The sequence below is a fragment of the Kribbella soli genome (assembly GCF_004331345.1).
Taxonomy (GTDB): domain Bacteria; phylum Actinomycetota; class Actinomycetes; order Propionibacteriales; family Kribbellaceae; genus Kribbella; species Kribbella soli.
Genome location: NZ_SJJZ01000001.1, coordinates 953,213 through 1,065,469 on the forward strand (window position 1 = coordinate 953,213; position 112,257 = coordinate 1,065,469).

Here is a 112,257-nt window from a genome sequence, read left to right on the forward strand (position 1 = left end):
AGTCCGAGGAAGTCACCTGCAACAAACCGGCCGTCACCGTGGCCGCCGCCCGCCCGATCTTCTCCGACGGCACCCGCCTCTTCGCACTCAACTGAGCCCCGGGAATTTCCGTTGCTGTAGGCAGCGTTGACATCTACCGTGATCAGCATGTTCCGCGTGGTTTTCGAGTTCGACCTGTCAGGCAAGAGCCTGACGGGCGCTCCCACGTGGAAACTGTCAGTCGATTCAGCCACTCGAAGCTGACCCTCCTCCTGCTGAGCAGGACCCGCGGAGGAGGGTGGCTCGCACCGGCCCCCTCCACGCGGTGACAGCGCTGTGAGGGCTTGCCGGAGGGTCCTGGCTTCCAACCGAATCTTCTGACATACAAAAGGATTTCTCATGGCCAAGAGCCAGTTCGTGCGGACCAAGCCGCACCTCAACATCGGGACGATGGGTCACGTCGACCACGGCAAGACGACGCTGACCGCCGCGATCACCAAGGTGCTCGCGGAGCGCAACCCGAGTGTCAACCGCTTCGTCGCCTTCGACGGCATCGACCGTGCGCCGGAGGAGATGCAGCGCGGGATCACGATCAACATCTCGCACGTCGAGTACGAGACCGCGACCCGGCACTACGCGCACGTGGACATGCCCGGGCACGCCGACTACGTGAAGAACATGATCACCGGCGCCGCCCAGGTGGACGCCGCGATCCTGGTCGTCTCCGCACAGGACGGCGCCATGCCGCAGACGCGGGAGCACGTGCTGCTCGCGCGCCGGGTGGGCGTGCCGTACCTGGTGGTCGCCCTGAACAAGGCGGACACCGTCGACGACCCGGAGCTGCTCGACCTGGTCGAGCTGGAGGTCCGTGAACTCCTCACGGAGTACGGCTTCCCCGGCGACGAGGTACCGGTCGTTCGCGTGTCCGGACTGAAGGCGCTGGAAGGCGACCCGAAGTGGACCGCCGCGGTCGGCGAACTGCTGGACGCGGTCGACAACTACGTGCCGGTGCCGGACCGTGAGCTGGGCGAGCCGTTCCTGATGCCGATCGAGAACGTGCTCACCATCAGCGGCCGCGGCACCGTGGTCACCGGTGCGGTCGAGCGCGGTTCGCTGAAGCTCGGCGACGCGGTCGAGGTCGTGGGTCTAGGCCCGACGGTCACCAGCACGGCGATCGGTATGGAGACGTTCGGCAAGTCGCTGGAGTCCGCGGACGCGGGCGACAACGCGGCGGTGCTGCTGCGTGGCGTGAAGCGCGACGAGGTCCGTCGCGGCCAGGTGGTGGCGTTGCCGGGCAGTGTGCAGCCGCACCGGAGGTTCCGGGCGAACCTGCACGCGCTGTCCACGGCCGAGGGCGGCCGGCACACGCCGTTCGCCGCGGACTACCGGCCGCAGTTCTACTTCCGGACCACGGACGTGTCCGGCGGGATCGACCTGGGTGAGATCGCCCTGGTGATGCCCGGCGACACGATCGAGCTCGGGGTGGAGCTGGAGAAGCCGATCGCGATGAACGTCGGCCTCGGCTTCGCGGTCCGCGAAGGCGGCCACACGGTCGCCGCCGGCACCGTGACCGAACTGCTCGACTGAACAACGGCCCCCGATCTACTCGGTCGGGGGCCGCTTTCTGTGCCGTAGACCCGCGGTGATCAGCCGCTGCACGAGCTCGCGGCTGGTGACAGGTACGGCGCCGGCGGCGATGAGGTCGTCGTAGCGGTCACTGGGTACGTCGTAGTGGTCGCGGTCGAAGCCGCGGGCCGGAATGCCGGCTGCCTTCGCGAAGGCGTGGAGCTCCTCGTAGGACTCGTCACTGACCAGGTGCGACCAGACACGGTTCCAGGCCGGCCAGGCGGGCGGATCGATGAGGATCATTCGCGAGCGTCCTGGGCGTCGAGCAGGTTGCGCCAGGAGCGGACGAACCGGGAGTTCACGTACGCCTTCGTCCACGAGCCATCCTGGCGCACCGACGTACCGACGTGGAAACGCCGTACGCCGCTCTGGTACAGCCAAGGCACGTGTTCCGGCTGCAGACCGCCACCTGCCATCATCACGCCGGCAACCGCGGGGTCTTCCTTGGCCAGCTTGCACAGGTCGTCCAGACCATGGCTGACACCGATCGACGAGCCGGCCGTCAGCACGCAGTCCAGCCCGGGCAGGGTGCGCAGTGCACGCCAGGCAGCTTGCTGGTCGAGTACTGCGTCAACAGCGCGGTGGAACGTCCACGGCGTACCGGCGAACGTGCTGACCAGTGCGGACACCGACTCGACGTCCACCTGGTTGTCCGGGGTCAGGAACCCGAGCACGAAGCCGTCAGCACCTGCGGACAGGAACGACTGTGCTGTCGCGGTCAGCCGGTTCAGGTCGGCGCCGTTCGCGGTGAACGAGTTCTCCAGCCGCAGCATCACCCGCAACGGCAGGTCGGTGACCCGCCGGATCGCGCTGACGGTCGACACCGACGGGCACAACCCGTCCGCCTCCATCGAGGCGCACAGCTCCAGCCGGTCCGCCCCACCCTCCTGTGCCGCCTCCGCATCCGCCGGATGCAGCGCGATGATCTCCAGCAACGAACCCATGCGGACATCCTCTCGCACTCCTCCCAAATTGGTGTTGCACTGTCCGCCGAGCTTCTGTATCGTTTTTCTAGAACGATTTAGAAGAACGATACAGATGAGGTGATCGAGATGCCGGGCGTGACGCTGAAGACCGTGGCGAAGGCCGTGGGTGTGTCGCCGTCGACCGTCTCGAACGCCTACAACAAGCCCGACCAGCTCTCCGGTGCACTGCGCGAGCGGATCCTGGCCACCGCCCAGGAGCTCGGGTACGCCGGACCGGACGCCTCGGCGCGCGCCCTGCGCAGCGGGAAGGCCGGCGCGGTCGGCGTGCTGTTCACGGACAAACTGGCCTACGCCTTCTCGGACCCGTACGCGGTCGGCTTCCTGGCCGGGCTCGCGGAGGTCGCCGAGGAGTTCGCGACCAGCCTGCTGCTGATGCCGCTCAGTTCCACGGACATCGCCGGCGGCAGCACCGCCGTACAGCAGGCCGCGATCGACGCGGCGGCGATCTTCTGCGTGCCGGGCGGTCATCCGGCGCTCGAGATCCTCGCCAACCGCGGGATCCCCGCGGTGTCGACCGATCGGGGCGATCACCCGGACCTGTCCTGGGTCGCGATCGACGAGACCGAAGCGGCCGCACAACTGGGCGAGCACCTGGCCCGGCTCGGTCACCGCGACGTCGTCGTACTGGTCGACAACGCACAGGCAGCCGGCGGCCGGCCGGTGGAGCTGACGCTCGACGAGGTCGGGTACACCGACTGCGAGCTGCGGATCCAGGGCCTGCAGAAGGCGATGCCGGACGCGCGGCTGCGGATCGTCTCCGGCGGCCACAACGCGATCGCTTCCGGACTGCGGGGCGCGGAGTTCGCGCTCGACTCGCAGCACCGCCCGACGGCGATCGTCGGACTGAGCGACATCCTGGCGCTCGGTGCACTGGAGGCGATGAAGGTCCGGGGACTGACCCCGGGTCGCGATCTGAGCCTGGCCGGATTCGACGACATTCCTGCCGCGTCGGCGGCCGGGCTGACGACGGTCCGGCAGCCGATCAAGGACAAGGGGCGCGCGGTCGGTCGCATCCTGCTGGACCCGGCCACGACCGAGCGCCGGCTACTGATGCCGACGCAGCTGATCGTCCGCTCCAGCAGCGGACCCGCGCCCAAGCACTGACAACTCCACACACCTCCCTGGGACCACTCGGTTCCCGGGTCGAACAATCACGCTCTCAGGAGGGAGCAGAACCATGACGTACTTCATTGCCGGCAACACCGCCGTCGAGAACGCCCTCAGCCTCGCCCAGTCGGCCCTCCCGAACGCTCCCCAGCAGCCGTACGACGAGCCCGCCCCGCGGCGCACGTTCGCGGTCCGCACCCGCATCAGCGCCGTACTGCGGGCCGCCGCCGAACGCGAGGTCCGCCTCGCCAACCGCATCGACCCCACCTGCTCGGTCAGCTGACCCACTTTGAGCACCCACCAACCAAATCCGCGACGGAAATCCGGTTGGTGGGTGCTCAAAGAGCCGGCCGCGTGGATTTGTCGGAGCTGTCTGGCACTCTGAAGGGCGATGAATGAGCCAGGGGTGTTGCTGACCGCGCGGGCGATGGTGCTCCACGACCTCGCCGCGCGCGGCTTCGACGACGCGGTGATGGTGTCTTTGCTCGAGGATGCCGTCGCCGGACGTCAGTGGTGGCTGGACCAGTGGCCGGACGGTGCCGAACACATCGCCGGACTGGTCGCGCAGGACGTCCAGGACCGCCTGGTCGACTCCGGGGTGCGCTGGCCGCGCTGCACCGCCTGCGACGACCTGCACGACCACGAGCTCCGCATCGAGCCGGAGCTCGGGCCGGACCCGCAGTGGGTCTGCGAACGCGCCGGCATCTCCGTCTCACCCCTGGGGCGCCTCACCTGACCCCTCCGGGTAATACCTGATTGCTCTACATGTAGCCAGACTACTATTGTCTGTCTACATGAAGGTCCTGAACGTGCTCCGGGCGACCGCCGGGGTCCATGCGCTGGCGATCTGCCTGCAGCCCGTGGTCGCGGGGGTCTACCTGAACGGCTCCCCCGCCGGCCTGCGGATGCACGAACCGATCGGGCTGGCCCTGGCCTTCCTCGGACTCGGGCAGTTGCTACTGGCAACGGCCTGGTGGCGGACGACCGGCGGGCGCTGGACCGCGCCCGCGGCGAGTCTGCTGATCCTCGCGGGCGAGGTCGTCCAGATCGCCATGGGTTACAGCCGCCAGATGGCGATCCACGTCCCGCTGGGCATCGCGCTGGTCGCGGCAACGGTCGTCTTCGCATTCTGGGTCAACAAGCGACAGGTGGTCGTCGCATGATCACCCTCGAACCGCAGCCGGTGGCCAAGGTACGTCGGCCGCGCGTCAGCCTGCACGTCCTACGGATCACGCTGGTTCTGCACGCCGCGTTCGTGATCGCACAGCCGATCGCGGCCGGCTACTTCCTGGCCGGCAACGTCGACGCGATGACCAATGTGCACAGCACGGTCGGCGGCACCATCTGGATGTTCGCGTTCCTCCAGACCGTCGCGGCCGCCTGCTACACGCTCGTCGGCCGCGGCCGGATCTGGCCGGCGCTGATCTCCCCGCTCCTGGTCGTCGCCGAGTTCGTCCAACTCACCTTCGGCTACCTGCAGAACTTCGCCGTACACGTCCCGCTCGGGACCGCGATCGTCGGCACCGTCTGCTGGATGACGGTCTGGTCGTTCCGCCCCACCGCACACCTGAGCCGCCGGGAGGCCAAGCAATGAAGATGTCCCGCCGCGGGTTCATAGCCGTCACCGGCGCCGCCCTGACCTTGAGCGGCTGCGGCCAGGAGGCCAAGCCCGCACAGTCCGGAGAACTCCTGCGCAGCAAGGCGAAACTGCCCACACCCTTCCAGGTCCCGCTGCCGGTCCCACCGGTCAAGAAACCGACCCGCTCCGATGCGAAGGCCGACTACTACCAGGTCGTCCAGCGCAAGGCGAGCCTGGAGATCCTCCCCGGCCTCAAGACCGAGGTGATGGGGTACGACGGCCTACTGCCCGGCCCCACGTTCGACGTACGGAGCGGACGCACCACCGTGGTCGAGCAGGTCAACGAGCTCGACGTGTCGACCGTGGTCCACCTGCACGGCGGCCACACCCCCGCACCGAGTGACGGCTGGCCGCTCGACCTCATCATGCCTGCGAACGGACAGCACGCCGGCCACCACATGTCCGGCGGCGACATGGCGATGGGCAAGCGCACGTACACGTACCCGAACCAGCAGCGCGCGGCGACCCTCTGGTACCACGACCACACGATGGACTACACCGCACCACAGGTCTACCGCGGACTGTTCGGCCTGCACATCATCCGGGACGACGAGGAGGAGAACCTCCCGCTGCCGAAGGGCGATCGGGAGATCCCGCTGGTGATCGCGGACCGTGCGTTCGACGCGGACGGGTCGTTCTTGTACCCGGCCGCGAAGGACGGCCCCGGCGTCGAGTCGGCGTACATGGAAGGTGTCGTCGCCGACGTCACGCTGGTGAACGGCGCGCCGTGGCCAGTACACGAGGTGGACGCGGTCCGGTACCGCTTCCGCATTCTCAACGCCAGCAACGCCCGCCGGTACGAGCTCGCCTTCGACAAGGGCCCCGCGAAGTTCGTGCAGATCGGCAGCGACGGTGGGCTGCTCGACAAGCCGGTCGAGCACAAGACGCTGGTGATCGCGCCCGCCGAGCGGTTCGACGTCATCGTGGACTTCTCGCAGTACCAGCCCGGCGACGAGGTCACGGTCGTCAACAAGCTCGACAGCAACTCCGGCGTACTGCGCTTCAAGATCGCCCGCAAGGCCCCCGACGACACGCGCATCCCGGCGACGCTCTCGTCGTACGCCGTGACGCCCCGGCCGGCTGGTGTCGTACGACGGGAGTGGCGGTTCCGGCGCGGTGACGCCGGGGACCACCGGGGCTGGACGATCAACGGGAAGGCGTTCGATCCCGTGGTGATGCAGGCGCAGGTGAAGCTGGACCAGTACGAGATCTGGTCGTTCGTCACCGACGTACACCACCCGGTGCACGTCCATCTCGCGCCGTTCCAGGTCCTCACCCGCGGCGGGAGCAGCAAGCTGTCGGCGTACGACCACGGCTGGAAGGACACCGTCGACATCCGCCCGGCCGAGGTCGTCGAGGTGCTCGTCAAGTTCAGCGCCCACAAGGGCAAGTACCTGATCCACTGCCACAACCTCGAACACGAGGACATGGCCATGATGGCGGCCTTCGAAACGATCTAGCCGGCCTTCCTCGAGACGAACCCGGTGGCGACCAGCCGCCGGGGTCGTTCTGTTGTGCCCGGCGAAGGGGTTGACGACCGTCGGCGGCTCTGCCTATAGTCAACATATCGGTTGATCAAGGGAATGGTTGATAAAGATGATGGTTGACGATGATCAGCTCGACCGGTCGTTCGCGGCACTGGCCGACCCGGTCCGGCGAGCGATGATCGCGCGGCTGTCCCGCGGCCCGGCCACCGTGAACGAGCTGGCCGAACCGTTCCCGATCACCAAGCAGGCGGTGTCGCGGCACATCCAGGTGCTCGAGACCGCCGGGCTGATCACCCGGACCCGGGACGGCCAGCGCCGCCCGTGCCACCTGGTGCCGGCCGCCCTCGAAGCACTGACGAGCTGGATCGACGAGTACCGGCTCGAAACCGAACGCCGCTTCCGCCGGATGGAAGCACTGCTGAACAGCGCAGAAGCAAAGACAGAAGACAAGTAGTGAGAGACAAGGAGCAAGGATCATGAGCGGTACCACCATCAACACCCCTGCCGGCACCCCGTTCGTCGAGGTGACGCGCGAGTTCGCCGCCACGCCGGCGCAGCTCTTCAGGGTCATGACCGACCGCGAGCTGGTGACCGAGTGGCTCGGCCCGCGCGACCTCGACGCCACGGTCGAGGAGTACGACGTACGGACCGGCGGGAAGTACCGGTACATCCACCGCGACGACTCCGGCGAGTACGCGTTCCGCGGGGTCTTCCACGCCGTGGAGCAGGACAAGCTGATCATCCAGACCTTCGAGTGGGAAGGCGCTCCGGCCGAGGTCTGCATCGAGAAGATGACGCTCGAGCCGACCGAGAACGGCGTCCGCCTGCACCAGCAGTCGGTGTTCCCGTCCGTCGAGGCCCGCGACCAGTCGATCGAGTACGGCATGGAGAGCGGCATCAACGACTCGATGGACCGCCTGGCCGAACTGCTCGCGAAGGAGAGCTGATCATGAGCCAGGTCGTTGTCGACATCTCGGTGTCGCTGGACGGCTACGTCACCGGGCCCAACGCCGGCATCGGCAACGGGCTCGGTGACGGCGGTGAGGCCGTGCACGACTGGGTCTTCCACGGCACCGACGCGGACCGCGCCGTCCTGGACGCCGCCTTCGAATCGAGCGGTGCGGTCGTCCAGGGCCGGAACCTGTTCGACGTGATCGACGCCCCGGGCGGGTGGAGCGACGAGATGGGGTACGGCGCGAAGCCGACCGGCGAGCTCAACCCACCGGTCTTCGTCGTCACCCACACGCCGCCTGCCGAGACTCGTCTGGGCGACCGGTTCCGGTTCGTGAGCAGCCCCGCAGAGGCGATCGCACAGGCCGCGGAAGTTGCCGGCGGCAAGGATGTCTACGTGATGGGTGGCGGGCAGATCTGCCACGCGGTGCTCTCCGAAGGGCTGGCCGACGTACTGCGGCTGCACCTGGCTCCCGTCGTACTCGGGGGCGGAACCCGACTGTTCCCCGCCGAGGCTGCGCCGGCGTACGCGCTCGAGCTGATCGAGGCCGTGTCGACACCGGCCGCCCAGCACCTCACCTATCGAGTAGTGAAAGGGCAGTAGTCATGGGAAACGTCATTGCGTCGGCCGTCGTTTCGCTGGACGGGTTCGTCGCTACCACCGAGGACGAGGTCGGGCCGCTGTTCGACTGGTACAACAACGGCCCGGTCGAGATCTACGGGACCGATCCGGGACGACCGTTCCAGGTCAGCCAGGCGAGCGCGGACTACATCAGCACGGCCTGGGGCAATGTCGGTGTGGTGTTGTGCGGCCGGCATCTGTTCAACATCACCAACGGCTGGGAGGGTATCCCGCCGTTCGGCGAGCACGTCGTGGTCGCCACGCACCAGCCGCCGACCGACTGGCCGTTCCCCGATGCGCCGTTCTCCTTCGTCAGCGGGATCGAGCAGGCCGTCGCGAAGGCTCAGGAGCTCGCCGGCGACCGCGACATCTCGCTGGCCGCGGGAAACCTGACCGGCCAGGCCTTGCGGGCCGGTCTGATCGACGAACTCTCGTACAACCTGGTCCCGGTGATCTTCGGAACCGGCAAGCGCTTCTTCGGCGACTACGCGGGCGACCAACTCCTGCTGGACGACCCGAACGTCATCGAGGGCGACCGCGTCACCCACCTGCACTACCGCGTCAGCAAAGGATGATCCGCGATCACGGTGCGGGAGCCCGGGGCGACCTCGGTGAAGCCGGCGTCCTGGACTACGGGGAGGTTGGTGGTCAGGAGGTGGGTCCATTGAGGTGGGGTTGCGGTGCGGACCGCCAGGGCGAAGTCGGTTGCTTCCCATTCCTTGCGGGCTTGTGGTGAGAGGGCCCACCAGGCTAGTTGGGCGGCGTGGCCGCACTGGGCCATCGCCTTGCCGCTCGACATCTCCAGGGCGGGGTTGACCCAGAGCACGGGTACGCCGGGTTCGAGGGGCGGAAGGTCGGCGGTGTCCTCGAAGTCGGTACCTGTGACCTGGAGCTTGAACAACTCTGCTGGTACGTCGTCCACCCCCGTCGGCGGAAACACCCGAACCTCCGCCGTGTCTCCGTGCATCGTGATGCCCGGTAGCGCCTCGGCGCGGCGCCACTCCGCTCCGCGGGCTCGCTTCGTGATCTTCCGGATCCGGTTGTCCTGCCAGGCCGCCATCGCCGGCGCCCACTCGCCCTCGCCGTACGACCGCTCGTCGGCCAGGATCGCAAGCACCGCCCGAGCCGCCGTCTCCAGCGCATCGGTCTGAGTCGGCCGCGCATTCTTCTCGACGCGCACCACGAGCGTCAGCACCTGTTCCACGGCGTGAGTCTGCCAGGACCCCCGATGCACTACGGTGACCGACCTCAGTGAAACGAACGTTCGACAGTGAGGCCACGGCAAGACGATGACGCGGAAGATCACGAGAGTTCCCCAGCTGTCCCCGGAGTGCAGCGTCAACCTGGCGATCCTGGCCATGGCGGCCGATCTGCCCGGCGACCGCAACTCGGCGGAGATGATGGCGGAGTGCGCCGAGGACCTGGCCACCCACGGCCACACCGCTGACGCACTGGAATGGTTCTCGCGCATCGTCGAGGGTGGCGAGCCGGAGCTCGGGCCGCACGCGGCACTCCGGATCGCCGGGCTGCTCGTCGACGACGACCTGGAGGCTGCTCAGGCCGCACTGCGGTACGCCGCCGACAACGGGACCGGCGACGTCGCCGAGATCGCCGCCGACAACCTGAGCATCCTGGCCGAGCACGAGGTGCCGACACGCACGGAGCCGGCCACCCTCGAGGAGGTCGTCGGTCGCACCGCCATCGCCCGGGTCCTACTGCTGAGCGCCGAAGGTGACGCCGGCGCCGTGGCCGAGGTTCTGCAGCAGGCCGCCGAATGCCCGGTCCCCGACATCGCCGCGGCCGCAGCGTTCGAGCTGGGCAATCTGCTCGAGGACAACGGAGACCTGGCCGGAGCACAGACCGCCTACCGGCAAGCGGCCGAGCTTCGCCGGCCGCGTGTGAGCGGTCAGGCCGCCATCAACCTGGGCCTGGTCCTGTCCAAGCAGATGGATGTCCGCGGCGCCCACGCGGCGTACAGCCTGGCAGTCGAGGTGGGCGATCCCGATGACGTTGCCAAGGGCAATGGTCTGCTGGAGCAGCTCGCCGCACTGGGTGATCTGGACGAGGTCCACGCACGTGCCCAGCAGCTGGATCTGACCGACCCCGACCTGGTCGGGGGGAGCGCGGTCGCCGCCGGCGAACAGTACCTCGGCGACGGGGACCTGCAGTCCGCACTCCGTGCCTTCGAGAAGGCCATGGACACCGGTCACCCGGTCCACGCGCCCGAGGGCGCCGCCTGGGTCGCCGCGGCGTTCTACCAGGTGGAAGGAATGCACGGCGCCGAGGCCGCGATCGGGCGGCTCGCCGAGATCGGCCGGGCGGACCTGACGCCGCGGGCCTGGTTCATGTTCGGCTGCCGGCTGGTGAACGGCGGCAACTTCAAGGACGGCGAGAAGGCGTGGAAGCGGCCGGTCGGAGATGCTCGCGCGGCCGCGGAGTGCGGGCGACAGGTCGTCCGCGGGAAGACTGCCAAGGCCGAGGCTGCGTTCGAGGAGGTGCTCACGGTGACCCCGGACCTGGCCGGGCACCTCGGCGGGATGACGCTGCAGGTCGGTGACCTGCACACGGGGAGCCGCGCCAAGGCGACGTACGAGCTCGCTCTCCGGTTCGGCGAGCGCTCCGAGCTGCCTTGGCTGATCGAGGAGGCGCGCGCGAGTCTGACTCGGTGACACGTCCGGCCGAGTTGTAGGTTGGCTTCATGCAGCAGTACCTGGATCTTCTTCGGCATGTGCTGGACAACGGGGCGGAGAAGGGCGACCGGACCGGGACGGGCACGTTGAGCGTGTTCGGGTACCAGTCGCGGTACGACCTGCGGGCCGGGTTCCCGGCGGTGACGACGAAGAAGCTGCACCTGCGGTCGGTGATCGGGGAGCTGATCTGGTTCCTCAGCGGCTCGACGAACGTCAAGTGGCTGCACGAGAACAACATCTCGATCTGGGACGAGTGGGCCGACGCCGATGGTGAGCTCGGTCCGGTGTACGGCTACCAGTGGCGGTCCTGGCCGACGCCCGACGGACGGCACGTCGACCAGATCGCCAACCTGATCGCGTCGATCAAGCAGAACCCGGACTCCCGCCGGCACATCGTGAACGCGTGGAACGTGGCCGACGTGGACGACATGGCGTTGCCGCCGTGTCACACCATGTTCCAGTTCTACGTCGCGGACGGCCGGCTGTCCTGCCAGCTGTACCAGCGGTCGGCCGACATCTTCCTGGGCGTGCCGTTCAACATCGCGTCGTACGCGCTGCTCACCCACATGGTCGCGCAGCAGACCGGGCTAGAGGTCGGCGACTTCGTGCACACGCTCGGCGACGCGCACCTCTACCTGAACCACCTGGACCAGGCCCGCCTGCAGCTCACCCGCGAGCCGCGACCGCTGCCGACCCTCCAACTCGCGAAGCGCGACTCGATCGACGGCTACGAGATCGCCGACGTCGAGCTGATCGGGTACGACCCGCACCCGGGTATCAAGGCGCCCATCGCGGTATGACGGTCATTCTGATCGCCGCGGTCGGACGGAACGGTGTGATCGGGCGGGACAACGACCTGCCCTGGCGGATCCGCGAGGACCTGCAGCGGTTCAAGCAGCTCACCCTCGGCCACACCCTCGTCATGGGCCGCAAGACCTACGACTCGATCGGTCGCCCGCTCCCGGGCCGCCGTACGGTCGTCGTCACCCGGCGACCCGACTGGTCCGCGGACGGCGTCGACGTCACGCACTCCCTCGAAGAGGCCTTGAAGTACGACGGCACGCTGTACGTCGCCGGCGGCGGCGAGATCTACCGCCAGGCCCTCCCGTACGCCGACGCCCTCGAACTCACCGAGGTCGACCAGTCCCCCGACGGCGATGTCACCTTCCCGGAACTCGACCCGACGACCTGGATCGAGACCGCCCGCGACCCCCACGACGGCTTCTCCTTCGTTAGCTACCGCAGAAGCTAACAACGAGTAGGCAACGAGGTGACCAGGAAGACCTGGAACCGCGTAGATTGTGTGCGCGTCACGGAGGTATCCAGGCGCGCCTCTCGGAGGGGAACACGATGACTGAAGCCGACAACACCGCTGCTCAGCCCGCTGCCGCGCAGCCCGCTGCGGCACCGCTGCAGCCGCCGACGGCCACCGCGCCGGGACTGATACTGACCGCACCACCGCCGTCACAGCCGGTGGCCGAAACCGCCGCGCCGAGTATGGCGCCGGCTGTCGACCCGGCCGCGCTGCCAGGGCTCGACACGAAGGTGGACACCTTCCTGACCGCGCTGATGGCAGCCGAGCCGCGGTCGCCGGAATTCGCGTCGAAGGCCGGTGACGTGCGCAGCATGGGCGACGTCGACATCCGCGCCGCGGCCGAGAGCTCGAACCGGCTGCTCCAGTCGCCGGTGCGGGCCCTGCAGGAAGGCGGCCTGTCGGAGGGTTCGACCGTCGGCAAGACGCTGCTCGAGCTGCGCCGTACGGTCGAGGACCTGGACCCGAAGGAAGCCACCGGGGTCAAGAAGCTCCTCGGGATGATCCCGTTCGGGGACAAGATCGAGGACTACTTCCGCAAGTACCAGACCGCGCAGAGCCACCTCGAGGGCATCCTGCACAGCCTGCGCAACGGCCAGGACGAGCTCGGCAAGGACAACGCCGCGCTGAACCTGGAGAAGCAGAACCTGTGGGACGCGATGACGCGCCTCAACCAGTACGTGTACGTCGCCGAGCGCCTCGACGCGCGACTGTCCGCGGCGATCGCGGAGCTGCAGACGACCGACCCGGAGAAGGCGAAGGCCTTCCGCGAGGACGTGCTGTTCTACGTCCGGCAGAAGCACCAGGACCTGCTCACCCAGCTCGCCGTGTCGATCCAGAACTACCTGGCCATCGACATCGTGATCAAGAACAACATCGAGCTGATCAAGGGCGTCGACCGCGCGTCCACCACCACGGTCTCGGCGCTGCGTACGGCGGTCATCGTCGCGCAGGCGCTCGGCAACCAGAAGCTCGTGCTGGACCAGATCACCGCACTGAACACGACCACCAGCGGGATGATCGAGCGCACCTCGGAGATGCTGCGCGACAACTCGGTGGCGATCCAGCAGCAGGCCGCGTCGGCGACGATCGGGCTGCCGCAACTGCAGGCCGCGTTCGCGAACATCTACGCGACCATGGACGCGATCGACACGTTCAAGGGTGAGGCGCTCGACAACATGGCCGCGACGATCGGCACGCTGGAGAACGAGGTGACCAAGTCGCGGTCCTACCTGGAACGGGTCTCCCAGCAGAACCAGCAGGTCGTCCACGGCAGCCTCGACCTCAACCTCGATCGCTGATCCACACCACCACCTGGAGACGGGGGACTGCATGGCGCTCGGCGACTTCTTTGCGCGGCTGACCGGTCGCAAGGAGGAGCCCGAGCCTGCCCCGGTGCCCCGGCCGCCGACGAACGACGACCTGCTGGCGGCGCTGGTCCGCGTCGAGCAGCTGGTCGCGGGCGGCGCCGTACCGGCCCCCGTCGCATCACGGGTCGGCCGGGTGGTCCGCGTCGTACGGGAGACCATCCCGCGGCTCGGGAACCTGGGCGGCAGCGTGCAGGCGTACTCCGTGATGGCGACGGCGACCGACTACCTGCCGGAGGCGATCGGCGGGTACCTGAGGCTGCCGCGGCAGTGGGCCGACACGCGTCCGGTGGACCGCGGCAAGACGTCGCTGATGATCCTGATCGATCAGTTGGACCTCTTGGCCGCGACGATGGACAAGGTCTTCGACGCGGTGAACCGCGCCGACGCGGCGGCGCTGATCGCCCACGGCAGGTTCCTGCAGGAGAAGTTCGGCACCGGCTCCACCGGCGGAGGCTTGGCACTCGGCCCGACCGGGTCGACCCCGCCGCCCGACATGGGACCGGCGGGACCACTGGCACCACCACCTGGACGAGGAGGGTCATGAGCGGCGCGGGGGGAAAGTCTCTGCAGCAGGCGTTGTCCGAGCTGCTCGTGGTCGCCGGCCGCGCCGGTGTCGCCGACGATCGCGCCCGGTCGGAGGCGCTGGCGCTGGCCGCCGCACTGGCCGAGTCGGCACCAGGTGCACCCGCCGACTGGGGCAAGGTGTTCGAGGGCGCGACGACGCAGGACTTCTTCGACGCCGCCGTCCGTGGCCGGCGTTGGCGCGGCGCCCCGACTGCTGTCCTGACCGAACTGATCGCGAGTGGTTCGGCGGAGAAGGCGGCGTACGCCGAGGCGCTGGCGGAGGTGGCGTCCGCAGCCTGCACGTTGGGTGAGCCCACGATGCGGGTCGTCGGCAACGCGTCGGTGGCAGCTGCAGCCCAGCTACAAGCTGCTGGCGCCCGTCCACTCCAGGTTGCATCGACCCCGCCACCGAAGGCCCAGGAAGCACCGCAAGAAGAAGTAGTAGCGGAACAGCCGGCTAAGACGGTTGAAGAGCTGCTGGCCGAGCTGGATGAACTGACCGGGCTGGCTCGGGTCAAGCGCGAGGTGCACCGGCAGGTCGCCGTACTGCGGGTTGAGAAGTTGCGGACCGAGGCGGGTCTGAAGAGCCCGACGATCACGCGGCACCTGGTGTTCGTGGGGAATCCGGGCACCGGAAAGACGACTGTCGCGCGGCTGGTGAGCGGGATCTACAAGGCGCTCGGCCTGCTGTCGAAGGGGCAACTGGTCGAGGTCGACCGGTCCGAGCTCGTCGCCGGGTATCTCGGGCAGACCGCCACGAAGACCGCCGAGGTGGTCGCCTCCGCCGTGGGCGGCGTGCTGTTCATCGACGAGGCGTACAGCCTGACCGCGGGTGACCTGGGCGCCGACCAGTACGGGCGGGAGGCCGTCGACACGCTGGTCAAGGAGATGGAGGACCGGCGCGACGACCTGGTCGTCATCGTTGCCGGGTACCCCGAGCCGATGGAAGCGTTCATCTCCGCGAACCCCGGGCTGGCCAGCCGGTTCCGGACCACGATCGAGTTCGAGAACTACAGCGACGACGAGCTCACCGACATTCTCACCGGGCTCGCCGAGGCCGCGGACTACGAGCTGGTCCCGGAGGCGGTGGACAAGTTCCACGAGGTGCTTGCGGGGACCGCGCGGAACAGTTCGTTCGGCAACGGCCGGTTCGCGCGCAACGTGCTCGAGGCCGCGATCGGCCGGCACGCCTGGCGGCTCCGCGACGTACCGGCACCCACGACGACCCAGCTGCGTCAGATCCTCGCCGAGGACCTCACCGAGCAGCCCGCCGACGCCGTCGAGCCCGAAGAGGTGGCGACCGTCAGTACTTCGGACGTCACGGAGATCGAACAAGGAGAACAGGCGTGACCCAGACGCAGAGTGCGCCGCCCGCGACCGTGTCGGCGGCCCCGCCGGGCACGACGCTGCAGGCGCCGAACGCCAGGACCGCCGGTCCACGCGGCGCCGTCGCGCAGTGGTTCGCGGGTACGCCGGGCCGGATGCGCGCGTTCCTGATCCTGGCCGCCGCGATGAGCGTCGTGTTCGGCCTCGCCGCCGCGCAGGGCTTCAGCCAGTCCGACGGCGCCCTCGACCGGGCGCAGGCGAACACCGCGCAACTGGTCCGCATCCAGGCGATCCACACCAACCTGGTGAGCGCGAACGCCGACGCCACCAACGCGTTCCTGGTCGGCGGTCTCGAACCGCCGGAGCAGCGTGCGCACTTCGTCAACTCGCTGGCCGCGGCCGCCGGGCTGATCGCCGAGGCCGCGTCCGCGCAGCCCGCGGACCGCGACGTGCTCGGCGCGCTGAACAAGACGCTGATCACGTACGGCGGCCTGATCGAGCAGGCCCGGGCCAACAACCGCCAGGGTCTCCCGATTGGTTCGCAGTACCTGAAGGACGCGAACTCGGTGCTGCAGGACGACTCGCTGCCCCTGCTGAAGGCGCTGGTCGAGGCGAACGAGAAGCGCGTCGACACCGAGTTCGACGGGATCAGCAAGGGCACCATCTGGGTCCTCGTCGGCGGCCTGCTGAGCCTGGTGGTCTTCGCGATCACGCTGCGCTGGCTGGCCCGCCGTACGCACCGTTATCTCAACGTCCCGATCGCCGCCGGCGCCGCTCTCGTCCTGCTGACCACCGTCGTCGGCGGAGTCGCACTCGCCGCCGCGTCGAGCTCCGCGAAGGACACCCGAAGCTCCGAGTACGAGCGGACCCTGGCGCTGTCCCGCGCCCGGATCGCGGCGTACGACGCCCGCTCGAACGAGAGCCTGACCTTGATCGCACGCGGCTCCGGCGACGCCTTCGACAAGGCGTACACAGCGGCGGCCGGCCAGGTGGACGAGCAACTCGACAAGGTCGGCGGCAACGGCGGCAACCTGAAGCAGCTGTGGGGTGCCTACAAGACGGTCCACGCCAAGGTGCGGACGACCGACGGCACGGAGGGCAACTGGGATGCCGCCGTCGCGATGGCCGTCGGCAAGGACAAGGCCAACAACTCGGTCGAGACGTTCGGCGCCTTCGACTCCTCGTCCAACCAGCAGCTGACCCGGACGAGTACGGCGGTGCAGAGCGAACTGAAGGATGCGCGCGACGGGCTCCCGCCGATCGGCTGGCTCGGCGTACCGATCGGCATCCTGGCCGCACTGCTGGTCGCCTGGGGCATGTCGCAGCGTCTGGAGGAGTACCGATGAAGAAACTGATCCCACTCGCCGTCGCCACCGCCCTACTCCTCACCGCCTGCGGCGACGGCAACTACGCCGCCACCCAGATCCCCGCAGCACCTCAGTCGCCGGCGACGTCCGCCGCGCCCGCGGCGGTGCCGTGCACGGCAGCTGAGAAGGCCGCCGAGCTGGAGTCCTACGCGCCCGATGGCACGCTGCCGGCGCCGGGGCAGATGCCGGACGGTTCGACGATGGACAAGATCCAGGCTCGCGGCCGGCTGATCGCCGGTGTCTCCGCCGACAGCCTGCACCTCGGTTCGCGGAACCCGCTCAGCGGCAAGATCGAGGGCTTCGACATCGACATGGTCCAGGCCGTCGCCGACGCGATCTTCGGCAAGCGAGGCCCCGGCCAGCCGGCCAACCTCGAACTGCGCGTGATCTCCAGCCCGCAGCGCATCCCCTTGCTGGAGAACAAGAGTGTCGACATCGTCGCCCGGAACATGACGATCAACTGCGAACGCTGGAAGCGGATCGCGTTCTCGGCGGAGTACTACCGGTCCGGCCAGAAGACGCTCGTCCAGCGCGACTCGACGGCCACCAAACTAGGTGACCTGTCCGGCAAGACGATCTGCGCACCGGCCGGGTCGACCAGCCTCGACAACCTGAAGAAGGCGAACCCGGCGATCAAGCCCGTCACGGCCGACACCGACACCGGCTGCCTGGTGCTGTTCCAGCAGGGCAAGGCGGACGGGATCAGCGGTGACGACACGGTGCTGGCCGGTGACGCCGCGCAGGATCCGTACGCGAAGGTGCTGAAGGAGCGCATCAGCGACGAGCCGTACGGCCTGGGCATCAACAAGGAGAACGTCGACTTCGTACGGTTCGTGAACGGCGTCCTCGCGCAGATGAAGACGCCTCCGGCCCCGGGCGGTGTGAGCCCGTGGATGGAGTCCTACAACAAGTGGCTCGGCGCGGACCTGGGCAAGTTGACGGCCCCGCCGACGCCCGCTTACGGCCGATGACCGTTCGTACGCCGATTGTCTCGGCGCCTCCGCCGCCGGGGCGGATGGGGAGCAGTGTTCCTGCTACGGAGCTGCTCTCTTACCTCGGTGCGCTCGGGGAGTGGCGGGACCGGCGGAAGGCGGAGCTGGACGAGCTGGACCAGGCCGCCCTGCACTCGCCCGACGGGGACGCCCTCAGTGCCGACATCGTGCTCAGCATGACGGTCTGGAAGGCGGTCTCGGACCGGTACGAGTTGATCCTCGTCACCTGGGACTCGGGCCGGGTCGGGCAGCAGGAGACCGAACGGATCTCCACGCTGATCTGGGGCGGCCTGGACGCCGGCGGCGCCGGTGGTTCGCTCGCCGTTTCGTTGCCCGAGGCCTGCAAGTTGTCGGACGCGCTGGCGTCCAGTCTGCGGGCGAAACTCATGCTCCAGCCCGGCGACGCCGACCTGGCCGCCCGGCTGCGGCAGCTGCGTGCGCAGGTGGAGCGGATCAGCGACCTGGTCAAGCAGGAGCCGGCGAACGTCCGCAACGACGCGCTCGCCAAGCACCACGACCTCGACCGCCGGCTCGTCGACCTGACCGACCGCAACAAGCGTGGCGCCGATATCGGCGGGCTGATCGGCCCGCTGGACATGGACGCGGCGCGCACAGAGCGAGATCTGATCGTCGGCGCCGCCACCCGTAAGGAACGTGCCGCCGACGTTGCCCGGGCCCGCACCGTACGCAGCGAGCTCGAAGCTCAAGGCACGGCTGTGCGCGCGTTGGCGGACAAGGCGGTCGCGACGGTCAGTCCGGCCCCGCGTCTCGCCGTACCGGATGTGACCGCGCTCGGGTCGGTGCCGAACACCCCGGCCGAGCTGGAGAAGTACCTGACCCGGCTGGACGCCGTACGGCGGGCGCTCGGTCAGGCGCAGGCGGCGTACGGCGCTGCGCTGCAACGACGTGACGAGCTGACCCAACTGCTGGACGCCTATCAGGTGAAGGCGGCAAGTGTTGCCCCGGGCAACGAAGATCTCGCCGAGCTGTACCGGCGCGGCCGAGCGGTGAGCGAGACCGAGCCGGTGGAACTGGCTCGCCTCGGCGCACTGGTAGCGGCCTACCAGGCCTACCTGGAAGGGACGAAATGACGACCAACACCGCCTGCACCCAGCCGGGCTGTACCGGCTCCATCGTGGACGGCTACTGCGACGTCTGCGGCTCCCCCGCGGCGGCGAGCGCAGCCGCCCCGAGTGCGGCTGCCCCGAGTGCGGCCGCCTCGGCGACCGGTGCCTGCACGCAGCCTGGCTGCACGGGGACCTATGTCGACGGGTACTGCGACGTGTGCGGCTCGCCCGCGCCGGGCGGCGGTACGGCGGCCAGCGGCGAACCGGACGCGCTGAGCACGGTGTCGACCGTCTCCCGCGCCTCCAACCGGCTGGCGTCCACGCCACTCGGCTCGGCGCGCGCGGCACAGGCCGGCTCGAAGCTGACCCGCAAGCTCGGTACGTCGTCCACCCGGCTGCGCGGCGCCCGGCTCGGCGCCGGACTGACCCACGTGCCGACGATCCCGGCGATCGACGCGAGCAAGGCGATCCTGGCCAACCCGATGGTCCCGGAGGACCGCCGGAACTGCCCCAGCTGCGGCAATCCGGTCGGCCGCTCCCGCAGCGGGCAGCCCGGCCGGACCGAGGGCTTCTGCCCGAAGTGCCGCAACCGCTTCTCGTTCTCGCCGAAGCTGCAGCCGGGCGACCTGGTCAACGACCAGTACGAGGTGGCCGGCTGCCTGGCACACGGTGGCTTCGGCTGGATCTACATGGCCAAGGACAAGAACGTGTCCGACCGCTGGGTCGTCCTCAAGGGCCTGCTGAACTCGGAGGATCCGGACGCCGTCGCGTCGGCGATCGCGGAGCAGACCTTCCTGGCCCGCGTCGAGCACCCGTTGATCGTCGAGATCTACAACTTCGTCACCCACGACGGCGCCGGCTACATCGTGATGGAGTACGTCGGCGGCACCTCGCTGAAGACCCTGCTCAAGCAGCGGATGGCCGCCAACAACGGCCAGTACGACGCGCTGCCGATCGACCAGGCGATCGCGTACCTGCTGGAGATCCTGCCGGCCTTCTCGTACCTGCACGACCTCGGCCTGGTGTACTGCGACTTCAAGCCGGACAACATCATCCAGGTCGGTGACGCGGTCAAGCTGATCGACCTCGGTGGTGTCCGGCGGATCGACGACCTGGACTCGGCGATCTACGGCACGGTCGGCTTCCAGGCGCCCGAGGTGGCCGAGGTCGGCCCGTCGGTCGCCTCCGACATCTACACGCTCGGCCGGACGCTGTGCGTGCTGGCGATGGAGTTCCGCGGCTACCAGAGCCGGTACATCGACTCGCTGCCGCCGGTGGCCGAGGTGCCGCTGTTCCAGAAGTACGACTCGGTGTACCGCCTGCTGGCCAAGGCGTGCGCGAAGGACCCCGCGGACCGGTTCCAGTCCGCCGACGAGTTCCGCGTGCAACTGCTCGGCGTACTGCGTGAGGTCGTGGCGGACAAGCAGGGCGTCCAGGCGGCCCAGCACTCGGCGTCGTCGCTCCTGTTCGGTACACCCGGCGACAAGTCCGCCGGACTGGGTGAGGCGGCCCAGCCGTGGCAGCAGCTGCCGTCACTGGCACCGGACGACAGCGACAAGATGGCCAGCTGGCTGAAGACGGTCAGCGTGCCGGACCCGGCCAAGAAGCTGGAACTGCTGGTCGATGCGCCGGAGCAGTCGGCGCAGACACTGCTGGAGGTCGCCGAGGCCGCCCTGGAGGTCGGACCGGAGCGTTACGACATGGTCGACACCGCGGTGAACGACCTGCTCAGCGAGGACCCGTGGGAGTGGCGTGCGGTCTGGATGGCCGGACTGGTCGCTCTGGCCCGTGGCGACTCGAAGGCCGCACAGTCCGCGTTCAATGCGGTCTACGGCCAGGTGCCGGGTGAGCTGGGCCCGAAACTCGCGCTCGCGATCGCGTGTGAGCACAGCGGCGAGTTCGACGTTGCCGAGGGCCTCTACCTGACCTGTGCGCGCACCGACGCCAACTACATCGCACCCTCGGCGTTCGGTCTGGCCAACATCCGGACCTCCCGCAACGACGTGGACGGTGCGCTCAACGCACTGGACCTGGTCCCCCGGACCAGCGGTGCGTATGTGCGCGCCCGTCGCCAGCGAGCCGGTCTACTGGCAGGATCAGGGCGTGGCCTTCCCGCGCTCGCCCAGGCGATGGACAGCATCGCGACGCTGACCATCGACCCGGTCGACCGGGCCAACCTGGCCGCGGACGTGTTCCGGACCGCGCTGGCCGAGGTCCAGCAGTCCGGTCCGCAGGAAGCTCTGCGGATCGACGGACGGGCAGCCACCGAGACCTCCCTGCGGGACGGGCTCGAGGCCACCTACCGGCAGCTGGCCGACCAGGCGCAGACCCGGCCGGAGCGGATCGCCCTGGTCGACCAGGCCAACGAGGTTCGAGGATGGACGTTGCGATGACGAGTACGACCGACACGGTCTGCCCCAGCTGTGGCGGGGCGGTGTCCGAGGCGGACCTGTTCTGCGAGGCCTGCGGCGCCGAGCTGAAGCCGGGGACCGCCCCGACCTCACCGGCGCTGGACACCGACACCGAGCCGACCGTGGAGATCGGCGCGGTACCCGGCCAGGAGGCTGCGGGCGCCGGCCCGTGCCGGTCGTGCGGCGGCACCGTCGGCGCGGACGGGTACTGCGAGACCTGTGGCACCAAGGCAGCCAAGCCGCGCGACCACTTCGAGGAGCAGCCCGCTCCGTGGGTGGCCGGGGTGTGCGACCGCGGCATCCGGCACAGCCGGAACGAGGACGCGATGGCCATCGCCGCGGACGCCGAGCCGGGCAGCCGCGCGCTACTGGTGGTGTGCGACGGCGTCAGCTCGTCACTCGACTCAGACGTCGCGTCACTCGCGGCCGCCCGGGCAGCGCGTGAGGTGCTCGAGGCCGGTCACGCGCAAGGCCTCGGCACGGACTCGTCGCGGGCGAGCGCGATCGCGGCCCGGCTCAAGGCGGCGGCCGACGCGGCGAGTGACGCCGTACTCGACAGCACCAGTCCGGACAGCCCGAACCCGGCGTCCTGCACCTTCGTCGCTGCAGTCCTGGAGAACGGGATGCTGGTGGCGGGCAGTGTCGGCGACAGCCGCGCGTACTGGTTCCCGGACGCGGCCGAGCCGGTCGGGCTGACCGTCGACGACTCGTGGGCGGCCGAGCTGATCGCCACCGGGGTCTCGCGTGAGGAGGCCGAGTCCGGTCCGCACGCGCACGCGATCACGCGCTGGCTCGGCAAGGACGCGCCGGACCACACGCCACGGACCACGACCCTGCAGGTGAGCGGTCCGGGCTGGCTGCTGGTCTGCTCGGACGGCCTGTGGAACTACTGCTCGGAGGCGGCACCGCTGGCCGAGCTCGTACGTCAGACAGCTGCGGACAAGGGCGGCGAGCCGTTGGCCACCGCGTCCGCCCTGGTTGACTGGGCCAACGCCCAGGGCGGTCAGGACAACATCACCGTCGCGCTCGCACGTATTTGACGGCGCGGATCTAAGGAGAGAGACCGAGATGGCCGACTTCACCGCCTCCGTTTACCAGAACGAGTTCCTGCCGGACGGCGGGACCGACGTGCACGCCATCGTCACGGTGAACTGCACCGGCGCCGGCGCCGCAGGGCAGTCCGGCAGCGGCGACGCGGGCGAGATCATCATCGTCGACACCTCGGGCTCGATGGGTCGCGACGGTGTCCAGGCGGCCGCGTACGCCGCGCAGACCGCGCTCGACCAGATCCTCGACGGTGTCTGGTTCGCGGTGATCTCCGGCAACGACCGCGCACAGCTGGCGTTCCCGCCGTCGGCGGAGCCGGTGATGGTCAAGATGGACCCGTACACCCGGCAGGCCGCGAAGGACGCCGTGTCCCGGTTCTACGCCGACGGCGGGACCGCGATGGGCACGTGGCTGCGGCTCGCGTCGCGGGTGTTCTCCACGGTGCCGTCGCTGACGCAGAAGCACGCCATCCTGCTGACCGACGGCGAGAACCAGCACGAGACGCCGGAGGCGCTGACCCAGACGATCGAGGCGGTGACCGGCCAGTTCCAGTGCGACACCCGCGGCGTCGGCGTGGCCTGGCAGGTCGACGAGGTACGCCGGATCGCGCAGGCCCTGCTCGGTACCGTCGACATCATCCCGGCGCCGGACCAGCTGGCCGCCGAGTTCTCCAAGCTGATCCAGAACGCGATGGGCCGTGGTGTCGCGCAGGCCGATCTGCGGGTCTGGGCGCCGCAGGGTGCCGAGGTGCTGTTCGTCCGGCAGGTCGCGCCGACAGTCGAGGACCTGACATCCCGGCGTACGTCGATCAACCCGTTGACCGGGTCGTACCCGACCGGTTCGTGGGGTGACGAGTCCCGCGACTACCACGTGGCGATCCGGCTGGCCGCGAAGGCGGTCGGGCAGGAGCAGCTCGCTGCACGCGTACAACTGGTGCTCGGCAACGACACGGTCGCGCAGGGCCTGGTGAAGGCGCTGTGGTCCGCGGACGAGGCCCTCACCACCCGGATCAACCCGGAGGTCGCGCACTACACCGGACAGACCGAGCTGGCGCAGGCGATCCAGGACGGTCTGGCCGCTAAGGCGGTCGGCGACACGGCGACGGCGACCACGAAGCTCGGTCGCGCGGTGCAGCTCGCCGCTCAGACCGGCAACGAAGAGGCCACGACACGGCTGCGGAAGGTTGTCGAGATCGACGACCAGGATACGGGTACGGTGCGGCTGAAGCGGACGGTCGAGAAAGCCGATGAGATGGCTCTCGACACGGCCTCCACCAAGACCACCCGGGTGCGGAAATGACCGTGAACTGTCCCAGCGGACACCCCTCCACCTCCACCGACTACTGCGACGTCTGCGGTCTCCCGATGGGTGCCGCGGCGGCCAGCGCACCGGAGGCTGCGCCTGCCCCTGATCCGGCGGCCGCCCCTCCGGCGGCCCCGGCTGCGCAGGCGTGTCCCAACTGTTCGGAGGCCGCCGCCACCGACGCGTTGTTCTGCGAGAACTGCGGCTACGACTTCACCACCGGCACCATGCCGCGACCGGCCTCGTCGCTCGACCTGTCCGCCGATCCGGCTCCGGCGACCCCACCGGCGACCCCGTCGGCACCGGCCGCGCTGGCCGAGTGGGTCGTCGAGCGCTGGGTCGACCCGGACTGGTACGCCGTACAGCAGAGTGACGACCCGTGTCCGTCACCGGGGCTGCCGACTGTGATCCCGCTGACCGAGAAGAGCCTGCTGATCGGCCGGCCGTCCCGCAGCCGCGGCATCTCGCCGGAGATCGACTGCGGCGACGACACCGGCGTCAGCCGCCGGCAGGCCCAGCTGACCACCGACGGCCAGCGCTGGTGGGTGGAGGACCTGCAGTCCTCCAACGGCACGTACGTCGCATCCGCCGCCGGACCGCTCCCCGAGACCCCGATCGTCCCGGGCCAGCGCCAGGAGCTGAACCCGGACGACCGTGTCTACGTCGGCGCCTGGACCCGGCTCGTGGTCCGCAAGGCAACCCCCGAAGAGCAGGCCGGGCAGGCCTAGGGTGTCGTGCCGGGCTGGGCCTGTCGGGTCCAGCTCGGCGACGGGTTGAAGCACAGCCACTCGATCACGGCCGAACCGACCACGATCGGGATCGCCCAGGCCCACCACTGGCGCGGCAAGGAGACGACCGCGATCGCGGTCCACAGTGCCACCCAGCTGCCGCCGTACCCGCGCAGGACGCCGCGGTACCAGAGTCCCCCGGGTGCCTCGGCTGCGCGCTGGCCGACGTACACGAACAGGTACGACGCGATCGTGATCGGCCAGAAGTACCAGAGCCGGTCCCAGTCGTACGGGACCATCACCAGCGCGGTCAGGCAGACCAGCGCGATCGCCCAGTGGTACACCTCGCCGGCCCAGTTCAGCCCGCGGCGGCGCAGCGTGAGCACAACCGCCAACGGGCCGAACAGGACCGCGAGGACACCTGCCAGGACGTGCAGGATCAGTGCGATGTCACGCATCGCCCCGCTCCCCTAGGACTCTCTGACATGTCAGGGAGCATAGGGATTCGGGGCGTGCGCGTCTGTACTTCGGCGCTCAGTTCTCCGGGAACGCCAAAACGCGGCGGACCGCGAACTTCCGGTACCCCTGACGCTCGAAACTCTTCGCCATCGGGACGTTGCCGAAGTCGGTGTCGGCCCGGATGTGTTCGGCGCCGGTCTCCGCCAGTTGGTGCGTGATCTCGGCCAGCAGGTCGTCGCTCAGCCCGTGCCCGCGGTGCTCCGGCAGGACCCCGAGGTACCCGACGACCGGCCCGCCCGCGTTCGCCGACGGGACCTCGAACCCGACCAGCTCGCCATCACCGTTGTACGCGAGCCGCCACCAGTCCCGGTCGCCCGGCATCGACTTGTACATCGCCAACTCTTCGCGGGCCGCGCCCTCGGCGCCGAGGCGTGCGATCTCCCGCGCGGTCGCGGTGTCCAGGCTGCCCTCACTGACCCGCATGAACACGTCGACGAACGCCTCGTCGTCGGCCGGCTCGAACTTCAGCCGGGTGGACCGCTCCGGCAGGCCGAACTCCGGCTTCCACTCGTAGCGCAGCCGATCGGTGATCCCGGTCATCCCGACCGCAGCGGCCGCCTGGCTCCGTACCTCCAGCGCCGTGACGACGTCGGGCTTGTCCTGCCAGTCGCTGTCCAGGAAGAAGTGGTACTCCGGCGGCTCGGCATCGGCCGGCCGCGACGCGACGGCGTACTTCAGCAGCTCGGTCCACACCGGGACCGGGTCACCGTCACCGGCGTAATAGAGCCCGTCGATGCTGTACGGGTGGCTCTCGCCCGGGACGCCCCACCAGATCGCGAGGGCCTGGATCGCGCCGTTCTCCTCGACGACCCAGTTCCAGTCGTGCTTGTAGTAGCCGCTGGCAACGTACTCGCGGTACCGCTCGACGGTGACGGTGTTGACGGACTTCTGCTCGATCAGAGCAAGGATGGTGTCGAGGTCGTCCTCGACGGTGTTGCGGATGGTCACAGATCCTCCAGCAGGAGGCGCGCTGCTCCGCTCAGTGCGAGCTGTGCGAGCGGATCGGGCGCGCCGGGAAACAAGTCAGTGTGTTCATCGGTCGCTCCTTCCGCTCCGGGATCTCTCTCGCCGGGCCAGACTTTAGGGGTACGGCGGGGTCATAGTCCAGCTGTTATTCACAGCTGGGATGTACCAGCGACACTTCGGGCGGGAAGCCTCCGGGCATGAGAACCCTCATCGCCGCCGTGACTCTGGCTGCCACCGCAGCCCTGGGCTCCACGGCCTACGCCGCCCCGACCCCTTCTCACACCTCGTACGTCGCCTCGTCGTACGTCGCCGCGCCGCAGGTCACTGCGATCGACACCTGCGCGCTCAGCTCGCTGCCGTCCCAGGCGGCCGACACCCTCGACCTCATCCACTCCGGCGGACCGTTCCCGTACGACCAGGACGGCACCGTCTTCTCGAACCGGGAGGGCATCCTCCCGGACGAATCCAGCGGGTACTACCACGAGTACACCGTGATTACGCCCGGCTCACCCGACCGCGGCGCCCGCCGGCTGGTCGGCGGCGGCGCGCTGACCACACCCGAACACGTCTACTACACCGGCGACCACTACGCCTCGTTCTGCGAGGTCGACGAGGACAGCTGAGCTGGCTGCGAGTAATGTCGTCGGCACGTTGAGTGATCAGGAGGATCCTTCACGATGCCGACCACGCGTCCGTTAGTTGCCTTCCTTGTGCTGACCGCCGCGCTGCTCGTCTTCGGCCGGCCCGAGTCCGGGCTGGCCGAAGCGACCGGCGATCCGTTGAAGCTCACCACCGGGTTCTACGTCGATCCGGCCTCGCCCGCGGCTGCCTACGTACGACGGCACCCGGAGGACGCCGAACTCGCGTCGAAGATCGCCGCGCAGGCGTCGGCGCGGTGGCTCGGCGCCTGGAGCGGGGACGTGCAGGCGGGAGTCACGGCGTACACGACGGCAGCGGACAAGGCGGGCAAGCTGCCGGTGCTGGTGACGGACAACCTCCCGGGACGCCAGTGCGGGATCGGCGGCGGGGCCGCGTCGGACGCGGCGTACCGGACGTGGATCGCGGCGGTGTCGGCCGGGATCGGGACGCGGCCGGCGGTGGTGGTACTCGAGCCGGACGCGCTGGCGCGGCTCGACTGCTACCCGACGCCGGAGTGGGACGGGCGGATCGCGCTGCTGAAGTACGCCGTGGGCGTGCTCGCGGCGAAGAACCCGAACACGTGGACGTACCTCGACGCCGGGAACGTGACGTCCGGTGACGCGAAGGAGATGGCGCGCCGGCTGCGGCTCGCGGACATCGGCAAGGTCCGCGGGTTCGTCCTGAACACCGCGAACTACTTCACCACCGAGCAGTCGGTGGCCCGCGGCACCGAGATCCTGCAGGCCCTCGGCGGCGGCACCCACTACGTCATCGACACCAGCCGCAACGGCAACGGCTCCGACGGCAGCTCCTGCAACCCGCCCGCCCGCAAACTCGGCACTCCCCCGGCGCGCACCCCCGCCCCGGTGGACCTGCATCTCTGGCTCCGTACGCCGGGAGAGTCCGACGGGCCGTGCGGGCTGACGCCGGATCTCCCCACGCGCACGTTCTCCCCTGTGCTGGCCCATCGCCTGATCACCGGCATCTGACTGCCGAGAGTTGGGCCGACCCCGGCGCGCCGGTGCCGGTGAACAGGTAATAACCGATGCACCGGCACCAGTTCCTGTTCAACGGCTACGCAAAAGGTCCCGGGCCGGGGCCCGGGACCTTTTGGTGTACTGCGTGTGCTGTTGGACTACTGGATCAGAAGTCCATGCCGCCCATGTCGGGCGCGCCGCCCGGAGCGGCTGCTGCCTTCTCCGGCTTGTCGGCGATGACGGCCTCGGTGGTGAGGAACAGGGCCGCGATGGACGCCGCGTTCTGCAGCGCCGAGCGCGTCACCTTGGCCGGGTCGATGATGCCGGTCTTGATCAGGTCCACGTACTCACCGGACGCGGCGTTGAGGCCCCAGCCCGGCTCGAGGTTGCGAACCTTCTCCACCACGACGCCGCCCTCGAGGCCGGCGTTCACGGCGATCTGCTTCAGCGGCGCCTCGACGGCCTTGCGGACGATCTCCGCACCGGTCGCCTCGTCACCCTCGAGGTCCAGCTTCTCGAACGCGATCACCGACGCCTGCAGCAGCGCCACGCCACCACCGGCGACGATGCCCTCCTCGACGGCCGCCTTCGCGTTGCGAACGGCGTCCTCGATGCGGTGCTTGCGCTCCTTCAGCTCGACCTCGGTGGCCGCGCCGACCTTGATGACCGCAACACCGCCGGCCAGCTTGGCCAGACGCTCCTGCAGCTTCTCGCGGTCGTAGTCGGAGTCCGACTTCTCGATCTCGGCGCGGATCTGGTTGACCCGGCCGGTGATCTGGTCGGCGTCGCCCGAGCCCTCGACGATGGTCGTCTCGTCCTTGGTGACGACGATCTTGCGGGCCTGGCCGAGCAGCTCCAGCTCGACGGTGTCGAGCTTGAGGCCGACCTCCTCGGAGATCACCTCGCCGCCGGTGAGGACGGCGATGTCGACCAGCATGGCCTTGCGGCGGTCACCGAAGCCCGGCGCCTTGACGGCGACGGCCTTGAAGGTGCCCTTGATCTTGTTGACGACCAGGGTGGCCAGGGCCTCGCCCTCGACGTCCTCGGCGATGATCGCCAGCGGCTTGCCGGTCTGCATGACCTTCTCCAGCACCGGGACCAGGTCCTTGATGCTGCCGATCTTGCTGTTCACGACCAGGATGTAGGGGTCGTCGAGGACGGCCTCCATCCGGTCCGTGTCGGTCACGAAGTACGGCGAGATGTAGCCCTTGTCGAAGCGCATACCCTCGGTGAGCTCGAGCTCGAGGCCGAAGGTGTTGCTCTCCTCGACGGTGATGACACCTTCCTTGCCGACCTTGTCCATCGCCTCGGCGATGATCGAGCCGACCTGGTTGTCCGCGGCCGAGATGGACGCGGTCGCCGCGATCTGCTCACGGGTCTCGACCGGCTTGGCCAGCGCCAGCAGCTGCTCGCTGACGGCCTCGGTCGCCTTCTCGATGCCCTTCTTCAGGCCCATCGGGTTGGCGCCGGCGGCGACGTTGCGCAGCCCCTCGCGGACGAGGGCCTGGGCCAGCACGGTGGCGGTGGTCGTACCGTCACCCGCGACGTCGTCGGTCTTCTTGGCAACTTCCTTGACGAGCTCGGCCCCGATCTTCTCGTACGGGTCCTCGAGCTCGATCTCCTTGGCGATGGAGACGCCGTCGTTGGTGATCGTGGGGGCGCCCCACTTCTTCTCCAGCACGACGTTGCGGCCCTTCGGGCCGAGCGTCACCTTGACGGCGTCGGCGAGGGTGTTCATTCCCCGCTCGAGGCCGCGGCGCGCCTCTTCATCGAAAGCAATCAGCTTGGGCATTCTCCGCGAGTCCTCCCGCGTCGAGTCTTTGTGGTTCAGCCGGCCCGGATGCCCGCGACGGACGGCACCGATCCGCGACGCTCATGTCCCGCCGCGCAACGGCACCTCATCGAGGCCGTCTTCTTGCACACTCCGCCGGGCGCGAGTCTTATCACTCTCACCCATGGAGTGCTAACCAAGTATTAGCACTCGACCCAAACGAGTGCAAGCCAGCCCCCGGCCAGCGGTCAGCTGTCCAGCTGGGCGATCAGGTACTTCGGGGCGGTGAGGCGCCAGGCTTCGGTGACCAGTTCGCGGAGCTCGTCCTCGTCGGCCAGGTCCACCTGGATGAGGATCCAGGCGAAGCGGCCGCCCGCCCAGGACGGCGTGTAGACCTCCGGGTTCTCGGCGACGAGGGCCTCCTGCTCCTCGCGGAGCGCCTTGAGGTGCAGGCGGGTCTGGTCCTCGGACAGGTACGCGAAGCTCTTGTTGCGGACCTTGAAGACCGGCTGCCCCGCCCACCCCTCCTGCTCCTCGGCGCCCGGCAACCCCGCCATCACCTTCACCACCGCCCGCACATCCATACCCAGCACGCTAGGTGGCCCCACCGACAGTTCGGATCAGCGCGCGACCGTCACGGTCACGGTCGAGCCGACGGGCAGCATCGTGCCCGCGGCGGGTGATACGCCGAGGATGGTGCCGGACGGGTAGCTGGGGGATTTCACCCGCTTGTACTGCATCTTGAGTCCGGCGGCCGCCAGCAGCGGCGCGTAGGCCTCCCTGACGGGGTTGATGGGCGCACCCGCCAGCGACGAGTAGCTAGGGACGCCGGACCGGTCCGGCACGATCTGAATCCAGCCGAGCATCCTGTCGACCTGCTCGGCGCTCGTCGACGACTCCGCCTGGAACCACACCTTGAGCGACGGAATGCTCACCGTGCTGCCACAGGTCGTTGTGTTGGCCTTGGGGTAGTTGGACGTCGAGCAGGTCGTCCGCTGCCGCTCGGCGCGCACACCGTCGATCTCGAACGCCTCGTCGGCGTGGAAGTCGGCTCTAGGCCTCCCGTAGTACAACCCCACGCTCTCGACGCCCACCGGGCGATGCATCATGCAGTACTGCGCTGCGCTCGGGTCGTCGAGCAGGACGGTGTCCTGTTTTGGTGTGCCGCACATGCTCTTGTTGGTCGGCCAGTCTGCGGGGACAGCGATGGCGGCGTGGCCGAAGCCGACCAGGCGGGTCGCAGGTGGGAGGGGCGCCGGGGTTGGGGTTGGGGACGTCACGGGGGTGGTTGGGTCGTGGGAGGTCAGCAGGGTCGTCCCGCCGATCACCGCAGCGACAGCAACCACGGCAGTGGCTGTGAGTGCCGTCGTACGGCGGCGGCGTCGGCGGGTCGCGCCTGCTCGGAGGGCGTCCAGCGGGGGTGGGCCTACGGGGGTCTGGTCGGCGGTGCGGGCCAGGAGGTCGGTCAGGTCGGTCATCGGGGTTCTCGCAGTTCTGCCAGGTGTGGGTCCTGTGCCAGGGCCTTCACCGCTCGGGACAGTCGGCTCTTGACCGTGCCGGCGGCGACGCCCAGTACGGACGCCATCTGCTGCTCGGTCAGGTGCGCGTAGTACCGCAGTACGACGGCTGTGCGCTGGTCGCCCGGCAGGCGATCGAGTGCGCGCATCACGGCGTCTGTGTCGTCAACACCTGCCGTCTGGTCACTGCCCGGGGACTCCGGGAGCGACGCGGACGGCAGTTCCCCGTGCCAGCGACGCCTGCGGGAGGAGCGGAAGCAGTTGACCAGTACGCGGTGCACGTACGCGTCACGGTCTTCCGCTGCCCGTACCCGGTTCCACTTGAGCAGGCAGCGCTCCAGCGCGGACTGGACGAGGTCCTCGGCTTCGGACGGCGTACAGCCGAGCAGAACCGCGGAGCGGACCAGCGTGGGCCAGCGTGCCGTGACGTACTCGGTGAACTCGTCCATACCCCTCCTCACCCTTAGAGACAGGCTGGGGGATGCGGTGGGTTCCACGAAAGTCGTCAGGGGCGGGTCAGGGGTCGGTCGGTACCGATCCTGATGTGCTGGAGGGGCCCAGAACGGGACAGTAGAGCCATGACGAACTCCAACGCACCGTTCCAGAACCTCTCCGGCAAGGTCCTCCGTCGCTCCGGCAACCAGCGGATGCTCTCCGGCGTGTCCGGCGGCATCGCCGAGTACCTGAACGTCGACGTGACCCTGGTCCGCCTCGGCTGGGTCGGCCTCACCCTCATCACCGGCGGCGCCGCCCTGATCGGCTATGCGGTCGCGTGGATCGTGATCCCCGAGTCCGACGGCAAGGCGGTTTGGCAGAACGTCCAGCAGTCGGTCAACCAGAACCAGAACCAGGACACGACCGAGGACGACATCGCTTCCCGGCTCTACGACGACACCAACAACAAGCCCCCGGCGGCGTGATCCCCGCGGCGCCGGTCGCCCGCCCGACCCCACATTTGCCTGGTTGACCAGCGAACTCGGGGGTTCTTGACCCGTATTCACGGTGTAGAACCCCGAAGCTGCTGGGTCAGCCAGGCAAATTGCTGGGTCAGCCAGGAAATTGGCAGGGGTCACACGTTGAGGGCGGGTTTGCGGAGTGCGGCGACCGCCTGGTCCGGGTGGTCGGAGAAGACACCCTGCAGGCCCAGAGCGGCGAAGCGGGTGAGTTCGGTGGTGAAATCGGTCCCGGCCGGCAGGAAGCGGCGCTCGGCGCGGAACGTCCAGACCTGGACGCCCAGACCGGCACGGTGGGCGTGGTCGACCAGGTGGGTGGGTTCCCCGAGACAACCGTCCGCGTTGCGCGGCACCACCAGGTCCTTGTACGGCGCCAGCACCTGAGCGTACGTCGCGATCTCCCGCAGCCCCCGCGGCTCGATCAGGTCGGCGTACGTGCGCCCGTCACCGGTCCGCAGGAAATCGTCCGGCGCGCTCTCGGAGTCGATCAGCTGCACCAGCGGCACCCGTGTCATCACCGACAGCCGCCGCAGGCTCGTCGGCTCGAACGACTGAATCATGATCTCGTCCGGACGCAGCCCGAGCGCCAGGATCCGCTCGGTGAGCAGCTCCTCCAGCGGCAGGCCGAGTCGCCGGAAGTACGTCGGGTGCTTGATCTCCGGCAGTACCCCGATCGGCCGTCCCAATCGCGCCGACTCCCGGCGCGCCAGTGCGACCACCTCGTCGAAGGTGGGGATCTCCTCCAGCCCGTCGTACGCCGTGTTGCCCGCCCGGAGCGCGGGCATCCGCTCCCGGGCCCGGAGCGTCCGTAGCTCGGCGAACGTGAAGTCCTCGACGAACCAGCCGGTGACCGCGGTCCCGTCGACGATCTTGGTGATCCTCCGGTCGGCGAACACCGGGTGCTCCGCGACGTCCGTCGTACCGGAGATCTCGTTCTCGTGCCGGCAGACCAGGACGCCGTCGAGGGTGGCGACCAGGTCAGGTTCCAGGTAGTCGGCTCCCTGAGCCGCGGCCAGCCGGTAGGCCGCCGGCGTGTGTTCCGGGCGGTAGCCACTCGCTCCCCGATGCGCGATCACCAACATGGAACCAGGACAGGGGCCGGACATGACCCGGTGGGAACCCGTTGCCCAACGCAAGGTGAAGGTCTACCGACCGTCACCGTCACCGCGTGTGTCCGGCCGCGCCGCAGGTGCGATTAATTCGCATGCGACTGTCGGGGGCGACACCTAGCCTGAGAAGGCTATGAGACAACTGCCGCTCGCCGATCCCGGCGTCCCGAATCATCGCTCGCCGGCCCGCTACCTGTGGTGGGTCGCGGGCGGTCAGGCACGCACGCTGGCCGGTGGGATGGCGTTCGGCATCCTGTGGATGGCGGCGCAGGCGTTCATCCCGGCGATCCTCGGGCGGGCGATCGACGAGGGCATCGCGGCCCGCGACGGCGAGCGGCTGCTGCGCTGGACCGCGCTGCTGTTCGCGGTCGGCGTGGTGCAGGCGACCGCGGGCATCATGCGGCACCGGTTCGCGGTCACCAACTGGCTGACCGCGGCGTACCGGACGGTCCAGGTGGTGACGCGGAAGTCGGCCGACCTCGGCGCGACGCTGCCCAAGCAGCTGGCCACCGGAGAGGTGGTCAGCATCGGCGCGGGCGACCTGTCCTACATCGGGAACCTGATGGAGATCTCGGCCCGGTTCGCCGGCGCGATCGTCGCGTTCGTGGTGGTCGCGGCGATCCTGCTGTCGTCGTCGACCGTGCTCGGTCTGGTGGTGCTGATCGGCGTACCGATCATGCTGTTCTGCCTCGGGCCGATGCTGCGGCCGCTGCACAAGCGACAGTCCGCACAGCGCGAGGCGGTCGGCGAGCTGAACTCGCTGGGTTCGGACATCGTGGCCGGTCTGCGCGTGCTGCGCGGGATCGGCGGCGAGGAGTCGTTCTCCCAGCGCTACCGGAGCGAGTCGCAGCAGGTGCGGAAGGCCGGCGTACGGGTAGCCGGCATCCAGTCCGTGCTGGACGCGGCACAGGTGCTGTTGCCAGGCATCTTCGTCGTGCTGGTGGTCGGCCTGGGCGCGCACTTCGCTCTGCGCGGTGACCTCAGTGCCGGCTCACTGGTCGCGTTCTACGGGTACGCGACGTTCCTGGTGCTGCCACTGCGTACAGCGACCGAGTTCGCCAACCAACTGATGCGCGGACTGGTCGCAGCGGGCCGGGTGATCCGGGTCCTGAAGCTGGAGACCGACATCACCGACCCGGAGACACCGGTGCGGCTACCGGACCACGGCGACCTGGTCGATCCGGTGTCGGGCGTCCGCGCCCGCGACGGACTGCTCACCGCAGTCGTCTCCGCAGAACCGGACAGCAACGACAAGCTCGCGGACCGCCTAGGTCGGTACGACGAGACCAGCGAAGTCAGGTACGGCGGTGTGACGCTGGCCAGCGCTACGCGGGCAGATGTCCGGGAGCGGATCCTGGTGAGTGACACAGGCTCCCAGCTGTTCACCGGTGTGTTGCGCACGGAGCTGGACCCAGCAGGTCGTCGCACTGACGACGAGCTGATGGCCGCGCTGCGTACGGCGTCCGCCGAGGACGTACTCGTTGCGCTGCCGGACGGACTCGACTCCGAGGTGGAGGAGAAGGGCCGCTCGTTCTCCGGTGGACAACGCCAACGGCTGGTCCTCGTCCGCGCGCTGCTCGCCGACCCGTCCGTGCTGGTCCTGGTCGAGCCGACCTCGGCCGTGGACGCGCACACCGAGGCGCGGATCGCGGAGCGGCTGCGCGACCACCGGTCCGGCCGCAGCACCGTCGTCCTGACCGCGAGCCCACTGCTGCTGGACCGCGTCGACGAGGTGATCTTCGTCGCCGCCGGCCGAGTCGTTGCCACCGGCAAGCACCGCGAGCTGCTCGAGAGCACACCGCAGTACCGCCGGACCGTCACCCGCCAGACCGAAGAAGAGGAGGCCCTCCGATGAGGCAGATCCTGCCCGTGGCCGGGTCGGCCGAGATTCGGCGGCATGCCCGGCGACTGGCCCGGCGGCACCCGCGCAACCTGACGATCGCGCTGGTGCTGCACGGGCTCGCGGCGGTCAGCGGGCTCGCGGCGCCGCGGCTGATCGGCGACTTGGTGGAGGGCGTGCAGAACGGCACGACCGCCGCCAAGATCAACGTGGTGATCATCGTGATCGCCGGCTTCATCGTCGCGCAGTCGCTGCTGACCCGCTGGGCGCGGTACCGGTCGTTCGCGCTGGGCGAGCAGGTGCTGGCCGAGCTGCGGGAGGAGTTCGTCGACAACGCGCTCGCGCTCCCGATCGGCACGGTCGAGCGGGCGGGCACCGGTGACCTGCTGTCGCGGACGTCGCGCGACGTCGACACGTTGTCCCGGACCGTGCGGTTCGCCGTACCGGAGACGATCATCGCGTTCGTGACCGTGATCTTCACCGTGGTCGCCACGCTGCTGGTCGGCGTCTGGGTGCTGGTGCCGATGGTCGCGATGGTCCCGCTGCTCTGGCTGAGCACGAAGTGGTACCTGCGCCGCGCCAAGGACGGGTACCTCCGCGAGAACGCGGCGTACGCGCAGATGACCAGCTCGCTCGCGGAGACGGTCGAAGGCGCGCGGACGGTCGAGTCCCTGCGCCGGTACGACGACCGTGTGCGGCGCGGTGACGTGGACATCCGGGGAAGCTACTTGGCTGAGCGGTACACCCTGTTCCTGCGCACCGTGTACTTCCCGGCCGCCGAGCTCGGATATCTCGTGCCGGTCGTCGGCACGCTCCTGTTCGGCGGCTGGATGCACCTCAACGGGCACGCCTCGCTCGGCGCCGTGACGGCCGCCGTGCTGTACGTGAACCAGCTGATCGACCCGGTCGACCGGCTGCTGTCCTGGCTGGACGAGCTCCAGTCCGGCGGTGCCGCGTTCGCGCGGCTGCTCGGCATCAGCGACGTACCGGACGACCGGACGCCGTCGGGGCGGGCGCCGGACAGCGAACTGGTCGAGGCGCGTGACGTGCGGTTCTCGTACGTCGAGGGCCGCGACGTACTGCACGGTGTCGACCTGACGATCCAGCCGGGCGAGCGGATCGCGATGGTCGGTCCGTCCGGTGCGGGCAAGTCGACACTGGGTCGACTGGTCGCGGGTATCCATCCGCCGCGGACCGGTTCGGTGACGGTCGGCGGTGTGGGGATGACGGAGCTGCCGCTGGACGAGCTGCGCAAGCAGGTCGCTCTGGTCACGCAGGAGCACCACGTCTTCGTCGGAACGCTGCGGGACAACCTCTCGATGGCGCGTCCGTCGGCAACGGACGCGGAGCTGCTCGACGCACTCGGCGCAGTGGACGCGCGAGAGTGGGCCGTGGCCCTGCCGGACGGGCTCGACACCCGGGTCGGTTCAGGTCAGCTGGCGTTGACGCCGGCGCAGGCGCAGCAGTTGGCGCTGGCACGGCTGGTGCTGGCCGACCCGCACACGCTGGTTCTCGACGAGGCGACGTCGCTGATCGACCCGCGGGCCGCGCGGCACATGGAGCGCTCGCTGGCCGCCGTACTGGAAGGCCGGACGGTCATCGCGATCGCTCACCGTCTCTACACCGCCCACGACGCCGACCGCGTCGCAGTGGTGGAAGACGGCCGCATCTCGGAGCTGGGCAGTCACGACGAACTGGTCGCCCGCCAAGGTTCGTACGCCGCCTTGTGGAACTCCTGGCATGGCTGACAGCAGAAACCCCCGCAAGGTCACCTCTGACCTTGCGGGGGTTGCGCTCCTTCTAGCGCTTGCGCAGTACCAGGACTGCTGAATCGACATGCGGCGGTGGGGTGAAAGCCTTGCGGGGAAGGCGAAGTCCGATCGACGGGTCGTAGTGGCGGAACCACCGGTTCGCCCCGGGTGCGTCACCGCGAACCCACCGATTCGCCACCTGCCGCTGCAGCACCAGATCCGCCGACACCAGGCGTGAACCCGGCGTCAGCAAACGCTTCAGCAACAGAGTGGAGATGTTGTACGGCGGACTCGACACCACCCGGAACGGCCGCGACGGCAGTCGCAGCTCACCGGCATCGGCCCGGACCACCGTCACCGGCGCGTCCGCGAACCGCCGGCGCAACCGATCGGCACGGCCGGGATGGAGTTCGACGGCGACCACCCGGGCGCCGGCCCGGACCAGCGGCGCGGTCAGCGCGCCGAGTCCGGCCCCGACATCGAGGACGAGCTCGCCGGGAGTGATCCCGGCCGCGTCCACAACCCGTTCGGCCCAACGACTATCGAGCGGATGCCATCCCCAGGCACCCCTCGCCTGCCCGGAGGCGGGCACGACGGACCATCACGAAGTACGTAATCATGCGCCCGACCCTAGACCGCAGCGACGCCTTGACTCAAAGCATTTTCGGCGTCGCGCCCAGTGCCGTCACAGTCTCCGTCGTACGACGCTGTGCCAGCTCGAGCCGGCTCTGCTTCGCCACCGAGTCGCCCTTCGCGAGCTCCCGGCGTACGTCGAGAACGCGGACCGGGAGCACGTCCGTCATGAGCAGCGGCGCGTACTCGGCCGCCGTCGTCCAGCGATCGCCGGTGCGGGTGAACGTGAAGCGGGCCAGCAGACCTTCGGCCTTGGTGCTGTTCGGTTCGCGATGCGCGGCGACCAGGTTTCCGAGTCCGTACGCGACCCACTTGCCGTCGATCTCCTCCATCGGCTGCACGACGTGCGCATGGTGACCGATCACCAGGTCGATGTTGCTATCGGCAAGCAGTTCCGGAGCGACCTCGCGCTGCTGGTCGTTGAGCTTGTTCGAGTACTCCGTACCCCAGTGACAGCTGACGAGCACAAGGTCGGCACCGCGGTCGCGGGCCTCCTGGGCCTTCAACTTGATCGTCTTCGCGCTGATCTTGCCGGCCCGCCAGGTCTCGCCGTTCGGGTACGGCAAACCGTTGAAACCAAAGGTGAAGCTGAGCGACGCGACCTTCACTCCCCCGACGTCGACGATCGTGATCTGCTCGGCCTCGGCCCGCGACCGCGCCGTACCGGCATGTTTCAGCCCGACCTTGTCCAGGGTGTCGAGCGTCCGGTCGATGCCGGCCGCGCCGCCGTCGAAGCTGTGGTTGCTCGCGGTCGTGCAGAGGTCGTAGCCGGTCTGCTTGAGCGCGGTGGCGATCTGCGGCGGCCCCTGGAAGAGCGGGTAGCCGTGGTACGGCCCGCCTTCGCGAGCCAGCGGCGTCTCCAGGTGCGCGATCGCGAGATCCGCCTTCTGGACAAGGGGTTTCACGCTGCCCATCAGCGGCGCGAAGTCCCAGCGGCCGTTGTCGCCGTCGCGTTTCGCGGTGGTCCACAGACGTTCGTGGAGCAGTACGTCGCCGGTCGCGACGACCGTGATCCGGTCAGCCTGCTTGCTCTGCTTCGGCTCCGCCGTGTTCGTCGGCCGATCACCTGTCGTGTTCGCGAAGGTGTCCGCCATGCATCCGCTGGTCGCCACCGCCGCGGCTCCAGCGAGCATTCCCCCGAGCACCGCGCGTCGTCGTACCGCCATCCCCGTCCCCCAAACCCTAGTTGTCGTTGAAGACGCCGCCCAGGTCCTGTTAGTTCGGGGTGTGGTAGTAGTACCGGTATAACTATCCCGGAGGAATCATGGTCGAGTTGAAGACGCCGGCGCAGATCGAGCAGATGCGCGCGGCCGGGCAGGTCGTCGGCACCGCGCTCGCAACGGTGAAGAAGGAAGCCGCGGTCGGCGTCTCCCTGCGCGAACTCGACGAGGTGGCCCGTGAGGTACTGCGTTCCGCCGGAGCGGTGTCGTTGTTCGACGGGTATCAGCCCGGGTTCGCGACCTCACCGTTCAGCGGCGTGATCTGTACGTCGGTGAACGACGCCGTACTGCACGGGCTGCCGTCCGACCAGCGGCTCGCCGACGGCGACCTGCTCAACGTGGACTGCGGCGCCTCCATCGACGGGTGGTGCGCGGACTCGGCGATCAGCTTCTGCGTCGGCACGCCGCGGGCCGAGGACCTGGAGCTGATCGCGACGACCGAAGAGGCTCTCGCCGCGGGGATCGCGGCCGCTGTCGAGGGCCACCGGATCGGCGACATCGGCGCCGCCATCGGCGAGGTCGGGAACCGCGCCGGCGTCGGCACCAACCTGGACTTCGGCGGCCACGGCGTCGGCCGCCGCATGCACGAGGAGCCGCACATCCCCAACGGCGGCCGCCCCGGCCGGGGCCTCAAACTCCGCGCCGGCCACGTCTTCGCGATCGAGCCCTGGTTCTGGTCCGGTCCTGGATCCACCTACAGCATCGACGAAGACGGCTGGACCCTCCGCTCCGCCGACCGAACCCGCGGCGCCCACGCCGAACACACCGTAGCCATCACCCCCGAAGGCCCCCAGATCCTCACCCTGCCGTAGTCGAACTCGGGGATCGGGAACACTGGCCGAGCGGACTCTCCCGCACCGCAGCACATAGGGATCCGGGGAGTCCTACCCACCTGAAACGGCCAGCAGAAGTCCCCAAACCAACGGCCGGCCGGCGCTACGATCACCGCGGCCATCGGCCCTCCCCAGATCTGGCGCCGGACACTATGGTTCGCTCATGGAAGAGGAACCTCTGAGCATGACCTCACGCCGGAAACCTCCGCGACGAGACTTCATGAGCCGAGCGCGGATTCGCGCCATGACGGCGTGGGTCAGAAGAGGGCTTCTTGGGTGGGCTCAGGGCGGTGCATGCCGTTGATGGGGGCTGGGCGGTGGGTGGAGCCTCGGGCGAAGCCGTGTTTGGCCAGTAGTGGGCGGAGTTTTTGGTCGAAGGCCTTGCGGTAGCTCGGGGACGCGTTGGAGCCGTGGGCATACAGGGAGTTGTAGCGGCTGACGAGGTCCGGGTGGTCGTGGGCGAGCCATTGCATGAACCACTCCTTGACGCCGGGGCGTAGGTGGAGGAGCAGCGGGGTTACACCGGTGGCGCCGGCCGCGGACAGTTGGGCCAGGAGATCGTCCAACTCATCCGTCGAGTCGGTGAGCCAGGGAAGGACGGGGGCGACCATGACGCCGCACGGGAGGTCGGCGTTGCGGACGGCTCGGATCAGGTCGAGGCGGCCGCGGATCGAGGGGACGCCGGGCTCGAGGCGACGTCGGAGTGCTTCGTCGCCCAGGGCGAGGGAGAGGCCGATGCCGACGGAGACCTCGGTGGAGGCCTCGGAGAGCAGGGACAGGTCGCGGCGGAGCAGGGTGCCCTTGGTGAGGATGGACAGTGGCGTGCCCGAGCCGGCCAGGGCCTCGATGATGCCGGGCATCAGGCGATAGCGACCCTCGGCGCGCTGGTACGGGTCCGTGTTGGTGCCCAGGGCAACTTGTTCGTGGCGCCAGGACGGGCGGGCCAGCTCGCGACGCAGGACGTCGGCCACGTTGGTCTTCACGACGATCTGCTGGTCGAAGTCCCGGCCGGCGTCGAGTTCGAGGTACTGGTGGGTGGGTCGGGCGAAGCAGTACCGGCAGGCGTGCGAACACCCGCGGTACGGGTTGACGGTCCAGTTGAACGGCAGCGCCGTACCGGGCACGGAGTTCAGCGCCGACCGCGCCAGCACCTCGTGGAACGTGATGCCCTGGAACTCCGGCGTCGTCACCGACCGGACCAGCCCCGCGATCGACCCGAGCCCCGGCAACGTCCCCGGAGTCTCGGCGTCAACCCGCTGACCGGCCCACCTCATGCATCATAGTCGAACACATGTTCCCGTGACCGTCAAACGGCGGCGGCCCGCGCAGCCTCCTCGACACGCGCGCGGTACGCCGCCCACCACTCCGCGTCCTGCTCGGGGAGGTTCGAGTTGGTCGGCCTCATGCCGGCGGCGCCGTCCAGTTGTTCGCGGAGGATGTCGGCGTGGCCGGCGTGGCGGTTGGTTTCGGCGAGGACGTGGACGAGGATGCCGTGCAGCGTCACCGACGGGTTGCGCCACCACGGCACCTGGCCCGGCGCGTCCAGGTCGAGCGCCTCGATCGTCGCATCCGCGTGCGCGCACGCCCGCAGGTAGCGGTCGACGATCTCGGCGCGCGTCTCGTCGGCGGTCGCCCACATCTCGACGTTCGGCTCGGCGTCGTCGTCCCACCACGGCAACTCTTCGGCGAACGGCCGGTCGAAGGTCTTCCCGAAGTACCAGGCCTCGACGATCGACAGGTGCTTGACCAGGCCGAGGAGGTTGGTCCCGCTCGGCGTCAGCGGCCGGCGGACGTCGTACTCGCCGAGCCCGTCGAGCTTCCAGACCATCGCCTCGCGGGCCTCGCGGAGGTAGTCGTGCAGTTTTTCCTTCACAACCGCGAATCATGCCTCAGCCGAAGACCGCCGCGTTGGCACGGGCCCACTCGCGGTACGTCGTACCCGGGCGGCCGGTGAGGTCGAACACCGCCGGCTCCGGCTTCATCGGATGTTCGGCCATCATCCGGAAACCGTCCAGCAGCCACTGCGCCGTTTCGCGACCGATCACCGGCGCCAGCCCCTCGACGTACTCGTCCGGCGTCAGCTCCTCGAACCGCACTTCTCGTCCGAGCACCTCCGAGATACAGGCGACCTGCTCCGGCGGCGTGATCCCCTCGGGTCCGCTCATGGTGATCTTCTGCCCGCCGTACTCCTCGGACAGCAGCACCACCCGCGCCACCGCCGCGATGTCGGCGAGGTCGATCGGCGTCTGCACCGCGTCGCCGTACGGCGCTCGCACGACCCCGTCGGCCTTGATCGACGGAGCCCAGTCGAGCGTGTTGTTCATGAACTGCCCCGGCCGCAGGAACGTCCAGTCGAAGCCGCCCGCCTCGATCGCCCGCTCGATCCGGTAGTAGTGCCAGGTCGACGGATCCCCTTGCGCCTCGTAGTCCGCAGGCTCCCCCGACAGTACGACGACCCGCCGCACGCCGGCGTCCCGCGCACAGCGGACGAAGTCGTCGACGTACGCCGGAAGCGGCGCAAGGTACACGGTGTCGACGCCGGCGAGCGCCGCGGGCAGCGTCTCCGGCTTGCCGAGGTACCCGCGCGCGACCTCCACACCCTCCGGCAGCGCGGCCCGGGCCGTCTTGTTCGTCAGCGCCCGCACCGGCGCACCCGCCGCCACCAACTCGTCGACCAGCAGGCGGCCGACACTCGCGGTCGCACCCGTCACCAGGATCGTCATCTCGCTCCCTTCTCTACCTGAATTCCCGTAGGGTATACGAGAATTCAAGGAAGCGCCTATCGTTGGCCCCGTGAGCGAGCGGCGGAGTGGCGAGGGGCAGCCGGACAAGACGCTGGCGTTGTTGTGGCGCAACCACCGCCAGCCGACCGCTGCCGAACCCGTCGACGGGGTGGCGAGAAAGCGCGGCGCCGGCCGTCGGCCGTCGCTGAACGTGGACGACGTCGTCCAGGCAGGCATCCAGCTCGCCGACGACAAGGGGCTGGCGGCCGCGTCGATGGGAGGACTCGCGAAGGAGCTCGGCGTCGGCACGATGACGCTGTACACGTACGTGCCGTCGAAGGAAGAGCTGCTCGACCTGATGGTCGACCAGGTGCTCGGCGAGCGGGAGCTCCCCGGCCCGGGTGAGCCGCGACCGGAGGACTGGCGGGAGCAGGTCGAGCTCTACTCCCAGCAGACCCGTGCGATGTTCCAGCGGCACCTGTGGTTGTCACAGGTCTCGACGATCCGCCCGCCGGTCGGACCGGGCATGTTGGCGGGTCGCGAGTACCTCCTGTCCGCGTTACTCGGTCTCGGACTCGGAGCGCTCGAGACGAACACCGCTGCGCTCGCAATCACGACGTACGTCGACTCGGCGGCGAGCCTCGAGGCGGAGAGCCAACTGGTCGAGCGCGCGACCGGTCAGACCAACGACGCCTGGTGGTACGAGCGGAACGAGCTGTGGGAGACGTACTTCGACGTCGACCGGCACCCCGCGATGACCACGATCTGGCACGCGGACGGCTACCAGTCGTCCACCCGCGAAGCCGCCGCCGACTCCTACCGCTACGGCCTGGACCGCCTCCTCGACGGCATCCAGCCCTAGCTCCGGGCGCCGGTGAGTACGTCGGCGCCGACCGGGTTGAGCATGTGCCGCACCGAACTGCCGATGCGATGCGTCGTCACCAGGCCGGTGTTGTGCAGGATCCGGGCGTGCTCGCTGGCCGAGGCCAGTGAGATCCCGGCCCGGGCCGCCAGTTCGCTGGTCGAGCACGCACCACTCGAGATGCTCTTCAGCACCCGCGCCCTGGTCTTCCCGAGCAGGTCGGCCACGGCGCGATCGCGGTCCGCACGGCGTACGACGGCCTCGGGCCGGCCGGCGTGCCGCACGGGGTACACCAGCACCGGTGGCAGCGCGGGATCGAGCAGCATCATCGGGTACTTCCAGCAGAAGAACGACGGCACCAGTCGCAGCCCCCGGCCGTTCAGGTGCAGATCCCGGTCGATGTGCGGCATGTCGACCGACAGCACCGGCGCCTCCCAGCGCAGCGTCCGGTGCAGCTGCGGTATCAGCGACTCGAACCCGTCGTTGGCGACCGTGTCGTTGTGCTTGGCAACGGTCGACTCGATCGCCGGCGTGATCATCGGCATCTGCGGCGCGATCTTGGTCCGGTGGAACGACCGCAGCCCGTGCACCAGCCGGGTCATCACGCCGTTCTCACCGGCCGCGAGCCGCCGGCTCCAGGCGGGCAGCCGGACGCTGTCCGACAATCTGCCCAACTCGGATCTCAGCTGACCGGGCGGTGTGGCGGCGACCGCCGCCAGTCCCGCCTTGAGTCCCTGACCCGCGGCGCGCGGTGTCAGGAAATCCGGTGAATAGCCGACCGGCGGCGCCAGCGCGAGCAGCTCCTGCTCCAGCGCGCTCAGCCGGGCCCTCGCCCGCTCCCGCCAGGTGCCGAACGTCTCCGGCTCGTCATCGGTCTGCAGGACGTGGAGCCCCAGCAGGACCTCCCACAACGGATCGGGCTCCTGCGCGATCGTCGTCCTCGCCAGATCCGCACACTCGAAATGAACGCGGAACACCACGGTCTCCTCCCCCGAGGAAAGTCACCCGCCGTGGTCAACGGGCAACATAAAGACCGTAACAGCGGTCCGGGTCACCCACCGTGACGTATTACTCCCACTCGATGGTGCCCGGGGGCTTGCTGGTGACGTCGAGGGTGACGCGGTTGATCTCGTCGACCTCGTTGGTGATCCGGGTCGAGATGCGCTCGATCACGTCGTACGGCAGGCGGGCCCAGTCGGCGGTCATCGCGTCCTCGCTGGTGACGGGGCGCAGTACGACGGGGTGGCCGTACGTGCGGCCGTCACCCTGGACACCGACCGACCGTACGTCGGCCAGCAGGACCACCGGGAACTGCCAGATGTCGCGGTCGAGACCAGCCGCGGTGAGCTCGGTGCGGGCGATCAGGTCCGCGGCGCGCAGGATGTCCAGCCGCTCGCGGGTGACCTCGCCGATGATCCGGATGCTCAGGCCGGGGCCCGGGAACGGGTGCCGGTAGACCATCGTCTCCGGCAGGCCGAGCGCCAGGCCGAGCTCGCGGACCTCGTCCTTGAACAGCGTCCGCAGCGGCTCGATCAGGCTGAACTGCAGGTCGTCGGGCAGCCCGCCGACGTTGTGGTGCGACTTGATGTTCGCGGTGCCGGCACCGCCGCCGGACTCGACGACGTCCGGGTACAGCGTGCCCTGGACCAGGAACTCGATGTGCCGCTCGGCGTCCACCTTGCGCGCGGTCGCCTCGAAGGTCCGGATGAACTCGCGGCCGACGATCTTGCGCTTCTGCTCCGGGTCGGTCACCCCGGCCAGCGCGGTCAGGAACTGCTCCTCGGCGTCGATCGCCTCGAGCCGGATCCCGATCGCGGCGACGAAGTCCTTCTCGATCTGCTCCGACTCGCCGGCCCGCTGCAGACCGTGGTCGACGTACACGCAGGTCAACTGGTCGCCGATCGCCTTGTGCACCAGGGCCGCCGCGACCGCCGAGTCGACACCGCCGGACAGCGCGCACAGCACCTGCTTATCGCCGACCTGCTCGCGGATCAGCGCGACCTGCTCCTCGACGACGTTGGTCGTGGTCCAGTCACCCTTGCAGCCGGCGATCTCGTACAGGAAGTGCTCGAGGACGGCCTGCCCGGCCTGCGAGTGCAGGACCTCCGGGTGCCACTGCACGCCGGCGAACTTCCGGTCCAGATCCTCGAACGCCGCCACCGGCGCACCCTCGGACGCCGCGAGTACGGCGAATCCGGCGGGCGGCGCGTGCACCGCGTCACCGTGGGACATCCACACGTTCAGGTCTTCGGGTACGTCGGCGAGCAGGGTCCCCGCCTCGCTCACGGTGACCGGCGTCCGGCCGAACTCGCGCAGTCCGGTACGCCGGACCTCGCCGCCGAGCGTCTGCGCCATCGCCTGGAAGCCGTAGCAGATCCCGAACGCCGGTACGCCGGCCTCGAACAGCCCGGAGTCGACCCGCGGCGCGCCCTCGGCGTACACCGACTGCGGGCCGCCGGACAGGATGATCGCCTTCGGCCCCTTCGCCAGCATCTCCTCGACCGGCATCGAGTGCGGCACGATCTCGGAGTACACCTTCGCCTCGCGCACGCGGCGCGCGATCAACTGCGCATATTGCGCCCCGAAATCGACGACCAGGACCAACTCATGCTCTGCCACGCGCAAAGCCTATCGGTGCAGGTCAGCAGGGCTGTAATCCGCGGCTCGGGCAGTCACCGGCAGCACCTCGTTGGTGACCTCCAACCCCGGAAACCGCCGCCGCATAGCAGCCTCGTACCGAGCCGCCCCCGCCTGCTCGCCGATGTAGTCAGAGATCAAATGCACACCGAACCACAGCCGCACACGACATCGAGTCGGAAAGCTCACAACCCGGACGCTAGCGACGCTAGTTGTCCACTGTGTTACCGATAGTTACAACCCGAAGACGAGCTCCGCAGGCATGCTGAGGGCCCGTCGCGGTGGGAAAGAAAACATCGCTGGATGACGAATGGTTTCCCCGCTCACTCGGTCGATCAAGGCGAGCAGCAAATCAAACCGCCTTGGGACGCGAAGCCACCACCAACTGCGCCGGGGCGCGGAACGAGAGCAGGTCGATCGTCTGCGGGTGCTCGACTAGCTGTACTCCGCGGAGCAGCTCGCGGGTGCAGTCCAGGGCGACTTGGGTTTCCATTCGGGCTAGGGCGGCGCCGAGGCAGCGGTGGATGCCTATGCCGAATGCGAGGTCGGCTGGGCCGCCGTGGCCGCTCAGGCCGAGCAGGACGGGTGCGCCGGCTGGCAGCTCCACGTCGGCCAGGGTCGTCGGCTCGGCGGTGATGCGGCGCCAGGTGGGAACCGACGACGCCTCCTGGAGAACCTGATCCACCGTCGTACCGGGATCTTCCAGGCAACGCTGGAAGGCGGTGGAGATGAGTTGGGTCGTGGTCTCCTGGCCGGCGATCAGCAGGAAGTAGCCGACCGCGCACACCTCTTCATCGGTCAGCCCCAGACCGACCAGCACACCGAACAGATCGTCACCCGGCGCCTTCCGGGCGGCCGTCGTCCGCGCGCGCAACCAGGCGTAGAACTCGGCCGCGCTGTGCGCCAGCTCCAGCTGCCGGTCCTCATCGGGCCAACCCCAGAACAGTTCCAGCGAGTCCAGGCTCCAAGCCTTCAGTGCAGGTACGTCGACATCCGTCAGGCCGAGCAGGTGCAGTACGACGAGCGCCGGCGGCTCCGCGGCGATCGCCTGCACCAGATCGACCTGTTGACCATCAGCAAGGGCTCTCAAAGCAGCCGTGACACGGACGGTGTTGAGCTCCCGGGTCAGCGGTTCGGCGGCGGCGACGCGGGCGGGGCTGAAGAAGCGAGCGACGGCGGCACGGATCGGGCGGTGCGACTCCCCCGCGTTGTTCGCGAGGGTCGGCGGCAGCGCGAAGCCGACGCCGGACAGAACACGGAGCGCCTTCACAGACAGCGGCGTGTGAGCGAGTACGGCGTTGTCCGGGCGGAACGTCTGCGGGTCGAGCAGCACCTCACGCGCCAGCGCCGGGTCGTCGACGACCCAGTACCCGAGCGTCTCGTCGTACCTGGCCGGGCAGCCGGTCACTCGAACCATCCCGGTGCGGCGGCCCGGAACTCCTCTCGGCTCCAGGTGCCCGCCCCGGCCGGGATCCGCCCGATCACCGGGACCCCGGTCGTCGCCGGCAGATCCTCCAGGTTGCAGCTCTCGGCGAGATCCGGCTCGGCCGGCCACGACCCGATCATCAGGCCCTCGACCGGCAGCTCCCGCGACCGCAGCGCCTCGACGGTCAGACCGGTGTGGTTCAGCGTGCCGAGCCCGGCGCGTGTCACCACCACGAACCTGAACGGCGACGTCAGATGCTCCGCGAGATCCGCCAGGTTGTTGCCATCAGCATCGAGTCCGACGAGCAGTCCCCCGGCGCCTTCGACCAGCACGGTGTCGTACTTGCGGGCGAGGTCGTCGATCGACGCGGCGTACTCCTCGACCGACGGCAGCGCGATCCCGGCGCGTCGGGCGGCGGTGGTGGGCGCGAGCGGCTCGGGCAGCCGGACGCCCTCGTGCAGCGCGGTCACGCCGCTGAGCCGGACGACTTCGGCGAGGTCGCCGGGATCGTCGGGGCCGACTCCGGTCTGGGCCGGCTTGACCACCGCGACCGACTCGCCGGCACGCACCGCGAGCGCGGCCGTGACGATCGTCTTGCCGATCTCGGTGTCGGTCCCGGTGACGAAGGTGATCATGAGACCGCTCCGATCGCGTCGACGACGACAGCACACGCCCGATCGAGATCGGCGGCGGACAACCCGGCGTGCGCGGTGAGCCGCAGCCGGGAGATGCCGTCCGGGACGGACGGCGGCCGGAAACTTCCCACCCGTACGCCGTTCCGCAGGCACAACTCGGCCGCACGCACGGTCTCGCGCGGACCCGGCATCGGGACGGAGACGACCGCACCACGCGACGGCGGCACCTCGCAGGCAGCCGCCAGCCGCGCCGCGGCCGCATGGATCGCCGCGGGACGGTCAGGCTCGACCTGCAGAACCTCAAGCGCAGCAAGGGCCGCCGCACAGGCCGCCGGATTCAGACCGGTGTCGTAGATGAACGGACGTGCCCGGTTGACGAGGTGCTCGCGGAGCACCGACGGCCCCAGCACGACCCCGCCTTGGGAGGCCAGGGACTTGGACAATGTCATGGTGACGACGACGTGCTCGAGCCCGGCGAGACCCGCCGCATGCACAGAACCATGACCGTTGCCGCTGACTCCCAACCCGTGTGCCTCGTCGACCAGCAGTACGGCGTTGTGCGCGCGGGCGACCGCGGCCAGTTCGAGCAGCGGCGCCTCGTCGCTGAGCACGCTGAACACTGACTCGGTCATCACCACCGCATGCGGTTCATTGCGCTCGGCAAGTACCTTCTCGACGGCGTCGACGTCGTTGTGCGGGACGATCTCGACCCGGGACCGCGCCAGGCGGCCGGCGTCCACCAGCGAGGCGTGCACATGTTCGTCGGAGACCAGCAAGGTTCCCGGTCCGCCGAGGGCGGTGACGACACCGAGGTTGGCGAGGTACCCGGACGAGAACACGAGCGCGGACTCCTGCCCCGCGTACGCCGCCAGCGCGGATTCGAGCTCCTCGTGAAGTTCCGTCGTACCGGTGACGAGGCGGGACGCGGTGGCGCCTGTGCCCCAGGTGCGTACGGCGTCGGCGGCGGCCGTCACCACCCGCGGATCGCGCGCGAGACCGAGGTAGTCGTTGCCCGCGAGGTCGATCAGGCCACCGTCCGCGGCCCGGGCAACGAGCCGTCGGGTCAGGCCCCGGGCCTCGAGCGCGGCCGCCTTTGGAGCCAGCCAGTCCTCCAGCATCAGCCGGCCTCCTCGACCGCGCCCGTGATCGCTGCGCCGATGGTGGCGATGTCCTCGTCGGTGCAGATGTACGGCGGCATCGTGTAGACGAGATCGCGGAACGGCCGGACCCAGACCCCACGGCGCAACGCGGCGTCGGTCAGGCGCGGCAGATCCACCGGCCCACCGAGCTGTACGACGCCGACCCCGCCCAGCACCCGCACGTCCTTCACCGCAGGCAACTCGGCCGCCGGAGCAAGCCCCGCCGAAAGCCCTGCGGAAATCGCAGCCACCCGAGAAGCCCAGTCCTGGGAAAGCAGCAGGTCGATCGATGCGAGGGCGACCGAACACGCGAGCGGGTTCGCCATGAACGTGGGCCCGTGCATCAGCGCACCACCCGGTCCGTTCGAGACCGTGTGCGCGACGTCCGACGTACACAGCATCGCGGCCAGCGTCAGGTAGCCGCCGGTCAGCGCCTTGCCGACGCACAGGATGTCGGGGTCGACGCCCGCGTGCTCGGAGGCGAACAGCGTGCCGGTGCGGCCGAACCCGGTGGCGATCTCGTCGAAGATCAGCAGGAAGCCGTGCCGGTCGGCGAGCTCGCGGAGAATGCGCAGGCAGGCGGGGCTGTACGGGTACATCCCACCCGCACCTTGCAGGACCGGCTCGACGATGATGCCGGCGATCTCGCCCGCATGCCGCTCGGCCACTGCGGCCAACTCGTCGGCCCAGGCCTGCAGCTCCGGATCCGTGTCAGGCCTGTCGAAGCCGGCCGGCGGTTGAGGCCCGAACACCTGCTCCTTGAGCGCGCCGGTGAACAGCGAATGCATCCCGTTCACCGGGTCGCACACGCTCATCGGCGCGAACGTGTCGCCGTGGTACCCGCCGCGGACAGTCAGCATCCGCGTGCGGCCATGGTTGCCGCGCGCAACCTGGTACTGCAGCGCGATCTTGATCGCCACCTCGACCGAGACCGACCCCGAGTCGCAGAAGAACACGTGCCGCAGCGGCTCCGGCGTGATCTCCACGAGCCGCTCGCCCAGCCGGACCGCCGGTTCGTGGGTGAGCCCACCGAACATCACGTGGCTGAACTCGTCCACCTGGCGCTTCAGCGCAGCGTCCAGCACCGGGTTCCGGTAGCCGTGGATCATGCACCACCAGGACGCCATCGCGTCGATCGCCTCGACAGTCCCGCCCGTACCGTCGTCCAGCTGCAGCCGTACGCCGGACGCACCCTTGACCACCCGCACCGGCGACGGCTCGGTCAGCGAGGAGTACGGATGCCAGAGCAGCTCCGCGTCCCGCTGTCGCCACCCATTGACCGACTGTGACACCGTCCTCCTCCGTCCTGAGGAGTCCCAACGGTAATCGGTCTTCGCACCGACCCGACCCGCAGGTGGCCGGTATGTGAGCAGTACCCCTAGAACGCCGTTCCGGCCTTTGCGATGTGCAACGTGACGGCTACCGGATCGAGTCGCGGCTTCGCCAGCGCCATCAGCTCCTTGGCGCCCTCGACCGACTCGTCCCGGATCCACTGCACCGGCGCCGACAGCCCGAACCGCTCGACCGCGCTGGTCGCGTCGAGGAAGTCCCGCGACTCGGGCACCGACCAGGTCCGTTCGCGCTCCCAGGTGATCGCGTCCGCGGCCCGTTCGGAACGCTGCCACGAGCCGTCGTACTCGTTGCCGTGGACCAGCTGCCCGTCCGGTCGCAGTACGGCGACCCGGTCCACCCAGTCGCCCTCGTCGATCATCTCGGCGGCCTGCAGTACGCCGGCGTACCCGGCGTCGTGGCGGCGTTGCGTGGCCAGCCGGCCGAAGCCGTAGGTCTCCAGCGCGCGGATGTGCCGCTGCAGTACGCCGAGGCGGCTGACGGCCTCGTGCACCGCGAGGATCGCGACCTCCACCTGGTAGCCGGCCGCCTTGAACGCGCGGGCCGACGTCGCGAAGGCCTCCGGGTCGACCAGTTCGGTCTCGATGACGACGTCGTACCGCTGCTGGACGACCAGTTCCTCGGCGCGGGCCAGCCAACGGAGGCCGTCGGTCTCGACGTACCGGTCGGAGGTCGTCGGAGCGTCAGTGATGGGTTCGTTCAGGCGCGGGTGGTACGCCTCGAGGGCGGTCGCGCTGAGGACCACGGGACTGTCCAGCATGGCCTTGACCAGTGCGGTGATCGCGGCCTTGCCGTCGCCGGCCTGGCCGCCGACGAAGACGACCGTCGGGTGCTCCTGCGGTGTGCCGGCGATCCGGTCGGGGACGATCCGCTCACGGAAGATCCGCTCGTTGTCCGCGTCGCTCAGCCGGAACCGGTCCTGCGCGTCGATCATCCTGCTCATCGGATCCGTCGTCCTCGCCGAGCTACCCATCGTCTTCGTCTTCGTCGACGCTGAGCAGCTCGTCGGCGTCCTTACGGATGCCGGCGACAGCCTTCACGTCGAGTACGTCGAGATCCTGCCCCCGCGCCGCCCAGGCGGCCTGTTCCGCGCGCAACGCGTCGATCACGTCGGCATCGGGTACGTCGGCGGCTTCCGCCGCGGCGAGCTGCTGGGCGTAGTACCCGACCGACTGCCGCACGCCCTCCAGGGCGATCTCGTACGCGAACAGCTGCGCCGCCGTCCAGCTCGCCTTCCCCAGCTCCGGGAGGACCTTGGAAACGGCGACATTAACCACGCCTGGACGATATCCGAAATCCCGGGTCAGCCCAAAGCGATTGGCAGTACCACTCAGTGCCACTCAGCCCGCGGTCAGTACGCCGTGGACCGAACAGCGGGCCGACCATCCCATCGGGTGGACCTGGACGATCATCCGGCGGCGGCAGCCGGCGCAGTACCTCGGTGGTTCGAGGGCCAGTGCGCGACGGCAGTCCTCGTGGCTGCCGTCGGTGAGCTCGCGGCCGCAGTGGCCGCAGTACGTCTCGGTCACAGCGTCTTCTGGAGTTCCTTCACCGGCATCTTCAGCTCCGCGAGCAGGTCGAGGTCGGCGGTCGCCGGGCGGCCCAGGGTGGTCAGGTAGTTGCCGACGATCACCGCGTTGATCCCGCCGAGCAGGCCCTCGCGGGTACCCAGGTCGCCGAGGGTCAGCTCGCGACCGCCGGCGTACCGCAGGACCGTCCGCGGCATCGCGAGCCGGAACGCGGCGATGGTGCGTAGCGCGTCCTTGCCGTCCATGATCTCCAGATCGCCGAACGGCGTCCCCGGCCGCGGGTTGAGGAAGTTCAGCGGGACCTCGTGCGGGTCGAGCTCGGCGAGCTGCGCGGCGAGCTCGGCGCGCTGCTCGAGCGACTCGCCCATCCCGACCAGACCGCCGCAGCACAGCTCCATCCCGGAGTCGCGCACCATCAGGCAGGTCTCCCAGCGCTCCTCGAAGGAGTGCGTGGTGACGACGTCACCGAAGTACGAGCGGGCCGACTCGAGGTTGTGGTTGTAGCGGTGCACGCCCCACGACTTCAGCTCGTCGACCTGGGCCTGCGTGAGCATGCCGAGCGAGCAGGCGATGTTGATGTCCACCTCGGCGTTGATCGCGTCGATGCCGGCCTTCACCTGCGACATCAGCCGCTCGTCCGGACCGCGCACCGCGGCGACGATGCAGAACTCGGTGGCGCCGGTCTTCGCGGTCTCCTTGGCGGCCTCGACGAGTTCGGGGATGTTCAGCCAGACCGCGCGCACCGGCGAGGTGAACTGGCCGGACTGGGAGCAGAAGTGGCAGTCCTCGGGGCAGCCGCCGGTCTTCAGCGAGATGATCCCCTCGACCTCGACCTCCTCACCGCACCACTTCACCCGGACGTCGTGGGCGAGCGCGAGCAGTTCCGGCAGCCGCTCGTCGGGCACGGTGAGAACCTCGACCAATTGCTCCTGGCTCAGCCCGGTGCCCTGCTCCAGAACCTGCTCACGTGCCACGTCCAGGATGTCGTTCATCGTTCTCCTGCCTCACATCTCAACGGTCGGCCTCACAGTAGGTCAGGTCGGTACGTCGGGGCTGCGGCGGGCGTCACGTGGAACACATCGGGCCGTTGTGACTCAGCGCCACTCTCCGCACTCCCCGGGAAAAGATTTCTGGATTTTCTCCGGAACCTCGTAACCCCCCGTAGATGGGCTCGTTGATGTGTGCAGAGGCGGTTACCGCAAGGAAGACCGCCACCCGGTTACCAGGAGCTACAAATGCTGATCATTACGATCAGCACGCAGAGTGGTCACAAGGCCCGAAGCCCCCGGAAATCGGATGTAAGGTAGTAACCAAGAGCTCGGGTCGCCAGCTATGGCTGGTGACCCGATCCCAAAGCGCCGGGCGCCTCACCCCGGCTTGAGTGGGTCCCTCGGGAAACGATTTGGGCGGAAACGTTCCCGAGGGACCTGCTCCCTTTTCCGGACCTTTTGCGAAAAGCCTCAGCAACTTACTGCTGAGGCTTTTTCATTTGCTTAATTTCTCGCTGTTCTGTTACGAATCCGTCACAGCCTGCTTAGGGATGATCGGGAGCCGAAGAGCACCGGGCGCATCCGTCGGGACGACCGGGTGTTCGGGCTTCACCGGCTGGATCCGCTTGTACTCGGCACCGGCCGCCGGGCGCGGGTCGGCGGCACCCTTGTTCGGCCAGAACGAGAGCGCCCGCTCGGCCTGGGCGGTGATCGTCAGGGACGGGTTGACGCCGAGGTTCGCGGAGATGGTCGAGCCGTCGACGATGTGCAGGCCGTCGTACCCGTAGACGCGGTGGTACGGATCCACGACCCCCGACGAAGGTGAGTCGCCGATCGCGCAGCCGCCGATGAAGTGCGCGGTCATCGGCACGTTGAACGGCTCCCCGATCGTGCCGCCCGGCGTACCGTTCATCAGCTTCGCCATCCGCCGGACCACCTGGTTCGCGACCGGGATCCAGGACGGGTTCGGGGCGCCGTGCCCCTGCTTCGACGTGAGCTTCCACCGGCCCAGCCGGTCGCGCTTGCCGAACGTCGTGATCGAGTTGTCCGCGGTCTGCATCACCAGCGCGATCACGGTCCGCTCGGACCAGTGCTTCAGGTCGTACAGCTTCCGGATGTTCTTCCGCTGGACGCCGAGCTCGCGCACCCACGTCCGCCAGCGCGGCTTGTCCCCGTCGCCGTCGGTCAGCACGGTCTGCAGCAGCGACATCACGTTGCTGCCCTTCCCGTACCGCACCGGCTCGATGTGCGTGATGTCGTCGGGATGGAACGACGACGTGATCGCGACCCCGCGGCTGTAGTCGACGTCGGTGTCGCGGGAGATCGCGCCGAGCAGCGACTCCGAGTTCGTCCGGGTCAGCACGCCGAGCCGGTTCGACAGCCGCGGCAGCTTGCCCTCGTCGCGCAGGCGGTGCAGCAACTTCGCCGTACCGAGAGCCGACGCGGCGAACACCACCTGTGCCGCGGTGAACCGGCGCGTGGACTTCTTGTTCGACGTACGCCGGGTGTCGATCGCGTACCCGCCGCCTGTCTCCTCAGCGAGCGGCTCGACGGAGGTGACCGTGGTCAGCGAGTAGACCTCCGCGCCGGCCTTCTCGGCCAGGTAGAGGTAGTTCTTCGTCAGCGTGTTCTTCGCGTTGTGCCGGCAGCCCGTCATGCACTCGCCGCAGTCGATACATCCGGTACGGCGGGGGCCCGCGCCGCCGAAGTACGGGTCGTCGACCTCGACACCCGGCTCACCGAAGAAGACACCGACCGGTGTCGGGTGGAACGTCTCCCCCACGCCCATGTCCTCGGCGACCTGCTTCATCACCTTGTCGGCCGGCGTGAACCCCGGGTACGTCGTGACGCCGAGCATCCGCTTCGCCTGGTCGTAGTACGGCGCCAGCTCGGACTGCCAGTCGGTGATGTGCGCCCACGCGCGATCGGTGTAGAACGCGGGCAGCGGTTCGTACAGCGTGTTCGCGTAGACCAGGCTGCCGCCGCCGACCCCGGCGCCGGACAGGATGATCACGTCGCGCAGCGCGCTGATCCGCTGGATGCCGTACATCCCGAGCTTCGGCGCGAACAGGAACCGCTTGGTGTCCCACGAGTTCTTCGCGAACGCCGCGTCGTCGAACCGCGCACCGGCCTCCAGTACGGCGACCCGGTAGCCCTTCTCGGTCAGCCGCAAAGCACTCACGGACCCACCGAAACCGGACCCGACGATGACGACGTCGTAGTCGAAGCTCACGGGCGACCGATCTTCTTCAGGATCCGCAGTGCGCCGGTCATCAGCTCCGCGAACTTCTCGTCGGAGAGTCCGTGCGAGGCAGCGATCGGGATCAGCCGCTGGGTGGCGATCGCCTGCGGTTCGACGTACCGGCGGATGCCCTCGACACCCTGCCGGCGGCCGAGACCGGACGACCGCATGCCGCCCATCGGTGTGTCGATCGAGCCGAACGTCGCGCCGTACCCCTCGTTGACGTTGACCGTGCCGGCCATCAGCTGCGCGGCGACCGCGCGACCGCGGCGGCCGTCGCGGGTCCAGACGCTGGCGTTCAGGCCGTACTCGCCCTCGTTCGCGCGCTGGATCGCTTCGGCCTCGTCGGAGAACCGGTAGATCGAGACGACCGGCCCGAACGTCTCGTTGTCGAAGCACTCCATCGCCGGCGTGACCCCGGACAGCACGGTCGGCTCGTAGAAGAGCGGGCCGATGTCCGGACGGGCCTTGCCGCCGGCGAGCACCGTAGCGCCCTGCTCACGGGCATCCTCGACGTGCCGGGTCACCGTCTCGAGCTGCGCCTTCGAGATCAGCGAGCCCATGTCGACGTCCCAGCCGGTGCCGGCCGAGAGGCGGAGCTTCTTCACCCGGTCCACGAAGGCCGTGACGAAGGCGTCGTACACCTGGTCGGCGACGTACAGCCGTTCCATCGAGACGCACAGCTGGCCGGCGTTCGCGAAACACGCCCGTACGGCGCCTTCGGCCGCTCGGTTGATGTCGGCGTCCCGCAGTACCAGCATCGGGTTCTTGCCGCCGAGCTCGAGGCTGCAGCCGATCAGCCGCTCGCCGGCCTGCTTCGCCACCAGCCGGCCGGTCTTGGTCGAGCCGGTGAAGCAGATGTAGTCGGCGTTCTGGATGAGCGCGCCGCCGACCGTCGGGCCGTCGCCGTTCACCGCGAGCCAGGCCTCCCGCGGCAGGCCGGCCTCGTACAGCAGCTCGATGCCGCGCAGCGCGGTCAGCGGGGTCTGGCTGTCGGGTTTGTGGACGACGGTGTTGCCGGCCAGGATCGCGGGCAGGCCGTCGGAGATCGCCATCGTCAGCGGGTAGTTCCACGGCGAGATGATGCCGACGACACCCTTCGGGACGAACCGCTCCTCGGCGCGCGTGAGTACCGGGAAGATGCCGAGCTTGCGCTGCGGCTCGAGCAGCTCGAACGCCTTGCGGCCGTAGTACCGCGCCGTCAGCGCGACGTGCGCGAGCTCCTCGAACGCCTGCTTCCGTGCCTTGCCGGACTCGCGAATGATCAGGTCGACCAGCTCGTGCCGGTGATCGAGGACCAGGTCGTGGTACCGCAGCAGGATCGCCGCGCGCTCCGCGAGCGGCACCCGCCGCCAGGTCTGCTGGGTCCTCCGGGCGGCCCGGACGGCCGCGACCACGTCGTCCTCACTCGACACCGGCAGGTCCGCGATCGGCTGCCCGGTGGCCGGCGCGTACGACGTACGGGTGCCGGCCGTCGCGCGCAGCAGCCCCGACAGCCGGCGGATGACCGACTGATCGGTCGCGTACGACGCGGTCGGGTCGAGCTCCGGATCCGCAGGAATCGAAGTCTGCTCACTCATACACAAAGGCTACCTGCCGGTAATAGCGGCTGTCAGTATCAAGGGACCGTTAAGCTGAGCGGCTGAACCTGCGAAGGGGTGGAACGTACAGATGGTGGACAGCGGGGGGCTCTGGACGCCTCCTGAGGACGAGCTCGGTGAGGCGCTGCAGACAGCCCAGGTGCTGATCGAGGAGGGCCGGGCCGACGAGGCCGGGCCGTACCAGCAGCGGGTCATCGAGCTGGCCAGGGAACGGGCCGAAGGGCACCCGAACCACTACGAGGCCAAGCATCTGATGGCCGCGACCCAGTACGAGCTGGCCGGATCGCTGAACGCGTCCGGCCGGCACGAGGAGGCACTCGCCGCACTGCACGAGGCGCAACTCGGGTACACCGAGCTCCAGGACGCCGGCGTGCTCGACGCGACCTGCTTCCTGGCCGACGTCCGCGCCCGGCGCGCGATGACCCAGGCGCACCGCGGTCACGGCGCCACCGCCGTACTGGAGATGGACGGCGCGGTGATCGCGTACGGCCAGCTCGTCGGCGGCGAGGACGGTCTCAAGCACCAGCCGGACTTCGCCCGGGTGCTCGCGATGAACGCGCTGATCCTGCGGCGGTACGGCGACCCCGCGCTCGCGGTCGCGTCCGCGGACGCGGCGACGCAGCTGTTCCTGCAGCTCGCGGACCAGATCAACGAGAGCCCGCAGTCGCTGTCGTACGCCCGCTACCTGTGTACGGCGACCGCGGTATCGGCCGATGTCCACGCGGCCGAGGGGCGACTGGACCTCGCGCTCGAGGCGGACGAGATCGGGCTGACCACGGCCGACACGCTCGCCGACTCGGACTCGGCGACCGACATGCGCACGCTGGTCGCGGCCCTGGTCAGGAAGGGCAAGCACCTCGGCATCGTCGGCCGTTTGGAGGGCGAGGCCTGCCTGCGGACGGCGTACGACACCGACGCCGAGACGGCGGCCCGCGTGGTCGAGGAGCTGGACCGCGGTCTGCCGCTGACGCTGGTCGCGGCGCTGGAGAACGCGGAGATCAAGCTCGGGCCGTTCGAGCAGTACCACCGGCTGGTGGCGCTGAGCGAGCCCGCGCCCGGGATGACGCTGGCGACCGTGTCGGGCCGGACGGACCCGGAGTCGGCGGCGCAACGCGCGACCGAGCTCGCGGAGCTGGTGAAGCCGCTGCTGTCGCAGGACGGGAACGCCGCGCTGACGCTCGGGCTCGAGGCGCACTACCTGTTCGCGATCTCGTCCGAGCGAGAGTCGCACCGGATGCGGTTCCAGACGGCGACGTACGTGCCGATCTGGGCGCAGCTGCTGCTGGACATCTCCGAGGCGTACTTCCAGGCCGGGCGGACCGACATCGCGCTCGACCTCGGCGGCTGGTGCGCGGAAGTGGCGACCGCGCTGATCCCGTACGCCGACGACAACGAGCTGATGAAGGACCTGGCCGGGGCCTGCTACCGGCACCACGGCAACCTCCTGGCCGCCACCGGCGACCTCGCCGCGTCCCACCACGCCCACGAGGCGGCGGAGCAACTCCAGCTCGGCCGTTGACGTCCCAGCCCTCTCCGGCGGACGCTGACGCTGGAGGGGGAGATTATGGACGCTGTACAGCTACACAATCGCACGGTCGCGAACTTCGCGGACCTGGTCTCGAAGGTGCCGGCCGATCGCTGGTCGGCGCCGACGCCGTGCTCGGACTGGGACGTCCGGGCGCTGGTCAACCATGTCGTCGGCGAGGAGCGCTGGACCGTGCCGCTGATGGCGGGCAAGACGATCGCCGAGGTCGGGGACACCCTCGACGGTGACCTGCTCGAGGACGACCCGGCCGCCGCGGCGTCGTACGCCGCCCGCGAGGCGGAGGTCGCGGCGACCTGGCCGATCGACAAGGTGCATCTGTCGTACGGCGACGAGGATCCGCACGAGTACCTGCGCCAGCTCGCGGCGGATCACCTGATCCACGGGTGGGACCTGGCCGTCGCGATCGACGTACCGCCGCGGATGGACCCCGAACTCGTGAGCGAGGTCGCGGACTGGTTCGCGCAGCGCGAGGAGCTCTACCGATCGGCCGGGATGGTCGGCAAGCACCTCGACGGCTTCACCGATCCCACCGAAGCACTGCTCGCCGCCTTCGGCCGCGACCCGGGGTGGACCCCCTAGTCCTGCAGTTCGGCGCGGAGGGCGCCGACGAACAGGCCTGCCTCTTCGTCGGTCATGCCGGTCTCGGAGACGACCAGGGCGGTCGCCTGGTGGAGCTCGCCCGCGGCCTTGAGGGCGCGGGTGCGCTCGGCCAGGTTGGTGCCGGGGCGGCGGACCAACGGCGTACCGGTCGTCGGCGGCACGTACCGCCCGAGGCGGATGTCGTCGACCAGCTCCTTGGACTGCTTGAGGTCGAGGCCGGTGCGATCACGGATCAGCTTGACCGCATGCACCGCCTTCTTCGTGGTGATCAGGAACCGCACCTGATCGACATCGTCCGGGGACAGTTGGCCTCGCGCCGCGGCGAGGGCAACATTGTCCGTGTCCTGGCTGCTCCGACGGCTGAACAATCCCATGCGGCAATCCTTCCAGAACCCGTCAAACCGGGTGAACTCGAAGCAAGTCGGGCCTAATCCGCGAGCAGCTGCAGGATCTCGGACCAGGCGTGGGCACCGAGCTCGCGGTCGGCCGCCTCGGTCCCGCCGCGCGCCATCCGCTGCCCCGCGGTCTTCGGCTCCTCACCCGGCAGCACCGCACGATGCCCGGCCGCCGCGACCGTCACGGTCCGCGTCGGACGGTCGCCGCGACGCCGCTCGATCTCCGCCGCGAACTCGACCGACGGCCACACCTTGTCGTCGCCACCGGCCACCAGCAGGACCTCGCCCCGGATCCGCTCGACCGGGATCCGCGCCTGCTCCGGAGCCGCGCGCAGGCTCTGGCGATACATCCCGGTGTAGCTCGGCGGATCCTCCTCGGACTTCCAGTCCAGGTCGAACGGCACGAACGGGAGCGGCTCGCCCTGCCAGGTCCAGGCCGACCGCTGACTACCGTCCTCCAGGCTCCGGGCCCACACATAGGCACTCGGGGCGAACGCGACCACCGAGTCCACCCGCTCGTCGAGCGCACCGAGGAGCAACGCCGCCTCGGCACCCCACGAGCTGCCCATCACGACCAGCCGATCGTTGCCCGCCAGCTCAGCCAGCGGGAACGACTCCAGCGGAACCTCGTGCGTCACCGGCCAGCGCGGCACGAGTACGTCGTACCCCTCGGCCTCGAGCAGCCGGGCCCGGTCCAGGTCCGGCGCACCGCTCGAACCATGGAGAAGTAGTACGCCGGTACTCAACCGACGACGACCTCGACCCGCTGGAACTCCTTGAGCTCCGTGTAGCCGGTGGTGGCCATCGCGCGCTTGAGCGCACCGACCAGGTTCATCGTGCCGTCCGGGACCCAGGACGGGCCGAACAGGATCTGCTCCATCGTGCCGGTCACGCCGACCTCGACCCGCTCACCGCGGGGCAGGTCCTGGTGCCAGGCCTCGGCGCCCCAGTGGTACCCGCCGCCCGGGGCGTCGCTCGCGCGCGCCAGCGGCGAGCCGACCATCACGGCGTCCGCGCCGCAGGCGATCGCCTTCGCCACGTCACCGGACCGCCCGACCGAGCCGTCCGCGATGACGTGCACGTACCGGCCGCCGGACTCGTCCATGTAGTCCCGCCGCGCCGCAGCGACGTCGGCCACCGCACTTGCCATCGGCACGGCGACCCCGAGCACCTTCCGCGTGGTGTGCGCCGCGCCGCCGCCGAACCCGACGAGCACGCCGGCCGCGCCGGTCCGCATCAGGTGCAACGCCGCCTGGTGCGTCGCACAACCACCGACGATCACCGGTACGTCGAGGTCGTAGATGAACTGCTTCAGGTTCAGCGGCTCCGCCTGCCCCGACACGTGCTCGGCGGACACCGTCGTACCGCGGATGACGAACAGGTCGACACCCGCGTCCACGACATGCTTGGCGAACTGCTTGGTGCGCTGCGGCGAGAGCGCGCCGGCCACGGTCACACCGGAGTCGCGGATCTCCTGCACCCGCTGGGAGAGCAGCTCGGGCTTGATCGGCGCCGAGTAGATCTCCTGCAGCCGGTGCGTGGCCTGCTGCGTCTCGAGGCTGGTGATCTCCTCGAGCAGGCTGGTGGGGTCCTCGTACCGCGTCCAGAGACCTTCGAGGTTGAGGACGCCGAGACCGCCGGCCTTGCCGATCGCGATCGCGGTGGCCGGCGACATCACCGAGTCCATCGGCGCGGCCAGGATCGGCAGCTCGAACCGGTACGCGTCGATCTGCCAGGCGACCGAGACCTCCTCGGGGTCCCGCGTGCGGCGCGACGGCACGATCGCGATGTCGTCGAACGCGTACGCCTGCCGGCCCCGCTTCGCGCGGCCGATCTCGATCTCGGTCATCTGGTGTCCTTACAGGTAGCAGGCGGGTCAGCGGCCCGAGTAGTTCGGGGCTTCGACCGTCATCTGGATGTCGTGCGGGTGGGACTCCTGCAGGCCGGCGGAGGTGATCCGGACGAAGCGGCCCTTCTCCTGCAGCTCCGGCACGGTCCGAGCGCCCGTGTACCACATCGACTGCCGCAGGCCGCCGATCAACTGGTGCGCGACGGCCGACAGCGGGCCCCGGTACGGCACCTGGCCCTCGACGCCCTCGGCGATCAGCTTCTCGTCGGAGCCGCCGTCGTGCTGGAAGTAGCGGTCCTTGGAGTACGACTTGCGCAGGCCACCGGCCGACGACATCGCGCCGAGCGAACCCATCCCGCGGTACGCCTTGAACTGCTTGCCGTTGATGAACACCAGGTCACCCGGCGACTCCTCGCAGCCGGCGAGCAGCGAGCCCAGCATGACCGTGTCCGCGCCAGCGACGAGCGCCTTGGCGATGTCACCGGAGTACTGCAGGCCGCCGTCGCCGATCACCGGGACACCGGCCGGCTTGCAGGCCAGCGACGCCTCGTAGATCGCGGTCACCTGCGGCACGCCGACGCCGGACACGACCCGCGTCGTACAGATCGAGCCCGGGCCGACGCCGACCTTCACGCCGTCCGCACCCGCCTCGACCAGCGCCTGCGCGCCCGCGCGGGTGCCGACGTTGCCGCCGACGACGTCCACGCCACGGGTGGCCGGGTCGGCCTTGAGCTTGCGGATGATCTCGATCTGGGCCCGGGAGTGACCGTGCGCGGTGTCCACCACGAGCACGTCGACACCGGCCTCGACCAGCGTCATGGCCCGCTTGTAGGCCTCGCCGAAGAAGCCGATCGCCGCGCCGACCATCAGCCGGCCGGAGCCGTCCTTGGTCGACAGCGGGAACTTGTCGCGCTTGACGAAGTCCTTCAGCGTGATCAGGCCGGTGAGCTTGCCGGCCTCGTCGACCAGCGGCAACTTCTCCACCTTGTGCTTGCTGAGCAACGCCATCGCGTCGTCGGCGGCGATGCCCTGCCTGCCGGTGATCAGCGGCTGCTTGGTCATCACCTCGCGGACCGGCCGGGACAGGTCGGTCTCGAAGCGCATGTCGCGGTTGGTGACGATGCCGACCAGCACGCCCGCGTCGTCCACCACCGGGACGCCGGAGATCCGGTACTGCGCGCAGAGCGCGTCGGCCTCGCCGATGGAGGCGTCCGGGCCGATGGTGATCGGCTGCGCGATCATGCCGGACTCGGAGCGCTTGACCAGGTCGACCTGCTGGGCCTGGTCCTCGAGCGAGAGGTTGCGGTGCAGGACGCCGAGGCCGCCCTGGCGTGCCATCGCGATCGCCATCCGGGCCTCGGTGACGGTGTCCATCGCGCTGGACACCAGCGGGATGTTCACCTCGACATTGCGGCTCAGCCGGGACCGGGTGACGGCCTCGGACGGGATGACGTCGGACTCGTTCGGCTGCAGCAGTACGTCGTCGAAGGTGAGGCCGAGGACGGCGAACTTGTCGGGAACTCCAGCTGGGGTGATGTCCATGGGGAAAACGAGCACCTTTTGTACGGCGACAACGGAACCCCATCCTATCCGCGCCGCCACCAGGCCCCGAATCCGCCGTCCACAGGCCCCCACACAGGCAACCGCCCGCCACGGTTCGCGGCGGGCGGTCGGTGATCGGCCGGTTACTTGATGATCGGCTTGTTCACGACGTCCAGGATCTGCAACAGGCTGGCGTCGGTGGTGGAACCGTAGGTCCGGGCGATGGCGGCGTGCTTGCCCTCGGGGTACGCGCCGCTGGAGTGCTTGCCCTTCGGGTAGGCCTTGCGGACCGAGCCCACGGCCTCCTGCCCGGTCGAGTGCTTCGCGGCCGTCCGGCTCTTCGCCTTGGCCGTCGCAGCCTTGGTCGTCGCAGCCTTGGTCGCCTTCTTGGTCGTCGCAGCCTTCTTGGTCGTCGACGCCTTCTTGACCGCCTCGGGCGTGCCGAAGAACCGCTCGGTCGTCTCGTTCGTGACCGGCTCACCGCTCGGCGTCGGCAGCACCGGCGACACGATCGCCTCGACGACGTTCACCAGTTCCTTGACCTCGGCCGGGACCTGCGTGACCTCGCCGCCCGGCGTCTCGCCGTCACCTGACGTGTCCGAACCACTCGTGTCCGTACCGCTGGTGTCCGAGCCGCCGGTACCGCCGGTGTCACCGCCGGGCGTGGTGGTGGTGTCCGAACCCGGTGTGGTGTCCCCGTCGCTCGTCTGGCCCTCGCCGGAACCCGAGCTCGGCGTCGACGTCGGATTGCCGGTCGGATTGCCGGTCACCGTGTCGTCGCCCGTGTTGTCGCCCGTGCCGGTGTCGACGTTCGTCGGCGGCGTCGTGGTGGTCGGATCCGTCGGAGTCGGAGTCGGCGTGGTGGTGTCGGTCGGCTCCTCCGTCGGCGTCGTCGTCGGGGTGTCCGGCGGCGTCTCCGTCGTCGTGGTGTCGGTCGGCTCGGTCGTCTTGGTCTCGGTCGGCTCCGTCGTCTTGGTGTCGCTCGGCGTCGGCGTCACCTCGGTCGTCGGCTTGACCGGATCCAGCGTCTTCTGCTCTTCGGTCGGCACCTTCCACGGCCACTCACGGCTCGCGACCGGCTTGTCCTCCGGCGGCGCCACGACGTCCGGCGTTCCCTTGATCTCCTGCGCCTGCGGGTCGTCGCCGGCGGAGCCGTTCTTGCCGTTCTCGGCGGCGTGCTCGGCCTTCGCCTTGTCCTTGAAGTCCTTGCCGACCTTGACGATCTTGCTCCGGTCCACGACCGGCAGTCCGTCGAGGTCCTCCTTCGGGAAGCTGGTCTGCGGGCGGACCGCGTCGACCATCTTCTCGATGACCTTCTCGTACGGCGACAACGGGTCACCGGTGACCGCCGCGGCCACTCCGGAGACCGACAGCGCGGCTACCGCGGCAACACCGAACGCCAGACCACGCGTCGCCATCTTGCGGGCGAACGGGTCGCTGATCGGGTTGAGCGCGGCGCAACGCGCCAGGAAGCTCTCCGGATCGTCGATGGTCTCTACCGGGAGCTCGTCCTCGACCTCCACGGCGAGCCGCAGATCGGCCAGTAGTTGGACGGCGGGGTCGTGCTCGCCCGCCGCACGGGCGGACTCCCCTCCGGCAGCGAGCAGATCGAGTAGCGCGTCATCGGCCTCGATCGCGTCCAGGTCGAAACGGTCAGCCATGATGCCCCTCCCCCGCTCTTCCTCGTTCCAGCTGTGCTTCATGCCCCACAAACCCCCTGAGCGTGTTCAACGCCCGATGCTGTGCGACCCTCACCGCCCCCGGTGTCATCCCCAGTGCCCGGCCGGTCTCCTCGGCTGACAACCCCGCAACGACGCGAAGGCGCAGGATCTCGCGCAGTTTCTCCGGCAACTTGTCCAGCAGGCCCATGATGTGCTGGACCTCTGAGTGCCGAACCGCGCGCTCCTCCGGCGTCGGTGACTCGTCCGCGCCGTCCGGCAGGTCCGGCGTCGAGACGTCGGCGACCGCGAACGCGCGCTGGGCATCGGCGACCTTGCGGGCCGCGATGCCGTAGACGAAAGCCTCGAAAGGCCTCCCCTCGTCACGGTACCGGCCCAGCGCGCCGAACACCGCGACACAAACTTCTTGTGCGACGTCGTCGACCATGTCGGCGCCGCCGGGATAGGTCCACAAACGGGACCGTACGTATCTGTGCGCGACTGCGCGCACTCTGGTGAGCAGGTCGTTGAGAGCTGTGCGGTCCCCGTCGCCGGCCAGCGCGGCAAGATCCCTGAGCTCGACCCGGTCGTGGGTGTCAGGTACTCGGACCTCTGTCACCCCTCGCCCCCTCGTGTTCGGACCGGTCAGCCTGAAAGATGGTACGGCGCTCAACTCTCGTTGCATAGTGGCAATTCGTGGTCAGGCCCCCGCTCTTGATCACAATCTGTCACTACCAGCCAGTTAGGTCCAGGGCCCGACGAAACGGATCAGTTCGGACGCGTGCTCGCCCGCCCAGTCGATCGGCGTACGACCGGTCTCGAGCCACCCGGCCCGTCGATAGAGATGTACGGCGGCGCCACGGTTGTCGACCACCTCGAGCGAGAGCTTCCGCCCGAGCTCGGCGGCAGTCTTCACGCAATGGTCGAGCAACTGCCGCCCGATCCCCTGCCGGGTCGCCTCCGGGTCCACGAACAACCGCTCCACCTCGGCGTCGTCACCGACGGCAGTCAGCACCACATGCCCGACGACCCGCGCGTCACTCACCGCGACCCAGCAACCCAGCCGGTTCTCCGGCGTCAGCCAGTCCCGCGGGTCAGCAGGCCAGTTGATCGGGTACGCCGCCCGCTCATGCACAGCCCGCAACAACTCCACGCAAACACCCAGGTCTTCATCGCCCCGCACCCGTATCCACACCCACCCATCCCATCAGACCGACCGGATGGGGTCGGCACAGGACTGGATATCCCCCCGTGTTGGGGGTTCTCCCCTCGCACACCAGCAGAGAACCCCCAACACGAGGGGATAACCGGCCTTGTGTCGGAGTGCGGCTGAGGGTGCTCGGGCGGCTCTGTGCGGCGGCGAACCGCCGCGCAACAGAGCACCGCCCGGCGGGTCCGAGGACCTGCCGGGCGGTGCTGTGTGCTGTCGAACTACTACTGCTGAGGGATCAGTGGCCGTGGCCGTGGCCGTGACCGGCTGCGGCGGGCTCTTCTTCCTCGGGCTTGTCGACCACCAGGGTCTCGGTGGTCAGCAGCAGCGCGGCGATCGAGCCGGCGTTGGCGAGCGCGGACCGGGTCACCTTGACCGGGTCCAGGACGCCCTGCGCCAGCAGGTCGCCGTACTCACCGGTGGCGGCGTTGAACCCGCTGCCGGACTCGAGCTCGGCAACCTTCGCGGTCACGACGTAGCCCTCGTAGCCGCCGTTCTCGGCGATCCAGCGCAGCGGCTCGACGACCGCCTTGCGGACGATCCGAACGCCGGTGGCCTCGTCACCGTCGAGCTCGAGGTCCTTGTCCAGCACGGTGGACGCGTGCACGAGAGCGGAACCGCCACCCGCGACGATGCCCTCCTCGATCGCGGCCCGGGTCGCGGACACCGCGTCCTCGATCCGGTGCTTCTTCTCCTTGAGCTCGACCTCGGTGGCCGCGCCGACCTTGATGACGCAGACGCCGCCGGCCAGCTTGGCCAGCCGCTCCTGCAGCTTCTCGCGGTCCCAGTCGGAGTCGGTGCGCTCGATCTCGGACTTGATCTGGCTGACCCGGCCCTCGATGTCCTCGGCCTTGCCGGAACCCTCGACGACGGTCGTGTTGTCCTTCGAGACCACGATCCGGCGCGCCGAACCGAGCACCTCGAGGCCGACCTGGTCGAGCTTCAGCCCGACCTCGGGGGCGACGACCTGCGCGCCGGTGAGCGCGGCCAGGTCCTCCAGCATCGCCTTGCGGCGGTCACCGAAGCCCGGAGCCTTGACGGCGACGGAGGTGAAGTTGCCGCGGATCTTGTTCACCACGAGGGTGGACAGCGCCTCGGCCTCGACGTCCTCGGCGATGATCAGCAGCGTCTTGCCGGACTGCACGACCTTCTCCAGCAGCGGCAGCAGGTCCGCGATCGCGGAGATCTTGCCCTGGTGGATCAGGATGTACGGGTCCTCCAGCACCGCTTCGCCGGCCTCGGCGTCGGTGATGAAGTACGGCGAGATGTAGCCCTTGTCGAACTGCATACCCTCGGTGAACTCGAGTTCGGTCCCGAAGGTGTTCGACTCCTCGACGGTGATCACACCGTCCTTGCCGACCTTGTCGAACGCGTCCGCGATCAGGGTGCCGATTTCGGCGTCCCGGGCGGAGATGGTGGCAACGTGGGCCATGTCGCCCTTGTTGTCGACCGCGCGGGCGGTCTCGACCAGCTTGGCCGACACGGCCTCGACGGCCGCCTCGATACCGCGCTTGAGGCCCATCGGGTTGGCGCCGGCGGCGACCGCCCGGAGGCCCTCGTGCACCAGTGCCTGCGCCAGCACCGTCGCGGTGGTGGTGCCGTCACCGGCGATGTCGTTGGTCTTGGTGGCGACCTCCTTGGTGAGCTGCGCACCAAGGTTCTCGAACGGGTCGTCCAGCTCGACCTCACGGGCGACGGTGACACCGTCGTTGGTGATGGTCGGGGCGCCCCACTTCTTGTCCAGGACGACGTAGCGGCCCTTCGGGCCCAGCGTCACCTTCACCGTGTTCGCGAGCTTGTCGACGCCACGCTCCAGCGCGCGCCGCGCGTTCTCGTCGAACTCGAGGATCTTCGGCATGAAGAAAACCAGTCCTTTTCCGTATGTCTCGTTGCAGGAGCGAGCCCTGTGTCCAACTCCCCCGCCCCACCACCCCGGTCGGGTGCCGGACCCACTCCGCCCCGGCGCCGAAGGCCCCGGGGCGGTGTCAGTCAGGAACGGCGGGCGTTCGTCACTTGCTGACGACTGCGAGGATGTCGCGGGCGCCCAGGATCAGGTAGTCCTGACCGTCGTACTTGACCTCGGTGCCGCCGTACTTGGAGTAGATGACCTTGTCGCCGACGGCGACGTCCAGCGGGACGCGGTTGCCGTTGTCGTCGATCCGGCCCGGGCCGACGGCGAGGATCTCGCCCTCCTGCGGCTTCTCCTTGGCGGTGTCCGGGATCACCAGGCCGGACTTCGTGGTCTGCTCGGCTTCGAGCGGCGCGACGAGGACACGGTCCTCGAGCGGCTTGATCGTGACCGACACTTGCTGACCTCCACGGTCGATGTGCTGTTTGCGGTTCATGGTGGTCGCGCTCCCCTGCCGTCGCGGGGGTCAAGGGCCGGACCGCTGGCATTCTCGCATCGAGAGTGCCAACACCGAATCTAGGCCGCGATTAGCACTCGGTCAACTCGAGTGCCAAAGGATTCTCAGCGTGAGACGTCTAATGTTGCCCGGGTGAGTGTCGCCGCGCTGCTCGATGGACCGGGCACTGAGGTGCTGGCTGCCGCCTGCGCCGAGTACCGCCCCGGCAAGGAGCTCCAGCTGGTCGAGAAGCTCAGACGCCGGTACGACGCAACGCTTGTCACGACTGCGGTCACCCAGGCCGCACTGCGCCACCGCGCCGTCGCCAAGTTCGGTCCGGACGCAGAACGCATGTACTTCACCCCAGACGGCCTGGAGCAAGCCACCCGCACCACAGTCAGCACCCACCGAGCCGCACGCGTGGCGCTCAGCCAGATCGACACGATGGTCGACCTGGGATGCGGCATCGGCGGCGACCTCATCGTCATGGCCCGTGCGGGACTGCTGGTCACCGGTGTCGAACGGGACCCCGAGACCGCAGTCGTCGCCCGCGCGAACCTGGCTGCGTTCGACCTGCCTGGCGAGGTCCTCGTCGGCGATGCGGAGACGACGGATCTCACGCCGTACGACATGGTGTTCGCCGACCCCGCGCGCCGGGCTGATGGACGGCGCGTGTTCGACCACAACGCCTACTCGCCGCCGTGGTCCTTCGTCACCCAGCTCCTGCAGCGCACCGCGTGCGTGAAGGTGGCGCCGGGCATCCCGCACGACGCGATCCCCGAAGGGGTGGAAGCGGAGTGGATCAGTGACGCCGGTGAAGTAAAGGAGGCCGCGCTCTGGTCCGGTGAGCTGTACGGCGGCACACCACGACGGGCCACGCTGCTCCCCGGTGGCGCGAGTGTCAGCGATGCACCGGAGGCCGACAGTGGTCCGGTCGGTCGGTACATCTACGAGCCCGACGGTGCGGTCGTCCGGGCCGGTCTGGTCACCGCGGTCTCGGCAGCGGTCGACGGGTGGTTGCTGGATCCCCGCATCGCCTACGTCACCGCGTCGACGTACATCCCGACCGCGCTGGCCTCGGCGTACGAAGTACTGGAAGAGCTGCCCTACAAAGAGAAAGCGTTGCGCTCCTGGGTCCGCAACCAGGGCATCGGGACGCTGGAGATCAAGAAGCGCGGCGTCGATCTCGATCCGGCCCAGCTGCGCAAGAAGCTCGCACCGAAGGGCTCGACGTCGGCGACCCTGATCATCACGCGCATCGGCCGCGACGCCGTCGCCTACTCGTGCCGCAGGGTGACGACCAGCTTGCCGGTCGCCTGATCGTCCTCCATGTACCGGTGCGCCGCGACGATGTCCTCCAGGTCGAAGACACGGTCGACGTTCGGCCGGTAGACGCCGCTCTCGACCTCGCTCACGATCCGCTGCAGCACGTCCGTGCGCCCCTTCATCGTCTCGCTGTGGAACGCCGTCAGCCGGGTTCCGGACGGGATCATCGCGATCGGCTCGAAGTCCTGGATCAACCACCCGCTGAGCGATCCCGCGACGCACACCGTGCCGCCGCGACGGACGAGCCGTAGCGAGTCCACCGCCGTACGCGCGCCGATCAGGTCCAGAACGTACTCCGGTCCGTCCGGCCAGATCTCCCGCAGCGATCCGCCGTCGTCGAGCACCACATGATCCGCGGTCAGCGCGTCGACCTTGCCCGCCTGCCGCGTCGTGACCGCGGTCTCGACCCCGTACCCAGCCGCGATCGCCGCAGCCGCCATCCCCACCGACGACGTACCGCCGCGAATCAGCAGCCGGCCGCCGCGCTCGATCCCCAACGCGTCCAACGCGCCCTGCGCCGTCAAGTACGTCTCGGGCAGCGCGGCCAGCAGGTCCCACGGCAGCGTGCTGGCGACCGGCATCAACGTTGCGTTCGGCAACAATGCGTACTCCGCATAGCCGCCGTCGTACGCCCGGCCCATCTCCCCCATCACCGCCGCGACCGTTGTCCCTTCCGGTACGGCGGGATCGGTCGAGGCAACCACGACGCCGACACATTCGATCCCGAGGACCCGCGGGAACCGCACCGTCGGCGAATGCCCCTGCCGGGTCCGCAACTCCGACCGGTTCAGACCGGCTCCCGCTACCCGCACCAAACTCCAGCCGTCCCGAACCGCCGGCACCGGCAACTCGCGGAGCTCCAGGACTTCGGGGCCACCCGCTCGGACACACACCGCGGCACGCATCGTCGCACTCATGCCTTCACTCTCGCCGCAGACCGGCGTGGCTGACCACCGATAGAATGCCAAGCTATGCCCGTTGGCCGCCAACCGTCATCGCACGGAACAATCCGGACTTGCGCTCGACGTACATTCGAACATATGATCGACTCGCGAGCGGGTCTCCGGGCGACAAGCCGGCGGGCGAGGTGCTGCGTCTGCTGCTGCAACTCCCCGGAGACCCGCCACTAACTTGCCCGGAATCGTTCCTTCACCGGCATCCGGAATCGAGCTATCGCGATCTCGCCGACCGCCGACGCCGCCTGATCGCGCACCGCCGGCAAGTGCTCGTCACCACCACCGGCAGGGATCCCTCCGACGAACTCTCTCACCAGCCGGTCCCAGTCCTTCGCGCGGCGCAGCATCGCGTGCCCTTCCCCGGCGAGGGAGTACGTCGTCACCTCCACCCCGGCCGCCCGCAGCCGCTGTGCGTACGCCGTCGTGCCCGCAGGAGAGGTGATCGTGTCGTCGGTCCCGTGCACGAACGTGACGGGTGGGCGAAGCGCGACGAGCGGCTCGTCGCGCGGCAGCCACGGCGCCAGCGCGAGCACGCCTGCCACCCGTGGATGATCGCCGGCGGCAACTACCGCTCGCCCGCCCATCGAGTGCCCGATCAGTAACACCCGCGAGATCACCGGCGGCAGTTCGTCGAGAACGGTCCGCAGATCAGTAGCCGCGTGGCCGTCGTCGTTCCAGCCCCGGAAGCGATACCGGAGGAACCCGGTCGCGGAGTTCGGCGCGACCCGCCGCGCGGCCTGCGCGAACGGCCACATCCGCAGCACAGCCGGGCGCCACAGGTGCGGGTCGGCGTGCGAGTGTTCCTCGCCGCCGTGCGCGAGCAGCACCAGTTCGGTCGCGCCCGCCGGGTGCCGGACGAGATCGACACCCGGACGCCTCACGGCTGCGCGTACAACTCGGCCGGTTCCTTGCGGATCGACATCATCCGTCCGGGCGGCGTTTCGCTGAAGCCGTACGACCGGTAGAGCTCGTGCGCATCGGCGGTCGCCAGCAGGACCTGCCGCAGGCCCTTCAGCTCCGGGTGCTCGAGCAAGGTCGATACGACGAAGCGCCCGAGACCGTGCCCACGGTGCGACTCCAGCACGAACACGTCGGCCAGCCAGGCGAACGTGGCCCGGTCCGTCACCATCCGCGCGTACGCGACCATCGCCCCGTCCGCGCCGTACACCCCGAGGTTCAGCGAACCGGCGACTGCGCGGTCCACCACCTCGCGCGGGATCCCCTCGGCCCAGTACGACGTACTCAAGAAGCCCTGCACCACGTCGACGTCGATCCGCTCGGCGTTGTCGTCCGCCTCGAAGCCGTCGGCTCCGGTCCACTTCATTTGTTCAGTACCTCCGTGATCGGCATCGACGAGTCGGCAGGGAGATCGAGTGGCGACGGCGCCTTCCCGGACCGGACCAGCTCCGAGCCGAGTGCGGCGACCATCGCGCCGTTGTCGGTGCACAGACCGGGCCGCGGCACCCGTACGGCGATACCCGCCGCGGAGGCACGCTCCTCGGCCATCACCCGGAGCCGCGAGTTCGCCGCGACGCCGCCACCGATCAGCAGGTGCTCGAAGCCGCGGTCCTTGCACGCGTCGATCGCCTTGCGGGTCAGTACGTCGCAGACCGCTTCCTGGAAGGCCGCCGCGACGTGGTTCACCGGCACGTCCTCGCCGTCGCGCCGTTTCGCCTCGACCCAGCGCGCGACCGCGGTCTTCAACCCGGAGAACGAGAAGTCGAACCGGTGCCGCTCGAGGTCCCGCTGCGACGTCAGCCCGCGCGGGAACGTCACGTACAGCCGGTCCCCGCCGTCGCGCGCCGCCTTGTCGATCCACGGCCCGCCCGGGAACGGCAGCCCGAGCACCCGCGCGACCTTGTCGAACGCCTCACCGGCCGCGTCGTCGATGGTGCTGCCCATCGGTACGACGCCGTCGGTGATGTCCTCGACCGCGAGCAGCGACGAGTGTCCGCCGGACACCAGCATCGCGACGCAGCCCTTCGGCAGATCGCCGTGCTCCAGGGTGTCCACCGCGACGTGCGCCGCCAGGTGGTTCACGCCGTAGAGCGGCTTGTCCAGCGACAACGCCAAGCCCTTGGCCGCGGCGACACCGACGAGCAGCGCGCCGGCCAGGCCGGGCCCGCTGGTCACCGCGACCGCGTCCACGTCGGTCGGCTTGATACCGGCCGTCTCGCAGGCCCGCCGGATCGTCGGCACCATCGCCTCGAGGTGCGCGCGACTGGCCACCTCGGGAACGACACCGCCGAACCGGGCGTGCTCCTCGACACTGGACGCGATCGCGTCGGCGAGCAGCGTCTGCCCGCGCACGATCCCGACCCCGGTCTCGTCGCACGACGTCTCGATCCCCAGAATCAAAGGCTCATTCGAAGTCATACTGTCTCCCGCCACCGCATGATCACCGCATCCTCGCCGCCGCCGTAGTACCCGCTGCGCCGGCTGATCTCCTCGAAGCCGAAGCCCCGGTACAACCCGATCGCCGATTCGTTGCTCGCAGCAACTTCCAGTAACACCGTCCGCCCGGCGCACCGGGCCAGCGCCGCCGTCAGCAACTGCCCGCCGATCCCGGTCCGGCGCTCCGCCGGCGTCACCGCGATCCGCAGTACCTCGACCACATCGAGCGCGACCTGCGGCAGCAGCAGTACGACGTACCCGACGAGCGCGCCCTCGTCCGCGACCAGGACGACCCGATCCTCGCTCAGCCGGTCGAACTCGTCCGCCCAGGCGCCTGTGCTCCAGGCAGCCGGGCCGAAGCACAGCTCGTCCAACGCGACCAGCTCGGCCTGGTCGTCCGAACGCGCCGCTCTGATGGCAGGTCTCACAGCACGCTCTTCGGCCTGCTGGACATGGTCACGTCCGGCCGGCGCAGGTACAGCGGATCCGGCGCGACAACCTCGAGCGTCCCGGTCGCCACACCCGTCGCCAGTACGTCGGCCAACGGGTACTCCGGGACCTCGACAGCGGACACGCCCAGTGCCTCGGCGTACAGCACCGCGCCGCGGCCGATCACGGGAAGCCCGGAGAGCACGTGGGCGACCTCGGCGGGCTTGTCGACCGCAGGTCCCTCGAGCCGCCGACGGCTGCCGTCCGCGGCCGGACCGTCGTACAGCGCCCAGTAGATCTCCTTGCGCCGCGCGTCCGTCGCGACCGCGACGGGCAACGTCAGCGTCGACTGCCGCGCGAGGATGTCGAGACTGCAGACGCCGGAGACCTCGATCCCCAGCACCTCACCCATCGTCCGAGCCGTGACGAGTCCGACCCGCAGTCCGGTGAACGGACCGGGGCCGACACCGACCGCGATCCCGGTCAGGTCGCGCGGCGTGACTCCCGCCGTTTCCAAGGCCGCTGCGATCGCCGGCGCGAGGAGCTCCCCGTGGCGTAACGCGTCGACGGTCGTCGACGAGGCGACGATCTCGCCGGCCGGCGTGGCCAACGCGACGGTGACGGCGGCACTCGAGGTGTCGAAGGCGAGCAACATGTCAGTTCTTCTCCAGTACGGACAGCTGAATGCCGGATGCGGCCCACCGCGGACCCACCGGAGTGATCCGCAGTGACCGCGTCTCGTCGGTGTCGTCGTCGCCTCGGGTCACCACGATGTCCAACCGATCGGGCGCGAGCGCCTCGGCCAGCCCATGACCCCACTCGACCACCGTGACCGCGTCCTCGAGGCTCGCGTCCAGGTCGAGGTCGTCCAGCTCCGCGAACCCACCGATCCGGTACGCGTCGACATGGACGAGTGCGGGACCGCCTGCCAGCGACGGGTGCACCCGCGAGATCACGAACGTCGGCGACGTGATCGCTCCGCGCACCTTCAGCCCGACGCCGAGCCCTTGCGTGAACGTCGTCTTGCCGGCTCCCAGGTCACCGGACAGCACGAGTACGTCGCCCGCACGCAACTGGCCGGCCAGCTCCTCGCCGATCGCCTGCATCTCGTCGGCGGTCGGCACGGTCAACTCGATCGGCATCGCCTTGGCGTAGGTCAGGTTGTGCGCCTGCTGGTCGACGACGGAGTACCCACGCCGCCTCCAGAACTCCACGGTGTCCGGCAGTTCGACCCGCGCAATGAGGCTCACCCGGCTGAGCCCCCGGCGTACGGCGACCTCCTCGGCGCAACCGACCATCGCCGACGCGACGCCGCGGGCCTGGTACCGCGGGTCGACCGACACCCGGCGCAGGTTCAGGACGTCACCGACCTGCTCGAACAGCACCGCCCCGAGCGGTACGCCGTCGCTCAGCACCAGCAGCCCGCCGTGCTCGGCGATCGCGGCCGCCACCGTCGTCGCGTTCTCGGACAACGCGGTCGACGGCGGGTCGAGCACCCGGCGCGAGGAGAAGGCATGGTGAATCACATTGACGATGTCGTCGACGTGTTCCTCGGTGGCGTCGACGACGTGCAGGTCTGTCATTGGTGTCCTAGGGATTGTTCGGCTCGTTCGATCATCCCAAGGAGGGCGGCGGTGAACTCACGGTGGTGCTCGATCAGGCCCAGGTGGCCGCAGTTCTGCACCTCGACCAGCTCGGCGCCGGGGACCCGCCGGACGATCTCCTCGGCGTGTTCGAACGGCGTCAGGTGGTCCTTGTCGCCGCCGATCACCACACACTCGACCTTCTGCAACGGCTCCAGGGCGTCGTACTTGTCGTGCAGCGCGAAGATCGGGTAGAAGTCCGCGATCACCTCGATCGGCGTCGCCGCGATCATCTCGTTGACGAACTCGGTGAACGCCGACGGCACCTCGGAACCGAACGAGTACTTCCGGGTCAGCAGGTAGCTGATGTCCGTGCCGGCCTTCCGGCTGCGCTCGACCACGTCCGGGATCCGGGCCAGCGCGGCGACCGTCGGCGTGGCCAGCGCCCGCGCGAGCATGCCGACCTTGCCCGGGAACACGATCGGCACCTGGTCCAGCCCGCCGGCGCTGGTCGAGCACAGGCCGACGCCGATCACCCGGTCGCCGAACAGCTCGGGATGCTGCTCGGCCAGGGCCATGATCGTCATGCCGCCCATCGAGTGCCCGATCAGGATCACCGGTCCGGTCGGCGCGAACCGCTCGACGATCCCGTACAGGTCCTGGCCGAGCTGGTCGATGCTGATGTTGGCCTTCGGCGACCGCCCGGAGCGTCCGTGCGAACGCTGGTCGTAGAACACCATCGTGCCGATGCCGGCCAGGTCGCGGCGCTCGAAGTGCCACAGGTCCATGTTCAGCCCGTAGCCGTGGGCGAAGATCACCGTCAGGTCCTCGGGCGGCAGCGGCAGCTTCCGGCCGAGCCTGCGCTTCGGGGGCGGAGCGGGTCGCCGGGACCGCTTCAGTTCGTCCACCTCGACGTACAGCTCGACCCCGTCGTCGGCGGTGAAGATGTGCGGCGTACCGCGCAGCGACCCGAACGGCTCGGCCTCCAACTGCTTGCGCTGACCCGATCGCCGGCCGATCACCTGACGCTCGACCGCGACCCCGGCCGCGGCTCCTGCGGCCAGCACTCCGACCGCGGCCCCGATCAGACCAGCAGTCCGCCCTGCTTTGGACATGCCGATCTACCTTTCGCTGTCGACGTACCTGCGTGGGATCCGGGCGCCCAGGCGAGTGACGATCTCGTAGTTGATGGTCCCGGCCGCGTCGGCCCAGTCGTCCGCGGTCGGCTCGCCCGCCGTACCCGGGCCGAACAGCACGACCTCGTCGCCCGCCGCGGCCTGGTCGTCGCCGAGGTCGACGACGCACTGGTCCATACAGATCCGGCCGACGATCGCTCGCCGTACGCCGTACGCCTGGACCGGGCCGCCGTTCGAGGCGTGCCGCGGCAGCCCGTCGCCGTACCCGAGCGGGATCAGGCCGAGCGTCGACGGCCGCGGCGCGGTCCAGGTCAGCCCGTACGAGACGCCCGCGCCGGCCGGCACCCGCTTCACCATCGCCAGCCGCGCCCTCAGCGTCATCGCCGGCCGCAACCCGAGCTCGGCCGACGGCAGCGCATGCCCGAACGGCGACAGACCGTACGTCGCGACGCCCGGACGGACCAGGTTGAAATGGGTCTCCGGCAACGCCAGCGTGGCGCCGGAGTTCGCGAGATGCTTGAACTCGGCGTCGATACCGAACGACTCGGCCACCTCGATCGCCTCGGTGAAGGTCGCGAGCTGGGACTCGTTCGCCGGGCTCTTCGGCTCGTCCGAGGAGGACAGGTGCGACCAGATGCCCTTGATCTCGATCTGCCCGGTCGCCTGCGCGCGGACAGCGGCGCGGATCAGCGCCGGCCACTCCTCCGGTACGGCGCCGCCGCGGGACATCCCGGTGTCGATCTTGAGGTGCACCCGCGCCGGGCGGTCCTGCACCCCGGCGACGAGCTCGTCGATCTCCCAGGGCGCGCCCGCGGACAGGTCGATACCGGCCTCGATCGCGTCGGCCAGCGGCTCGCCGGGGGTGGTCAGCCAGCAGAAGATCGGCCCGGTGTCACCGGCCGCCCGCAGCGCGAGCGCCTCCTCGAGCACCGCGGCGCCGATCCAGTCCGCACCGGCCTCCCGGGCGGCCCGGGCAACCGGGACCATCCCGTGCCCGTATCCGTCGGCCTTGACCACAGCCATCAGCTGCGCGCCCTCAGCGCGGGCACGCAGCGTCGTCACGTTGTGACGGATCGCAGCCAGATCGACCACGGCCTCAGCACGGACCGGACGTGACTCAGGAGTAGACATGGTCGTTCCAGTGTCTCAGGTGGCGTCGATCAGGTCGGCGAGGGCGGTCATGTTGTGGAAAACCGTGTTCGCATCGGAAAGTTTCGCGGGGTCGGTCATGCCGGCGTACCCGAAGACCTTCATCCCGGCGGCGACCGCGGCGGCGACGCCGAGCGGGCTGTCCTCGACCACCAGACAGTCGGCCGGTTTCACGCCCAGCGAGGCGGCCGCGTGCAGGAAGAGATCGGGGGCGGGCTTGCCGTGCGCGACGTCCTCGGCGCTGAAGATCCGGCCCTCGAACCGGTGCAGGAAACCGACCGCGGTCAACGCCGTACGGATCCGTCGATGGGTGCCCGAGGAGGCGAGGCAGTACCTGATGCCGCGCTCGTCCAGGTGGTCGAGAACGGCCTCGACGCCCTCGATCGCCAGCAGGTGTGCGAAGCCGTCGAACAGCCGCTGGTGGTACCTGTCCTCGAGATCCGCCGGCAGCGGCCGCCCGAGCTGAGCCTCCGTCTTCTGCCGCATCGACGCCATCGACCCGCCCATGAAGTCCCGCACCGCCTCCTCGAAGGTGTAGGGCAGCCCGGCCTCCGTGAGCAGCTCGGCCAGAATCGTGTTGGCCAGCCGCTCGGAGTCCACCAGCACGCCGTCGTTGTCGAAGATCACAAGTCCCGTCACACCGAAACCCTAAGCGGCCACCGCATCGAGTGCGGTGGCCGCCGGGGTCTGCGAGAGCGAGCTGAGGTCAGGACGTAGTGAGCGAGAAGTCGTCCAGCCGGAAGGTCGCCGGACCGTTGGTGGAGGAGATCTCCACGCCGTACTCGATCGCGCTGACCTTGTCCGTGCCGGACAGCCAGCCCTTCGAGACCAGCCAGTCGAAGACCGCCTTCAGGTCGACGGAGCTCACGGCCTTCTGGTCGGTCATCGCGAGCGCGATGTACCTGCTGCCGACGGCGCCGCGCTTCCAGGCGGTGAACGTGTGGCCGCCGATGGTCGCGGTCGCCTTGTCGGCCGCGTCACCAGGCGGCAACGAGGCCGGGTACTTGTAGTTCGTCCAGATCATCAGCTCTTCGTTGCCGAGCCCGTTCAGCCAGATGTCGTAGGACCAGTTGTACTCGCCGGACGACGGGGCGGACTGGGAGTTGGCGTACGTGCTCTTGATGCTGTTGAACGAGCTGATGGCCTTGTCGGGGAAGTTCTTCTGGGTGTCCGGGTAGGTCTTGACCGATCCCGGGTTGCTCGCCAGTTCCTTCTGGTCCGAGGTGACGTACCAGCTGTTGAACCCGCAGGCGTGGATGGTCTGCGGCCCGGACTCACCTTCGTTCCACTTGTTGTTGTTGACCAGGTAGCCGCTGGTGTTCCAGGTCCCGAAGGCGTCCGAGGACGACCACAACGGGCTCTTGCAGGTCCCCGACGCCGGCGGGGTGCTCGTCGTCGTCGAGGTCGACGTCGGCTTGGTCGTCGTCGGTTCCGTGGTCGGAGGCTTGGTGCTGGTCGTCGTGCTGGTCGGCGTCGGCGACGGCTTCGGGGTGCTCGTCGTCGGCGCACTGGTCGGGGCACTGGTCGGGGCGGTGGTCGGCGCCGGGGTCGTCGGCTGAGCCGCCACGGCAACGAAGTCGTAGTGGGCGGTGTAGGTCACCTTGGTGCCGGCCTGGTACCGCGCGCCGTCGTAACGGATCGCGCGCAGCCGGTAACTCTTGTCGGTGGTGCGACGCGGGTCGATCGACAGCATCGCGGGGCCGGAGGCGGTCGCGGTGATCGCGACCGGCTTCTGTCCGAAGCCGTGCAGGACGGTGCAACCGGAATAGGCATCAAGGACGCAGGTCTCGACGCGTCCAACGTTGGGCAGGGCGGTCACCGTGCTGTCCGCCGCGTTCGCGGTCGCGACCGGCGAGTCCTTGGACGCGTGTACGACGATCGGTAGGGCTACCAGACCGGCGACAGCGACGAGGGCCGCAGGAAGGATCACGCGACTCCGGGCAGTTCGGGTGGGGGGCATGCGAAGAGTTCCTTAGTGTGTTCGACGGGTCGCACTGCGTGCCCCAGAACTACAGCGCGGCCTCAACTGATCGATTGACTGTCCCCAGAAGGGCCAGTTGGACTGGCCTTGTCGTGACTTGTTCGCTCTCGCTACGGCGGTGACGTTATCGAACCGTGATCAGGGATGCCAACCCCGGGGCCTGAATTAACGAACCCTTCACCTGCAACGGTAGCAATCCAGGCGGCGTCCTCTGGTAGTGAACAAACGGATGATCGTGCTTGCCTCGACCGGACTACTGCTGCTGTTGAGCGCGTGCGGAAACGACGTGGGGACCGGGGGCGGGGCGTCGCTGGCCGGGCGGACGTTCTTGTCCACCTCGATCACCGAGAACGGGAAACCGCGACCGCTCGCGGCGAAGACCAAGGTCCGGCTGCAGTTCACCACCAACGGCCGGATTTCGTGGAACGCCGGCTGCAATTCGTCGGACACCACGGTGTCGACCTCCGACGGCCGGCTGAGTCTCGGCAAGGAGATCGCGTCGACGGCGATGGGCTGCATGGGACCGCTGCAGGGTCAGGACTCCTGGATCGGCGGCGTTCTCCTGGCGAAGCCCGCCTGGAAGCTGGACGGCGACAAGCTTGTACTCAGCACCGAGAACACGACGATCTCGCTGCTCGACAAGGAGACCGCGGAGCCGGATCTCGCTCTCGACGGCACGAAGTGGAACCTGACCACGGTCGTCACCGGCGAGGCCGCGTCGCACCAGGCCGGCTTCGAGAAGGTCTGGCTGACGCTGAACGGCGAACGCGTCACCGGGTCGACCGGCTGCAACGAGTTCCAGGGCATGGTCGCGCGTGCCACCGGCAAGGTCACCTTCGGCGAACTGGCCACCACGCGGCGGGCCTGTGCTGGGGACGCCGCGACGGTGGAATCCCTTGTCCTGAAGGGATTGAAGGGCGACCTGACCTACCAGATCGACGGCTCGACACTGCAACTGCGCTCCTCCGACGGCGGACTGGACTTCACCGCGCGACGCTGACGCAAGTGAGTGAGGAGCCCGCGCGCGGCTCTCATTGGAGACGGATCCGTACGGCCTCATTCCGTTGCTGATGGCAACAGGTGGCGCGACGCCCGAACCCGCCACCACGGACCTGCTGCAACCGGCGTTGGAGCACCCGAGCGAACAGGTCCGCGAAGCGGCCGACTACGCGATCCGGATGTCGAAGGCCTGGACCTCGTTCTTTGTTGTTTCGTAGGAGACGAGCAGGTGGCCGCGGTCCTTCAATTGCTGCCGTTGGGCCACCGTCAACGAGATCGTCCAGTGCTGCACACCGCGGGTGACCTGCTGCGTGGCTTGCTTGACCAGGTGACCGCTCATGTCCGGTGACCACGGCGGTGTTGCGCCGTCGGTGATCGCACACGGCGTGAACCCGTAGTCCGGCGGCGGGTCGGTCGTGCACGACGTCGTCCACACCGGGATCGCACCGAGCTCACCACTGGTCAGGAACGCGCGAGCAGTGCCGTTTCCCTTCGACGACGTGACGAGGTGTACGGCGTCGCCGCTGACAGCCGACGACAGGATCTTGAGGTCGTCGGTCGGCACCCGGCCGGAGATCGGTACGCCGTTGCGCGCGGACTGCGCAATCGTTTGCGGCGACAGGGCGCCGTCGAGGTTCGGGTTCGACACGTCGGGCGGCGCCGGCGTGGTCGGGCGGTCCGCCGGCGGCGTGTACCCGGGCAGCGTGGCGAGCCCCCAGCGGTACGGGTCGGACTGCACGGAGCCGAGCGCCGACCACCCGAGTCGCGTACTCATGTCGATATGCCGCAACGTCGTCGTACCGGCCGCCGAGGTGTCGTCGTTGTCGTACGGCGTGATGTTCAGCCCGAGCCGTGCCGGGTCGACGGCGGACGGGAGGTCGGCGAGCGGGATCTTCACCTCGAGGTCGTAACCTCCACCGGCGTACGCGTGCGGGACCGTGGTCTCGTTGCTGCCGACCCACTGCGCGGTCGACGCGACCTGCACGCCGGGTGCGTTGCCGGTGTCGAGGGCGCCGCTCGAGTAGCCCTGGTGATTGTCCGCGTCGCGTTCCCAGCACGGGCCACCGCTCTGGGTGAACGGGAAGATGCCGAGCTTGAACGTGTTCGCGGTGTCCTTCAGGTCCTGCGACGCCGTGCCGCGCGGGTCGAGCAGGATCTCGACCGAGTCGGCCTGCCAGTGACCGACGCATTCCTCCGGCGTCACGGCGTACGACTGGTAGTCGTCGCGGACGTGGATGAAGAAGTACAGCGCGTCGTCGGACCAGCTGACCTTGGCCGTATTGCCTTCCCCTGTTGACGAAACGCCACAGTCGTCGACGCCGGTGCAGGTGCTCGCACCCTGCCAGATCCGGCCGAGGTCGAGCGTCGGGCCCGGGTACTCGCCCGGGTTCGCCTTGCCGTCGACGACCGGCGTCGCCTGCGGGATCACGGTCGTCGGGACGAGCGTGAGGGTCAGCGTTTCACTGCCGGTCGCCGTCCGGATCGGAATGTTGACGTTCTGCTGGGCGGGCAAGGTCGTGTCGGTGTTGGTGAGCTTGAACGTGACGGTGGTGTCCGCGCCGGGTGCGAGGTCGTACGGCTTCGCGTTGGCGTCGATGGTGAAGTCCGGCGGGAGGTCGAGCGACACCGCGCCGGTCTGCTGCTTCGCGGACCAGTTGTGGACGACGACGGGTACGTCGATGGTCTGGCCGATGCCCATCGACTGGATCGCCTGTGAGCGGCCGAGTCGGTTCGCCTGCGGCGCGGTGTTCTGCAGCCACTCGTCGTACTCCTGCCAGTTCCCCCAGCGCTGGAAGCGTCCTTCGGCGGCGGAAACGATCCGTACAACGTTTTCCGTGTAGCCGGTCGCGTGCTCGGTGGTGTAGAGCGCGGCAACCTTCGCGTTCTGGTCGACGGTCGCGGTGGCGGCGGGCGTGACGGTGAAGGTGATGTCGGCGCTCGATCCCTTGCGAACCGGCTTCGGGCCGTCGGTCGACCAGCCGGCCGGGACCGTGAGCGCGACGTTGCCCTTGGCAAGCTTTCCGCGGAGGTGCAGGGTGGCCTGGAAGGGTTCACCGGCGACGTTGTAGAACCTTTCGAAGGTTAGGTATTCGAGCGTTCCGAGCGGCAGTCCACCAGGGTCGGGTTTGGTCGCGCCGAACAGGATCGCGTCGTCACGGCCGGCCGCCGCATTGCTGTTCGGCTGGAACGGTACGAACGACTCGGTCATCCCGAAGCGCGGACAAGCGGGAACCGACGTGCCCTTGTACATCACCCGGCTCTGGGTCGGGTACGCCGCGCGGCCCTCGTCCGCGACCTGCTGCCAGATCTTCGGCGTACCAGCGGTCTGCCCCTGCGTGTTACCGGCCGGCCAGGTGTACGGCGAGTTGTAGCCGGTCCACACGCCCGCGACGGTGTCGAGGCCGGTCGGGGTGAATCCGGTGGTGCAGTTCGCCGAGGTCGTCGTACCGCCGGTGCCTGCGGTGGCTCCGCCGGAGAAGACCTTTTTCACCTGCCAGGTGCTGAGGGCGTGCGGGCCCTTCAGTTGCTCGGGGAACATGTTCGGGTCCGCGGCCGCGAGCACGCCTTCCCAGATCAGCCGGCCGGCCTGCTGGTGGTTGCCGTGGCCGGCGGCAAGGGTCGGTGTGAAGCCGATATAGACCTCCGGCTGCGTCTCGCGGATCACCCGCGTGACCCTCCGGAGCGTTTCCTGCTCGTCCCAGAAGTACTGCGTCAGCGGCGCGCTCTGGTTGTAGAAGAAGTCGATCCGGTCGAGGTTGAAGATGTCGACCGTCCCGGAGCGGTAGTGCGCGACACGGTCCTCGTTCTCGCGCCGCAGACCGAGCTCGGGCCCGAGTTCGGGACCGGTCGCGTTGCCGCCGCCCTCACCTCGGGTCACCATGATCACGCCGCACTTGACGCCGTACTGCTGATGCCACACACCACACGGCCCGATGATGCTGGTGTCGTCGTCCGGATGGGCCCACTCCCCCATCACGTCGATCTTCGTCTGACGATCAGCCACGTACGGCTGGGTCTTCGCCACGGCCGGAACCGGCAGCACGGCGAGCAGGACAAGAATCACGAACCCGGCGAATCGCTTCACGTGCACACTCCAAAGGCGGCGGAGGCAACGCTCCAGTCCTACGTCCGCACCGCCGAGCCGCGCAACCGCTTACCGCGCGTCCCTCTGCTGTGGGGCTCGGCCTCGCCATCGGAACCTTCGCGGCGACGGCTTTGGCCGGATGCGGCCGAGAACCCCGATCCAACGAAGGAGAATCGCCAGCGGTGAAGCCTTCCACGAGAGCTGCCGGGCCGAAGGTGCTCGTGGCGTACTTCTCCCGCCCGGGCGAGAACTACGACAACGGCGGCCGCACCTGGCTGAAGGTCGGCAACACCGAGGTCGTCGCGACGATGATCGCCGACCTCATCGCCTGCGACGTGTACCGGATCGAGGCCACCGAGCCGTACTCGAACAAGTACGACGACACCGTCGCCCGCAACGTCCGCGAGCAGAACGCCGACGTACGTCCCGCAATCGCCAAGCAGCTGCCCGCGATCGACCAGTACGACGTGGTTCTGCTCGGCAGCCCGATCTGGAACGTGCGCGCCCCGATGATCATGTCGACCTTCACCGAGAAGCTCGACTTCGCCGGGAAGACCGTGCATCCCTTCACCACGTACGCGATGAGCGGCCTCGGCACGACCGAACGCGACTACGCCCGGTCCTGCCCCGGCGCCACCATCGCCGAGGGCCTCGCCGTACGCGGTGAACAAGTCCAGCAGGCCCGGCCCCAGGTCACCGACTGGCTGCAACGAATCGGACTCCGCTGACAACTCCCGGCCGGTTCAGCTGAGAAGCCGGCGGGTGGCCTCGGGGAGGGCTTGGGCGACGGTGATGGCGGTGATCGGTGCGCCGTCGGATGCGAGGTTGGCTGCGGCGGCGTGCAGGTACGCGCCGACGCTCGCCGCGTCGAGGGGCGTCAGACCGCCGGCGAGGAGGGCGCCGCACAGGCCGGCGAGCACGTCGCCGGCGCCCGCGGTCGCGAGCCATGGGGTGGCGTTCGTGTTCACCCGAACCTCACCGTCCGGGCTGGCAATGACCGTGGTGGCGCCCTTGAGCAGGACTGTCACGTCGAAGCGCTCGGCCGCGAGGCGCGCGTACTTCAGCCGCTCGGCCTCGACAGTCGCGCGATCGACACCGAGCAGTCGGGAGAGCTCGCCGGCATGCGGTGTGATCAGTACGTCGACGTGGTCACCGGCGTCGTCGAGCGCCTTCAGACCGTCCGCGTCCAGGACAACGGGCTCCTCGGCGTCGAGCAGCTCACGGATCCGGGGGATGTCGAGCTCGTCGCCGAGTCCGGAGCCGATGGTCCACGCCTGCACCCGGCCGTCACCGACGACCTCCGGGTGGGCTTCGCGGACCGCGCTCGCCACCGCGTCCGGACCGATGTACCGGACCATGCCGACGGGGCCGGCCAGGGCGCCGGCGGTGGCGATCACCGCGGCGCCTGGGTACTGGGTGGAGCCGACCATCAGGCCGACGACGCCGCGGGAGTACTTGTCGGACTCGCCGCGCGGGACGGGATAGAGCGCTTTGATGTCCGCAGCCTGGAGCGCTTGCACTTCCGCGGGTGGGAGGTCGAGGCCGATGTCGACGAGGTGAACCGGGCCGCAGGCGGTGGCGGCGGGGTCGACGAAATGGCAGATCTTGTGAGTGCCGAACGTGACGGTGAACGCTGCGTTCACGTGCGGCTCGGGCGTCTCACCGGTGTCCACGTCGACACCGGACGGCGTGTCAACAGCCACGATCGGTACGCCGTACTCCTCGGCAACCTGCACCACAGCAAGCGCCTCAGGACGCAGTCCCGGCCGCCCACCGATCCCGACAATCCCGTCCACCACAACATCAGCACCCGCGATCTCCCTGACCACACCACCCGAGACACCAGCGGAAGCGGCGGCGGGGATTGCTTGGCCGCCGGCTGTTTTCAGGGCGTCGAGGCCCGCTTGGTGGGTCTTGGTCGAGAGGAGGACGGCGGTGACCTGGGCGCCGCGGCGGGCCAGTTGGGCGCCGGCGTACAGGGCGTCGCCGCCGTTGTCGCCGGAGCCGATCAGGAGGACCACGCGGGCGCCGTACGTGCCGCCGAGGAAGTTGCTGATGGCAACCGCCAGCCCGGTCGCCGCACGCTGCATCAGCGTGCCCTCGGGAAGCCTCGCCATCAACTCCGCCTCAGCCGCCCGAACCTGCTCGACCGTGTGCGCGCTACGCATCCTCAAACCTCCACGACAAGTGCCGCCGCGCTAACTGGCGACGGCTCGACGGGACGCGAGCGGCGCATGCTCAGCCCTCCAGGACAACCACGGCGGAGGCGATGCCGGCGTCGTGGCTCAACGACAGATGCAGACTCTGTACGCCGAGCTTGGCCGCCTGCGCCGCCACGGTGCCGGTGATCTCCAACCACGGCCGCCCGGTCTCGTCGGTCTGCACCTCGGCGTCGTGCCAGTGCATTCCCGCCGGCGCCCCGAGCGCCTTCGCCAACGCCTCCTTGGCCGCGAACCGAGCCGCCAGCGACGCCGGCGGCTTCACCGCCTCCACGGCCGTGAACACCCGATCCCGCAACCCCGGCGTACGCTCCAGCGTCCGCATGAACCGATCCACGTCGACCACATCAATACCCACGCCGACGATCATGTCCCTCACCCTAACCGCCCACTTCCGCCCCACACCTTCCGGGTTGGGGAGGATTTCCCGCCCGAATCGGCACAAGATCCTCCCCAACCTCAATGCGAAGGGGGAGCTGTGGACTGGCGGATTCGGAGGTCTACCGCCAGGTCGAGGCGGAGGGCCGTGGGGGTGCGGCCTCGGGAGAGGTCGAGTACGACGCGGGTCGCGAGCTCGGCCATCTGGTGGAGTGGCTGATGGACGGTGGTGAGGGTCGGAGTCACCCATTGCGCCACCGGCAGGTCGTCGTACCCCACGACCGAAAGGTCCCGCGGCACCTCCAGCCCCAGTTCACGAGCAGCCTGGTAGACGCCCAACGCCTGCATGTCGCTCCCGGCGAAGATCGCCGTGGGTCGGTCGGCAAGCCGGAGCAGGGCGAGCGCCTCGCGATGCGCGCCGGCGACCTCGAAGTCGGCCCACCGGATCAGCGCCGGATCGACCTCGATACCCGCCGAACGCAGCGCATCGGTGTACCCGTCGACGCGTTGCCGCGAGCACAGCGTCTCGATCGGACCGCCGATCATCCCGATCCGGGCGTGCCCGAGCGTCCGCAGGTGGGTCGTCGCCAGCCGGCCGCCGTTCCAGTTCGCGGAGCCGATCGACGGTACGTCGTCCCCCACGTCGCCGACCGGATCGACGACCACGAACGGGATCCGCCGCGCCTCCAGTTGTGCGCGCTGGTCGGTGTCCAGGTCCGAGAACACCATGATCACGCCGAGCGGCCGCCGGTTCAGCACGGACTCGATCCACTCCTGCCGCGGCCGGAGCGCACCGCCGCACTCGGACAGCACGAGTTCGACGCCCTCGGCGCGGACGACCTCCTCGACACCGCGGATCAGCTCCATGGCCCACTCGCCGCCGAGCTGGTTGAACACCAGGTCGATCATCGGGCCGGCCGCCGTACTCGAGCTCCGCCGCCGGTACCCGTGCTCCTGGATCAGGCTCTCGATCCGCGCCCGGGTCGCCGCCGCCACGTCCGCGCGCCCGTTCAGCACCTTGGAGACGGTCGGCACCGACACCCCGGCCTGCTCCGCAATTTTCGCAATGGTCGGCCGCTCGGCCACAACGCCTCCCGATCCGAAACTTTCGAACCAGACTAGCGTCACTCACGGGACGCCTACTTATGGATCGTGCGCCCGTGGCTGTCCGGTACGCCGGAAAGCCGGTAGAAGAACGTGTTCACCTGGTCGCGCCACTCGCGGGCGTTGGACAGTTGGGTCTCGAAGCGGGACGTGATGTTCGCGCGGATGGTCGGCTCGAAACGCTCGGCGATCACCCGCCAGCGCGCGACCATCGCCTCTACCTCGGCGTACCCCTGGAAGTGCGTGTCGTAGATGTACTGCAGCACGGTGCTCCCGCTCTGCAGCACGTGGTCGTAGGGCACGTGATGGAAGAACAGCAGCAGCTCGTCGGGGCAGGTGTACACGTCCTCGTACAGACTCGCGAGCGGCTCCGGATATTGCCCGGTGAACCCCGATCCCGTCTTGACCGTCCGGTCCACGCCGACGCCGTACCGATCCGCGAAGTGGTACGTCCCAGCGCCCGAGTACTCGTACCCGTTCACGCTCGGCCCGTAGTGCGTCCCCGGCGTCACCATGAACCCGACCCCGAGCGGCGCGGTGTACCGCTCGTACGTCTGCCACGAGCCCGACAGGATGGTCACCAGCTCGCTCCGGGTCCGGTCGTCCATCGCGAACGTCGCGGCCGCCCACTCGTGCAGCAGGCTGACCGGATCCGCAGCCGGGTCCCACGCCAGCCGCCCGAACGCGTAGAGGTTGCTCTGCGCAAGCTTGTGCCCGGTCCAGTTGAGGTCGTCGCCGACGTTGGACACGGCAACGATCGCACCGATGCGGTCGGCAACGTTCACGCCACCGCCACCGGTGGTGTCGAACTGCAGGATCTCCCGCCACCAAGGCCCCAGGTAGCAGAGGTCCTGCTGCTGGCCGGAGTACTCCTGCGTGACCTGCAGCTCGACACCGAAAACGGTTTCCTGGAACTCCCCGAGCAGCGGCGAGACCGGCTCCCGGACCTGGAAGTCCAGCGGCCCGTGTTTGACCTGCAAGACAACGTTTTCCTCGAACCGTCCGTCCAGCGGGATGAACGCGTCGTACGCCGCCCGCGCCCGATCCGCCCGCCGGTCCCGCCAGTCCTGTTCGGGTTCCGCGCCGGAACATCGCCAGAAAACGCTTCCGCCGTACGGCGCCACTGCCCGCGCCAGCAGGTTCGCGCCCTCGGCATCACCGGCCGTCCGCACCACGAGCCCACCGAGATCGGGTACGACGTCGTACACCCGGGCGACCGTGGCGGCCCACCAGCGCGCGACCCGCTCGTCGCGCGGGTCGTCGATGAAGTCGACCGCGAGGCTCACCGCGATCCCGTACTCACGGAAAACGCCGGCCAACCGGGCCACATCGGGCAGCTCGGCGGTAGCGAGCGCGACCGCATTGATCCCGATCGACGCCAGCAACCGCGCGTACTCCCGGACCCGGGTCAGGTCGGGCACCACCGCACCATCACGGAAAAAGAGCGATCCGCCCGAGTATCCACGCCGTACGACGCCCGAGAGTTCGTCCCAGTGGTCCAGCATCCGGATCGGTACGGCGGGCTGCTCGACGACGGTGAAGTCGCCGCTCATCCACTCGAAGTACCGCAGCACGTAGAAGTACCCGTACAACAAGCCGTGCCCGCCCTCGGCCGCGACGACCAGGTCGTTGCCCCGTCGCACCACCACGAACCCCTCGACGCCCAGCCCGTGCTCGGGCACGGCGGCCTCGACCTCCTGCCAGAGAGCGGTCTCCCGGACCCGGGTCAGCGTGCAGACTGCGATCTGCACGTCGGTGCGGAAACGGCGCGTCTGCCGGACCTCGGCCCGGATCGTCTGCGCGAGCACGCCCGACGCATGCACAGTCACCTCGGGCAGGCGCTGGGTACCCAGCCAGGCGGAATCGGCGGTCATCGAGCGCGATACTTACACACCAGACGGTCACCACCTGGTGACCGAAAGTTTCGAAACCGTACCGTAGCTGAGACACACTGAAGACACTCTGGGACACTCTGAGACCAAGGCCACGCCCTCCCGATGTGGGTGCATCCGGCGCCGATGGGAACAATGGGCCACATGCTGCAGCCGTCGCGGGAGGTGACTCCCTACACCGAGCTCGACCGGGCCACCTGGGCGCAACTGGCCGAGACCACCGTCTCCCCGCTGACGGCGGACGAGGTCGAGCGGTTGCGCGGTCTCGGTGACGAGATCGACATGGACGAGGTCCGCGAGGTGTACCTGCCGCTGTCGCGGATCCTCTCGCTCTACGTCCGGCACGCCCGCGCGCTGCACGCCGACACCGAGAGCTTCCTCGGCAAACCGGCCGAGACCCGCACCCCGTTCGTGATCGGGATCGGCGGATCGGTTGCCGTCGGCAAGTCCACGACCGCGCGACTGCTGCGCGAACTGCTGGCCCGCTGGCCCGAGCACCCGCGGGTCGCGCTGGTCACCACCGACGGTTTCCTCTGGCCGAACGCCGAGCTCGAGCGCCGCGGCCTGATGCAGCGCAAGGGCTTCCCGGAGTCGTACGACCGCAAGGCACTGCTCCGTTTCGTGGTCGAGGTGAAATCCGGAATCGACACGGTCGAGGCGCCGGTCTACTCCCACCTGCACTACGACCGGATGGACGACGTACGGACGACCGTCGAGCAGCCCGACATCCTCCTGCTCGAGGGCCTGAACGTCCTGCAGCCGGCGCCCCGGCACGCCGACGGCAAGAGCGGCCTGGCGGTCAGCGACTTCTTCGACTTCTCGGTGTACGTCGACGCGGCCGCCGACGACGTCCGCTCCTGGTACGTGGCCCGCTTCCTCAAGCTCTGGGAAACAGCATTCCGCAACCCCGAGTCGTACTTCGTCCGGTACGGCGAGCTCAGCCGCGACGAAGCGATCAAGAAAGCGGAGTCGCTCTGGGACGGCATCAACGGCCCGAACCTGCGCGAGAACATCCTCCCCACCCGCTCCCGCGCCACCCTGGTCCTCCGCAAAGGCGCCGACCACGCCGTCCGCTGGGTCAGGCTGCGGAAGCTCTGACTGCGGGTACGACGGCCAGCGCGACGACTGCGGCGGTCAGGGCGAACGCGACCGGGTAGCCGGTGCCGCCGACGATCGCGCCGAAGGCCAGTGCACCGAGTCCCCAGCCGCCGTCGTACGCGAGGTTCCAGAGAGCGCTGACCTGGCCGTAGCGGGAGCGGTCGACGCGGTTGTACATCAGGGTCAGCGTCAGGTTCTGCGCGGCGCCGAAGCCGGCCCCGAAGCACGTGGAGCCGATCAGGATCGCGATCGGGCTGGGCAGGAAGATGAGCGATCCGGCCCCGACGGCGGCGAGCACGAGCGCCGGCGCAAGCAGCTTCGCAGGCCCGACACGATCGGCGTACCGACCAGCCAGCCAACGCGCCGCCGGCGCCGCGATCGCCTGCAACAGAAGGGCCGACGCGACCATCGACTGCCTGTCCCCAGCAACAGCCAGCGGCAGAAACGTAACGCTGATCCCCGCCGCAACAGTCACCGCCGCGAACACGAGAGTCGGCATCAACAACCCACTCCGCCGTACGCCGCCAAGCACCTTCACGTGCTGCTCTTCGACAGCGATCCGCGCCGGCAACCCGATCAGCATCACGAGCCCCGCCAGCGACGCGACGGCCGCCAGCACGAACAACGCACCGAACCCGACCACGTCGATCAGGTAAACCCCGAGCGGCAGCCCGATCACCGCAGGCACCCCAACCGCCACGCCGTACACCCCAAGCGCCTCACCACGACGAGCCGGCGGGGTGAGGTCAGCAACCAGCGCCACGGCCCCGACAACCAGGATCGCCAGCCCCGCGCCACGCACGATGCACACAGCAAGCACAACCGGCAGCGAAGCCGACGCCAACAGCATGAGCGAAGGCGCCCCAAGCAGAACCAGACCCAGCCCCAACACAACCTGATACCCCCACCGCGCCAACATCCGCGGCACGACCAACTCCACACCCACCGCAGAAAACATCATCGCCGCGGTAGACAGCCCCGCCCCAACACCCCCAGACCCGTTGGCTGCCAGGTACATCGGCACCACCGAGGTCAGCAGATACATGCTCAGGCCCGACCCGAACACCATCACCAACAACCGCACGAACTGCCTGCTCAGGAGCGGGCTGACGCTGACTGTCGGGATCTCGCACGCTGTGGTCATACCTAGAAGCTAAAGCGATACCGGTACGCCCTACAGATCCAGTTCCCCACCACCAGGGAGGACCAGTTCTCACGTCACTTTGTCGACAAACCCATCGTGGGATCCAGTCAGATGGTCGCGACACAGCAGCCAGCCACCAGACTCAGCCCGCTGCGGGGCCTAGTCGTTCGCGGGCTCTCGCTCGGATGGCCTTTGTCCTTCCCGCGTCTGCGAGCTGTTGCAGGATGTCCGCGTCGTCTGCTGCTTCGATCACACGGCGCTGAAGCCAGTCGGACCAGTCGTCCACATCCAGATTGCTCACATTCGGGTTTCCGTCAGCTATTCCTTCCAGGATCTCCAATTCTCGGATGCGTTTGCTGGGGAAGTCCCGAACCTCAGGTTTCAGATTCCTCACCCACGCCACGCGATCAGCCGGCGGAATACACGGAAAAGCTTCCACCACTACGGCAGCGGCGAGACTCTGGACGGGCTCAAGCTTCAGACCGGCGAGAAGATGTTCGCGAGCGGCGGACAACTGAACGGACCGGCGATAGAGATCCAACCGGGCATGTTCATCCTCCAGGTCGACCTCCCCGGCGCCAGTGAGTGACACCAAGAGTCTCAGTTCGTCCGAAAGTCCCATGCTCAGCATCCTCCCTTCACCCCGTACCGAACCATCGCGTCGGGCTCGGCGCGATACCTTCGGTTGGTGGGAAGTTCTGTCTACGTGTGGCTGGCAGCTGCTGGCGTCGAGCGCGGAGCGGCGGCCCACGACCTCCTGCTTGAGCTCGCGGGGACGCTCGTTGACCGGCCCATGCTGGTCCACGACGAGGCCGGGCGGCCGCACATCCCTGGGTTGGCGGTGAGCATCTCTTACACGCAGCACCTGATTGCCGTGGCTGCGGCGTACAGCGGGCCGGTTGGGGTCGACCTCGAGGAGGTTCGGGCGCGGGACTTCGAGGCGCTTGCCGGCCGTTGGTTTGCCCCACGTGAACTGGAGTGGATGAGGCGGCAGGGCGACGAGCTGGTCGCGTTTCTTCAGTTGTGGACGGGTAAGGAGGCGGTGGGGAAGGCGCTTGGGCAGGGGCTTCGGGGGTCGGGGTTGCGTCGTGAGATGCCCCTCGGGGGTGGGGCGGTCAAGTCGGCGCCCGGTCTGGTGGTGACGCACCTGCCCTGGCCGGGCGCGGTGCTCGCGGTCGCGGCGCCAGCCGGCCACGCGGTGCTCACGAGGGCGGCGCGTGACGTGGAGGTCGGCCGGCGGTCACCGACTCTTGACCCACCGTGCGCGCGTGGGTAACTTTCGCGTCGCGGGGGAGTATCTGTAATTCAATTACTTTGGCGCTCGCCCCTGCCCGCCCGGACTGAGTTGGTGACACCGATGGAACTGACCCGACGCCAGACTCTCGGCCTAGCGGCGGCCACCGTCGCAGGATCGACGGTCGCAGCCACCACGACCGCAAGCGCGAACACCAATCGCTGGGTCCGCGACACCCTGCGCCGGATGACGCTGGAGCAGAAGGTCGGCCAGCTGTTCGTCTGCTACGCGTACGGGCCGGCGGCCGACACCGCTGACGCCCGCAACACCAGCCTGTACGGCGTTGCGACGCCGGCCGAGGTGGTCGCCAAGTTCAACCTCGGCGGCGTCATCTACTTCACCTGGACCGACTCGACGAAGGACCCGCAGCAAATCGCCGGCCTGTCGAACGGCCTGCAAAAAGCATCGCTGACGAACACCGGCATCCCGCTGCAGATCAGCACCGACCAGGAGTACGGCTCGGTCGTCCGCGTCGGACCGCCCGCCACGCAGTTCCCCGGCGGTATGGCGCTCGGCGCGACCCGCTCGGCCGCCTTCGCGCGCGAAGCGGGCGCGATCGCCGGTCGCGAGCTGAAGGCCCTCGGCATCACCACCGACTTCGCGCCGGACGCGGACGTCAACGTGAACCCGCTGAACCCGGTGATCGGCGTCCGCTCCGCCTCCTCCGACCCTGCACTGGCCGCCGAGATCGTGGCCGCCCAGGTGAAGGGCTACCAGCGCGACGGCCGGATCGTCTCGACCGCGAAGCACTTCCCTGGCCACGGCGACACCGAGACCGACAGCCACGTCGGGATCCCGGAGATCCACCACACCCGCGAGGAGTGGACCCGGATCGACCTGCCGCCGTTCCAGGCCGCGATCCGGGCCGGCATCAAGTCGATCATGACCGCGCACATCGTCGTACCGGCGCTCGACCCGTCCGGCGACCCGGCGACGTTGAGCCGGCCGATCCTGACCGGGATCCTGCGGCAGCAGCTGCGGTTCGACGGCGTGGTGATCACCGACTCGCTGGGGATGAAGGGGGTCCGGGACAAGTACGGCGACGCGGAGATCCCGCTCCGGGCGATCGAGGCGGGCGTCGACCAGCTGCTGATGCCGGTCGATCCCGGACTGGCGTACAACTCGGTCCTCGACGCCGTCCGCGGCGGCCGCATCTCCGAGGCCCGCGTCGACGAGAGCGTCACGCGCATCCTCGCGCTCAAGTACGAGGGCGGTCTCGTCGACCGCCCGTACGTCGACCTGTCCCGCATCGCCAAGATCGTCGGTACGCCGGCCAACTACGCCGAGGCCCAGCGCATCGCGGACCGCAGTACGACGCTGCTGCGCAACGACGCCGATCTACTCCCGCTCTCCCCCGCGCCGCGCAAGATCGTCGTCACCGGCTATAGCCCCACCAACCTGGCGACCGCCCTGCAGAACCGGGGCGCGACGACGGCCGTGAAGGACACCGGCACCACGCCGACCGACGCGAAGATCGCCGACGCCCTGGCAGCCTCGGCCGCCGCGGACCTGACCATCGTGCTGACCAACAAGGCCTGGGACACCGAGGTCACCGACAAGCTGGCGAAACAGCAGAAACTCGTCAACGGCCTGCTCGCCACCGGCCGCCCGGTGATCGTCGTCCCGGTCCGCGACCCGTACGACGTCGCGTACTTCGACGCTCCGTCGACCACGCTGGTCACGTACGGAAGCACCGTGGTGTCGATGGAAGCACTCGCCAAGGTGCTGTACGGCGAGATCGCACCGACGGGCAAGCTGCCGGTCGAAATTCCCGCCAAGCCGGACCCGAACAACCCTGACCCGGCGCCGGTTCTGCACCCCTTCGGTCAGGGGCTCACGTTCGATCCGCGGGTGACCCGCCTGACAGTTGCCTCGTACAACATCCACGCGGGCGCCGGCGAGGACAACGTTTTCGACCTCGACCGCACCGCGCAGGCAATAAAAGCCTTGAACGCGGACATCGTCGGACTGCAGGAGGTCGACGTCCATTGGGGCGACCGCAGCCAGTGGCTGGACACGATCGCCGAACTCGCCGCGAAGCTCGGGATGTACCCGGCATTCGCGCCGATCTACGACCTCGACCCGCTGGCGGCCGGTCAGCCGCGACGCCAGTACGGCGTGGGCGTGCTGTCCCGCTTCCCGTTGGTGCGGACCGAGAACCACCCGATCACGCGACTCTCGACGCAGGATCCGAATCCGGTGCCCGCTCCGGCGCCAGGATTCCTCGAGGTGGAGGTCGACGTCCGGGGGCGGCGGGTGCACGTCTACTCCACCCACCTGGACTACCGCGGCGATCCGACCGTGCGGACGATGCAGGTCGCCGACACCGTCAAAATCCTGGCCCAGGACCGTCGGCAGGATCTGCAGGTCCTGGTCGGTGACTTCAACGCCGAGGCCGACGCGCCGGAGCTGGCCGGGCTCTGGACGCGGCTGACAGACTCGTGGACGGCGGCCGATGAGACGACAGGCGGACCGAACACCTATCCGGCCGTCGCCGCGAACAAGCGGATCGACTTCGTCACCGTCGGCAAGGGGCTGACCGTGCGAAGCGCCGAGGTACCAGCCGAGGTCCCGGTCGCCGAGGCCGCCAGTGACCACCGTCCGACGATCGCCGATCTCTCGTTCCGTTCCTGAGGAGACCTGTCATGAAGCGACGCAGTTTGCTCGCCGGCGCCGGTGCAGTCGCCGCCGCCCCGCTGATCGACGTACCCCAGGCCCACGCTGGGCAGACCGTGTCCAGCCGCAAGGTGATGACCGGCGCCGAGGTGCTCGCGAAGGACGACTGGCGCGCGTTGTCCGGCCAGAAGGTCGGCGTGATCAGCAACCCGACCGGGATCCTGCCGGACTTCACGCACGTCGTGGACACCATGCACGCGTCCGGCAAGGTGAACATCGTCGCGGTGTTCGGTCCAGAACACGGTTTCCGCGGCAGCGCGCAGGCCGGCGGTTCGGAGGGCGACCACGTCGACCCGCGCACCGGGATCATGGTGTACGACGCGTACGGCGCGAACGCCGACAAGCTGGTGCAGCTCTACACCCAGTCCGGCGTGGAAACCGTTGTCTTCGACATCCAGGACGTCGGCGCCCGGTTCTACACCTACATCTGGACGATGTTCGAGGCGATGCTGGCCGCGGTCCGCACCGGCGCCCGCTTCGTTGTTCTCGACCGCCCGAACCCGGTCGGCGGGTACGCGCGCGGCCCGATGCTGAAACCCGGCTACACGTCCGGTGTCGGCAAGAAGGAGATCATCCAGCAGCACGGTATGACCGTCGGCGAGCTGGCCCGGATGTTCAACGCCGAGTACCTCCCGCTGGAACCGAACGGTGGGCGCCTGCAACAACTCACCGTCATCGAGGCGAAGAACTGGAAGCGCGACCAGCTGTACGACGACACCGGCCTCACCTGGGTGATGCCGAGTCCGAACATGCCCACCCCGGACACCGCACTGCTGTACCCGGGCCTGTGCCTGTTCGAGGCGACCAACATGTCCGAGGGCCGCGGTACGACGCGACCGTTCGAGCTGATCGGCGCGCCGTACGTCGACTACAAGTGGGCGCAGGCGCTGCAGACCAAGAACATCCCGGGCGTCGCGTTCCGCGAGGCGTACTTCACCCCGACGATCAGCAAGAACGCGAACGTCCTGTGCGGCGGCGTCCAGGTGCAGATCACCGACCCGCACCGGGTCGAGGCGATCACCGCGGCGACGCACATGATCGTCGAGGCCCGTAAGCTCTACCCCGAATTCACCTGGCGGGCGGAGACCCCACCCGGCCGGTGGATCGACCTGCTCACCGGATCGGACCGGTTCCGGACCATGCTTTTGGCGGATGCGACCGCCGAGCAGATCGTGGCAGCCTGGAAGTCCGAGACCGACGCCTGGACTGCTCGGCGGGCGAAGGACCTTCTGTACAAGGGCGCGCACCGATGAGACGGCTCGGCGCGCTCACGATAGCTTCGGCGGTGATACTCACAATGGCTTCCCCTGCTGTTGCTGGCAGCAACAACTCCGGCCGGTTCGACCGGCCGTACGACGGCTATGCGCCGAAGACCACGCTGCTGCGTGACGCGACCCCGGCGAAGGCCGGCCTGGACCCCGCGCCGATCGACGCCGCGCTGGCCCAGGTCGCCGCCTGGACCCAGCCGAGCGGTGCGACGAAACCGCTGTACGCCGGCGCCGTCACGCTGCTCGGCCACGACGGGCAGATCGTCACCCGGACGGCGACCGGTCTGGCGCTGAAGTACGCCGACGGGCAGGGCACCGAGCTGCCGCCGGACCAGCAGATTCCGATGCGCACCGACACGATCTTCGACATGGCCTCGGTGTCCAAGCTGTTCACGTCGATCGTCGTGCTGCAACTGGTCGAGAAGGGCAAGGTCGACCTGGACGCGCCGATCGCGACCTACATCCCGGAGTTCGCGGAAAACGGCAAGGAAACGGTCACGGTCCGGCAAGCACTCACGCACACGAGCGGATTTCCGTCCTGGCTGCCGCTGTGGAGCGCGCAGCCGGATCCGGAGTCCCGTCTGCACATGGCGCTGACCGCCAAGCTGCTGAACGCACCCGGTACGACGTACCTCTACAGCGACCTGAACCTGATCGCGCTCGGCGAGCTCGCCCACCGGGTGACCGGGAAAACGCTGGACAAGCTGGTCGCCGACGGGATCACCAAGCCGCTGCAGATGCGCGACACCGGCTACAACCCGGATCCGAAGAAGAAGCCGCGGATCGCCGCCACGGAGTACCAGACCTCGCCGCCGCGCGGCATGGTGTGGGGCGAGGTGCACGACGAGAACGCCTGGTCCCTCGGCGGTGTCGCCGGCCACGCGGGCGTCTTCAGTACGGCCGACGACATGGCCGTCCTGGCGCAGACGTTCCTGAACGGCGGCAGCTACCGCGGCGCCCGGATCCTCAAGGAATCCTCGGTGACCGCGATGATCACGAACTTCAACCAGGGCTTCCCCGGCAACGACCACGGCCTCGGCTTCGAGCTGAACCAGCGCTGGTACATGGGCGGCCTGTCCGGACCGCGCACTGCCGGCCACACCGGCTACACCGGTACGTCGATCGTGATCGACTTCGACTCCCGCTCGTTCGCGATCCTGCTCACCAACCGCGTGCACCCGAGCCGCAACTGGGGCAGCAACAATCCGGCCCGCCGCGCGGTCGCCCAGGGCCTGGCACTCGCCCTCGGCGTCGGCCCACGGCACGGCAAGGACGCCTGGTTCTCCGGTACGACGGACAACGCGACCAGCACGCTCGACGTCAAGGTCGCCGTACCGGCCGAAGGTGCGAAGCTCGCGTTCGACCTGTTCGTCGACACCGAGGACACCGACCTGCTGTATCTGGAGACGTCCACGGACGGAACGACCTGGACGAAGGTTCCGTTCTCGGTCCGCGACCGGGGGTCGGTGATCGACACCGACGGCTCGATCAGCGGCTCCGGCGACCGGCACTGGCACCAGGTCACCGCCGATCTCACAGCCGGCGAGCAGACGATCCGCTGGCGGTACACGTCCGACCCGCTGTACCAAGGCCGCGGGGTGTACGTCGACGGTGTGAAGATCACGAGCGGGACTGGTCTTCTTCTCGACGGTGAACGAACGCCTGAATCATTTACCGCAACAGGTTGGAGACTTTCGCGTCGGTGACCCCATCTCGTGCATAGTCGCCGTACCGTGGCTGCCATGAATTCAACAACCTCTCCAGAACCCACGGGGCCGCTGCTGGTCCGGGTCCGCGCGGTGATGCCCGCGCTGGCGCCGGCCGAGCAGCGGGTTGCGAACGCGGTCCTCGCGGACCCGGGCGGAGTGGCGGCGATGACGATCTCCGAACTGGCCGAGGTGGCATCCACCTCGGAGACCACGGTCATCCGGTTCTGCAAGCAGATCGGCGTCCCCGGCTATCCGCAGCTCCGCCTGCAACTGGCGGCCCAATCGGCGCAGGAGAGCATCCGGCCGGAGGTCGGCGGCGACATCGAGCCGGGTGACTCGCTGGCCGACGTGGTCAGCAAGGTCGCGTTCGCCGACGAGCGGGCGGTCCGCGAGACCGCGCAGCAGGTCGACGTGGACGCGCTGGCCAAGGTCGTCGACGCGGTGGTGAACGCATCGCGGGTCGACCTCTACGGTTTCGCCGCGAGCGCGTTCGTCGCCCTTGACCTGCAGCAGAAGCTGCACCGGATCCGCCGGGTCGCGTTCGCCTGGTCGGACGTGCACATCGCGCTGACGAGTGCTGCGCTGCTCGGCGAGGGCGACGTCGCGATCGGTATCTCGCACACCGGCACCACGGTCGAGGTCGTCGAGGCCCTCGAGGAGGCGGCCAAGCACGGCGCCACCACGGTCGCGGTGACGAACTTCCCGCGCTCGCCGCTGGCCCGGACCGCGGACCTCGTGCTCACCACGGCCGCGCGTGAGACGACGTACCGCTCGGGCGCGATGGCCAGCCGGATCGCGCAACTGACGGTGATCGACTGCCTGTTCATCGGGGTCGCACAGCAGGTGCTGCCGGACGCCCGGAAGGCCCTCGAGGAGACCGCCAGCGCGGTCCGCGGGCACCGGCTCAAAGGATCCGACTGAGGTCGATCACTTCCGTCAACGATGAACGGAATTGAAAATCCTTCAGTAGAAAACTAACATCGATCCCGTGACCTCACCGACCGAGCAGCGCAACCCGAGGACGCTGGCCATCGATGCGGTGGGCACGTCCGAAATCCTCCAATTGCTGAACAACGAGGACGCCCTGGTCGCCGGGGCCGTCAGCGCGGTGATCCCGGAGCTGACGAAGGCCGTGGACGCCGCTGTCGAGGCGGTCCGGGGCGGCGGCCGGGTGCACTACTTCGGCGCCGGTACGTCGGGACGCCTGGCGACCCTGGACGCCGCCGAACTGCTGCCCACGTTCCACGTCCCGGACGGACTGGTGGTCGCCCACCACGCCGGCGGCACGGAGGCGCTGCTCCGCGCGGTCGAGAACGTCGAGGACTCCGAGGAGGGCGGCGCCCGGGACGCGGCCGCCGTCACCGGTCAGGACCTCGTCGTCGGCCTCGCTGCTTCCGGGAGCACGCCGTACGTCGCCGGCGCCCTGAAGGCCGCCCGCGCGGCCGGGGCGACCACCGTGCTGGTCACGTCCAACCCGGACGCCCCGCTGGCGCCGCTGGCCGATGTCGTGGTCGCCGCGGACACCGGCCCCGAGGTGATCGCGGGCTCGACCCGGCTGAAGGCCGGCACCGCGCAGAAGATGATCCTGAACGCGTTCTCGACGACGCTGATGATCAAGCTCGGGCGCACCTGGTCCAACCTGATGGTCGACCTGGTCGCGACGAACAAGAAGCTCCGCGGCCGGATGCTCCGCATCCTCGCAGAGGCGACGGGCGCCGACGAGGGCGCCTGCGAGGCGGCCCTGGCCGAAGCCGACGGCGAGCTCAAACCCGCCCTCATCCACCTCCTGACCGGCACCCCCATCCCCGCCGCCCGAGCCGCCCTGGAGGCAGCTCACGGCCGCGTGGCCACCGCCCTCGCCGAACTAGGCTGACCGCTCCACCGGTGGTCGCAGGACCAGCGTCACGACGATCAGGGCCATGAAGAGCGCGGTGAGCGCGAACGGGACCGGGATCAACGGGTCCAGCAGCACCAGTACGGCGCCCACCGGTACGACGATGTTGACCACGCGGTCGGCGTTGTCGCGAAGAGCGATCCACCAGATGCCGATGACGAAGATCGCGATCGGGATCGTCACCGTGTAGGACGCGGCGATCTCGCTCAGCTCGGTGTGGTGGGTGATGCTGTCGATCTCCACCTCGATCCCGGCCGAGAACGCGCCGGCCGCGGCGAACACGAAGTAGTGCACGTAGCCGTAGCGGATCGAGCGCGCGAACGACGTGATCGCGGTGTGGTGCGGCGGCCAGAAGTAGATCCACCAGAGCGCGGCGGTGACCACCAGCATGAGCACCGAGAGCGCGATCAGCTCGCCGAGGTGCTCGTGCTCATGGACGGCGTCGAAGATCGCGTTCGCCGAGGCGAGCAGGCTCTCGCCGAGCAGGATGAGCGTGAACAGGCCGTACCGCTCGGTGATGTGGTGCGGATGCCTCGGCGTCGACCAGCGCCGCTCCGCCACCAGCGGCACGGCCAGCTCGGCGAGCACGAACACGCACCAGGCGATGATCACGATCGTCTCGGACATCACCAGCGTTGTCAGCCACAGCACCTGCACGATCGCGATCCCGCCGGCGTAGCGGAGCGTCACCTGCCGGCTCTCCCCGGCCGAGCGGGATGCCCGTAGCCATTGGGCGATCATCGCGACCCGCATCACGACGTACCCGAACACCACCACGGTGAAGTCGTGGTCGGCGAAGACCGGCTCGATCCCGGCGGCGACGACCAGGACGCCGCTCATCTGCACGATCGTGAGCACCCGGTACAACCAGTCGTCGGTCGCGAAGGACGTGGCGAACCAGGTGAAGTTCATCCACGCCCACCAGACCGCGAAGAACACCATCGCGTAGGACATCACGCCGTCGGCGATGTGCTTCTCGGACAGCGCGTGGTGGAGCTGGGCCGCGGCGACACTCACCGCGACCACGAACACCAGGTCGAAGAACAGCTCCAGCGACGACGCGGTCCGGCCGGGCTCGTGCGGGTCCCGCGGCCGCATCGGAACCAGCCGCAACCGCGTCGTAGAGGGCGTCATGGCGCCTAGGCTAAACGGAGATGTCCACGGATGGGCGGAGCTCGGCGGCGGCGGCCAGGGCGTCGTGGGCGGGGTTGTCGAGGAAGCCCTTGATCAGGGCCGGGTCGGCGGGGCGGTCGAGGTGCGGCAGGGCGATCTGCTCGTACGCCGCCTGGAAGCGCGGACCCCAGCGCCGGGTGCCGAGCCGGGCGGTGCGGGAGCAGTTGTCGACCATGTAGGCGACGTCGCGGGCGTGCATGTACGGGAGGAGCGAGTCGACGGCCTCGATCACCGACTCGTTCACGATCTCGGACCACGCGTGACCGCGCGCCGCGAACTCGTCGACCTGCGCCATCATCGTCGCCACGAACAGCCCCGCGGTCAGTGGATCGATGCGGGCCGGTGCGGTGCCGCGGCGGGCGTGCACCTCGGCGCTGTGCGACCACATCGGGCTGCCGCCGATCTCGGTCATCGGGCGGGTGGCGAGCCGGCGTTCGGCCAGGATCACGCTGCGCAGTTCGGTGCCGTCGGCAACCTCGTCGTACACCTCGGCGACCAGGTCACGGGCCGGACCGTACGCCGCGGAGTACGCCCGGTCGAACAGCTCCTCGTCCCCGCTCGCCGCCCGCACCGCCGCGAGGCCGTCGGTCGAGATGGTCCGCGCGATCGGCCCGGTGATCGCCTCGGTGGACCGCACGTACGCCGTCACGGGGTCCGCGCCCTCGATCCGGAAGTAGCGGTACAGCGCCTCCACCAGACCGTGCACCGCTCCGAGCAGGATCGCCCGCTCACCGGCGATGTCCGACAGGTACTCGGACCGCAACGTGGTCGCGAACGTGTACGGCGACCCGAGTCCGATCGACCACGCGAGCGCCCGGTCCCACGCATGCCCGTCCGGATCCGCGTGTACGGCGATGCTCGCATTGATCCCGGCCCCGTTGACGGTCGCGCCCTGCTGGTACAGCCGCCGTACCGAGTCCCCCATGCCCTTGGGGCACACGGCGATCACCGGATGCCCCTCGGGGAAGGCGCTTCCGATCGAGGTCAGATGACCCAGCAGGAAACCGTGGGACAGGCCAATGGTCGCGCCGGGCTTCAGGACCGCGAAGATCTCCTCGTGCTGCGCCGCCAGCGCCGCGTCCGCGATCAGCAGGATCACCAGGTCCGAGGCCGCGGCGACCTCGAGCCAGTCCCCCAGCGTCCCGTTCTCCTCGGTGAACCCCTGCGTGCGCGCGTCCTCGACGGACCGGGACCCCGGGCGCAACCCCACCGCCACAGTGATCCCGGTCCCGGCGAGCGAGTCGCGCAGGTTCAGCGCCTGCGCACGTCCTTGCGGTCCCCAGCCCAGTACGCCGATCCGCTCCACACCGTGCAGCGCCGCAGGCAGTAACCCGAACAGGTCCCGCCCACCGCGCACGATGTCCTCGGACCCGCCCGGCACATCCATCCGCTCAACCCGAAACACCGAACTCTTCATGCCTCAAGTCAAAGGGCGGCACGGCCATTGCAGCAAGCGCAATGTCCGCACCGCCCCGTTGCAGGAACTGAAAGATCAGGGTTGCAGGCCGACTGCCTTCAACGGATCGGGCCAGGCCTTGAGCGCCGCGTGCAGGGCTGCGTCCTGGGTGGTTGCCAGCGCTTCGGTGTGGGCGGCGGTGATGACGTCAGCGATGTGGACGGGCGCGCCGGTGTCGGCGGATCGTACGGCGGCTTCGACCATGGCAAGGCTGACTACGTTGGAGTGGACTTCGGACTGCGGCGTTGTCGAACGGCGGACCGCGTCGACGAACTCGACCAGCGAACCCGCGATCTCCTGTGGTTCGTCGGCCATCACCGCGGGCAGTGCCTCACCGGACGCCAGCTCGGCGACCGGTGGGTTGTCCCCGTCCCAGGTCGCAGTACCGCCGGGGGTGCTCGCGCGCCAGCTGCCGTTCCAGGACGTCTCCAGTCCCGGCGCGCACCAGCTGCCGGTGAAGGAGAAGCGAGAGCCGTCGGCGTACGTGAAGATCGCGGAGGCGGCCGCGTTGCCGTCGAACCAGCTCCAGGGCGGGTTGTACGAGTCGCAGTACACCGACACCGGCTCAGACCCGATCAGCTTGCGGGACAGGTCGAACTGGTGGATCGCCATGTCGACCAGGAGCGGCTCGGCCATCCGCTCCCGGAACCCGCTGAAGTGCGGAGCCTTGTAGAACTCGCACGACAGCGTCCCGATCGGCCCGAGCTCGGCGAGCTGACGCTGGAACGCCGCGATGGCCCGGAAGTACCGGCGGGACTGCGAGACCATCAGGAGCTGTCCGCTCACCTCCGACGCCGCGACCATCTGCAGACACTCGCGCACCGTCTCGGCCAACGGCTTCTCGCAGAGCACCGGAAGCCCACGCAGCAAGGCGTCCACGCTCACCTTCGGATGCGCGACCGGAACCGTCACATCGATGACCGCATCCGCTCGATCGGCCAGTTCGCCGAGCGATGCCGCCACCGGTACGTCGCCGAACCCGTTCTCGTCGGCCGCGGTCCGGGCCACGTCGACATCGAGGTCGACGAGCCCCGCGAGGACGACGTCCGGGTTGGCGGCGATGGTGCGCAGCCAGGCGCGCCCCATCCCGCCGGCTCCGACCTGCAGCAGTCGCAAGGGTTCAGGCATCGGCAGGCTCCTCGATGGGTCCGGTGTACCCATGTCCGTTGAAGAAGTCGCCGGTCTCGTAGCGCAGCAGCGTCGGCACCGCGCGCTCGGGCCGGTCGGAACGGGCCCAGGCGACACCGTTCGCAATTACCTTACGCACGTCCTTGTGGTGATAAACCGGGAAGTCCTGGTCGCCCGGCGAGAAGTAGAAGATCTTGCCGTGCCCGCGACGGAACGTGCAGCCGGAGCGGAACACCTCGCCGCCGGAGAACGACGACACGAAGACCAGTTCGTCCGGGACCGGGATGTCGAAGAACTCGCCGTACATCTCCTGCTGCTCGATCACGATCGGGTGCGGGACGCCCTGCGCGATCGGGTGCGTCGGAGCGACCGTCCAGACCAGCTCACGGTCCCGCTCGCTGCGCCAGCGCAGCGTGCACGTCGTACCCATCAGCTTGCCGAAGATCTTCGACCAGTGCCCGGAGTGCAGCACGATCAGGCCCATTCCGGACAGCACGTGCTGGTACACGCGGTCGACCACCTTGTCCTCGACCTCGCCGTGCGCGGCGTGGCCCCACCAGACCAGTACGTCGGTTTCCGCCAGCACGTCCTCGGTCAGGCCGTGCTCCGGCTCGTCGAGGGTCGTGGTGGTGACGGTCGCCTCGAGGTTCTCGCGGATACCGGCGGCGATGGTCTCGTGCATGCCGTCGGGATAGATCTCCCGAACGTGCGGCTCGACCTGCTCGTGCCGGTTCTCGCCCCAGACGAGTACGCGAATCGTCATAGTTTCTTCCTTGTGTTTAAGGGTTATTTGACGGCTCCGCCGATGGCACCGGCGGCGATGTACTTCTGCGCGGCGATCAGCAGCACGATGGCCGGGACCGCCGAGAGGACCGCGGTCGCCATCACCGCGTTCCAGTTCTGCACCTGCGTGCCGAGATACTGGTAGATCCCCAGCGTCACCGGCCGGACGCCGCCCTTCGTGGTCAGCGTCAGCGCGAACAGGAAATCGCTCCAGGAAAACAGGAAACTGAACAGCCCCGCGGTGATCAGCGAGTTCTTGCTGATCGGCAGCACGATCGAGACGAACGCCCGGAACAAGCCGGCGCCGTCCACCCGCGCCGCCTCCACCAGCGACGGCGGCAGCGAGAGCATGAACGACCGCAGGATCAGGATCGCGAACGGGATCCCGCTGCTGCAGTTGGCGACGATCAGCCCCGGGATCGAGTTCAGCAGCCCGATCCGCTCGTACGCCGTGTAGAGCGCGTTCGCGATCACGATGCCCGGAATCATCTGTGAGATCAGGATCGCGAGCAGCCCGACCGACACCCAGCGGGACCGGAACTGCGACAACGCGTACGCGCACGGGGTCGCGATCGCGAGACTCAGCACCACGGTCCCGGCCGCGATGATCATGCTGGTGACGAGGTTTCCGCCCTGCTCGTCGAGAGCGCGTCTGTAGCCGGAAAACGTCGGATGCAACGGCAGGAAACCCGCAGTCAGGGTGTTTCCGGACGGCTGCAGCGAGGCGTTCAGCATCCAGTAGACCGGGAACAGCATCACGCACAGGATCAGTACGCCGATCACGGTGTACGCCGTACGTCGCATCATGCTCTTCCCCCTACTCGTCGACGGCACGGCGGGTGCCGCGCAGGTAGAAGATCGCGAACAGGAACGAGAGCGCGATCAGGATGTTGCTGAGCGCGGCGCCCTGGCCGAACTTGAAGTCGATGAAGGACTTCTCGTACGACTGGGTCGCCAGCGTCTGCGTCGCGTTCGCCGGTCCACCGCCGGTCAGACCGAGGATGATGTCCAGGACCTTGATCGTGTAGACGACACCGAGCATCAGCACCACGCTCGCGACCGACCGCAGGTTCGGCCAGGTGATGTAGAAGAACGCGCGCCACCCGGTCGCGCCGTCCAGCTGGCCGGCCTCGTAGAGCTCGTCGGGGATCTCCGCGAGACCGGAGTACAGCAGGGTCACGTTGAACGGGATGCCGATCCAGATGTTCACGCCGATCACCGCGATCAGCGCGACCGACGGCGAGTTCAGCCACGGCACCGGATCGTTGATCAGGTGCAGCCCCATCAGCGACCGGTTCAGGATGCCGCTGTCCTGCTCCAGGATCGAGCGCCAGGTCGCGCTCGACACGATCAGCGGCAACAGCCACGGCAGCAGGAGCAGCGAACGCAGCAGACCGCTCAACGGGAACTTCTTGTGGAAGAACAGCGCCAGCCCCAGCCCGATCGCGAACTGGAACGAGATCGACCCGATGGTGAACAGCGCGGTGTTCACCATCGCGTCCGAGAACAGCTTGTCCGTCACGACCGTGCTGTAGTTCTGCAGCCCGACCCACGGCGCGACCCCGGTGAAGAACGTCTTCAGCCCGTAGTCCTGCAGGCTCATCAACAGGTTCTTCACCACCGGGTAGCCGAACAGCGCCACCATCGCCACCGCAGCCGGTAGTACGAACAGCACCTTGGTGAGGGTCTCGCCCCGGTGGCGCCGGCCGCGCGACTTCGCGCGGCCGGCCACCGTTGTCCGTGTGAGCGTCACCATGCCGTCAGCCGCCGGAGGCCTGCTTGAAGGCATCCTGCGGCGAAGCCTTACCGGTCAGCGCCAGCTGGATCGCCTGGTAGATCACCTTCGCGGCGTCCGGCCACTTGTCACCGAGCTTGCCGGTCCGGGCGCGGGCCGTCTTCACCTGCTCGGCGAACGCCTTCATCGACGGCACCTCCTTGGCGTACTGGTCGAGCAGCGCGGTCTTGGTCGGAAGGGTGAACCGGGCCTTCGCCCAGGCCAGCTCGTTCTCGTCCGAGTTCAGGCACTTCACGAAGTCCGCGGCCTTCTGCTGCTTGGCCTGGTCCTTGTTCAGCGGGACCGTCCAGGCCTCACCACCGAGCGGCGCGACCGGCGTCTGGTCCGGCTTGTTCAGCGGGAACGTGACCACGTCCCACTTGACGTTCGGGGTCTTCTCCAACGCCGGGATCTGCCACGGGCCGTTCACCATCATCGCAGCCTTGCCGGCCGCGAACTGGTCCTTCGCGTCGCCCTGCGTCCAGTTGATGACGCTCTTCGACGCCGATCCCGACTTCACCAGATCCACCCACAGCTGCAGGGCTTCCGCCACCTGCGGGCTGGTCAGATCGGTCTCGTCACCGCCGTTGGTCCACATCGCCGGCAGGAACTGCCAGGAGCCTTCGTACGTCGCGTTGGCGTTGAACGCGATCCCGTACCGGCCGGGCTTGGTGAGCTTCTTCGCCGCGGCCTTCAGCTCGTCCCAGGTCTTCGGCGGCTGGACACCGGCCTCGGCGAGCATGTCCTTGTTGTAGAACAGCGCGATCGTGTTCGTCACCGGCGCCAGTCCGTAGAGCTTGCCCTCGTACGACGTCGCGTCGACCATGCCCTGGATGACGCCGTCGCTGTTCAGACCCATGTCGTTCAAGGGCGCGAGCGCACCGGTCGCGGCGATCTGCTGTACGTCGGGGTTGTCGAGCATCAGCACGTCGGGCAGCGTCTTCGACGAGGCCTGCTGCAGCACCTTCTGGATCAAGGTGTCACCAGGCACCGTCTCCCGTTGGATCGTGATGCCGAGCTTCGACGCGCAGGAGTCAAGTCCCTTTTGCACAAGGGACTTGTCCGGGTCGTTGTTGTAGTAGTCCAGGATCGTGAGGCTCTTGACGCTGTCGCCGGACGTGGACGACTGGCCGCCGCCGTTGTCACCGCAGGCGACCAGCAGGAGCGACACCGTCGTCGCACCCGCCAGCGCGGCGGCGATCCGCTTGCTGATCATGACATCGGACTCCTTCTAAGCGTTTAACCGAGGAACATGAGGAACGCGGTCGTATCTTGTGAAGTGGGCGGTAAACCGCTTAACTGAGGCGTTGAAGGACTATGTTCCGTACGTCACACCGCTGTCAAGAGTTCGGAGGGGGTCGATCGATGGTCACGATGAAAGACGTCGCTCAGCGCGCCGGGGTCTCGATCGCGACCGTCTCGTTCCTGCTGAACGACACCAAACCGGTCACGGCGGCGACCCGGGCGCGGATCGAGCAGGCGATGCTCGACCTCGGGTACCGCCGCAACATGGTCGCTCGCGCGCTGGCCAGCCGGCGGACCCACATCATCGCGATGGCCTACCCGGCGCTCGAACACCGGTTCGGGATGTCGACCTCGGAGTTCTTCACCAGCGCGGCCGAGGCAGCGCGCAAGGAGGACTACCACCTGGTGCTGTGGCCGGTCGGCAACGACGGCGTCGAGCTACGCGAGCTGCTGGGGCAGGGCCTGGTGGACGGCGTCGTACTGATGGAAGTCCAGCTGGTCGACCCGCGGGTCGACGTACTGCGCCAGTCCGGTACGCCGTTCGCGCTGATCGGGCGTACGACGGACCTCGACGGGTTGTCGCACGTGGACATCGACTTCGACGCCACTGTCGAGGACGCGGTCCGGCACCTGCGCGAGCACGGGCATCACGAGCTCGTGCTGATCTCCGGCGATCTGGACGATCCGCGGTTCCACGACTACGGCCCGTGGGTGCGCACCGAGGAGGCATACCGCCGCGTCGTCGCGTCGTACGACCTGCCGATCAGGATCATCCCCTGCTCCGACACCACCCAGGCCGGCAAGGCCGCCGCCGCTCGGGTGCTGACCGAGTACCCCGAGACCACGGCCATCCTGGTCCTCAACGAGTACGCCGCCTTGGGCGTCGTCGCCGGCCTCAAGCACACCGGTCACGACATCCCCGGCGACATCTCCGTCCTGTCCTTGCTGACGGTCCCCGAAACCGCCGCGATGGCCGATCCCGAACTCACCATGATGCGCACGCCCGGCCCCGAGCTCGGCCAACTGGGAACCCAGGCCCTCCTCCGCCAGCTCGAAGGCGACGACCCGCTCCCGCCGCAACTCGTCCCCGCCAAGCTCCACCCCGGAGCTACGGTCGCAGGTCCCAGAGCGCCGCGATCAAAGGCCGGTGCAGGTCGGCGCGGCGCGCGCAAAGCCCGATCGTGAGCGGTTCCAGGTCGGCCGGCAGCTCGACGAGCTGATCGCGGACCACGGACGACTCGAGCACGAGTCGCGGTACGACGCCGATGCCGCAGCCGAGGGCCACCAGCGCGAGCAGCGCTTCGTGCCCGTCCGGTTCGGCAGCAATCACCGGCTTCGTCCCGGTCTTCCGGAACCACCGGAACGCTGCGTCCCGGACAAGCCCGCGAGCCGGCACAACGAACGGCCCGCCGGACGGGCTCTCACGGGCTTTCACCAGGACGAGGTCGGTGACTGCGACGGGCCGGCTGACGAGGGTTTGCGGGAGGCGCTTGGGAATGCCCGCGACCGCAGCGTCGACCTCGCCTTCGTCCAGGCGGGCGAGGGCCGCGGCCGCGTCGCCGGTGCGGATGTCGAGGCGGATCTGAGGATGTTCCTCACGCAGCGGGGCCAGTAGGTCCGGCAGCAGGGTCTGACAGGCGGTGACGGTGGCGAAGATCCGGAGCTCGCCGGTCAGGCCGATCGGCTCGGCGGAGCCGGACCGGTAGTCCGCCCACAGTCCCAGCGCTTGTTCGGCGTACGTCGTGAACCGTCGCCCCTCCGCCGTCAGCACGACGCCCCGCGGCCCCCGGTCGAGAAGCTGCGCGCCGACCCGGGTCTCCAGCCGCTGGATCGTCCGCGTCAGCGTGGCCGCGCTGACATGACACTCCAAACTGGTGCGCCCGTAGTTGAGCGTCCGCGCCAAATGCAGGAACAACTCCAACTCACGATGCTCTGCACTCACTTCTGGGATCACCTCAGGCCTCGACCTTCACGCGGGTCTGCCGGCCCACGCACCAGCATCGCCCGCTGCCTCCCAACACGAGGGGATATCCGTCCGCGTGTTGGGTTCTCCCCTCGCATACCAAGGGAGAACCCCCAACGGGACGGGATATCCCCTCGTGTTGGGCTGCCGGCCGGCGAGCACGACCAGGCGGTCACGGACCTGCTGGGAGTCGTGTCCCCGGTTTCGCCGTTGACTGAGCGAGGCGGATCGTCGGTTTTGGGACCTGGTACGTCGTAACGTCGCCGCCCTGCATGACCGTGAGGATTGCCTCGCCGACGATCGTGCCGAGACCGTGGACGTCGACCGTGACGACACTCAACGGCGGATGCGCCAACCGGGCGACGGCCGTGTCGTCCCACGCGATCACGGACAACTGGTCGGGGATGCGAACGCCCAGGTCCTTGGCCGCGGCGAGACCGCCGATCGCCATCAGGTCGTTGTCGTACACAACGGCCGTCGGGACCTGGCTGCCGGTCAGCAACTGCCGGGTCGCCTCCCGGCCCGAGCCCTCGGAGTAATCGCCCTCGATGACCCGGCCCTGGACGTCCCGCTCCGCGCAGGTCTCCATGAAGGCGTCGTCACGCGCCTGGCAGTGCAGCATGTCCCGCGGGCCGCTCACCCGCGCGATATCGCGATGCCCGAGATCCGCGAGCGCACGAACGGCCGCCCGGGCGCCCTCGGCGTTGTCGACGAGCACGTTGGTGATCGGCGCCTGCAGCTCCGGCCCGCCGAGCAGCACCGCCGGCACCGCCAGCCGCTCGAGCTCGGCGAGCCGCGGATCCTTCGCCCGGAGGTCGACCATCACGATGCCGTCGACGTGGTCGTTCGCCACCCAGCGCTGCCAGATCGCGATCTCGTCGGCGATATCCGCCGCGAACTCGATCAGCAGACTCACCCGCCGCCCGTCGAAGACCTCCTCGATCCCCTGGACGACGTCGGCCATGAACGGCTCCATCCCGAGCAATCGCCCAGGACGCGCCAGCACCAGCCCGGCGATCCGCTCCCGCGTCACCTGCTGCATACACTGCCCTCCAAGGCCATCGAAGCCACTATATTCACAGACCTAACAAACTCAGCAGAGAGCGGATGTCCCGATGCAGCAGGTCAGCGACGCGTCGCGATCACCGGGTTACGACCCGGCACCGACGAACAGTCGTGCCCTCATTGTGGACAGCATCCGCTCCGCGGGCACGGTCAGCCGGGTGGAACTCACCCAGATCACCGGCCTCACCGCCCCCTCGGTCACCACGCTGGTCCGGCGGCTGATCGACGACGGCCTCGTCGACGAGGCCGGTCGCGGCTCGTCCACCGGTGGCAAGCCTCGCACGATGCTGCGGATCCGGGCAGCAGCCCGGTACGTCGTCGGCGTCCATCTGAGCGCCGACAGCCTGACGTACGTGCTGGTCGACTACGCCGGCGCCGTCGTGGCCCGCTGGCGGCGCGCCGGGCCGGGCGACGACAGCGATCCGGAGCAGGTCGTGGAGCGGATCGCGGCCGAGACGACCGAGCTGATCGAGCGCTCGGGCGTCGACCCGTCGCTCGTCCTCGGGCTCGGCTTCGTGTGTCCCGGGCCGCTGATCCGCAACCGCGGCGTCACGTCCGCGCCGCCGTCGATGACGCACTGGGTCGGCTTCCCGATCCATCGCCGGCTGGAGGAACGGCTCGGCCTGCCCGCGCTGCTGGAGAACGACGCGACCGCGGCCGCTGCGGGCACCCGGCTCACCACCAGCCACGACGTCTCGGTGATGGCCGCGCTGTTCATGAGCGAGGGCATCGGATCCGGCCTGCGGCTGAACGGGAACGTCTACCAGGGCGCCCACGGCAACGCCGGCGAGGTCGGACACATCTGCGTTCAGATCGGCGGGCCGCAGTGCTGGTGCGGGAGCACCGGCTGCCTGGAGGCGATCGCCGGTCCCGCCACGGTCGTCGCCAAGGCGCGCGCGGCGGGCCTCGATCTCGGATCACCGCGGCGTACCGGGGTCGCGGCGTTCGCGGCCATCGCCCGGCTGGCGCTGACCGGGGACTCCCGGGCCGAGGCGATCCTGCGGGACTCCGCGTCCTGGCTCGCGCTCGGCGCGCAGACGATCACCAACATGTACGACGTCCAGCTGCTGGTGCTGACCGGGCCGGCGTTCGCCGTCGCCGGGACGATCTACCTGCCGATCATCCAGGAGCGGATCCTGAGCTCCGCGTTCGGGCGTGCCGTGAACACCGAAGTGGTGCTCGACGAGCGCGGTCATGACGCCGCCGCGATCGGCGCGGCGCTGATGATGCTCCGCTCGGATCTCGCGATCTCCGCCTAGCCAGAGCCCTCTCCTACGCTCCGCTGTCGAATCGTTACGTTTCTGACCCCTTGCGCCTTGTTTATTAGGCGAACTAAGTTACGGCCAGCTTCCCTGGCGGGTGCCGGGTGACGCGTTCGACGACCGCGTTGGAAAGGAATCGATCAATGCTCCGGAACCCGACGAAACGCCCACGCCTGCGGCGCCTGGTGAGCGCCGCAGCTGCCGCCACCGCCACCACGCTCCTGCTCGCCGCCTGCGAGGGCGCCGCCGCCGGCAACCAGACCGCCGCCAAGGACGCCTCCATCACGGTCGCAGCCGGCGACATCACCACCGAGAACTTCAACCCGTTCAGCAGCACCGCGCTGCAGCCGACGCTGGGCGTCATCTACGAGCCGCTGTACTGGTACAACTTCGCGAAGCAGTCGGACCCGACGCCGGTGCTCGCCTCGGGCTTCTCGTGGAACGCCGCCGGGACCGAGCTCACCATCAAGACCCGGCACGACGTGAAGTGGAACGACGGCCAGCCGTTCACCGCGAAGGATGTTGCTTTCACGTTCAACCTGGTCGCGAAGACGCCGGCGCTGAACCCGTCCGGCCTCGCCGCGATCGCGAAGGCCACGTCGGACGACACCGCCGTACTGACCTTCAAGTCGAAGTCCCTGATGCAGGAGCCGGCCGTGCTCGCCAACCAGGCGATCGTGCCCGAGCACATCTGGAAGGACATCAAGGACCCGACGACGGACCTCAACAAGAACCCGGTCGGCACCGGGCCGTTCAAGGTGAAGTCGTACACGCCGCAGAGCTTCGTGCTGACGAAGAACGAGCAGTACTGGGAGGCGGGCAAGCCCACCATCAAGGAGGTGCGCTACCTGCCGGTGGCGTCCGCGGACGCCGCCAGCGCCGCCCTGGTCGCGGGCAAGGTCGACTGGGCCAGCGCCTATCTGCCCGGCATCGACAACATCATGAAGTCCGGCAAGAACCTGACCTACGTGAACACGCCGGTGATGACGACGGTCGTCGTGACGTGTTCCAACGCCGCCCTCGGGTGCGCAGGACCGCAGACCGACCCGGCCGTCCGCAAGGCGATCTACTTGGCGATGAACCGCGAACAGCTCGCGAAGCTGGCCGGCGGCGGT

Annotated in this window: 110 protein-coding genes (2 of these 110 only partly in view); 47 read left to right on the forward strand and 63 right to left on the reverse strand. The window is 68.9% G+C overall.

Annotated features, from left to right (window positions below; all coding sequences use genetic code 11):
• Positions 1-95, forward strand: the 3' end of a protein-coding gene (locus E0H45_RS04775; protein ID WP_131335041.1) for an HD domain-containing protein. 2,287 nt of this gene lie to the left of the window's left edge; the window shows 95 of its 2,382 coding nt (coding positions 2,288-2,382); the start codon falls outside the window, past its left edge; the stop codon is at positions 93-95.
• A gap of 283 nt (positions 96-378) precedes the next feature.
• On the forward strand, positions 379-1,566 hold the full coding sequence (tuf, locus tag E0H45_RS04780; protein ID WP_131335042.1) for an elongation factor Tu: 1,188 nt from the start codon (positions 379-381) through the stop codon (positions 1,564-1,566).
• Between the two features lie 15 nt (positions 1,567-1,581).
• On the opposite strand, the gene E0H45_RS04785 is transcribed toward tuf, so the two are convergent.
• Positions 1,582-1,848, reverse strand: coding sequence for a DUF4031 domain-containing protein (locus E0H45_RS04785; RefSeq protein WP_131335043.1), 267 nt, complete (start codon positions 1,846-1,848; stop codon positions 1,582-1,584).
• Positions 1,845-2,549 (reverse strand): copper homeostasis protein CutC, encoded by a 705-nt coding sequence (locus E0H45_RS04790; protein WP_131335044.1) that lies wholly within the window; start codon positions 2,547-2,549, stop codon positions 1,845-1,847. The genes E0H45_RS04785 and E0H45_RS04790 overlap by 4 nt, the downstream gene beginning before the upstream one ends.
• 108 nt (positions 2,550-2,657) lie before the next feature.
• On the opposite strand from E0H45_RS04790, the gene E0H45_RS04795 reads away from it, so the two are divergent.
• From E0H45_RS04795 to E0H45_RS04840, 10 genes are all read left to right on the forward strand, one after another.
• The gene (locus tag E0H45_RS04795) at positions 2,658-3,695 is read left to right on the forward strand and encodes a LacI family DNA-binding transcriptional regulator (protein ID WP_131335045.1); all 1,038 of its coding nucleotides are present in this window, start codon (positions 2,658-2,660) and stop codon (positions 3,693-3,695) included.
• Positions 3,696-3,768: 73 nt separating this feature from the next.
• A complete protein-coding gene (locus tag E0H45_RS04800; RefSeq protein ID WP_131335046.1) occupies positions 3,769-3,981 on the forward strand; it encodes a hypothetical protein in 213 nt (70 codons plus the stop codon).
• A 108-nt stretch (positions 3,982-4,089) separates the two neighbouring features.
• On the forward strand, positions 4,090-4,434 hold the full coding sequence (locus E0H45_RS04805; protein WP_131335047.1) for a hypothetical protein: 345 nt from the start codon (positions 4,090-4,092) through the stop codon (positions 4,432-4,434).
• A 58-nt stretch (positions 4,435-4,492) separates the two neighbouring features.
• Entirely contained in the window at positions 4,493-4,861 is a 369-nt protein-coding gene (locus E0H45_RS04810; RefSeq protein WP_131335048.1) for a hypothetical protein, read from the forward strand.
• Positions 4,858-5,292, forward strand: a complete 435-nt coding sequence (locus tag E0H45_RS04815; RefSeq protein ID WP_131335049.1) for a hypothetical protein — start codon at positions 4,858-4,860, stop codon at positions 5,290-5,292. The genes E0H45_RS04810 and E0H45_RS04815 overlap by 4 nt, the downstream gene beginning before the upstream one ends.
• Positions 5,289-6,797 carry a multicopper oxidase family protein gene (locus E0H45_RS04820; protein ID WP_131335050.1) on the forward strand — a complete coding sequence of 503 codons (1,509 nt, stop codon included), beginning with the start codon at positions 5,289-5,291 and terminating at the stop codon, positions 6,795-6,797. The genes E0H45_RS04815 and E0H45_RS04820 overlap by 4 nt, the downstream gene beginning before the upstream one ends.
• A gap of 136 nt (positions 6,798-6,933) precedes the next feature.
• Positions 6,934-7,278, forward strand: coding sequence for an ArsR/SmtB family transcription factor (locus E0H45_RS04825; RefSeq protein ID WP_131335051.1), 345 nt, complete (start codon positions 6,934-6,936; stop codon positions 7,276-7,278).
• Positions 7,279-7,300: 22 nt separating this feature from the next.
• Positions 7,301-7,771, forward strand: coding sequence for an SRPBCC domain-containing protein (locus E0H45_RS04830; RefSeq protein ID WP_131335052.1), 471 nt, complete (start codon positions 7,301-7,303; stop codon positions 7,769-7,771).
• Between the two features lie 2 nt (positions 7,772-7,773).
• On the forward strand, positions 7,774-8,379 hold the full coding sequence (locus E0H45_RS04835) for a dihydrofolate reductase family protein (protein WP_131335053.1): 606 nt from the start codon (positions 7,774-7,776) through the stop codon (positions 8,377-8,379).
• A 2-nt stretch (positions 8,380-8,381) separates the two neighbouring features.
• Entirely contained in the window at positions 8,382-8,972 is a 591-nt protein-coding gene (locus E0H45_RS04840; RefSeq protein ID WP_131335054.1) for a dihydrofolate reductase family protein, read from the forward strand.
• Here the strand turns inward: E0H45_RS04840 and E0H45_RS04845 are convergent.
• Positions 8,951-9,601: an aminoacyl-tRNA hydrolase gene (locus E0H45_RS04845; protein WP_238154800.1), complete on the reverse strand. Its 651-nt coding sequence runs from the start codon at positions 9,599-9,601 to the stop codon at positions 8,951-8,953. The two genes, E0H45_RS04840 and E0H45_RS04845, sit on opposite strands and share 22 nt — an antisense overlap.
• 85 nt (positions 9,602-9,686) lie before the next feature.
• Between E0H45_RS04845 and E0H45_RS04850 the strand changes: the two genes are divergently transcribed.
• From E0H45_RS04850 to E0H45_RS04910, 13 genes are all read left to right on the forward strand, one after another.
• On the forward strand, positions 9,687-11,066 hold the full coding sequence (locus E0H45_RS04850) for a tetratricopeptide repeat protein (protein ID WP_165546317.1): 1,380 nt from the start codon (positions 9,687-9,689) through the stop codon (positions 11,064-11,066).
• Between the two features lie 29 nt (positions 11,067-11,095).
• Positions 11,096-11,887 (forward strand): thymidylate synthase, encoded by a 792-nt coding sequence (locus tag E0H45_RS04855; protein WP_131335057.1) that lies wholly within the window; start codon positions 11,096-11,098, stop codon positions 11,885-11,887.
• Complete coding sequence (locus E0H45_RS04860) at positions 11,884-12,339, forward strand: dihydrofolate reductase (protein WP_131335058.1); 456 nt, start codon at positions 11,884-11,886, stop codon at positions 12,337-12,339. The genes E0H45_RS04855 and E0H45_RS04860 overlap by 4 nt, the downstream gene beginning before the upstream one ends.
• 98 nt (positions 12,340-12,437) lie before the next feature.
• Positions 12,438-13,700: a toxic anion resistance protein gene (locus tag E0H45_RS04865; RefSeq protein WP_131335059.1), complete on the forward strand. Its 1,263-nt coding sequence runs from the start codon at positions 12,438-12,440 to the stop codon at positions 13,698-13,700.
• A gap of 31 nt (positions 13,701-13,731) precedes the next feature.
• The gene (locus E0H45_RS04870) at positions 13,732-14,313 is read left to right on the forward strand and encodes a hypothetical protein (RefSeq protein ID WP_131335060.1); all 582 of its coding nucleotides are present in this window, start codon (positions 13,732-13,734) and stop codon (positions 14,311-14,313) included.
• Positions 14,310-15,683 (forward strand): AAA family ATPase, encoded by a 1,374-nt coding sequence (locus E0H45_RS04875; protein ID WP_131335061.1) that lies wholly within the window; start codon positions 14,310-14,312, stop codon positions 15,681-15,683. The genes E0H45_RS04870 and E0H45_RS04875 overlap by 4 nt, the downstream gene beginning before the upstream one ends.
• The gene (locus E0H45_RS04880; protein ID WP_131335062.1) at positions 15,680-17,005 is read left to right on the forward strand and encodes a hypothetical protein; all 1,326 of its coding nucleotides are present in this window, start codon (positions 15,680-15,682) and stop codon (positions 17,003-17,005) included. Before E0H45_RS04875 ends, E0H45_RS04880 begins: the two co-directional genes overlap by 4 nt.
• Complete coding sequence (locus E0H45_RS04885; RefSeq protein WP_131335063.1) at positions 17,002-17,997, forward strand: glutamate ABC transporter substrate-binding protein; 996 nt, start codon at positions 17,002-17,004, stop codon at positions 17,995-17,997. Before E0H45_RS04880 ends, E0H45_RS04885 begins: the two co-directional genes overlap by 4 nt.
• Positions 17,994-19,109: a hypothetical protein gene (locus E0H45_RS04890; RefSeq protein ID WP_131335064.1), complete on the forward strand. Its 1,116-nt coding sequence runs from the start codon at positions 17,994-17,996 to the stop codon at positions 19,107-19,109. The genes E0H45_RS04885 and E0H45_RS04890 overlap by 4 nt, the downstream gene beginning before the upstream one ends.
• Positions 19,106-21,478, forward strand: coding sequence for a serine/threonine-protein kinase (locus E0H45_RS04895; protein ID WP_131335065.1), 2,373 nt, complete (start codon positions 19,106-19,108; stop codon positions 21,476-21,478). Before E0H45_RS04890 ends, E0H45_RS04895 begins: the two co-directional genes overlap by 4 nt.
• Positions 21,463-22,536, forward strand: a complete 1,074-nt coding sequence (locus tag E0H45_RS04900; RefSeq protein ID WP_131335066.1) for a PP2C family protein-serine/threonine phosphatase — start codon at positions 21,463-21,465, stop codon at positions 22,534-22,536. Before E0H45_RS04895 ends, E0H45_RS04900 begins: the two co-directional genes overlap by 16 nt.
• 28 nt (positions 22,537-22,564) lie before the next feature.
• Complete coding sequence (locus tag E0H45_RS04905; RefSeq protein ID WP_131335067.1) at positions 22,565-23,842, forward strand: vWA domain-containing protein; 1,278 nt, start codon at positions 22,565-22,567, stop codon at positions 23,840-23,842.
• Complete coding sequence (locus E0H45_RS04910; protein WP_131335068.1) at positions 23,839-24,573, forward strand: FHA domain-containing protein; 735 nt, start codon at positions 23,839-23,841, stop codon at positions 24,571-24,573. The genes E0H45_RS04905 and E0H45_RS04910 overlap by 4 nt, the downstream gene beginning before the upstream one ends.
• Here the strand turns inward: E0H45_RS04910 and E0H45_RS04915 are convergent.
• Both E0H45_RS04915 and E0H45_RS04920 read right to left on the reverse strand, forming a co-directional pair.
• Positions 24,570-25,031: a hypothetical protein gene (locus E0H45_RS04915; protein ID WP_131335069.1), complete on the reverse strand. Its 462-nt coding sequence runs from the start codon at positions 25,029-25,031 to the stop codon at positions 24,570-24,572. The two genes, E0H45_RS04910 and E0H45_RS04915, sit on opposite strands and share 4 nt — an antisense overlap.
• A 76-nt stretch (positions 25,032-25,107) precedes the next feature.
• Positions 25,108-26,040 (reverse strand): GNAT family N-acetyltransferase, encoded by a 933-nt coding sequence (locus E0H45_RS04920; RefSeq protein ID WP_131335070.1) that lies wholly within the window; start codon positions 26,038-26,040, stop codon positions 25,108-25,110.
• 215 nt (positions 26,041-26,255) lie between these two features.
• Here E0H45_RS04920 and E0H45_RS04925 point away from each other — a divergent pair, with 215 nt between their 5' ends.
• Both E0H45_RS04925 and E0H45_RS04930 read left to right on the forward strand, forming a co-directional pair.
• A complete protein-coding gene (locus E0H45_RS04925) occupies positions 26,256-26,681 on the forward strand; it encodes a guanyl-specific ribonuclease (RefSeq protein ID WP_131335071.1) in 426 nt (141 codons plus the stop codon).
• A gap of 54 nt (positions 26,682-26,735) precedes the next feature.
• A complete protein-coding gene (locus E0H45_RS04930; RefSeq protein WP_131335072.1) occupies positions 26,736-27,686 on the forward strand; it encodes a glycoside hydrolase family 6 protein in 951 nt (316 codons plus the stop codon).
• 154 nt (positions 27,687-27,840) lie between these two features.
• On the opposite strand, the gene groL (E0H45_RS04935) is transcribed toward E0H45_RS04930, so the two are convergent.
• The 4 genes from groL (E0H45_RS04935) to E0H45_RS04950 form a co-directional block, all read right to left on the reverse strand.
• Complete coding sequence (gene groL / locus E0H45_RS04935; protein ID WP_131335073.1) at positions 27,841-29,466, reverse strand: chaperonin GroEL; 1,626 nt, start codon at positions 29,464-29,466, stop codon at positions 27,841-27,843.
• 227 nt (positions 29,467-29,693) lie between these two features.
• Complete coding sequence (locus E0H45_RS04940) at positions 29,694-30,029, reverse strand: MmcQ/YjbR family DNA-binding protein (RefSeq protein ID WP_131335074.1); 336 nt, start codon at positions 30,027-30,029, stop codon at positions 29,694-29,696.
• A 36-nt stretch (positions 30,030-30,065) separates the two neighbouring features.
• On the reverse strand, positions 30,066-30,923 hold the full coding sequence (locus E0H45_RS04945) for a PASTA domain-containing protein (RefSeq protein ID WP_131335075.1): 858 nt from the start codon (positions 30,921-30,923) through the stop codon (positions 30,066-30,068).
• Positions 30,920-31,411: a SigE family RNA polymerase sigma factor gene (locus tag E0H45_RS04950; protein ID WP_131335076.1), complete on the reverse strand. Its 492-nt coding sequence runs from the start codon at positions 31,409-31,411 to the stop codon at positions 30,920-30,922. Before E0H45_RS04950 ends, E0H45_RS04945 begins: the two co-directional genes overlap by 4 nt.
• A 129-nt stretch (positions 31,412-31,540) precedes the next feature.
• Between E0H45_RS04950 and E0H45_RS04955 the strand changes: the two genes are divergently transcribed.
• Complete coding sequence (locus E0H45_RS04955) at positions 31,541-31,882, forward strand: PspC domain-containing protein (protein ID WP_131335077.1); 342 nt, start codon at positions 31,541-31,543, stop codon at positions 31,880-31,882.
• Between the two features lie 149 nt (positions 31,883-32,031).
• Here the strand turns inward: E0H45_RS04955 and E0H45_RS04960 are convergent, their stop codons facing one another.
• Complete coding sequence (locus E0H45_RS04960; protein ID WP_131335078.1) at positions 32,032-32,997, reverse strand: glycerophosphodiester phosphodiesterase; 966 nt, start codon at positions 32,995-32,997, stop codon at positions 32,032-32,034.
• A 160-nt stretch (positions 32,998-33,157) separates the two neighbouring features.
• Here E0H45_RS04960 and E0H45_RS04965 point away from each other — a divergent pair, with 160 nt between their 5' ends.
• Positions 33,158-34,879 carry an ABC transporter ATP-binding protein gene (locus E0H45_RS04965; protein ID WP_131335079.1) on the forward strand — a complete coding sequence of 574 codons (1,722 nt, stop codon included), beginning with the start codon at positions 33,158-33,160 and terminating at the stop codon, positions 34,877-34,879.
• Positions 34,876-36,612, forward strand: a complete 1,737-nt coding sequence (locus tag E0H45_RS04970) for an ABC transporter ATP-binding protein (protein WP_131335080.1) — start codon at positions 34,876-34,878, stop codon at positions 36,610-36,612. The genes E0H45_RS04965 and E0H45_RS04970 overlap by 4 nt, the downstream gene beginning before the upstream one ends.
• 52 nt (positions 36,613-36,664) lie before the next feature.
• On the opposite strand, the gene E0H45_RS04975 is transcribed toward E0H45_RS04970, so the two are convergent.
• Together E0H45_RS04975 and E0H45_RS04980 are read right to left on the reverse strand one after the other, a co-directional pair.
• Positions 36,665-37,207: a 23S rRNA (adenine(2058)-N(6))-methyltransferase Erm(C) gene (locus tag E0H45_RS04975; RefSeq protein ID WP_131335081.1), complete on the reverse strand. Its 543-nt coding sequence runs from the start codon at positions 37,205-37,207 to the stop codon at positions 36,665-36,667.
• A gap of 61 nt (positions 37,208-37,268) precedes the next feature.
• Complete coding sequence (locus E0H45_RS04980; RefSeq protein ID WP_238154802.1) at positions 37,269-38,414, reverse strand: CapA family protein; 1,146 nt, start codon at positions 38,412-38,414, stop codon at positions 37,269-37,271.
• Between the two features lie 98 nt (positions 38,415-38,512).
• On the opposite strand from E0H45_RS04980, the gene map reads away from it, so the two are divergent.
• Positions 38,513-39,280: a type I methionyl aminopeptidase gene (gene map, locus E0H45_RS04985; protein WP_131335082.1), complete on the forward strand. Its 768-nt coding sequence runs from the start codon at positions 38,513-38,515 to the stop codon at positions 39,278-39,280.
• Positions 39,281-39,558: 278 nt separating this feature from the next.
• Here map and E0H45_RS04990 read toward each other — a convergent pair whose 3' ends face one another.
• The 3 genes from E0H45_RS04990 to E0H45_RS05000 are packed head-to-tail and all read right to left on the reverse strand — an operon-like array spanning position 39,559 to position 42,024.
• On the reverse strand, positions 39,559-40,575 hold the full coding sequence (locus tag E0H45_RS04990) for an Rv2578c family radical SAM protein (RefSeq protein WP_131335083.1): 1,017 nt from the start codon (positions 40,573-40,575) through the stop codon (positions 39,559-39,561).
• Positions 40,576-40,607: 32 nt separating this feature from the next.
• Complete coding sequence (locus tag E0H45_RS04995; RefSeq protein WP_238154803.1) at positions 40,608-41,174, reverse strand: DinB family protein; 567 nt, start codon at positions 41,172-41,174, stop codon at positions 40,608-40,610.
• A 16-nt stretch (positions 41,175-41,190) separates the two neighbouring features.
• Entirely contained in the window at positions 41,191-42,024 is an 834-nt protein-coding gene (locus E0H45_RS05000; RefSeq protein WP_131335084.1) for an NmrA family NAD(P)-binding protein, read from the reverse strand.
• A 70-nt stretch (positions 42,025-42,094) separates the two neighbouring features.
• Between E0H45_RS05000 and E0H45_RS05005 the strand changes: the two genes are divergently transcribed.
• Positions 42,095-42,886: a TetR/AcrR family transcriptional regulator gene (locus tag E0H45_RS05005; protein ID WP_131335085.1), complete on the forward strand. Its 792-nt coding sequence runs from the start codon at positions 42,095-42,097 to the stop codon at positions 42,884-42,886.
• Here the strand turns inward: E0H45_RS05005 and E0H45_RS05010 are convergent.
• The 12 genes from E0H45_RS05010 to E0H45_RS05070 form a co-directional block, all read right to left on the reverse strand.
• Positions 42,883-43,863, reverse strand: a complete 981-nt coding sequence (locus E0H45_RS05010; protein ID WP_131335086.1) for an ArsR/SmtB family transcription factor — start codon at positions 43,861-43,863, stop codon at positions 42,883-42,885. The genes E0H45_RS05005 and E0H45_RS05010 overlap by 4 nt on opposite strands.
• 91 nt (positions 43,864-43,954) lie before the next feature.
• Positions 43,955-45,505, reverse strand: a complete 1,551-nt coding sequence (gene guaA / locus E0H45_RS05015; protein ID WP_131335087.1) for a glutamine-hydrolyzing GMP synthase — start codon at positions 45,503-45,505, stop codon at positions 43,955-43,957.
• A gap of 370 nt (positions 45,506-45,875) precedes the next feature.
• On the reverse strand, positions 45,876-46,931 hold the full coding sequence (locus E0H45_RS05025; protein ID WP_202872197.1) for a cytochrome P450: 1,056 nt from the start codon (positions 46,929-46,931) through the stop codon (positions 45,876-45,878).
• Positions 46,928-47,584, reverse strand: a complete 657-nt coding sequence (bioD, locus tag E0H45_RS05030) for a dethiobiotin synthase (protein ID WP_131335090.1) — start codon at positions 47,582-47,584, stop codon at positions 46,928-46,930. The genes E0H45_RS05025 and bioD overlap by 4 nt, the downstream gene beginning before the upstream one ends.
• Complete coding sequence (locus E0H45_RS05035) at positions 47,581-48,702, reverse strand: 8-amino-7-oxononanoate synthase (protein WP_131335091.1); 1,122 nt, start codon at positions 48,700-48,702, stop codon at positions 47,581-47,583. Before E0H45_RS05035 ends, bioD begins: the two co-directional genes overlap by 4 nt.
• Complete coding sequence (gene bioA, locus E0H45_RS05040) at positions 48,702-49,973, reverse strand: adenosylmethionine--8-amino-7-oxononanoate transaminase (protein ID WP_475009174.1); 1,272 nt, start codon at positions 49,971-49,973, stop codon at positions 48,702-48,704. Before bioA ends, E0H45_RS05035 begins: the two co-directional genes overlap by 1 nt.
• 128 nt (positions 49,974-50,101) lie before the next feature.
• A complete protein-coding gene (locus tag E0H45_RS05045; RefSeq protein ID WP_165546358.1) occupies positions 50,102-51,016 on the reverse strand; it encodes a zeta toxin family protein in 915 nt (304 codons plus the stop codon).
• Between the two features lie 22 nt (positions 51,017-51,038).
• Positions 51,039-51,350 (reverse strand): hypothetical protein, encoded by a 312-nt coding sequence (locus E0H45_RS05050; RefSeq protein WP_131335094.1) that lies wholly within the window; start codon positions 51,348-51,350, stop codon positions 51,039-51,041.
• A gap of 63 nt (positions 51,351-51,413) precedes the next feature.
• Positions 51,414-51,602 (reverse strand): biotin synthase auxiliary protein BsaP, encoded by a 189-nt coding sequence (gene bsaP, locus E0H45_RS05055; RefSeq protein ID WP_131335095.1) that lies wholly within the window; start codon positions 51,600-51,602, stop codon positions 51,414-51,416.
• Entirely contained in the window at positions 51,599-52,594 is a 996-nt protein-coding gene (gene bioB, locus E0H45_RS05060) for a biotin synthase BioB (protein ID WP_131335096.1), read from the reverse strand. The genes bsaP and bioB overlap by 4 nt, the downstream gene beginning before the upstream one ends.
• A 520-nt stretch (positions 52,595-53,114) precedes the next feature.
• On the reverse strand, positions 53,115-54,824 hold the full coding sequence (locus tag E0H45_RS05065) for a GMC oxidoreductase (protein WP_131335097.1): 1,710 nt from the start codon (positions 54,822-54,824) through the stop codon (positions 53,115-53,117).
• Positions 54,821-56,413: a succinic semialdehyde dehydrogenase gene (locus E0H45_RS05070; RefSeq protein ID WP_131335098.1), complete on the reverse strand. Its 1,593-nt coding sequence runs from the start codon at positions 56,411-56,413 to the stop codon at positions 54,821-54,823. The genes E0H45_RS05065 and E0H45_RS05070 overlap by 4 nt, the downstream gene beginning before the upstream one ends.
• Positions 56,414-56,504: 91 nt before the next feature.
• Between E0H45_RS05070 and E0H45_RS05075 the strand changes: the two genes are divergently transcribed.
• Together E0H45_RS05075 and E0H45_RS05080 are read left to right on the forward strand one after the other, a co-directional pair.
• On the forward strand, positions 56,505-57,953 hold the full coding sequence (locus tag E0H45_RS05075) for a hypothetical protein (protein WP_131335099.1): 1,449 nt from the start codon (positions 56,505-56,507) through the stop codon (positions 57,951-57,953).
• A gap of 45 nt (positions 57,954-57,998) precedes the next feature.
• Positions 57,999-58,559 carry a TIGR03086 family metal-binding protein gene (locus tag E0H45_RS05080; RefSeq protein ID WP_131335100.1) on the forward strand — a complete coding sequence of 187 codons (561 nt, stop codon included), beginning with the start codon at positions 57,999-58,001 and terminating at the stop codon, positions 58,557-58,559.
• Here the strand turns inward: E0H45_RS05080 and E0H45_RS05085 are convergent.
• The 9 genes from E0H45_RS05085 to groES all read right to left on the reverse strand — a co-directional run bounded on the left by E0H45_RS05085 (position 58,556) and on the right by groES (position 67,540).
• Positions 58,556-58,954, reverse strand: coding sequence for a hypothetical protein (locus E0H45_RS05085; RefSeq protein WP_131335101.1), 399 nt, complete (start codon positions 58,952-58,954; stop codon positions 58,556-58,558). The two genes, E0H45_RS05080 and E0H45_RS05085, sit on opposite strands and share 4 nt — an antisense overlap.
• 53 nt (positions 58,955-59,007) lie before the next feature.
• Positions 59,008-59,721, reverse strand: a complete 714-nt coding sequence (locus tag E0H45_RS05090; protein ID WP_131335102.1) for an acyl-CoA thioester hydrolase/BAAT C-terminal domain-containing protein — start codon at positions 59,719-59,721, stop codon at positions 59,008-59,010.
• Positions 59,718-60,824: a GuaB3 family IMP dehydrogenase-related protein gene (locus E0H45_RS05095; protein ID WP_131335103.1), complete on the reverse strand. Its 1,107-nt coding sequence runs from the start codon at positions 60,822-60,824 to the stop codon at positions 59,718-59,720. The genes E0H45_RS05090 and E0H45_RS05095 overlap by 4 nt, the downstream gene beginning before the upstream one ends.
• Before the next feature lie 27 nt (positions 60,825-60,851).
• A complete protein-coding gene (gene guaB, locus E0H45_RS05100; RefSeq protein WP_131335104.1) occupies positions 60,852-62,366 on the reverse strand; it encodes an IMP dehydrogenase in 1,515 nt (504 codons plus the stop codon).
• Between the two features lie 143 nt (positions 62,367-62,509).
• A complete protein-coding gene (locus E0H45_RS05105; protein ID WP_131335105.1) occupies positions 62,510-64,027 on the reverse strand; it encodes a hypothetical protein in 1,518 nt (505 codons plus the stop codon).
• Positions 64,020-64,643: an RNA polymerase sigma factor ShbA gene (shbA, locus tag E0H45_RS05110; RefSeq protein ID WP_130384564.1), complete on the reverse strand. Its 624-nt coding sequence runs from the start codon at positions 64,641-64,643 to the stop codon at positions 64,020-64,022. The genes E0H45_RS05105 and shbA overlap by 8 nt, the downstream gene beginning before the upstream one ends.
• Before the next feature lie 123 nt (positions 64,644-64,766).
• A complete protein-coding gene (locus E0H45_RS05115; protein WP_238154804.1) occupies positions 64,767-65,177 on the reverse strand; it encodes a GNAT family N-acetyltransferase in 411 nt (136 codons plus the stop codon).
• A 295-nt stretch (positions 65,178-65,472) separates the two neighbouring features.
• Complete coding sequence (gene groL / locus E0H45_RS05120) at positions 65,473-67,092, reverse strand: chaperonin GroEL (protein WP_131335107.1); 1,620 nt, start codon at positions 67,090-67,092, stop codon at positions 65,473-65,475.
• A gap of 151 nt (positions 67,093-67,243) precedes the next feature.
• On the reverse strand, positions 67,244-67,540 hold the full coding sequence (gene groES / locus E0H45_RS05125) for a co-chaperone GroES (protein ID WP_130384566.1): 297 nt from the start codon (positions 67,538-67,540) through the stop codon (positions 67,244-67,246).
• 192 nt (positions 67,541-67,732) lie between these two features.
• Between groES and E0H45_RS05130 the strand changes: the two genes are divergently transcribed.
• Positions 67,733-68,899, forward strand: a complete 1,167-nt coding sequence (locus E0H45_RS05130) for a class I SAM-dependent methyltransferase (RefSeq protein ID WP_131335108.1) — start codon at positions 67,733-67,735, stop codon at positions 68,897-68,899.
• Here the strand turns inward: E0H45_RS05130 and E0H45_RS05135 are convergent.
• The 11 genes from E0H45_RS05135 to E0H45_RS05185 all read right to left on the reverse strand — a co-directional run bounded on the left by E0H45_RS05135 (position 68,857) and on the right by E0H45_RS05185 (position 78,482).
• Positions 68,857-69,822: a zinc-binding dehydrogenase gene (locus E0H45_RS05135; protein WP_131335109.1), complete on the reverse strand. Its 966-nt coding sequence runs from the start codon at positions 69,820-69,822 to the stop codon at positions 68,857-68,859. The genes E0H45_RS05130 and E0H45_RS05135 overlap by 43 nt on opposite strands.
• Before the next feature lie 209 nt (positions 69,823-70,031).
• Entirely contained in the window at positions 70,032-70,742 is a 711-nt protein-coding gene (locus E0H45_RS05140) for a dienelactone hydrolase family protein (RefSeq protein ID WP_131335110.1), read from the reverse strand.
• Positions 70,739-71,185 carry a GNAT family N-acetyltransferase gene (locus E0H45_RS05145; protein WP_131335111.1) on the reverse strand — a complete coding sequence of 149 codons (447 nt, stop codon included), beginning with the start codon at positions 71,183-71,185 and terminating at the stop codon, positions 70,739-70,741. Before E0H45_RS05145 ends, E0H45_RS05140 begins: the two co-directional genes overlap by 4 nt.
• Positions 71,182-72,237 carry a tRNA (adenosine(37)-N6)-threonylcarbamoyltransferase complex transferase subunit TsaD gene (tsaD, locus tag E0H45_RS05150; protein ID WP_131335112.1) on the reverse strand — a complete coding sequence of 352 codons (1,056 nt, stop codon included), beginning with the start codon at positions 72,235-72,237 and terminating at the stop codon, positions 71,182-71,184. Before tsaD ends, E0H45_RS05145 begins: the two co-directional genes overlap by 4 nt.
• A complete protein-coding gene (locus tag E0H45_RS05155) occupies positions 72,234-72,683 on the reverse strand; it encodes a GNAT family N-acetyltransferase (protein ID WP_131335113.1) in 450 nt (149 codons plus the stop codon). Before E0H45_RS05155 ends, tsaD begins: the two co-directional genes overlap by 4 nt.
• A complete protein-coding gene (tsaB, locus tag E0H45_RS05160) occupies positions 72,680-73,339 on the reverse strand; it encodes a tRNA (adenosine(37)-N6)-threonylcarbamoyltransferase complex dimerization subunit type 1 TsaB (protein WP_131335114.1) in 660 nt (219 codons plus the stop codon). Before tsaB ends, E0H45_RS05155 begins: the two co-directional genes overlap by 4 nt.
• Before the next feature lies 1 nt (position 73,340).
• Positions 73,341-74,267 (reverse strand): tRNA (adenosine(37)-N6)-threonylcarbamoyltransferase complex ATPase subunit type 1 TsaE, encoded by a 927-nt coding sequence (tsaE, locus tag E0H45_RS05165; RefSeq protein ID WP_131335115.1) that lies wholly within the window; start codon positions 74,265-74,267, stop codon positions 73,341-73,343.
• Positions 74,264-75,382 carry an alpha/beta fold hydrolase gene (locus tag E0H45_RS05170; RefSeq protein ID WP_131335116.1) on the reverse strand — a complete coding sequence of 373 codons (1,119 nt, stop codon included), beginning with the start codon at positions 75,380-75,382 and terminating at the stop codon, positions 74,264-74,266. Before E0H45_RS05170 ends, tsaE begins: the two co-directional genes overlap by 4 nt.
• Positions 75,383-75,388: 6 nt before the next feature.
• Entirely contained in the window at positions 75,389-76,534 is a 1,146-nt protein-coding gene (alr, locus tag E0H45_RS05175) for an alanine racemase (protein WP_131335117.1), read from the reverse strand.
• Between the two features lie 15 nt (positions 76,535-76,549).
• Positions 76,550-77,191 (reverse strand): HAD family hydrolase, encoded by a 642-nt coding sequence (locus E0H45_RS05180; protein WP_131335118.1) that lies wholly within the window; start codon positions 77,189-77,191, stop codon positions 76,550-76,552.
• A gap of 67 nt (positions 77,192-77,258) precedes the next feature.
• Entirely contained in the window at positions 77,259-78,482 is a 1,224-nt protein-coding gene (locus E0H45_RS05185) for a GH12 family glycosyl hydrolase domain-containing protein (RefSeq protein WP_131335119.1), read from the reverse strand.
• Positions 78,483-78,750: 268 nt separating this feature from the next.
• On the opposite strand from E0H45_RS05185, the gene E0H45_RS05190 reads away from it, so the two are divergent.
• Positions 78,751-79,533, forward strand: coding sequence for an META domain-containing protein (locus tag E0H45_RS05190; RefSeq protein WP_238154806.1), 783 nt, complete (start codon positions 78,751-78,753; stop codon positions 79,531-79,533).
• 165 nt (positions 79,534-79,698) lie between these two features.
• Here the strand turns inward: E0H45_RS05190 and E0H45_RS05195 are convergent, their stop codons facing one another.
• Entirely contained in the window at positions 79,699-82,617 is a 2,919-nt protein-coding gene (locus E0H45_RS05195) for a PIG-L family deacetylase (protein WP_131335120.1), read from the reverse strand.
• Between the two features lie 182 nt (positions 82,618-82,799).
• Between E0H45_RS05195 and E0H45_RS05200 the strand changes: the two genes are divergently transcribed.
• Entirely contained in the window at positions 82,800-83,345 is a 546-nt protein-coding gene (locus tag E0H45_RS05200; protein ID WP_202872199.1) for a flavodoxin, read from the forward strand.
• A 15-nt stretch (positions 83,346-83,360) separates the two neighbouring features.
• Here the strand turns inward: E0H45_RS05200 and E0H45_RS05205 are convergent, their stop codons facing one another.
• From E0H45_RS05205 to E0H45_RS05220, 4 genes are all read right to left on the reverse strand, one after another.
• Complete coding sequence (locus E0H45_RS05205) at positions 83,361-84,785, reverse strand: NAD(P)H-hydrate dehydratase (RefSeq protein WP_131335121.1); 1,425 nt, start codon at positions 84,783-84,785, stop codon at positions 83,361-83,363.
• A gap of 70 nt (positions 84,786-84,855) precedes the next feature.
• Complete coding sequence (locus tag E0H45_RS05210; RefSeq protein ID WP_130384581.1) at positions 84,856-85,206, reverse strand: holo-ACP synthase; 351 nt, start codon at positions 85,204-85,206, stop codon at positions 84,856-84,858.
• 89 nt (positions 85,207-85,295) lie between these two features.
• Positions 85,296-86,300 carry a LacI family DNA-binding transcriptional regulator gene (locus E0H45_RS05215; RefSeq protein ID WP_238154807.1) on the reverse strand — a complete coding sequence of 335 codons (1,005 nt, stop codon included), beginning with the start codon at positions 86,298-86,300 and terminating at the stop codon, positions 85,296-85,298.
• A gap of 53 nt (positions 86,301-86,353) precedes the next feature.
• Positions 86,354-88,192: an alpha-glucuronidase gene (locus E0H45_RS05220; RefSeq protein ID WP_131335123.1), complete on the reverse strand. Its 1,839-nt coding sequence runs from the start codon at positions 88,190-88,192 to the stop codon at positions 86,354-86,356.
• Positions 88,193-88,354: 162 nt separating this feature from the next.
• Between E0H45_RS05220 and coaA the strand changes: the two genes are divergently transcribed.
• Positions 88,355-89,308 carry a type I pantothenate kinase gene (coaA, locus tag E0H45_RS05225; protein WP_131335124.1) on the forward strand — a complete coding sequence of 318 codons (954 nt, stop codon included), beginning with the start codon at positions 88,355-88,357 and terminating at the stop codon, positions 89,306-89,308.
• Here coaA and E0H45_RS05230 read toward each other — a convergent pair.
• On the reverse strand, positions 89,289-90,452 hold the full coding sequence (locus E0H45_RS05230; protein ID WP_131335125.1) for an MFS transporter: 1,164 nt from the start codon (positions 90,450-90,452) through the stop codon (positions 89,289-89,291). The genes coaA and E0H45_RS05230 overlap by 20 nt on opposite strands.
• 142 nt (positions 90,453-90,594) lie before the next feature.
• Positions 90,595-91,074, reverse strand: coding sequence for a hypothetical protein (locus tag E0H45_RS05235; protein WP_131335126.1), 480 nt, complete (start codon positions 91,072-91,074; stop codon positions 90,595-90,597).
• A gap of 66 nt (positions 91,075-91,140) precedes the next feature.
• Here E0H45_RS05235 and E0H45_RS05240 point away from each other — a divergent pair, with 66 nt between their 5' ends.
• The 6 genes from E0H45_RS05240 (at position 91,141) to murQ (ending at position 99,272) form a co-directional block, all read left to right on the forward strand.
• Positions 91,141-91,728, forward strand: a complete 588-nt coding sequence (locus E0H45_RS05240; protein ID WP_131335127.1) for a 4'-phosphopantetheinyl transferase family protein — start codon at positions 91,141-91,143, stop codon at positions 91,726-91,728.
• Between the two features lie 81 nt (positions 91,729-91,809).
• Positions 91,810-94,380 carry a glycoside hydrolase family 3 N-terminal domain-containing protein gene (locus E0H45_RS05245; protein WP_238154808.1) on the forward strand — a complete coding sequence of 857 codons (2,571 nt, stop codon included), beginning with the start codon at positions 91,810-91,812 and terminating at the stop codon, positions 94,378-94,380.
• 11 nt (positions 94,381-94,391) lie between these two features.
• Entirely contained in the window at positions 94,392-95,675 is a 1,284-nt protein-coding gene (locus tag E0H45_RS05250) for an exo-beta-N-acetylmuramidase NamZ family protein (RefSeq protein ID WP_131335128.1), read from the forward strand.
• 44 nt (positions 95,676-95,719) lie between these two features.
• Positions 95,720-97,396: a serine hydrolase domain-containing protein gene (locus E0H45_RS05255; RefSeq protein ID WP_238154809.1), complete on the forward strand. Its 1,677-nt coding sequence runs from the start codon at positions 95,720-95,722 to the stop codon at positions 97,394-97,396.
• A gap of 36 nt (positions 97,397-97,432) precedes the next feature.
• On the forward strand, positions 97,433-98,320 hold the full coding sequence (locus tag E0H45_RS05260) for a MurR/RpiR family transcriptional regulator (RefSeq protein WP_131335130.1): 888 nt from the start codon (positions 97,433-97,435) through the stop codon (positions 98,318-98,320).
• 67 nt (positions 98,321-98,387) lie between these two features.
• Complete coding sequence (gene murQ, locus E0H45_RS05265; RefSeq protein ID WP_131335131.1) at positions 98,388-99,272, forward strand: N-acetylmuramic acid 6-phosphate etherase; 885 nt, start codon at positions 98,388-98,390, stop codon at positions 99,270-99,272.
• Here the strand turns inward: murQ and E0H45_RS05270 are convergent.
• From E0H45_RS05270 to E0H45_RS05300, 7 genes are all read right to left on the reverse strand, one after another.
• A complete protein-coding gene (locus tag E0H45_RS05270; RefSeq protein ID WP_202872200.1) occupies positions 99,264-100,427 on the reverse strand; it encodes a low temperature requirement protein A in 1,164 nt (387 codons plus the stop codon). The genes murQ and E0H45_RS05270 overlap by 9 nt on opposite strands.
• A gap of 10 nt (positions 100,428-100,437) precedes the next feature.
• On the reverse strand, positions 100,438-101,883 hold the full coding sequence (locus tag E0H45_RS05275; protein WP_131335132.1) for a ketol-acid reductoisomerase: 1,446 nt from the start codon (positions 101,881-101,883) through the stop codon (positions 100,438-100,440).
• Positions 101,884-101,958: 75 nt separating this feature from the next.
• The gene (locus E0H45_RS05280) at positions 101,959-103,050 is read right to left on the reverse strand and encodes a Gfo/Idh/MocA family protein (RefSeq protein ID WP_131335133.1); all 1,092 of its coding nucleotides are present in this window, start codon (positions 103,048-103,050) and stop codon (positions 101,959-101,961) included.
• The gene (locus E0H45_RS05285) at positions 103,043-103,813 is read right to left on the reverse strand and encodes a ThuA domain-containing protein (RefSeq protein WP_131335134.1); all 771 of its coding nucleotides are present in this window, start codon (positions 103,811-103,813) and stop codon (positions 103,043-103,045) included. The genes E0H45_RS05280 and E0H45_RS05285 overlap by 8 nt, the downstream gene beginning before the upstream one ends.
• A gap of 23 nt (positions 103,814-103,836) precedes the next feature.
• On the reverse strand, positions 103,837-104,640 hold the full coding sequence (locus E0H45_RS05290) for a carbohydrate ABC transporter permease (RefSeq protein WP_131335135.1): 804 nt from the start codon (positions 104,638-104,640) through the stop codon (positions 103,837-103,839).
• 10 nt (positions 104,641-104,650) lie between these two features.
• Complete coding sequence (locus E0H45_RS05295; RefSeq protein WP_202872201.1) at positions 104,651-105,589, reverse strand: carbohydrate ABC transporter permease; 939 nt, start codon at positions 105,587-105,589, stop codon at positions 104,651-104,653.
• A 4-nt stretch (positions 105,590-105,593) separates the two neighbouring features.
• Complete coding sequence (locus tag E0H45_RS05300; protein ID WP_131335137.1) at positions 105,594-106,823, reverse strand: sugar ABC transporter substrate-binding protein; 1,230 nt, start codon at positions 106,821-106,823, stop codon at positions 105,594-105,596.
• 149 nt (positions 106,824-106,972) lie between these two features.
• On the opposite strand from E0H45_RS05300, the gene E0H45_RS05305 reads away from it, so the two are divergent.
• Positions 106,973-108,037 carry a LacI family DNA-binding transcriptional regulator gene (locus tag E0H45_RS05305; protein WP_131335138.1) on the forward strand — a complete coding sequence of 355 codons (1,065 nt, stop codon included), beginning with the start codon at positions 106,973-106,975 and terminating at the stop codon, positions 108,035-108,037.
• Here E0H45_RS05305 and ilvY read toward each other — a convergent pair.
• Complete coding sequence (ilvY, locus tag E0H45_RS05310; protein ID WP_131335139.1) at positions 107,961-108,794, reverse strand: HTH-type transcriptional activator IlvY; 834 nt, start codon at positions 108,792-108,794, stop codon at positions 107,961-107,963. The two genes, E0H45_RS05305 and ilvY, sit on opposite strands and share 77 nt — an antisense overlap.
• A gap of 193 nt (positions 108,795-108,987) precedes the next feature.
• Positions 108,988-109,857 carry a LacI family DNA-binding transcriptional regulator gene (locus E0H45_RS05315; RefSeq protein ID WP_131335140.1) on the reverse strand — a complete coding sequence of 290 codons (870 nt, stop codon included), beginning with the start codon at positions 109,855-109,857 and terminating at the stop codon, positions 108,988-108,990.
• Between the two features lie 73 nt (positions 109,858-109,930).
• Here E0H45_RS05315 and E0H45_RS05320 point away from each other — a divergent pair, with 73 nt between their 5' ends.
• Together E0H45_RS05320 and E0H45_RS05325 are read left to right on the forward strand one after the other, a co-directional pair.
• Positions 109,931-111,139 (forward strand): ROK family transcriptional regulator, encoded by a 1,209-nt coding sequence (locus E0H45_RS05320; RefSeq protein WP_131335141.1) that lies wholly within the window; start codon positions 109,931-109,933, stop codon positions 111,137-111,139.
• A 146-nt stretch (positions 111,140-111,285) separates the two neighbouring features.
• Positions 111,286-112,257 carry the 5' portion of an ABC transporter substrate-binding protein gene (locus E0H45_RS05325; protein WP_131335142.1) on the forward strand. It continues 723 nt past the right edge of the window, so the window shows 972 of its 1,695 coding nt (coding positions 1-972); its start codon is at positions 111,286-111,288; its stop codon lies off the right edge, out of view.

What these genes read in the sequence shown, in the direction of transcription:
- tuf (WP_131335042.1), top strand. Translation starts at nt 379, where the DNA reads ATGGCCAAGAGCCAGTTCGTGCGGACCAAGCCGCACCTCAACATCGGG.
- E0H45_RS04785 (WP_131335043.1), bottom strand. Translation starts at nt 1,848, where the DNA reads ATGATCCTCATCGATCCGCCCGCCTGGCCGGCCTGGAACCGTGTCTGG.
- E0H45_RS04790 (WP_131335044.1), bottom strand. Translation starts at nt 2,549, where the DNA reads ATGGGTTCGTTGCTGGAGATCATCGCGCTGCATCCGGCGGATGCGGAG.
- E0H45_RS04795 (WP_131335045.1), top strand. Translation starts at nt 2,658, where the DNA reads ATGCCGGGCGTGACGCTGAAGACCGTGGCGAAGGCCGTGGGTGTGTCG.
- E0H45_RS04800 (WP_131335046.1), top strand. Translation starts at nt 3,769, where the DNA reads ATGACGTACTTCATTGCCGGCAACACCGCCGTCGAGAACGCCCTCAGC.
- E0H45_RS04805 (WP_131335047.1), top strand. Translation starts at nt 4,090, where the DNA reads ATGAATGAGCCAGGGGTGTTGCTGACCGCGCGGGCGATGGTGCTCCAC.
- E0H45_RS04810 (WP_131335048.1), top strand. Translation starts at nt 4,493, where the DNA reads ATGAAGGTCCTGAACGTGCTCCGGGCGACCGCCGGGGTCCATGCGCTG.
- E0H45_RS04815 (WP_131335049.1), top strand. Translation starts at nt 4,858, where the DNA reads ATGATCACCCTCGAACCGCAGCCGGTGGCCAAGGTACGTCGGCCGCGC.
- E0H45_RS04820 (WP_131335050.1), top strand. Translation starts at nt 5,289, where the DNA reads ATGAAGATGTCCCGCCGCGGGTTCATAGCCGTCACCGGCGCCGCCCTG.
- E0H45_RS04825 (WP_131335051.1), top strand. Translation starts at nt 6,934, where the DNA reads ATGATGGTTGACGATGATCAGCTCGACCGGTCGTTCGCGGCACTGGCC.
- E0H45_RS04830 (WP_131335052.1), top strand. Translation starts at nt 7,301, where the DNA reads ATGAGCGGTACCACCATCAACACCCCTGCCGGCACCCCGTTCGTCGAG.
- E0H45_RS04835 (WP_131335053.1), top strand. Translation starts at nt 7,774, where the DNA reads ATGAGCCAGGTCGTTGTCGACATCTCGGTGTCGCTGGACGGCTACGTC.
- E0H45_RS04840 (WP_131335054.1), top strand. Translation starts at nt 8,382, where the DNA reads ATGGGAAACGTCATTGCGTCGGCCGTCGTTTCGCTGGACGGGTTCGTC.
- E0H45_RS04850 (WP_165546317.1), top strand. Translation starts at nt 9,687, where the DNA reads ATGACGCGGAAGATCACGAGAGTTCCCCAGCTGTCCCCGGAGTGCAGC.
- E0H45_RS04855 (WP_131335057.1), top strand. Translation starts at nt 11,096, where the DNA reads ATGCAGCAGTACCTGGATCTTCTTCGGCATGTGCTGGACAACGGGGCG.
- E0H45_RS04860 (WP_131335058.1), top strand. Translation starts at nt 11,884, where the DNA reads ATGACGGTCATTCTGATCGCCGCGGTCGGACGGAACGGTGTGATCGGG.
- E0H45_RS04865 (WP_131335059.1), top strand. Translation starts at nt 12,438, where the DNA reads ATGACTGAAGCCGACAACACCGCTGCTCAGCCCGCTGCCGCGCAGCCC.
- E0H45_RS04870 (WP_131335060.1), top strand. Translation starts at nt 13,732, where the DNA reads ATGGCGCTCGGCGACTTCTTTGCGCGGCTGACCGGTCGCAAGGAGGAG.
- E0H45_RS04875 (WP_131335061.1), top strand. Translation starts at nt 14,310, where the DNA reads ATGAGCGGCGCGGGGGGAAAGTCTCTGCAGCAGGCGTTGTCCGAGCTG.
- E0H45_RS04885 (WP_131335063.1), top strand. Translation starts at nt 17,002, where the DNA reads ATGAAGAAACTGATCCCACTCGCCGTCGCCACCGCCCTACTCCTCACC.
- E0H45_RS04890 (WP_131335064.1), top strand. Translation starts at nt 17,994, where the DNA reads ATGACCGTTCGTACGCCGATTGTCTCGGCGCCTCCGCCGCCGGGGCGG.
- E0H45_RS04895 (WP_131335065.1), top strand. Translation starts at nt 19,106, where the DNA reads ATGACGACCAACACCGCCTGCACCCAGCCGGGCTGTACCGGCTCCATC.
- E0H45_RS04900 (WP_131335066.1), top strand. Translation starts at nt 21,463, where the DNA reads ATGGACGTTGCGATGACGAGTACGACCGACACGGTCTGCCCCAGCTGT.
- E0H45_RS04905 (WP_131335067.1), top strand. Translation starts at nt 22,565, where the DNA reads ATGGCCGACTTCACCGCCTCCGTTTACCAGAACGAGTTCCTGCCGGAC.
- E0H45_RS04910 (WP_131335068.1), top strand. Translation starts at nt 23,839, where the DNA reads ATGACCGTGAACTGTCCCAGCGGACACCCCTCCACCTCCACCGACTAC.
- E0H45_RS04915 (WP_131335069.1), bottom strand. Translation starts at nt 25,031, where the DNA reads ATGCGTGACATCGCACTGATCCTGCACGTCCTGGCAGGTGTCCTCGCG.
- E0H45_RS04925 (WP_131335071.1), top strand. Translation starts at nt 26,256, where the DNA reads ATGAGAACCCTCATCGCCGCCGTGACTCTGGCTGCCACCGCAGCCCTG.
- E0H45_RS04930 (WP_131335072.1), top strand. Translation starts at nt 26,736, where the DNA reads ATGCCGACCACGCGTCCGTTAGTTGCCTTCCTTGTGCTGACCGCCGCG.
- groL (WP_131335073.1), bottom strand. Translation starts at nt 29,466, where the DNA reads ATGCCCAAGCTGATTGCTTTCGATGAAGAGGCGCGCCGCGGCCTCGAG.
- E0H45_RS04940 (WP_131335074.1), bottom strand. Translation starts at nt 30,029, where the DNA reads ATGGATGTGCGGGCGGTGGTGAAGGTGATGGCGGGGTTGCCGGGCGCC.
- E0H45_RS04945 (WP_131335075.1), bottom strand. Translation starts at nt 30,923, where the DNA reads ATGACCGACCTGACCGACCTCCTGGCCCGCACCGCCGACCAGACCCCC.
- E0H45_RS04950 (WP_131335076.1), bottom strand. Translation starts at nt 31,411, where the DNA reads ATGGACGAGTTCACCGAGTACGTCACGGCACGCTGGCCCACGCTGGTC.
- E0H45_RS04955 (WP_131335077.1), top strand. Translation starts at nt 31,541, where the DNA reads ATGACGAACTCCAACGCACCGTTCCAGAACCTCTCCGGCAAGGTCCTC.
- E0H45_RS04960 (WP_131335078.1), bottom strand. Translation starts at nt 32,997, where the DNA reads ATGTTGGTGATCGCGCATCGGGGAGCGAGTGGCTACCGCCCGGAACAC.
- E0H45_RS04965 (WP_131335079.1), top strand. Translation starts at nt 33,158, where the DNA reads ATGAGACAACTGCCGCTCGCCGATCCCGGCGTCCCGAATCATCGCTCG.
- E0H45_RS04970 (WP_131335080.1), top strand. Translation starts at nt 34,876, where the DNA reads ATGAGGCAGATCCTGCCCGTGGCCGGGTCGGCCGAGATTCGGCGGCAT.
- E0H45_RS04980 (WP_238154802.1), bottom strand. Translation starts at nt 38,414, where the DNA reads ATGGCGGTACGACGACGCGCGGTGCTCGGGGGAATGCTCGCTGGAGCC.
- map (WP_131335082.1), top strand. Translation starts at nt 38,513, where the DNA reads ATGGTCGAGTTGAAGACGCCGGCGCAGATCGAGCAGATGCGCGCGGCC.
- E0H45_RS04990 (WP_131335083.1), bottom strand. Translation starts at nt 40,575, where the DNA reads ATGAGGTGGGCCGGTCAGCGGGTTGACGCCGAGACTCCGGGGACGTTG.
- E0H45_RS05000 (WP_131335084.1), bottom strand. Translation starts at nt 42,024, where the DNA reads ATGACGATCCTGGTGACGGGTGCGACCGCGAGTGTCGGCCGCCTGCTG.
- bioD (WP_131335090.1), bottom strand. Translation starts at nt 47,584, where the DNA reads ATGATCACCTTCGTCACCGGGACCGACACCGAGATCGGCAAGACGATC.
- E0H45_RS05035 (WP_131335091.1), bottom strand. Translation starts at nt 48,702, where the DNA reads ATGCTGGAGGACTGGCTGGCTCCAAAGGCGGCCGCGCTCGAGGCCCGG.
- E0H45_RS05045 (WP_165546358.1), bottom strand. Translation starts at nt 51,016, where the DNA reads ATGAGCAGGATGATCGACGCGCAGGACCGGTTCCGGCTGAGCGACGCG.
- bioB (WP_131335096.1), bottom strand. Translation starts at nt 52,594, where the DNA reads ATGAACGACATCCTGGACGTGGCACGTGAGCAGGTTCTGGAGCAGGGC.
- E0H45_RS05070 (WP_131335098.1), bottom strand. Translation starts at nt 56,413, where the DNA reads ATGAGTGAGCAGACTTCGATTCCTGCGGATCCGGAGCTCGACCCGACC.
- E0H45_RS05075 (WP_131335099.1), top strand. Translation starts at nt 56,505, where the DNA reads ATGGTGGACAGCGGGGGGCTCTGGACGCCTCCTGAGGACGAGCTCGGT.
- E0H45_RS05080 (WP_131335100.1), top strand. Translation starts at nt 57,999, where the DNA reads ATGGACGCTGTACAGCTACACAATCGCACGGTCGCGAACTTCGCGGAC.
- E0H45_RS05085 (WP_131335101.1), bottom strand. Translation starts at nt 58,954, where the DNA reads ATGGGATTGTTCAGCCGTCGGAGCAGCCAGGACACGGACAATGTTGCC.
- E0H45_RS05095 (WP_131335103.1), bottom strand. Translation starts at nt 60,824, where the DNA reads ATGACCGAGATCGAGATCGGCCGCGCGAAGCGGGGCCGGCAGGCGTAC.
- guaB (WP_131335104.1), bottom strand. Translation starts at nt 62,366, where the DNA reads ATGGACATCACCCCAGCTGGAGTTCCCGACAAGTTCGCCGTCCTCGGC.
- E0H45_RS05105 (WP_131335105.1), bottom strand. Translation starts at nt 64,027, where the DNA reads ATGGCTGACCGTTTCGACCTGGACGCGATCGAGGCCGATGACGCGCTA.
- groL (WP_131335107.1), bottom strand. Translation starts at nt 67,092, where the DNA reads ATGCCGAAGATCCTCGAGTTCGACGAGAACGCGCGGCGCGCGCTGGAG.
- E0H45_RS05135 (WP_131335109.1), bottom strand. Translation starts at nt 69,822, where the DNA reads ATGAGTGCGACGATGCGTGCCGCGGTGTGTGTCCGAGCGGGTGGCCCC.
- E0H45_RS05145 (WP_131335111.1), bottom strand. Translation starts at nt 71,185, where the DNA reads ATGAAGTGGACCGGAGCCGACGGCTTCGAGGCGGACGACAACGCCGAG.
- tsaD (WP_131335112.1), bottom strand. Translation starts at nt 72,237, where the DNA reads ATGACTTCGAATGAGCCTTTGATTCTGGGGATCGAGACGTCGTGCGAC.
- tsaB (WP_131335114.1), bottom strand. Translation starts at nt 73,339, where the DNA reads ATGTTGCTCGCCTTCGACACCTCGAGTGCCGCCGTCACCGTCGCGTTG.
- tsaE (WP_131335115.1), bottom strand. Translation starts at nt 74,267, where the DNA reads ATGACAGACCTGCACGTCGTCGACGCCACCGAGGAACACGTCGACGAC.
- E0H45_RS05170 (WP_131335116.1), bottom strand. Translation starts at nt 75,382, where the DNA reads ATGTCCAAAGCAGGGCGGACTGCTGGTCTGATCGGGGCCGCGGTCGGA.
- alr (WP_131335117.1), bottom strand. Translation starts at nt 76,534, where the DNA reads ATGTCTACTCCTGAGTCACGTCCGGTCCGTGCTGAGGCCGTGGTCGAT.
- E0H45_RS05205 (WP_131335121.1), bottom strand. Translation starts at nt 84,785, where the DNA reads ATGCGTAGCGCGCACACGGTCGAGCAGGTTCGGGCGGCTGAGGCGGAG.
- E0H45_RS05210 (WP_130384581.1), bottom strand. Translation starts at nt 85,206, where the DNA reads ATGATCGTCGGCGTGGGTATTGATGTGGTCGACGTGGATCGGTTCATG.
- E0H45_RS05220 (WP_131335123.1), bottom strand. Translation starts at nt 88,192, where the DNA reads ATGACCGCCGATTCCGCCTGGCTGGGTACCCAGCGCCTGCCCGAGGTG.
- coaA (WP_131335124.1), top strand. Translation starts at nt 88,355, where the DNA reads ATGCTGCAGCCGTCGCGGGAGGTGACTCCCTACACCGAGCTCGACCGG.
- E0H45_RS05230 (WP_131335125.1), bottom strand. Translation starts at nt 90,452, where the DNA reads ATGACCACAGCGTGCGAGATCCCGACAGTCAGCGTCAGCCCGCTCCTG.
- E0H45_RS05235 (WP_131335126.1), bottom strand. Translation starts at nt 91,074, where the DNA reads ATGGGACTTTCGGACGAACTGAGACTCTTGGTGTCACTCACTGGCGCC.
- E0H45_RS05245 (WP_238154808.1), top strand. Translation starts at nt 91,810, where the DNA reads ATGGAACTGACCCGACGCCAGACTCTCGGCCTAGCGGCGGCCACCGTC.
- E0H45_RS05250 (WP_131335128.1), top strand. Translation starts at nt 94,392, where the DNA reads ATGAAGCGACGCAGTTTGCTCGCCGGCGCCGGTGCAGTCGCCGCCGCC.
- E0H45_RS05255 (WP_238154809.1), top strand. Translation starts at nt 95,720, where the DNA reads ATGGCTTCCCCTGCTGTTGCTGGCAGCAACAACTCCGGCCGGTTCGAC.
- E0H45_RS05260 (WP_131335130.1), top strand. Translation starts at nt 97,433, where the DNA reads ATGAATTCAACAACCTCTCCAGAACCCACGGGGCCGCTGCTGGTCCGG.
- E0H45_RS05270 (WP_202872200.1), bottom strand. Translation starts at nt 100,427, where the DNA reads ATGACGCCCTCTACGACGCGGTTGCGGCTGGTTCCGATGCGGCCGCGG.
- E0H45_RS05275 (WP_131335132.1), bottom strand. Translation starts at nt 101,883, where the DNA reads ATGAAGAGTTCGGTGTTTCGGGTTGAGCGGATGGATGTGCCGGGCGGG.
- E0H45_RS05280 (WP_131335133.1), bottom strand. Translation starts at nt 103,050, where the DNA reads ATGCCTGAACCCTTGCGACTGCTGCAGGTCGGAGCCGGCGGGATGGGG.
- E0H45_RS05285 (WP_131335134.1), bottom strand. Translation starts at nt 103,813, where the DNA reads ATGACGATTCGCGTACTCGTCTGGGGCGAGAACCGGCACGAGCAGGTC.
- E0H45_RS05290 (WP_131335135.1), bottom strand. Translation starts at nt 104,640, where the DNA reads ATGATGCGACGTACGGCGTACACCGTGATCGGCGTACTGATCCTGTGC.
- E0H45_RS05295 (WP_202872201.1), bottom strand. Translation starts at nt 105,589, where the DNA reads ATGGTGACGCTCACACGGACAACGGTGGCCGGCCGCGCGAAGTCGCGC.
- E0H45_RS05300 (WP_131335137.1), bottom strand. Translation starts at nt 106,823, where the DNA reads ATGATCAGCAAGCGGATCGCCGCCGCGCTGGCGGGTGCGACGACGGTG.
- E0H45_RS05305 (WP_131335138.1), top strand. Translation starts at nt 106,973, where the DNA reads ATGGTCACGATGAAAGACGTCGCTCAGCGCGCCGGGGTCTCGATCGCG.
- E0H45_RS05315 (WP_131335140.1), bottom strand. Translation starts at nt 109,857, where the DNA reads ATGCAGCAGGTGACGCGGGAGCGGATCGCCGGGCTGGTGCTGGCGCGT.
- E0H45_RS05320 (WP_131335141.1), top strand. Translation starts at nt 109,931, where the DNA reads ATGCAGCAGGTCAGCGACGCGTCGCGATCACCGGGTTACGACCCGGCA.